Annotated in this window: 100 protein-coding genes, 5 tRNA genes and 2 pseudogenes (2 of these 107 running past the window's edge); 50 read left to right on the top strand and 57 right to left on the bottom strand. The window is 73.1% G+C overall.

Going from position 1 to position 113,668, the window contains the following annotated elements; genetic code table 11:
• Positions 1-233, top strand: partial view of a DUF4442 domain-containing protein gene (locus tag ACGFZP_RS29825; protein ID WP_392938978.1) — the 3' portion only. It extends 214 nt beyond the left edge of the window; the window shows 233 of its 447 coding nt (coding positions 215-447); the start codon falls outside the window, past its left edge; its stop codon occupies positions 231-233.
• Between the two features lie 171 nt (positions 234-404).
• Positions 405-1,385 carry a hypothetical protein gene (locus ACGFZP_RS29820; RefSeq protein WP_392938976.1) on the top strand — a complete coding sequence of 327 codons (981 nt, stop codon included), beginning with the start codon at positions 405-407 and terminating at the stop codon, positions 1,383-1,385.
• Positions 1,386-1,442: 57 nt separating this feature from the next.
• On the opposite strand, the gene ACGFZP_RS29815 is transcribed toward ACGFZP_RS29820, so the two are convergent.
• Together ACGFZP_RS29815 and ACGFZP_RS29810 are read right to left on the bottom strand one after the other, a co-directional pair.
• Entirely contained in the window at positions 1,443-2,372 is a 930-nt protein-coding gene (locus tag ACGFZP_RS29815; RefSeq protein ID WP_392938974.1) for a spermidine synthase, read from the bottom strand.
• A 73-nt stretch (positions 2,373-2,445) separates the two neighbouring features.
• Positions 2,446-2,949, bottom strand: coding sequence for a hypothetical protein (locus ACGFZP_RS29810; protein ID WP_392938972.1), 504 nt, complete (start codon positions 2,947-2,949; stop codon positions 2,446-2,448).
• A gap of 464 nt (positions 2,950-3,413) precedes the next feature.
• On the opposite strand from ACGFZP_RS29810, the gene ACGFZP_RS29805 reads away from it, so the two are divergent.
• On the top strand, positions 3,414-5,027 hold the full coding sequence (locus tag ACGFZP_RS29805) for a tetratricopeptide repeat protein (protein ID WP_392938971.1): 1,614 nt from the start codon (positions 3,414-3,416) through the stop codon (positions 5,025-5,027).
• A 47-nt stretch (positions 5,028-5,074) separates the two neighbouring features.
• Here the strand turns inward: ACGFZP_RS29805 and ACGFZP_RS29800 are convergent, their stop codons facing one another.
• A complete protein-coding gene (locus ACGFZP_RS29800; protein WP_392938970.1) occupies positions 5,075-5,725 on the bottom strand; it encodes a histidine phosphatase family protein in 651 nt (216 codons plus the stop codon).
• Positions 5,726-5,977: 252 nt separating this feature from the next.
• Here ACGFZP_RS29800 and ACGFZP_RS29795 point away from each other — a divergent pair, with 252 nt between their 5' ends.
• The 6 genes from ACGFZP_RS29795 (at position 5,978) to ACGFZP_RS29770 (ending at position 11,713) form a co-directional block, all read left to right on the top strand.
• Positions 5,978-7,234 (top strand): hypothetical protein, encoded by a 1,257-nt coding sequence (locus tag ACGFZP_RS29795; protein ID WP_392938969.1) that lies wholly within the window; start codon positions 5,978-5,980, stop codon positions 7,232-7,234.
• On the top strand, positions 7,231-8,826 hold the full coding sequence (locus ACGFZP_RS29790; RefSeq protein WP_392938967.1) for a hypothetical protein: 1,596 nt from the start codon (positions 7,231-7,233) through the stop codon (positions 8,824-8,826). The genes ACGFZP_RS29795 and ACGFZP_RS29790 overlap by 4 nt, the downstream gene beginning before the upstream one ends.
• 8 nt (positions 8,827-8,834) lie before the next feature.
• Positions 8,835-10,184 carry an AAA domain-containing protein gene (locus tag ACGFZP_RS29785; RefSeq protein WP_392938966.1) on the top strand — a complete coding sequence of 450 codons (1,350 nt, stop codon included), beginning with the start codon at positions 8,835-8,837 and terminating at the stop codon, positions 10,182-10,184.
• A gap of 213 nt (positions 10,185-10,397) precedes the next feature.
• Positions 10,398-10,808 (top strand): hypothetical protein, encoded by a 411-nt coding sequence (locus tag ACGFZP_RS29780; protein ID WP_392938964.1) that lies wholly within the window; start codon positions 10,398-10,400, stop codon positions 10,806-10,808.
• Between the two features lie 193 nt (positions 10,809-11,001).
• The gene (locus ACGFZP_RS29775) at positions 11,002-11,553 is read left to right on the top strand and encodes a bifunctional DNA primase/polymerase (protein WP_392938963.1); all 552 of its coding nucleotides are present in this window, start codon (positions 11,002-11,004) and stop codon (positions 11,551-11,553) included.
• An 86-nt stretch (positions 11,554-11,639) separates the two neighbouring features.
• Positions 11,640-11,713: transfer RNA gene (locus tag ACGFZP_RS29770), tRNA-Lys, on the top strand.
• Positions 11,714-11,864: 151 nt separating this feature from the next.
• Here the strand turns inward: ACGFZP_RS29770 and pgi are convergent.
• Both pgi and ACGFZP_RS29760 read right to left on the bottom strand, forming a co-directional pair.
• The gene (gene pgi / locus ACGFZP_RS29765; RefSeq protein WP_392938961.1) at positions 11,865-13,526 is read right to left on the bottom strand and encodes a glucose-6-phosphate isomerase; all 1,662 of its coding nucleotides are present in this window, start codon (positions 13,524-13,526) and stop codon (positions 11,865-11,867) included.
• 201 nt (positions 13,527-13,727) lie between these two features.
• Positions 13,728-15,311, bottom strand: a complete 1,584-nt coding sequence (locus ACGFZP_RS29760) for a Na+/H+ antiporter (RefSeq protein WP_392938959.1) — start codon at positions 15,309-15,311, stop codon at positions 13,728-13,730.
• Positions 15,312-15,496: 185 nt separating this feature from the next.
• Between ACGFZP_RS29760 and ACGFZP_RS29755 the strand changes: the two genes are divergently transcribed.
• Together ACGFZP_RS29755 and ACGFZP_RS29750 are read left to right on the top strand one after the other, a co-directional pair.
• Positions 15,497-16,405, top strand: coding sequence for an NADP-dependent oxidoreductase (locus ACGFZP_RS29755; protein ID WP_392938957.1), 909 nt, complete (start codon positions 15,497-15,499; stop codon positions 16,403-16,405).
• A gap of 69 nt (positions 16,406-16,474) precedes the next feature.
• Positions 16,475-16,548, top strand: a tRNA-Lys gene (locus ACGFZP_RS29750).
• Between the two features lie 84 nt (positions 16,549-16,632).
• On the opposite strand, the gene hemC is transcribed toward ACGFZP_RS29750, so the two are convergent.
• Positions 16,633-17,568, bottom strand: a complete 936-nt coding sequence (hemC, locus tag ACGFZP_RS29745; protein ID WP_392938956.1) for a hydroxymethylbilane synthase — start codon at positions 17,566-17,568, stop codon at positions 16,633-16,635.
• 108 nt (positions 17,569-17,676) lie between these two features.
• Complete coding sequence (locus ACGFZP_RS29740) at positions 17,677-18,873, bottom strand: MFS transporter (protein WP_392938954.1); 1,197 nt, start codon at positions 18,871-18,873, stop codon at positions 17,677-17,679.
• A gap of 65 nt (positions 18,874-18,938) precedes the next feature.
• Between ACGFZP_RS29740 and ACGFZP_RS29735 the strand changes: the two genes are divergently transcribed.
• The gene (locus tag ACGFZP_RS29735) at positions 18,939-19,301 is read left to right on the top strand and encodes a MerR family transcriptional regulator (RefSeq protein ID WP_392938952.1); all 363 of its coding nucleotides are present in this window, start codon (positions 18,939-18,941) and stop codon (positions 19,299-19,301) included.
• A 63-nt stretch (positions 19,302-19,364) separates the two neighbouring features.
• Here ACGFZP_RS29735 and ACGFZP_RS29730 read toward each other — a convergent pair whose 3' ends face one another.
• Positions 19,365-20,966, bottom strand: a complete 1,602-nt coding sequence (locus ACGFZP_RS29730) for a chitinase (protein ID WP_392939029.1) — start codon at positions 20,964-20,966, stop codon at positions 19,365-19,367.
• Between the two features lie 332 nt (positions 20,967-21,298).
• Here ACGFZP_RS29730 and ACGFZP_RS29725 point away from each other — a divergent pair, with 332 nt between their 5' ends.
• A complete protein-coding gene (locus ACGFZP_RS29725) occupies positions 21,299-24,517 on the top strand; it encodes a S41 family peptidase (RefSeq protein WP_392938950.1) in 3,219 nt (1,072 codons plus the stop codon).
• Positions 24,518-24,594: 77 nt separating this feature from the next.
• Here the strand turns inward: ACGFZP_RS29725 and ACGFZP_RS29720 are convergent, their stop codons facing one another.
• The 4 genes from ACGFZP_RS29720 to snpA form a co-directional block, all read right to left on the bottom strand.
• Complete coding sequence (locus ACGFZP_RS29720) at positions 24,595-24,861, bottom strand: hypothetical protein (RefSeq protein ID WP_392938949.1); 267 nt, start codon at positions 24,859-24,861, stop codon at positions 24,595-24,597.
• A gap of 221 nt (positions 24,862-25,082) precedes the next feature.
• Positions 25,083-27,161 (bottom strand): phosphocholine-specific phospholipase C, encoded by a 2,079-nt coding sequence (locus ACGFZP_RS29715; protein WP_392938948.1) that lies wholly within the window; start codon positions 27,159-27,161, stop codon positions 25,083-25,085.
• A 190-nt stretch (positions 27,162-27,351) separates the two neighbouring features.
• The gene (locus ACGFZP_RS29710) at positions 27,352-28,011 is read right to left on the bottom strand and encodes a pentapeptide repeat-containing protein (protein WP_392938946.1); all 660 of its coding nucleotides are present in this window, start codon (positions 28,009-28,011) and stop codon (positions 27,352-27,354) included.
• Positions 28,012-28,127: 116 nt separating this feature from the next.
• The gene (snpA, locus tag ACGFZP_RS29705) at positions 28,128-28,745 is read right to left on the bottom strand and encodes a snapalysin (RefSeq protein WP_392938945.1); all 618 of its coding nucleotides are present in this window, start codon (positions 28,743-28,745) and stop codon (positions 28,128-28,130) included.
• A gap of 196 nt (positions 28,746-28,941) precedes the next feature.
• Between snpA and ACGFZP_RS29700 the strand changes: the two are divergent.
• A pseudogene (locus ACGFZP_RS29700) lies at positions 28,942-29,793 on the top strand (LysR family transcriptional regulator); the annotation flags it as partial.
• 266 nt (positions 29,794-30,059) lie between these two features.
• Here the strand turns inward: ACGFZP_RS29700 and ACGFZP_RS29695 are convergent.
• Positions 30,060-31,253, bottom strand: coding sequence for a low temperature requirement protein A (locus ACGFZP_RS29695; protein WP_392938943.1), 1,194 nt, complete (start codon positions 31,251-31,253; stop codon positions 30,060-30,062).
• 523 nt (positions 31,254-31,776) lie between these two features.
• On the bottom strand, positions 31,777-33,486 hold the full coding sequence (locus ACGFZP_RS29690; RefSeq protein WP_392938941.1) for an ABC transporter family substrate-binding protein: 1,710 nt from the start codon (positions 33,484-33,486) through the stop codon (positions 31,777-31,779).
• Between the two features lie 339 nt (positions 33,487-33,825).
• On the opposite strand from ACGFZP_RS29690, the gene ACGFZP_RS29685 reads away from it, so the two are divergent.
• The 5 genes from ACGFZP_RS29685 (at position 33,826) to ACGFZP_RS29665 (ending at position 38,911) form a co-directional block, all read left to right on the top strand.
• Positions 33,826-34,809, top strand: a complete 984-nt coding sequence (locus tag ACGFZP_RS29685) for an ABC transporter permease (protein WP_392938940.1) — start codon at positions 33,826-33,828, stop codon at positions 34,807-34,809.
• Between the two features lie 67 nt (positions 34,810-34,876).
• Positions 34,877-35,812, top strand: a complete 936-nt coding sequence (locus ACGFZP_RS29680; protein ID WP_392938938.1) for an ABC transporter permease — start codon at positions 34,877-34,879, stop codon at positions 35,810-35,812.
• Complete coding sequence (locus tag ACGFZP_RS29675; protein ID WP_392938937.1) at positions 35,809-37,920, top strand: dipeptide ABC transporter ATP-binding protein; 2,112 nt, start codon at positions 35,809-35,811, stop codon at positions 37,918-37,920. Before ACGFZP_RS29680 ends, ACGFZP_RS29675 begins: the two co-directional genes overlap by 4 nt.
• Positions 37,921-38,056: 136 nt before the next feature.
• Positions 38,057-38,130, top strand: a tRNA-Lys gene (locus ACGFZP_RS29670).
• Positions 38,131-38,269: 139 nt separating this feature from the next.
• Positions 38,270-38,911, top strand: a complete 642-nt coding sequence (locus ACGFZP_RS29665) for a GPP34 family phosphoprotein (RefSeq protein WP_392938936.1) — start codon at positions 38,270-38,272, stop codon at positions 38,909-38,911.
• Between the two features lie 100 nt (positions 38,912-39,011).
• Here the strand turns inward: ACGFZP_RS29665 and ACGFZP_RS29660 are convergent, their stop codons facing one another.
• Complete coding sequence (locus ACGFZP_RS29660) at positions 39,012-39,866, bottom strand: alpha/beta fold hydrolase (protein WP_392938935.1); 855 nt, start codon at positions 39,864-39,866, stop codon at positions 39,012-39,014.
• Positions 39,863-40,252: a DUF998 domain-containing protein gene (locus ACGFZP_RS29655; protein WP_392938933.1), complete on the bottom strand. Its 390-nt coding sequence runs from the start codon at positions 40,250-40,252 to the stop codon at positions 39,863-39,865. Before ACGFZP_RS29655 ends, ACGFZP_RS29660 begins: the two co-directional genes overlap by 4 nt.
• A 123-nt stretch (positions 40,253-40,375) precedes the next feature.
• On the opposite strand from ACGFZP_RS29655, the gene ACGFZP_RS29650 reads away from it, so the two are divergent.
• From ACGFZP_RS29650 to ACGFZP_RS29640, 3 genes are all read left to right on the top strand, one after another.
• Positions 40,376-40,449: transfer RNA gene (locus ACGFZP_RS29650), tRNA-Lys, on the top strand.
• Between the two features lie 249 nt (positions 40,450-40,698).
• The gene (locus ACGFZP_RS29645) at positions 40,699-43,188 is read left to right on the top strand and encodes a transglycosylase domain-containing protein (RefSeq protein ID WP_392938932.1); all 2,490 of its coding nucleotides are present in this window, start codon (positions 40,699-40,701) and stop codon (positions 43,186-43,188) included.
• Between the two features lie 222 nt (positions 43,189-43,410).
• The gene (locus tag ACGFZP_RS29640) at positions 43,411-44,586 is read left to right on the top strand and encodes a DMT family transporter (RefSeq protein ID WP_392938931.1); all 1,176 of its coding nucleotides are present in this window, start codon (positions 43,411-43,413) and stop codon (positions 44,584-44,586) included.
• On the opposite strand, the gene lepB is transcribed toward ACGFZP_RS29640, so the two are convergent.
• Positions 44,549-45,157: a signal peptidase I gene (gene lepB, locus ACGFZP_RS29635; RefSeq protein WP_392938930.1), complete on the bottom strand. Its 609-nt coding sequence runs from the start codon at positions 45,155-45,157 to the stop codon at positions 44,549-44,551. The genes ACGFZP_RS29640 and lepB overlap by 38 nt on opposite strands.
• Positions 45,158-45,624: 467 nt before the next feature.
• Positions 45,625-45,960, bottom strand: a complete 336-nt coding sequence (locus tag ACGFZP_RS29630; protein WP_387946456.1) for a chorismate mutase — start codon at positions 45,958-45,960, stop codon at positions 45,625-45,627.
• A gap of 316 nt (positions 45,961-46,276) precedes the next feature.
• Here ACGFZP_RS29630 and ACGFZP_RS29625 point away from each other — a divergent pair, with 316 nt between their 5' ends.
• Positions 46,277-46,702 carry an OsmC family protein gene (locus tag ACGFZP_RS29625; protein WP_392938928.1) on the top strand — a complete coding sequence of 142 codons (426 nt, stop codon included), beginning with the start codon at positions 46,277-46,279 and terminating at the stop codon, positions 46,700-46,702.
• A gap of 374 nt (positions 46,703-47,076) precedes the next feature.
• Complete coding sequence (locus ACGFZP_RS29620) at positions 47,077-49,293, top strand: putative bifunctional diguanylate cyclase/phosphodiesterase (protein WP_392938927.1); 2,217 nt, start codon at positions 47,077-47,079, stop codon at positions 49,291-49,293.
• A gap of 99 nt (positions 49,294-49,392) precedes the next feature.
• Here ACGFZP_RS29620 and ACGFZP_RS29615 read toward each other — a convergent pair whose 3' ends face one another.
• Positions 49,393-50,493: an LLM class flavin-dependent oxidoreductase gene (locus tag ACGFZP_RS29615; protein WP_392938926.1), complete on the bottom strand. Its 1,101-nt coding sequence runs from the start codon at positions 50,491-50,493 to the stop codon at positions 49,393-49,395.
• 525 nt (positions 50,494-51,018) lie between these two features.
• Here ACGFZP_RS29615 and ACGFZP_RS29610 point away from each other — a divergent pair.
• Together ACGFZP_RS29610 and ACGFZP_RS29605 are read left to right on the top strand one after the other, a co-directional pair.
• On the top strand, positions 51,019-51,618 hold the full coding sequence (locus tag ACGFZP_RS29610; protein ID WP_392938925.1) for a DedA family protein: 600 nt from the start codon (positions 51,019-51,021) through the stop codon (positions 51,616-51,618).
• Between the two features lie 361 nt (positions 51,619-51,979).
• Entirely contained in the window at positions 51,980-53,263 is a 1,284-nt protein-coding gene (locus ACGFZP_RS29605) for a hypothetical protein (protein WP_392938924.1), read from the top strand.
• 57 nt (positions 53,264-53,320) lie between these two features.
• Here the strand turns inward: ACGFZP_RS29605 and ACGFZP_RS29600 are convergent, their stop codons facing one another.
• From ACGFZP_RS29600 to ACGFZP_RS29575, 6 genes are all read right to left on the bottom strand, one after another.
• Positions 53,321-54,229, bottom strand: coding sequence for an alpha/beta fold hydrolase (locus ACGFZP_RS29600; RefSeq protein WP_392938923.1), 909 nt, complete (start codon positions 54,227-54,229; stop codon positions 53,321-53,323).
• Positions 54,226-55,359 carry a branched-chain amino acid ABC transporter permease gene (locus ACGFZP_RS29595; RefSeq protein ID WP_392939027.1) on the bottom strand — a complete coding sequence of 378 codons (1,134 nt, stop codon included), beginning with the start codon at positions 55,357-55,359 and terminating at the stop codon, positions 54,226-54,228. The genes ACGFZP_RS29600 and ACGFZP_RS29595 overlap by 4 nt, the downstream gene beginning before the upstream one ends.
• A 125-nt stretch (positions 55,360-55,484) precedes the next feature.
• Positions 55,485-56,351, bottom strand: coding sequence for a branched-chain amino acid ABC transporter permease (locus ACGFZP_RS29590; protein WP_392938921.1), 867 nt, complete (start codon positions 56,349-56,351; stop codon positions 55,485-55,487).
• Positions 56,351-57,094, bottom strand: a complete 744-nt coding sequence (locus ACGFZP_RS29585; protein ID WP_392938920.1) for an ABC transporter ATP-binding protein — start codon at positions 57,092-57,094, stop codon at positions 56,351-56,353. Before ACGFZP_RS29585 ends, ACGFZP_RS29590 begins: the two co-directional genes overlap by 1 nt.
• A 101-nt stretch (positions 57,095-57,195) precedes the next feature.
• Positions 57,196-57,888, bottom strand: a complete 693-nt coding sequence (locus ACGFZP_RS29580; RefSeq protein ID WP_392938918.1) for an ABC transporter ATP-binding protein — start codon at positions 57,886-57,888, stop codon at positions 57,196-57,198.
• A gap of 194 nt (positions 57,889-58,082) precedes the next feature.
• Positions 58,083-59,423 carry a substrate-binding domain-containing protein gene (locus ACGFZP_RS29575; RefSeq protein ID WP_392938916.1) on the bottom strand — a complete coding sequence of 447 codons (1,341 nt, stop codon included), beginning with the start codon at positions 59,421-59,423 and terminating at the stop codon, positions 58,083-58,085.
• Between the two features lie 384 nt (positions 59,424-59,807).
• On the opposite strand from ACGFZP_RS29575, the gene ACGFZP_RS29570 reads away from it, so the two are divergent.
• The 4 genes from ACGFZP_RS29570 (at position 59,808) to ACGFZP_RS29555 (ending at position 65,944) form a co-directional block, all read left to right on the top strand.
• Positions 59,808-60,569 (top strand): CoA transferase subunit A, encoded by a 762-nt coding sequence (locus ACGFZP_RS29570; RefSeq protein ID WP_392938914.1) that lies wholly within the window; start codon positions 59,808-59,810, stop codon positions 60,567-60,569.
• Between the two features lie 4 nt (positions 60,570-60,573).
• Entirely contained in the window at positions 60,574-61,287 is a 714-nt protein-coding gene (locus tag ACGFZP_RS29565) for a 3-oxoacid CoA-transferase subunit B (RefSeq protein ID WP_392938913.1), read from the top strand.
• Between the two features lie 783 nt (positions 61,288-62,070).
• Entirely contained in the window at positions 62,071-63,984 is a 1,914-nt protein-coding gene (locus ACGFZP_RS29560; protein ID WP_392939025.1) for a glycosyltransferase family 2 protein, read from the top strand.
• A gap of 28 nt (positions 63,985-64,012) precedes the next feature.
• Complete coding sequence (locus ACGFZP_RS29555; protein WP_392938912.1) at positions 64,013-65,944, top strand: galactose oxidase-like domain-containing protein; 1,932 nt, start codon at positions 64,013-64,015, stop codon at positions 65,942-65,944.
• 58 nt (positions 65,945-66,002) lie between these two features.
• On the opposite strand, the gene ACGFZP_RS29550 is transcribed toward ACGFZP_RS29555, so the two are convergent.
• From ACGFZP_RS29550 to ACGFZP_RS29535, 4 genes are all read right to left on the bottom strand, one after another.
• Complete coding sequence (locus ACGFZP_RS29550; RefSeq protein WP_392938911.1) at positions 66,003-67,073, bottom strand: glycoside hydrolase family 6 protein; 1,071 nt, start codon at positions 67,071-67,073, stop codon at positions 66,003-66,005.
• A gap of 333 nt (positions 67,074-67,406) precedes the next feature.
• Positions 67,407-68,084, bottom strand: coding sequence for a uracil-DNA glycosylase (locus ACGFZP_RS29545; protein ID WP_392939023.1), 678 nt, complete (start codon positions 68,082-68,084; stop codon positions 67,407-67,409).
• A gap of 170 nt (positions 68,085-68,254) precedes the next feature.
• Complete coding sequence (locus ACGFZP_RS29540) at positions 68,255-69,388, bottom strand: low temperature requirement protein A (RefSeq protein WP_392938910.1); 1,134 nt, start codon at positions 69,386-69,388, stop codon at positions 68,255-68,257.
• A gap of 252 nt (positions 69,389-69,640) precedes the next feature.
• Complete coding sequence (locus ACGFZP_RS29535) at positions 69,641-70,420, bottom strand: HAD-IIA family hydrolase (RefSeq protein ID WP_387946425.1); 780 nt, start codon at positions 70,418-70,420, stop codon at positions 69,641-69,643.
• A gap of 305 nt (positions 70,421-70,725) precedes the next feature.
• Here ACGFZP_RS29535 and ACGFZP_RS29530 point away from each other — a divergent pair, with 305 nt between their 5' ends.
• Positions 70,726-71,862: a Gfo/Idh/MocA family oxidoreductase gene (locus ACGFZP_RS29530; protein WP_392938908.1), complete on the top strand. Its 1,137-nt coding sequence runs from the start codon at positions 70,726-70,728 to the stop codon at positions 71,860-71,862.
• A 184-nt stretch (positions 71,863-72,046) separates the two neighbouring features.
• Here the strand turns inward: ACGFZP_RS29530 and ACGFZP_RS29525 are convergent, their stop codons facing one another.
• Positions 72,047-72,487: a nuclear transport factor 2 family protein gene (locus ACGFZP_RS29525; RefSeq protein WP_392938907.1), complete on the bottom strand. Its 441-nt coding sequence runs from the start codon at positions 72,485-72,487 to the stop codon at positions 72,047-72,049.
• 121 nt (positions 72,488-72,608) lie between these two features.
• Between ACGFZP_RS29525 and ACGFZP_RS29520 the strand changes: the two genes are divergently transcribed.
• Positions 72,609-73,181 carry a TetR/AcrR family transcriptional regulator gene (locus ACGFZP_RS29520; protein ID WP_392938906.1) on the top strand — a complete coding sequence of 191 codons (573 nt, stop codon included), beginning with the start codon at positions 72,609-72,611 and terminating at the stop codon, positions 73,179-73,181.
• Between the two features lie 69 nt (positions 73,182-73,250).
• Here the strand turns inward: ACGFZP_RS29520 and ACGFZP_RS29515 are convergent, their stop codons facing one another.
• Both ACGFZP_RS29515 and ACGFZP_RS29510 read right to left on the bottom strand, forming a co-directional pair.
• Positions 73,251-73,673 carry a type II toxin-antitoxin system VapC family toxin gene (locus tag ACGFZP_RS29515; protein ID WP_392938904.1) on the bottom strand — a complete coding sequence of 141 codons (423 nt, stop codon included), beginning with the start codon at positions 73,671-73,673 and terminating at the stop codon, positions 73,251-73,253.
• The gene (locus ACGFZP_RS29510) at positions 73,666-73,950 is read right to left on the bottom strand and encodes a type II toxin-antitoxin system Phd/YefM family antitoxin (protein ID WP_392938902.1); all 285 of its coding nucleotides are present in this window, start codon (positions 73,948-73,950) and stop codon (positions 73,666-73,668) included. Before ACGFZP_RS29510 ends, ACGFZP_RS29515 begins: the two co-directional genes overlap by 8 nt.
• Positions 73,951-74,071: 121 nt before the next feature.
• Here ACGFZP_RS29510 and ACGFZP_RS29505 point away from each other — a divergent pair, with 121 nt between their 5' ends.
• From ACGFZP_RS29505 to ACGFZP_RS29485, 5 genes are all read left to right on the top strand, one after another.
• Positions 74,072-74,491 (top strand): WXG100 family type VII secretion target, encoded by a 420-nt coding sequence (locus ACGFZP_RS29505; protein ID WP_392938901.1) that lies wholly within the window; start codon positions 74,072-74,074, stop codon positions 74,489-74,491.
• Positions 74,492-74,495: 4 nt separating this feature from the next.
• Positions 74,496-75,959 carry a hypothetical protein gene (locus ACGFZP_RS29500; RefSeq protein ID WP_392938899.1) on the top strand — a complete coding sequence of 488 codons (1,464 nt, stop codon included), beginning with the start codon at positions 74,496-74,498 and terminating at the stop codon, positions 75,957-75,959.
• Positions 75,956-76,486, top strand: a complete 531-nt coding sequence (locus ACGFZP_RS29495) for a hypothetical protein (protein WP_392938898.1) — start codon at positions 75,956-75,958, stop codon at positions 76,484-76,486. The genes ACGFZP_RS29500 and ACGFZP_RS29495 overlap by 4 nt, the downstream gene beginning before the upstream one ends.
• Before the next feature lie 106 nt (positions 76,487-76,592).
• Positions 76,593-76,886, top strand: a complete 294-nt coding sequence (locus tag ACGFZP_RS29490) for a DUF6412 domain-containing protein (RefSeq protein ID WP_392938897.1) — start codon at positions 76,593-76,595, stop codon at positions 76,884-76,886.
• Between the two features lie 77 nt (positions 76,887-76,963).
• Complete coding sequence (locus ACGFZP_RS29485) at positions 76,964-77,689, top strand: YidC/Oxa1 family membrane protein insertase (RefSeq protein ID WP_392938895.1); 726 nt, start codon at positions 76,964-76,966, stop codon at positions 77,687-77,689.
• 113 nt (positions 77,690-77,802) lie between these two features.
• On the opposite strand, the gene ACGFZP_RS29480 is transcribed toward ACGFZP_RS29485, so the two are convergent.
• From ACGFZP_RS29480 to ACGFZP_RS29465, 4 genes are read right to left on the bottom strand one after another with little or no spacing between them, the layout of a single operon-like run.
• A complete protein-coding gene (locus tag ACGFZP_RS29480; RefSeq protein WP_392938893.1) occupies positions 77,803-77,928 on the bottom strand; it encodes a hypothetical protein in 126 nt (41 codons plus the stop codon).
• The gene (locus tag ACGFZP_RS29475; RefSeq protein ID WP_392938892.1) at positions 77,913-78,182 is read right to left on the bottom strand and encodes a hypothetical protein; all 270 of its coding nucleotides are present in this window, start codon (positions 78,180-78,182) and stop codon (positions 77,913-77,915) included. The genes ACGFZP_RS29480 and ACGFZP_RS29475 overlap by 16 nt, the downstream gene beginning before the upstream one ends.
• A complete protein-coding gene (locus tag ACGFZP_RS29470) occupies positions 78,179-78,427 on the bottom strand; it encodes a hypothetical protein (RefSeq protein WP_392938890.1) in 249 nt (82 codons plus the stop codon). Before ACGFZP_RS29470 ends, ACGFZP_RS29475 begins: the two co-directional genes overlap by 4 nt.
• Positions 78,424-78,786 carry an ATP-binding protein gene (locus ACGFZP_RS29465; RefSeq protein WP_392938888.1) on the bottom strand — a complete coding sequence of 121 codons (363 nt, stop codon included), beginning with the start codon at positions 78,784-78,786 and terminating at the stop codon, positions 78,424-78,426. Before ACGFZP_RS29465 ends, ACGFZP_RS29470 begins: the two co-directional genes overlap by 4 nt.
• Before the next feature lie 263 nt (positions 78,787-79,049).
• Here ACGFZP_RS29465 and ACGFZP_RS29460 point away from each other — a divergent pair, with 263 nt between their 5' ends.
• Positions 79,050-79,907: a DUF5753 domain-containing protein gene (locus ACGFZP_RS29460; RefSeq protein ID WP_392938887.1), complete on the top strand. Its 858-nt coding sequence runs from the start codon at positions 79,050-79,052 to the stop codon at positions 79,905-79,907.
• Positions 79,908-79,911: 4 nt separating this feature from the next.
• Positions 79,912-80,097 carry a DUF397 domain-containing protein gene (locus ACGFZP_RS29455; RefSeq protein ID WP_392938885.1) on the top strand — a complete coding sequence of 62 codons (186 nt, stop codon included), beginning with the start codon at positions 79,912-79,914 and terminating at the stop codon, positions 80,095-80,097.
• 63 nt (positions 80,098-80,160) lie between these two features.
• Here ACGFZP_RS29455 and ACGFZP_RS29450 read toward each other — a convergent pair whose 3' ends face one another.
• The 8 genes from ACGFZP_RS29450 to ACGFZP_RS29415 all read right to left on the bottom strand — a co-directional run bounded on the left by ACGFZP_RS29450 (position 80,161) and on the right by ACGFZP_RS29415 (position 88,787).
• On the bottom strand, positions 80,161-80,937 hold the full coding sequence (locus tag ACGFZP_RS29450) for an ABC transporter permease (protein WP_392938883.1): 777 nt from the start codon (positions 80,935-80,937) through the stop codon (positions 80,161-80,163).
• Complete coding sequence (locus tag ACGFZP_RS29445) at positions 80,934-81,884, bottom strand: ATP-binding cassette domain-containing protein (protein WP_392938881.1); 951 nt, start codon at positions 81,882-81,884, stop codon at positions 80,934-80,936. The genes ACGFZP_RS29450 and ACGFZP_RS29445 overlap by 4 nt, the downstream gene beginning before the upstream one ends.
• A gap of 38 nt (positions 81,885-81,922) precedes the next feature.
• The gene (locus ACGFZP_RS29440) at positions 81,923-82,759 is read right to left on the bottom strand and encodes a DUF4097 domain-containing protein (RefSeq protein ID WP_392938879.1); all 837 of its coding nucleotides are present in this window, start codon (positions 82,757-82,759) and stop codon (positions 81,923-81,925) included.
• 101 nt (positions 82,760-82,860) lie between these two features.
• On the bottom strand, positions 82,861-83,394 hold the full coding sequence (locus ACGFZP_RS29435; protein WP_392938877.1) for a hypothetical protein: 534 nt from the start codon (positions 83,392-83,394) through the stop codon (positions 82,861-82,863).
• Between the two features lie 239 nt (positions 83,395-83,633).
• Entirely contained in the window at positions 83,634-84,680 is a 1,047-nt protein-coding gene (locus ACGFZP_RS29430) for an adenosine deaminase (protein WP_392939022.1), read from the bottom strand.
• 89 nt (positions 84,681-84,769) lie between these two features.
• Positions 84,770-86,065 carry a DUF445 domain-containing protein gene (locus tag ACGFZP_RS29425; protein WP_392938875.1) on the bottom strand — a complete coding sequence of 432 codons (1,296 nt, stop codon included), beginning with the start codon at positions 86,063-86,065 and terminating at the stop codon, positions 84,770-84,772.
• A gap of 191 nt (positions 86,066-86,256) precedes the next feature.
• Entirely contained in the window at positions 86,257-87,552 is a 1,296-nt protein-coding gene (locus ACGFZP_RS29420; RefSeq protein ID WP_392939020.1) for a nucleotide sugar dehydrogenase, read from the bottom strand.
• Positions 87,553-87,566: 14 nt separating this feature from the next.
• On the bottom strand, positions 87,567-88,787 hold the full coding sequence (locus tag ACGFZP_RS29415; RefSeq protein ID WP_392938874.1) for a glycosyltransferase family 2 protein: 1,221 nt from the start codon (positions 88,785-88,787) through the stop codon (positions 87,567-87,569).
• A 253-nt stretch (positions 88,788-89,040) separates the two neighbouring features.
• Here ACGFZP_RS29415 and ACGFZP_RS29410 point away from each other — a divergent pair, with 253 nt between their 5' ends.
• Complete coding sequence (locus tag ACGFZP_RS29410; protein ID WP_392938872.1) at positions 89,041-90,498, top strand: FAD-dependent monooxygenase; 1,458 nt, start codon at positions 89,041-89,043, stop codon at positions 90,496-90,498.
• A gap of 96 nt (positions 90,499-90,594) precedes the next feature.
• Here the strand turns inward: ACGFZP_RS29410 and ACGFZP_RS29405 are convergent, their stop codons facing one another.
• From ACGFZP_RS29405 to ACGFZP_RS29395, 3 genes are read right to left on the bottom strand one after another with little or no spacing between them, the layout of a single operon-like run.
• Positions 90,595-91,554, bottom strand: a complete 960-nt coding sequence (locus ACGFZP_RS29405; RefSeq protein WP_392938870.1) for an ATP-binding cassette domain-containing protein — start codon at positions 91,552-91,554, stop codon at positions 90,595-90,597.
• Positions 91,555-91,563: 9 nt separating this feature from the next.
• Positions 91,564-92,391, bottom strand: a complete 828-nt coding sequence (locus ACGFZP_RS29400) for an ABC transporter permease (protein WP_392938869.1) — start codon at positions 92,389-92,391, stop codon at positions 91,564-91,566.
• Positions 92,384-93,244: an ABC transporter permease gene (locus tag ACGFZP_RS29395; protein ID WP_392938868.1), complete on the bottom strand. Its 861-nt coding sequence runs from the start codon at positions 93,242-93,244 to the stop codon at positions 92,384-92,386. Before ACGFZP_RS29395 ends, ACGFZP_RS29400 begins: the two co-directional genes overlap by 8 nt.
• 279 nt (positions 93,245-93,523) lie before the next feature.
• On the opposite strand from ACGFZP_RS29395, the gene ACGFZP_RS29390 reads away from it, so the two are divergent.
• Positions 93,524-95,890 carry a transglycosylase domain-containing protein gene (locus ACGFZP_RS29390; protein ID WP_392938867.1) on the top strand — a complete coding sequence of 789 codons (2,367 nt, stop codon included), beginning with the start codon at positions 93,524-93,526 and terminating at the stop codon, positions 95,888-95,890.
• 40 nt (positions 95,891-95,930) lie between these two features.
• On the opposite strand, the gene ACGFZP_RS29385 is transcribed toward ACGFZP_RS29390, so the two are convergent.
• The 3 genes from ACGFZP_RS29385 to ACGFZP_RS29375 all read right to left on the bottom strand — a co-directional run bounded on the left by ACGFZP_RS29385 (position 95,931) and on the right by ACGFZP_RS29375 (position 98,130).
• Positions 95,931-97,106 (bottom strand): winged helix DNA-binding domain-containing protein, encoded by a 1,176-nt coding sequence (locus ACGFZP_RS29385; RefSeq protein ID WP_392938865.1) that lies wholly within the window; start codon positions 97,104-97,106, stop codon positions 95,931-95,933.
• A gap of 125 nt (positions 97,107-97,231) precedes the next feature.
• Positions 97,232-97,534, bottom strand: a complete 303-nt coding sequence (locus ACGFZP_RS29380) for a GroES family chaperonin (RefSeq protein ID WP_380264418.1) — start codon at positions 97,532-97,534, stop codon at positions 97,232-97,234.
• A gap of 254 nt (positions 97,535-97,788) precedes the next feature.
• Complete coding sequence (locus tag ACGFZP_RS29375) at positions 97,789-98,130, bottom strand: DUF3618 domain-containing protein (protein WP_392938864.1); 342 nt, start codon at positions 98,128-98,130, stop codon at positions 97,789-97,791.
• A 144-nt stretch (positions 98,131-98,274) separates the two neighbouring features.
• Between ACGFZP_RS29375 and bcp the strand changes: the two genes are divergently transcribed.
• Positions 98,275-98,751 carry a thioredoxin-dependent thiol peroxidase gene (gene bcp / locus ACGFZP_RS29370; protein WP_392938863.1) on the top strand — a complete coding sequence of 159 codons (477 nt, stop codon included), beginning with the start codon at positions 98,275-98,277 and terminating at the stop codon, positions 98,749-98,751.
• 109 nt (positions 98,752-98,860) lie between these two features.
• Here the strand turns inward: bcp and ACGFZP_RS29365 are convergent, their stop codons facing one another.
• Positions 98,861-101,260 (bottom strand): chitinase C-terminal domain-containing protein, encoded by a 2,400-nt coding sequence (locus tag ACGFZP_RS29365; RefSeq protein ID WP_392939018.1) that lies wholly within the window; start codon positions 101,258-101,260, stop codon positions 98,861-98,863.
• A gap of 268 nt (positions 101,261-101,528) precedes the next feature.
• Positions 101,529-102,125 carry a CGNR zinc finger domain-containing protein gene (locus tag ACGFZP_RS29360; RefSeq protein WP_392938861.1) on the bottom strand — a complete coding sequence of 199 codons (597 nt, stop codon included), beginning with the start codon at positions 102,123-102,125 and terminating at the stop codon, positions 101,529-101,531.
• A gap of 96 nt (positions 102,126-102,221) precedes the next feature.
• Here ACGFZP_RS29360 and ACGFZP_RS29355 point away from each other — a divergent pair, with 96 nt between their 5' ends.
• The 3 genes and pseudogenes from ACGFZP_RS29355 (at position 102,222) to ACGFZP_RS29345 (ending at position 103,269) form a co-directional block, all read left to right on the top strand.
• Entirely contained in the window at positions 102,222-102,701 is a 480-nt protein-coding gene (locus ACGFZP_RS29355; protein ID WP_392938859.1) for an HPP family protein, read from the top strand.
• A gap of 171 nt (positions 102,702-102,872) precedes the next feature.
• Positions 102,873-103,175: pseudogene (locus tag ACGFZP_RS29350) on the top strand (HNH endonuclease signature motif containing protein); the annotation flags it as partial.
• Between the two features lie 7 nt (positions 103,176-103,182).
• Positions 103,183-103,269: transfer RNA gene (locus tag ACGFZP_RS29345), tRNA-Leu, on the top strand.
• A 66-nt stretch (positions 103,270-103,335) separates the two neighbouring features.
• Here the strand turns inward: ACGFZP_RS29345 and rdgB are convergent.
• From rdgB to ACGFZP_RS29325, 4 genes are all read right to left on the bottom strand, one after another.
• Positions 103,336-103,941 (bottom strand): RdgB/HAM1 family non-canonical purine NTP pyrophosphatase, encoded by a 606-nt coding sequence (gene rdgB / locus ACGFZP_RS29340; RefSeq protein WP_392938858.1) that lies wholly within the window; start codon positions 103,939-103,941, stop codon positions 103,336-103,338.
• 20 nt (positions 103,942-103,961) lie between these two features.
• A complete protein-coding gene (locus ACGFZP_RS29335) occupies positions 103,962-104,351 on the bottom strand; it encodes a hypothetical protein (protein WP_392938856.1) in 390 nt (129 codons plus the stop codon).
• 170 nt (positions 104,352-104,521) lie between these two features.
• Positions 104,522-105,247, bottom strand: coding sequence for a ribonuclease PH (gene rph, locus ACGFZP_RS29330; protein ID WP_387946347.1), 726 nt, complete (start codon positions 105,245-105,247; stop codon positions 104,522-104,524).
• Between the two features lie 119 nt (positions 105,248-105,366).
• Positions 105,367-105,756 (bottom strand): glucose PTS transporter subunit EIIB, encoded by a 390-nt coding sequence (locus tag ACGFZP_RS29325; RefSeq protein WP_392938854.1) that lies wholly within the window; start codon positions 105,754-105,756, stop codon positions 105,367-105,369.
• Between the two features lie 245 nt (positions 105,757-106,001).
• On the opposite strand from ACGFZP_RS29325, the gene ACGFZP_RS29320 reads away from it, so the two are divergent.
• From ACGFZP_RS29320 to ACGFZP_RS29305, 4 genes are all read left to right on the top strand, one after another.
• Positions 106,002-107,291, top strand: a complete 1,290-nt coding sequence (locus ACGFZP_RS29320; RefSeq protein ID WP_392938853.1) for a PTS transporter subunit EIIC — start codon at positions 106,002-106,004, stop codon at positions 107,289-107,291.
• A 956-nt stretch (positions 107,292-108,247) separates the two neighbouring features.
• Positions 108,248-109,525: a PTS transporter subunit EIIC gene (locus ACGFZP_RS29315; RefSeq protein ID WP_392938851.1), complete on the top strand. Its 1,278-nt coding sequence runs from the start codon at positions 108,248-108,250 to the stop codon at positions 109,523-109,525.
• A 452-nt stretch (positions 109,526-109,977) separates the two neighbouring features.
• A complete protein-coding gene (locus ACGFZP_RS29310) occupies positions 109,978-111,003 on the top strand; it encodes an LLM class flavin-dependent oxidoreductase (RefSeq protein WP_392938850.1) in 1,026 nt (341 codons plus the stop codon).
• Entirely contained in the window at positions 111,000-112,286 is a 1,287-nt protein-coding gene (locus ACGFZP_RS29305; protein WP_392938848.1) for an LLM class flavin-dependent oxidoreductase, read from the top strand. Before ACGFZP_RS29310 ends, ACGFZP_RS29305 begins: the two co-directional genes overlap by 4 nt.
• A 27-nt stretch (positions 112,287-112,313) precedes the next feature.
• Here the strand turns inward: ACGFZP_RS29305 and ACGFZP_RS29300 are convergent, their stop codons facing one another.
• On the bottom strand, positions 112,314-113,297 hold the full coding sequence (locus tag ACGFZP_RS29300) for a LuxR C-terminal-related transcriptional regulator (RefSeq protein ID WP_392938847.1): 984 nt from the start codon (positions 113,295-113,297) through the stop codon (positions 112,314-112,316).
• A 164-nt stretch (positions 113,298-113,461) separates the two neighbouring features.
• Between ACGFZP_RS29300 and ACGFZP_RS29295 the strand changes: the two genes are divergently transcribed.
• Positions 113,462-113,668, top strand: the 5' portion of a protein-coding gene (locus ACGFZP_RS29295) for a branched-chain amino acid transaminase (RefSeq protein ID WP_392938845.1). 708 nt of this gene lie beyond the right edge of the window; the window shows 207 of its 915 coding nt (coding positions 1-207); it begins with the start codon at positions 113,462-113,464; its stop codon lies off the right edge, out of view.

Below are 113,668 nucleotides of genomic sequence, written 5' to 3'. Positions count from 1 at the left end.
ACCAGCTCTCGCGCGCCGTGCCGCTCGCGGTGAGCGCCGAGATCTCGTACAAGAAGCTGGCGATGGGCGTGGTCACCGCGACCGCCGTGCTGGGCCGCCCGGCCGCCGACATCGTCGCGGAGCTGGACAAGGGCGAGCGCCCGGAGTTCCCCGTCACGGTCGAGATCACCCGCGCCGACGGCGCTGTGACCGGCGTCATGACCGTCATCTGGACGCTGCGCCCCAACTCCTGATCACCCGGGGGCCCGCAGCACCGGGGCCGGACCGGGCGGCGGCGGATCGACGCCGCTCCCGGCCCGACTCCCCCCGGCTCTGCGATGCGCCGCGCCCCGGCCCGGCCTTCGGTGCGGCAGTCCGCGAGGGCGGCCGTGACCTCGAGTACCGTCCGCTCGTTCTCAACTCACGTGCGAGCCAATCACGCGACCAAGGCCCTGGAAGCCGTCCGACGCGGTGTCGGCGGTACGAGCGGCGCGAGCGGGACCAGGCGTGCGGCCGGGCGGTGGCTGCCCCACCCACACACCGTCGCGGTCTGCGGGGCGCTGCTCGCACAGCTCTGGGGTCTGGGCGCGGCCGGGGCGTACGCGGCGGCCGCCGACCCGCTCCCGGAGCCGGTGAGCCGTGCCGTCGGCCGCACCCTGGGCAACGGGCGGGCCCTCGACGGCGAACCGGCCGAACGCGCCGGCGCAGCGGGCGGCCACGGTTCCCCGGCCTCCGCGCGCCCCGTCGGACAGCCGCCCTCACCCTCCCCCGGCCAGGCCGACGCCCCCGGACTTCTCGGGCAGCTGGCCGACCCCGCGGCCGGCGCCTCCCCCGCCACCGCCGTCCCCGTGCCCGGCCTGGAGGACGCGACCGCGCCGGTGGACGATCTGCTGCAGGACCGGATCAGGGCGGGCGGCCTCCCCCTGCCCGGCCAACGGGCCGCCGTCCCGGACGCGTTCGCGATCGCCTCCGGACTGCTGGGCACCACTCCGGACCAGGCCCGCAGCACGGAGTCCCGCGCCTCCCGGGACAACGACCCGAGCGGAGCGCCCGAGTCTCCCGGGCGAACCGGCCCCGGCCCGACTCACCCTGCCCCCTCCCCCGGTGAACAGCGCGGTCCGGCCGCTCCGCCGCCCGTCCAGGAGGCCGCCGACCGAACGGGTCGCACCGCCGACGGGCGCCCCGCCCCGGGCGGCTCCGGTGGCGCAGGCCCGGGGGCGGCACCGAACCGTCCGGCGGCCTCGGAGGACCTCGCACTCACCGGCGCAGCGGCCGTCGGAGCCACCGCGACGGCCGCACACGGCACTTCGGGCACCGGCACGGCCGTCCTCGCCCCCATCGCGGCCGGGCTGCTGCTCACCGGCGCCGCGATGTGCAAGCACCGGGGTCTGCCCCGCGGACACTGAGCAGGCCGGACACCGAGCACGCCCGGCCTGGGCCCCCTAGGGATTGTCAGACAAGCCCTAGCGGAAGGTACCCGGGGGCGGAGTCGGGGAGGGGGCTGCGCCGGCGTCCGTGGCAGGGGTGGCGCCGGCGGCGAAGTCGGCCAGGGCGCGGCCGTGTTCGACCCGGCCGAGGGCCGCGTCGGTGGCCACCTTGCGACCCAGGTCGGCCAGCGGGAACGGGGTGTGGGCGCCGGCCAGGATGAGGTTGCCGAAGCGCTTGCCGCGCAGCACGGCCGGGTCCGCGACCAGGCACAGCTCGGGGAAGACCGCACCGAGGGTGGCGATCTGCGAACGGGCGAACGGCAGGGCCGCACCGTCGGCGATGTTCACCGCGTACCAGCCGCCGGGGGCCAGGGCCCGGTCGGCCAGCGCCGTGAACTCGACGGTCGTGCAGTGGGCCGGCACCCGGGCGCCGGAGAAGACGTCGGTGATCACCAGGTCGACGCTGCCCTCGGGGGTCCGCTCCAGGACGCTGCGGGCGTCGGAGCCGCGGACCTTGATCTGCCAGCCGCGCTCCAACGGGAGTTCGGTGCGGACGAGTTCGGTGAGCGCGGTGTCGGTCTCGGCGACCTGCTGGCGGGAGCGGGGCCGCGTCGCCGCGACGTAGCGGGCCAGCGTGAGGGCGCCGCCGCCGAGGTGCAGCACGGTCAGGGGCCGGCCGGCCGGGGCGACCAGGTCGATCAGGTGGCCGAGGCGGCGCTGGTACTCGAAGCCCAGGTGGGTCGGGTCGGCGAGGTCGACCATCGACTGCGGGGCGCCGTCGACCAGCAGCGACCAGGCGCCGGGCCGGTCGCGGTCGGGGCGCAGCTCCGCCAGTCCGGACTCGACGGGGCGGGTGAGCGGGCCCTGCGCGTGCGTGCGGCCGCCCGGACCGGTGAGCGCGGGTGGTGGCTCCGCGGCCGTACGTGCTCGGTCCGCGCCGCGATCGGCTCTGCTCTTCCGTCCCATACCGACCATTATCGCCGCAGGCCGCGAAGGCCCTCTCGGCTCGGCCGGGGTGGCGCGGAGGCCGGGGCGGGACTCAGAACGGGCCGAGGCCGCCTGCGGTCAGGGTGCAGGCGGCCTCGCAGAGGGCCGAGCGGAGGACCCAGGAGTCGGTGGGGCGGACCGCGAGCCCGGCGCCGGTGGGGGGCATCACCCAGCGCGGGTCGGTGGCGGGCGGCATCAGGGCGCCCGCGGTACAGGAGCTGCCGGGCAGGTGCCAGGTCTCGAAGGTGCCGGCCGGGACGAGGAAGGAGACGGTGCTGCCGTTCCTGCTCTGCAGCACCGCCCCGCAGGCCCGGCGCAGCCGCAGGATGTCGACCGCCTCCAGGCCGTGCCGCAGCGCGACCGTGACCGTGTCGTAGGCGGCCACGACCCCACCGGCGTCACCGGGCGCCGGCAGCCCGGCCCCGCCGGGGCGGCGGACCGCGCCGCCGCCGCACGGGGAGCGGTCGTCGGCGGACTCGGGCAGGAGGGCCGGAACGGCGGCGGCGAGCACCCCTCCGGCGACCAGGCGGTGGTACTGCGGCACTCCGGTGGCCATCACAGGCACTCCTGTCACCTCGTCGGATCGGAAGCGGGGCCGCCCGGGCGGTGGGGGGCGCCGCGGCGGGCGGCAGGCCTGGGCGACGACGGGGGCTTCCACGTATCAGGACAACGCGGCGACCACTCCACAGGCCACGGGGCGCCTTACAGCAAGGCATGGCATTTCATGGCAGATCCCGGCAACAGCGCCCGGTTTGCACCGAATTGACAGCACATCCACCAAGAACACGCTGTGGCCGGACGGTGACTGCGGGTACTGTCGGTGGCGCATCCGGAGCCCCATCCGGCCTCACCGGGCGCACCCGTGGCCCGGCACGCACCCCACTCCCCCGGACCGCGTCAGCCCCACCCGCACCACGCAGCACCCACCCCGCACCAGCACCACCCGGCACCACCCGGCACCCGCACCGCACCGCACCGCACCGCACCCCGCAGCACCCCCGCACGACCACGGAGCGCACCATGGCAGCCACCCCACCGGCCGAGCCGAACCGCCCGTCACCCAACACCGTGATGCGCGCCCTGCGCGGCGACCGCTCGCCGGGCGAGTTCGCCCTGGCCGTCCGCCGGGCCGCCCGCGAGATCGGCGAGCACGTGTCCTGCGACGCCCGCTACGTCGGCCGGGTCGAGGCCGGCGAGATCCGCTGCCCCAACTACGCCTACGAGCGCGTCTTCCGGCACATGTGGCCGGATCGCTCGCTCGCCGACCTGGGCTTCGCCCCCCGCACCGCCGTCCGCCGCCGCCCGGCGGAGAGCGGCCCGGACACCCCGACACCCCTGCTCCACCCGCAGTTCCCGTCCCTGCCCGCCCCGCGCTCACCGTTCTCCACACAACTCCCGTACGCTGCCTCGCCGTACGCGGAACCGCCCCCACCCGGCGGGCCACTCCCGCCGAGGCCCGTGGCGCCCCGGGGGCCCGACGGATCGCACCATTTCGACGAGGAGAACGACGACGTGCGTCGCCGTACGTTCCTGGCCGGCGGCTCGGCCGCGCTGGCCACCGTGATCGGCATCGACCGGTCGGCCGCGGCCGCCGCCGAGCGGCCCGCCCCGAGCGGGCTCATCCCGGCCCAACCCGGCGCCGTGGCACACCGGTTCGGACCGGGCGCCACCCTGTTCGACCCGGGGACGGCCTTCGTGCCCGGCCGGCCCGGGCCGGTGCCGCCACCCCGCCGCATCGGCACCGCCGAGGTGCTCGGCGTCGAGCAGGCCGTCCGGGACATCCGGCTGGCCGACGACGCGCGCGGCGCCGACGCGCTGTTCGAGCGGGCCGGACAGTCGCTGCGCACCGCCTACGTGCTGCTCGACGAGGGCGAGTACAGCGCCGAGACCGAGCGCAGACTCCAGGCCGGCGCCGGCGAACTGGCCATCTCGGTGGGCTGGTTGGCGCACGACTCGAACCGGCTGGCGGAGGCCCGCTCGCTCTACGCCGAGGCGCTCGCCACCGCCCGGATGGCGGGCGACGCCGCCCTGGAGGCGCACGTCTTCTGCAACAGCGCCTTCCTCGCCAGGGACGCCGGCCGCCCCCGCGAGGCCCTGCGGGCCGCCCAGGCGGGGCAGGCCGCCGCCCGGGGGCTCGACTCCGAGCGGCTGCTCTCGCTGCTCGCCATGCGCGAGGCCGGCGGCTGGGCGCTGCTCCAGGACCGCACCGCCTGCGAGCGGGCGCTCGCCCGTGCGTACCGGCTGTTCGACCAGGGGCCGTCCGAAGCGGACCCGGAGTGGATGTCCTTCTTCGGCCAGGCGGAGATCGCCGGGCTGGAGTCGCAGTGCTGGTCCGCCCTCGGCGACTGGGACCGCGCCAGCGAACGGGCCGGGCTGGCCATAGCGCTCCAGGAGCCGCACTTCGTCCGCAACCGGGTGCTCTACACCGCCGAGTTGGCCCACGACCGGCTCGGCCGGGGGGACCTGGCCGGCGCGGCGGGCCACGGCACGGCCGCCGTCGCCCTGTTCGGCGAGGTCCGCTCGGCCCGGATCCGGAGCATGCTCGCGGACACCGCCGAGCGGCTGCGCGGCCACGCCGCCGTGCCGGAGGTCGGCCGGTTCCTGGCCGAGTACGACCTGGCGGCGGCCGCCTGAGCGGTCGGCCCCGACACCCGGGTGCCGGGGCCGGGGCCGACCGGCCGTCAGTGCTTCAGGCCCTCCAGGTGGCCGAGGTCGTTCCAGACCTCGACCGCCGGGGCGCCGTATTCCCAGGAGAGCACGCAGAGCGCCGCAGTCCCGAGCTTGAAGCGCTGGGCGTACTCGGGGGGCAGTCCCAGCCAGCGCGCGGTGAGGATGCGCAGCAGGTGGCCGTGGGCGAAGAGCAGCACGTCGCGGTCGGCGCCGTGCATGACGGTGGTGTCCGCTTCGGGTACCCCGTGCTCGTCGTTGAGGCCGGCCAGGAAGGCGTCGACCCTGGCCGCCACCTCGCCGAGCTTCTCGCCGCCGGGCACGCCGTCCCGCCAGATCAGCCAGCCGGGCTGGTCGGTGGCGCGGATGTCGGAGCCGGTGCGGCCCTCGTAGCTGCCGTAGTCCCACTCCAGCAGCTCGGGGCGGTCCACCGCGCGGTCGCCGAAGCCGGCCAGTGCGCAGGTCTCCTTGGCGCGGTCGAGCGGGCTGGTGTAGACCAGCGCGTCCGGCAGGCCGTTCCAGGGGGCCTCGGCCAGCCGGGCACCGAGGGCCCGGGCCATCGCCCGGCCCTCCTCGGTGAGCGGGATGTCGGTGCGGCCGGTGTGGCGGCCGGTGGCCGACCATTCGGTCTCGCCGTGGCGGACCAGCACGATTCGGGCGGGCATGGGAAGGCTCCTCGCAACGGGGCGGTGGCAACGGTCGGTCTCACCCTTGAGCACCGGGCTCCATGATCCCTCACCCTGGGGCGCGCCACGATCCCGCACCGGGCCGGGCCCGGATCCGGGCGCCCCACCCGTCCCACAGCACCCGCCCCACCCGTCGCGGTCACCGCACCACCCCGTCCCCGGGCCGGAGATCGCCCGATCCGGCCGGTCCGGACCGGATTGTCGGACCCGGGTGCGACACTGGGCCGCACCATGAACGCCTCGACGAATGTCCCGCCCGGCGGACACCTTGAGCCGATCGCCCAGCGGCTCGCCGAGCTGCGCGGTCCGGCGCCGCAGCGCAGCCTGAACGCCCGTTCCCTCGCCGCGCTCGCCGCCAACCCGGGCTGTCACCGCCGCGCCGTGCTCGACGCCGCGGGGGTCGACAAGTCGGCGCTGGCCGCCCGGCTCGGCCGCCCCGCCCCGTTCGGGCAGTCGCCGTTCGCCATCGCGCGCGGCGTGATCTTCGAGTCCCGGCTGAAGGCGGACGGCTACGCGGCCCTGCTGGAGCCGCTCCGCCGCCACCTCGGCCTCCCGGCGGACGGCGGCGCCCCGCTCGTCGTACCCGATCTGCTGCGCCGCTCGGGGCCTGCGGTCCGGGCCGAGCGCACGGCCGCCGCGCTGGCCGAGGCCGCCGCCGATCCGGACGCCTGGACGCTGCTGGACCACCCGCTGCTGCGCCTGGAGGTGGCCGGCAGCTCCGCCTACCTGGAGCCGGACGCCGTGGTGGTGCACGGCGGGCGGTGCACCGTGGTCGAGATCAAGTCCTTCCCGGTCCTGGACGGCAGCGCGGACCCGGCCAAGGTCGGCGCCGCCGCCCGGCAGGCCGCCGTGTACGTGCTGGCGCTCCAGGAGACCGCCGCCGCACTGGCCGGCCGCCCGGTCGACCCGGACCCGTACCGCGAGCAGCGGCTGCCGGGCAGCCCCCGGTTGAGCGTGCTGCTGGTCTGCCCGAAGGACTTCGGCAACAGGCCGACCGCCGTCGCCGTCGACGTCCGCCGCGAGCTGGCCACCACCCGCCGCCAGCTGAGCCGGATGACCGGCATCGACCGGCTGCTGGACGCCCTGCCCCCGGGCGCCACCTTCGACCTCGCACCCGGCCGGGACGGCGCGCCGACCCGCCCCGCCGAGGCACTGGCCGAGGCGGTCGAGGCGGTGCCCGCCGCCTACAGCCCGGACTGCCTCTCCACCTGCGAGCTGGGCTTCCACTGCCGCTCCCGGGCCCGCTGCGACGACCGGGTCGAGCAGCTGGGCCGGGGCGTGCGCGGCGAGCTCGGCAGCATCCGGACGGTCACCGCGGCGCTGGCCGCCAGCACCGGCGACGGCACCGAGGAGGCCGCCGCACGGCTGGCGTACGCGGCCGCGCTGCGCGCCGAGGCACTGGGACGCGCCGTGCGGACGGACACCATACGGGCAGACACCGTACGGACGGACACCGTGGGGGCGAGCACCGCCGGGGCCGTCCGATGAGCCTGCTCGGCACCCTCGCCCGGCTGGAGGCCGTCCGCAGCGGCCGGGCCGAGCCGCTGGCCACCGTCCGCCACCGCCACCTCTCCGACCGCCCGATGGTCCTCGTCCCGCTGACGGCGGCCGGCGAGGCGGGTGCACCGCTGGCCGTGCTGCTCGGCACCGACCGGTCCGCACCCCGGCTGCACCTCGTCCCGCAGCCGCTGAACCGCACGCTGCGCTTCGACTTCCTGGCCGAGCTGGCCGCCGACCTGCTGCCGTACCTGGAGTCCTTCGCCGCCGAGGTCGAGCAGATCGAGGGCTCCGAGAAGGACCCGGAGACGGGCGAGAAGACCCAGGTCCTGCGCGAGCTGTGCGCCGACGCGCCGCAGCTGGTCGTCCCGAACAGCGCCGGCGTGCACCACCTGGCCCTGCTCGGCCGCTCCACCCGGTTCCGCCGCACCATCGAGGACGACGATCCGGGCCCGTACCCGGCACCGGCCCGGGTGCCGCTGCTCGGCCGCTGGCTGACCCACCTCACCGACCGGGCCCAGGTGCCGGGCACCAGCCTGCTGCTGCCGATGACCGGCCTGCTCGCCCGGCACTGGGCGACCGGCCAGAGCCACCTGGAGGACCAGCACCTGGCCGCCCAGCTCGCCTGGCACACCCCGCCGGCCGGGCTGACCGGCGCCGAGGCGGCGGAGCTGGCCGAGGCCGCCCGCGACGCCCACGGCCAGCTGCTCCACCCGCCGGCCGGGCCGGCCACCGACCCGCGCTTCGACGAGCTGGTCCTCGGACCGGCGATCGCCCGCTACGACGCCGCCGCCTCCGCCCTGGCGCACGCCGCCGGGGCCGGCGGGCCGCAGGAGGCCGAGCGGGCCCGCGGAGCGGTGCGGGGCGCCGTCGAGCAGCTGCGCGCCGCGCTGGAGCAGGTGCTGCTGCCCACCTGGCACGACGTCTGGCAGGGCCTGGACCTGCTGCGCGCCCTGCCGCCGGCCGGTCACCTGGAGGAGCGCTGGACGGGCGACCGCTGGTCGTACACCGGCCACCGGGACCGGCTGGCGGCCGGCGAGCCGCCGCAGCCCCGGCAGGACGACGCCGTGACGGCCGCCCGGAAGCTGGCGCAGCGCGAGCGCGAGCAGGTCCGCCTGGACGTCCAGGAGGCGCTGGACGATCCGCTGGCGATGGCCGAGCACCGGCTGGCCGGCGAGGCGTTCGCGGGGGTGGTGACCGAGGTGGTGCCGGACTACGACACCTCGGGCCGCTCCCCCAAGCCGCGCCCGCTGGTGACGGTCCGCACCGAGGACCACCCGCACGCCGACCTCGGACGCGAGGCGCACCGGGTGCACGGCCCGTCGGCGCAGAAGGCGCGGATCGCGGCGGTCGACCCGGCCGAGGGCACCATCACCCTGCGGGTGCTGTCCGGCATGGGCCGCAAGAAGGAGCCCGAGCCGGGGAGCCTGCCCGAGCCGGGTGAGCGGGTCGTCTTCACCCTGTTCGAGTTGACGGTCCGGCAGTCCGCTCCGCTGCCCGATCCCGACGACACCCCGTGGACGCACGGCGGCCCGCCCGGCGCCGCCGAACCCGTGGCCCCGGCCACCGAGGAGTGGGAGTGACCCGGCAGATGAGCACCGAGCACTCCCCCGGCGCGGCCGCCGACGCCGCCGTGGCCCGGATCCTGGCGGCCACCGTCAGTCCGGCCCCGGGCGCCCCGCGCGGCGTGGTGGTGGACTCGCCACCCGGCGCCGGCAAGTCCACCCTGGTGGTGCGCGCCGCCCGGGAGCTGGTCGGGGCCGGCGAGCGGCTGATGATCGTCGCCCAGACCAACGGCCAGGTGGACGACCTGGTCGGCCGACTGGCGGAGAAGGCACCGGATCTGACCATCGGCCGGCTGCACGCGGCGGACTCCCGCCCCGGGCCCGAGGTGCTGCGGCACGCCAACGTCACCCCCTCCGACAAGGTGGCGGAGCTCGCCGAACTCGACGTGGTCGTCTCGACCTCCGCCAAGTGGCAGTGGGTGAAGACCGAGGCGCCCTGGCGGCACGCGATCGTCGACGAGGCGTACCAGATGCGGTCGGACGCGCTGCTGGCCGTGGCCCGGCTGTTCGAGCGGGCGCTGTTCGTGGGGGACCCGGGCCAGCTGGACCCGTTCACCGTGGTCGGCACCGAGCAGTGGGCGGGCCTGTCCTACGACCCGTCGAGCAGCGCCGTGGTCACCCTGCTCGCGCACAACCCGCAGATCGAGCCGCACCGGCTGCCGGTCTCCTGGCGGCTGCCGGCCAGCGCGGCGCCGCTGATCTCCGACGCGTTCTACCCGTACACGCCGTTCCGCTCCGGCACCGGCCCTGAGGACCGCCGCCTCACCGCCGCGGTGCGCCCGGACGGCTCCGCCCTGGACGCGGCGATCGACCGGGCCGCCGAGCACGGCTGGTCGCTGCTGGAGCTGCCCGCCCGGCACACCGTCCGGACCGACCCGCAGGCCGTCGCCGCCGTCGCGGCCACCGTCCGACGGCTGCTGGAGCGCGGCATCACCGCGCATTCCGAGCAGGGCTCGACCCCGCTGGCCCCGGGCCGGATCGCGGTCGGCACCGCCCACCGGGACCAGGCGGCGGCCGTCCGGGCGGCGCTGGTCACCGCGGGTGTCCCGGTCGATCCGACGGCCGGCCCAGCGGTCACCGTCGACACCGCGAACCGGCTGCAGGGCCGCGAGTACGACGTGACGGTGGTGCTGCACCCGCTCTCCGGGCGGCCGGACGCCACCGCCTTCCACCTGGAGACCGGCCGGCTCTGCGTGCTCGCCTCCCGCCACCGGCACGCCTGCATCGTGGTGGCCCGGGCCGGCATCGCCGAGCTGCTGGACGAGCATCCGTCCACCGAGCCGGTGCAGTTGGGCGTCACGGTCAAGTTCCCCGACGGCTGGGAGGCCAACCACCAGGTGCTGCACCACCTGGCCGGGCACCGCGTACGGCTGTGACACCGTGGGCTCCGGGGGCGCCTGCGGGGTCACCGCGCGGGGGCGCGCCCCCGGCGCACCGAACGGGGCGGGCGCCGGGCGGGAATAGCGTCCTCGATCGCACCGTTCCGTTACCGGCTACCGCCGCGAGACAATGGACGACGGTCACGACCGGGCGGCGCCGTCCCCAGGAGCCGTCGTCCGCCCTCATCGATCACCCGGAGGTGTCCGTCCATGCCCGACTCCCACGCGAAGGCGTCCGACCAGAGCGGCTCGACCGCGCAGGCCGGCCCGGGCCGGGGCGCCGAGGAGGCGCCCGCCCGGCGCCTGCGCCCGGCGCAGCTGCTGTTCGAGCCGCAGGCCGCCGAGCCGGAGCCGGAGCGCTTCTTCGACCTGGAGTCGATCGACGACCCCTCCGAGCTGCTGCGCCGCTCCACCGAGCTGGCGCTGGCGTTCCGGGCGGCCGCCGAGCGGGCCACCGACTTCCAGGCGGTGGCCGCCGCGCAGCTCGCGGACACCCGCCGGTTCGACGCGCTCTCCGACGCCGAGATCGCCGACCGGGTGGACTGGACCCCGGACTACGCGGCCAGGATGATCGAGTACGGGCGCAGCCTGCTCCAGCCCCGCCGCCACGACGACGGCTGACGGCTGACACCCCCGGCCGGGGCGGGGATCCAGGGGGCAGGGGGCAAAGCGGGGAGGCAGGACGGGGGTAGGGCGGGGCACAGACCTCGCCGCTGGCATATGCGCCGGGGAGGGTACTCCGCCACCGGGCGCGCTGTCCGGCAAACCGCGCTTTCCCTCCCGGCCACCCCGGGTACACCGCACTCTGCTGTGCGTGGACATCTGGACGTATCAATCCGTGGAGTACGTCACCGTGGCCGGGGAGGCCTGGCTCGCCTCCGCCAGTGAGTACCCGCGCAGTATGCGCGCCCTGTGGGAGTCACGCCCGTGGGCCCCCTCGGTGCTGCCCTGCGGGCGCGCCTTCGACGTGATCAGCATGCCGTCGCTGTTCGGCCGCCGGGTGCTGGACGAGTTGTGGACCTCCGGCCCCGGCTGCGGACCGGTCGCCACCTACCGCGGCCGCACGCTGCTGTTCGTCCAGCCCGGTGCGGCCGCCCGGCTGCGCCGGCTGCTGGCCTGGGAGGAGTGGGCCCGGGACGTGCCGCCGCTGCTCTGCCACGGCCGGGGCGACGCGGTGACCGTCCCTCCGGTGCAGCGGATGGTGAACAGCCCGGACTCCCCCGGGCTCGGCTCCGGGCGCTGGATCGTCGCCCCGGACAGTCGGGAGCCGTGGCTGCCGGGCGCCTCGGTGGTGCTCTGGGCCTGCGTCCGGGCGACCCGCGAGCCGCTGCCGCAGGCCGTACCGGCATCGCTGCCGGCGGGCTGAGCGGGCCGGGACGCGACGGATCCTGGCGTCCGGTATTCGATTTTGGCGGGGCCGCGGGCCACTGCTAAAGTCTTCTCTGTCAGCAGGCGCCGCTAGCTCAGTTGGTTAGAGCAGCTGACTCTTAATCAGCGGGTCCGGGGTTCGAGTCCCTGGCGGCGCACAGACAGCCGGAAGGCCCCTTGCGAAAGCGAGGGGCCTTCCGGCGTTTCCCCACACGTCGACGTGCCCCGACGAGGAGCGAGGGCCGAGGGCCCCAGGGCATGCGAAGGGCCGTCGGCCGGGGCGCTCCCCGGCCGACGGCCCCGCCGGGCTCAGCGGCCGCGCAGCGAGCGGTAGCGGGCGACCAGCTCGGCGGTGGAGCTGTCCAGCGCGTCGGCGCCCTCACCGGTCAGCAGCACCGGCTCGATCCGCTTGGCGAGCACCTTGCCGAGCTCCACGCCCCACTGGTCGAAGGAGTCGATGTTCCAGATCGCGCCCTGGACGAACACCTTGTGCTCGTAGAGCGCGACCAGCTGGCCGAGCACCGACGGGGTCAGCCGGGCGGCCAGCAGCGTGGTGGTCGGGTGGTTGCCCTTGAAGGTCTTGTGCGGCACCAGCTCGGCCGGCACGCCCTCGGCCTCGACCTCCTGCGGCGTCTTGCCGAAGGCCAGCGCCTGGGTCTGGGCGAAGAAGTTCGCCAGCAGCAGGTCGTGCTGGGCGACCAGGCCGGCCGGCAGGTCGGCGACCGGCTCGGCGAAGCCGATGAAGTCCGCCGGGATGACCTTGGTGCCCTGGTGCAGCAGCTGGTAGTAGGCGTGCTGGCCGTTGGTGCCGGGGGTGCCCCAGACCACCGGGCCGGTCTGCCAGGTCACCGGGTTGCCCTCGCGGTCCACCGACTTGCCGTTGGACTCCATGTCCAGCTGCTGCAGGTAGGCGGTGAACTTCGACAGGTAGTGCGAGTACGGCAGCACGGCGTGCGCCTGGGCGTCGAAGAACGCGCCGTACCAGACCCCGAGCAGGCCGAGCAGCAGCGGGACGTTCTCCTCGGCGGGCGCGGTGCGGAAGTGCTCGTCGACCAGGTGGAAGCCGTCGAGCATCTCGCGGAAGGCCGCCGGGCCGATGGCGATCATCAGCGAGAGGCCGATCGCCGAGTCGTAGGAGTAGCGGCCACCCACCCAGTCCCAGAACTCGAACATGTTGGCGGTGTCGATGCCGAAGTCCGAGACGCCCTCGGCGTTGGTGGACAGGGCGACGAAGTGCTTCGCCACCGCCTCGGTGCCGGCGCCGAGGCCGGTGAGCAGCCAGTCGCGGGCCGAGACCGCGTTGGTGATGGTCTCGATCGTGGTGAAGGTCTTGGAGGCGACGATGAACAGCGTCTCGGCCGGGTCCAGGTCGCGGACGGCCTCGTGCAGGTCGGCGCCGTCCACGTTGGAGACGAAGCGGACGTCGAGGTCGCGCGCGGTGTAGGAGCGCAGCACCTCGTAGGCCATCGCGGGGCCGAGGTCCGAGCCGCCGATGCCGATGTTGACGACCGCCGTGATCCGCTTGCCGGTGTGGCCGCGCCACTCGCCGCCGCGGACCTGCTCGGCGAAGGCCGCCATCCGGTCGAGGACGGCGTGCACCGCGGGCACCACGTTCTCGCCGTCGACCTCGACCACGGCGCCCCGGGGGGCGCGCAGCGCGGTGTGCAGCACGGCGCGCTGCTCGGTGGTGTTGATCTTCTCGCCGCGGAACATCGCGTCCCGCAGCCGGGCCACGCCGGTGGCCTCGGCGAGCTCGCGCAGCAGCGCGAGGGTCTCGTCCGTCACCAGGTGCTTGGCGTAGTCCACGTGCAGGTCGCCGACCTGGAGGGTGTAGCGGCGGCCGCGTTCCGGGTCGGCGGCGAACAGCTCGCGCAGGTGCGTCTCGCCGAGCTCCGCCCGGTGCTTGCCGAGGGCGGCCCACTGCGGGGTGCGGTCCAGCGGGGTACGGGAGTCGGCACGGGTCTCCGACATCGGTGGCTCCTCGATTCATCTGGGTGCAGATACCGGCAGGGCCAGGCGGGAGGGTTTTCGCGAGGTCGTGCGGGTACTGGCTGGTGCGCCGACTCCGTTGACGGCCTGCCCGGGGTCAGCCTATGCAACGTCGGGACCGGCTGCGCACATTCCGTTCGGTCACGTCCGGTCGCGGCCCGCCGGCCGGGTCCGGACGGCCCGTCACTTCCGTTCCGAGCGCAGGTCGAGCCCGCGAAGCACCTGGTCGACGAGCTCCGGGTCGGCCCCGAGCTCGCTGCGGGCGGCCAGCATCTCGCGCCGGGAGGCGGCGATCATCTCCTGCTCGACGGTGTACGCGGCGCGCCACTGGCCGAGCCGCAGCTTCGCCTCATAGGCCTCCTCCTCGGCGTACTTCTCCGGGCAGAGCCGGGCCAGCCGGTCGTGCTGACGGTCCCGCAGGCGGTCGGCCACCTCGGCGGGCAGCTTGTCCTGCTCCTCCAGTTCGCCGAGCCGGGTCAGTCCGGCCTTGGCGGCCCGCCACCAGAGCTGGCGCACCGCCTGTTCGTGCTTGTCCTGGTCGATGTCCAGGTGCAGCCGCTTGGCCAGCCAGGGCAGCGTGAGGCCTTGGACCAGCAGGGTGAACAGGACGACGCTGAAGGCGATGAAGACCAGTCGGCCGCGCTCGGGGAAGCCCTCGCCGGAGTGGTCGGTCAGCGGGATGGCCAGGGCGAGGGCGACGGTGGCCACCCCGCGCATCCCGGACCACCAGAGCACCACGCTCTCCTGCCAGCTGATCGGGGTGTCCTCCTCGGAGCCGGCCCGCAGCCGCTTGGAGAGCCAGCCGGCCGGCAGCAGCCACAGCAGCCGGACCACGACCACGACGGCGATGACGGTGGCCGCGTCGCCGAGCATGCCGGTCCAGCCGGTGCCGGCCTCCTTGAGGACGGTGGCCAGCTCCAGGCCGATCAGGCCGAAGGCGACGCCGGTGATCAGGATCTCGACGATCTCCCAGAAGGCGTTGCCGACCAGCCGGTAGGAGACCGCGTCGGCCTCGGCGGCCCGTTCGGCGAGGTAGAGCGCGCAGACCACGACGGCGAGCACGCCGGAGCCGTGGATCTCCTCGGCCAGGGTGTAGGCGGCGAAGGGCACCAGCAGGTTGAGCGCGACCTGCTGGGTCGGGTCCTCCAGGAAGGAGGCGAGCTTGGCGTTGAGCCAGCCGAGGGCGACGCCGACGGCGACGGCGACCACCGCCGAGAGCACGAAGCGCAGGACGGCGTGGTCGATGGAGAAGTCGTCGGAGACCACCGCGTCGATGGCCAGCGAGTAGATCACGATCGCGGTGACGTCGTTGAACAGGCCCTCGCTCTCCAGGATCGACACCAGTCGGCGGGGCAGCCCGACGCTGCCGGCCACCGCGACGGCGGCGACCGGGTCGGGCGGCGAGACCAGCGCGCCGACGGCGATGGCGGCCGCGACGGGCAGCGCCGGCAGCAGCCAGTGGACGGTTCCGGCCACCGCGACCGTGGTGACCACGACGAGGGCGACGGCGAGCAGCAGGATGGAGCGGACGTTCGCCCGGAAGTAGCGGACCGAGGAGCGCCGGGCGACGGCGAAGATCAGCGGCGGCAGGACCAGCGGCAGGATCAGGTCGGGGTCGATGGCGATGTCGGGGATCTGCGGGATCACCGCCATCACGATGCCGAGCAGGGTCATCAGCACGGGTTGCGGTACACCGGTCCGGCGGGCCAGCGGCATGGTCACCACGGAGGCGAGCAGCACCAGGAAGAGCAGGGGCAGCTGGCCCACGGGGAGGCTCCTCTCGCTGGCGATCAGACGTGCACGGCCGGACGAGGTCCGGGCCGCCGCCAAGGATAAATCTGACAATGCACCCGACTGTCGCAACACGCCGAGTAGGGGTTGACCTCAAGCCCACTTCAAATCCGATCATCACAGGAGCGGATCACGTACCGGCAGAGAGGCAGGAACTTCCCATGAAGGCAGTCACCGTTCCCGAGTTCGGCGGCCCGGAGGTACTGCGGGTCGCCGAGGTGCCCACGCCGTCGGCCGGGCCCGGCGAGGTGCGGGTGCGGGTCTACGCGGCCGGGGTGCAGCCCGCCGACCTGGCCGTCCGGGAGGGCTGGGCCCCGCCGGGCGTCGCGGTCGAGCCGCCGGTCGTCCCGGGCAACGAGTTCGCCGGGGTGGTCGACCAGGTCGGCCCCGGCGGCTCCGGCTGGAAGGTCGGCGACGAGGTGCTGGGCTTCCGGCTGCTCCGCAGCCACGCCGAGTTCGTCACGGTGGACGGCACCCAGCTGGCCGCCAAGCCGTCCGGCATGCCCTGGGAGCAGGCCGGGTCGCTCTCCGCCTCCGGCCAGACCGCCCACACCGGGCTCACCGCACTGAAGGTCGGCAAGGGCGACACCGTGCTGGTCCACGGCGCCGCCGGCGGCGTCGGCACGGTCGCCGTCCAGCTCGCCCGGGCGTGGGGCGCCACGGTGATCGGCACGGCGAGCGAGCGCAACCACGACTACCTGCGCGAGCTGGGCGCGATACCGGTGGTCTACGGCGAGGGCCTGGTCGAGCGGGTGCGCGCGGTGGCGCCGCAGGGCGTGGACGCGGCCTTCGACGCCGCCGGGCGCGGCGCGCTGGAGGCCTCCGTCGAGCTGGTCGCCGACCGCGACCGGATCGCCACCATCGCCGACTTCGCCACCGCCGACCGGCTCGGGCTGCGCGCCCTGCGCACCGAGCGGAACGCCGCCCGGCTGGCCGAGCTGGTCGGGCTCTGGGAGAACGGCGGGCTGCGGCTGGAGATCGCCGACACCTTCCCGCTGGGGCGGGCCGCGGACGCGCACCGCATGGTCGGCACCGGGCACGTCCGGGGCAAGGTCGTGCTGGTGCCCTGAGGGCCGGCCCCGACCCGGCCCGATTTCGAGTTTCAGCCGCTGACCAGGTAATGTCTTCCTCGTCAGCAGGCGCCGCTAGCTCAGTTGGTTAGAGCAGCTGACTCTTAATCAGCGGGTCCGGGGTTCGAGTCCCTGGCGGCGCACAGACAGCCGGAAGGCCCCTTGCGAAAGCGAGGGGCCTTCCGGCGTTTCTCCGCGCCCCGCGGGGGCGCGGAGCGGCGCACCGGTCAGTGCGGGATGGCGGCGATCAGCTCGGACGCCCCCTGCCGCTTCAGCGCGAGGGCCGTCGCGGTGCCGAGGTCCTCGGGGGTGAGCGAGCCGGCCCACTCGTGGGCGTCCAGGATCCGCTTGCCGTCCGGGGAGAACACCCGGCCCCGCAGCGAGAGCCGGCCGTCCGGTTCGGCCTTGGCGTAGCCGGCGATCGGCGAGTTGCAGTGGCCCTGCAGGACGTGCAGGAACATCCGCTCGGCGCTCGCCTCGCGCCAGGTCTCGTGGTGGCCGAGGCCGGTCACGGCCTCGATGGTGGCGGTGTCCTCCTCCCGGCACTGGAGGGCGAGGACACCCGCGCCGATCGGCGGGCACATCGTCTCCACCGGGAGGATCTCGGTGATCCGCGCCTGCTCCCCGATCCGCTCCAGCCCGGAGGCGGCCAGCAGCAGCGCGTCGGCGTCCCCGGCCGCCAGCTTGGCCAGCCGGCTGTTGGCGTTGCCGCGGATCGGCACGCAGGTCAGGTGCGGGTGCGAGGCGGCGAGCTGGGCCCGGCGGCGCACCGAGGAGGTGCCGATCCGGGAGCCGCCCGGGAGCTCGTCGAGGGTGAGCCCGCCCGGGTGGACGACCGCGTCGCGGATGTCGTCGCGCCGCAGGTAGGCCGCGAAGACCGTCCCGGCGGGCAGCGGGCGGTCGGCGGGCACGTCCTTGAGGCAGTGCACCGCGAGGTCCGCCTCCCCGGCGAGCAGCGCCTCGTCCACCTCCTTGGTGAAGGCGCCCTTCCCGCCGAGTCGCGCCAGATCGCCCATCCAGCGGTCCCCGGAGGTGGTCACCGGGACGACCTCCGTCCGCAGCCCCGGGTGCAGGGCGGCGAGCTCGGCCCGGACGCGCTCGACCTGCGCGAGCGCCATCGGCGAGGAACGGGAGACGATGCGGATCAACTGAGCTGAGGCCATGGATGGATGATAGGTCGTCATTTCGCGGCGGATTGCTTCGGGCTTGCTGGACACGCCGGTCCCCCGGGGGCGGGGCGGGCACCCGGGGGAACGGCGGCCTGGCGGTGCTCACCGGGTGGCGCGCTCGGCCGGGAAGCCGTGCCGGCGGGCGGCGACGACCACCGCGAGGACCGGGGCCATCAGCGCCAGGACCGTCCAGGGGAAGGTGTCCGAGCCGAAGCGGTCGAGGAGCAGGCCGCCGACCACCCCGCCGCTCGCCATCGCCGCGTTCCAGAGCGTGACCAGCATCGCCTGGGCGGCGTCGGCGTGCTCGGCGCCCGCGTCGCCGACGGCGGTCTGCAGCAGGGTGGGGATCCCGCCCCAGCCGAGGCCCCAGAGCACCGCCGCGAGGTGGACCAGCAGCGGGCTGCCGGCCGTGACCGCCAGCACCGCGGCCGCCGCCGCGACGAGCAGGGTGCTCGCGACGGTGAGCGTGCGCAGCCGGCGGTGGATGTGGGCGCCGGTGAACCAGATGCCCACCAGCGAGGCGACGCCGAAGGCCAGCAGGACGGCGTCGGTGGAGCCGCCCATCCCGAGCCGGTCCAGGAACGGGGCGATGTAGGTGTAGAGCACGGTGTGGGCCAGCACGAAGACGAAGGTGGTGAACAGCACCGGCAGCACTCCCGGAACGGCGAGGGCCCGAAGGACCGGGGTCCGTTCGGCCCGCTCCTGGCCGGGGTGGTCGGGTACCGCCGCCGCGATCCAGGCGATCACGCCGACGGCCAGTACGGTCATGATCAGGAACGCCACCCACCAGCCGAGCAGCTTGCCGAGGAAGGTCCCGGCCGGGACGCCCAGGGACAGCGCGAGCGGTGCGCCGGTCATCGCGATGGCGATCGCCTTGCCCTGGAGCGCCACCGGCGCCAGTCGGCGGGCGTACCCGGCGAGCAGCGCCCAGGCGAGGCCGGCCGCGACCCCGGCCACGAACCGGGCGGCCATGGTCAGCGGGTAGCTGGCGGAGAGGGCGGTGACGGTGTTGGCCGCGGCGAACCCGGCCATCGCACTGAGCAGCAGCCGCCTGCGGGGCCACCCCGCGGTGGCCGCGGTGAGCGGGATGGCGGTGGCCGCCGTGCCGATCGCGTAGATGGTGACCGACTGGCCGGCGGCGGACTCGCTCACCCCGAGGTCGGCGCTCATCGCGGGCAGGACGCCGGCGGGCAGGGTCTCGGTGAGGGCCGTGATGAAGACGGCGGTGGCCAGCGCCAGCAGGGCCGGCACGGGAAGTCCCCGCTGGTCTACGGTGGTTGGTAGCTCTGTGGTCCGCATGGCGACTATGCTCGAACCCTCACATTGATGTGAGGGTCAACGTGCTCGGCTGTGGGGTGGGTCACATGCGGATCGGGGAGCTGTCCGAGCGGACCGGGACGTCCCGGCGGCTGCTGCGCTACTACGAGGAGCAGGGCCTGATCCTGGCCGACCGCTCCCCCAACGGCTACCGCGAGTACGACGATCCCTCGGTCGACCGGGTGCTGCAGATCCGCGGGCTCCTCGACTCCGGCCTGCCGACCCGCATCATCAAACAGATCCTGCCCTGTCTGGACAAGCCCCGGATCATCCACTTCCCGGACGCCACCCCGGAGATGATCGCCACCCTGGAGCACGAGCTGGCCGGGATGAGCGAGCGGATCCGGTTCCTCACCCGCAACCGGGACGCGATCGCCGAGTACCTGGAGGCGGTCCGGGCGGACCGCTGACCGGTGCCGGGACGACACCGGGCGCCGGAGGGGGCGGGCCCCGTCCGGCGCCCGGCGCGGCGGTCAGCGGTGGAAGTAGCCGTCGAAGTTCTTCGAGAACTCCCGGCCGCCGAACTGGTCCCAGTTGATCGACCAGGTCATCAGGCCGCGCAGGCCGGGCTGGGCACCCGACTTGGGCACGTAGGTACCGCAGTTGGCGAGCCTGGTGAGGCAGTCCAGGGTCTTGTTGACCTCGGCGGGGGCCACGTAGCCGTTGCCGGCGTTGGTGGTGGCGGGCATGCCGATGGCGAGCTTGGAGGCGGGGATCGCGGGGAACACGTTGCCGGTGTTGCCCGCGACCGGGAAGCCCTTGAGCAGCATGTCGGTCATGGCGACGTGGAAGTCGGCGCCGCCCATCGAGTGGTACTGGTTGTCCAGGCCCATGATGGAGCCGGAGTTGTAGTCCTGGACGTGCAGCAGGGTGAGGTCGTCCCGCAGGGCGTAGATGACCGGCAGGTAGGCGCCGGCCCGCGGGTCCTGGCCGCCCCAGGGGCCGGATCCGTAGTACTGGTAGCCGAGTTGGACGAAGAAGGTCTCCGGGGCCATGGTGAGGACGAAGCCCGCGCCGTACTTGGCCTTCAGGGTCTTCAGCGCGGAGATCAGGTTGACGACGACCGGGCTGGTCGGGTTCTTGAAGTCGTTGTCGCCGGTGTTGAGGGAGAGCGAGTGGCCCTCGAAGTCGATGTCGAGGCCGTCCAGGCCCCACTTGTCGATGATCGCCGAGACCGAGCTGACGAAGGTGTCGCGGGCGGCCGCGGTGGTGAGCTGGACCTGGCCGTTCTGGCCGCCGATCGAGATCAGGACCTTCTTGCCCTGGGCCCGCTTGGCCGCGATGGCGGCCCTGAAGTCGGCGTCGGACTCGACGGTCGGGCACTCGGTGGCCGGGCAGCGGTTGAACCGGATGTCCCCGGAGGTGACGGAGGTCGGCTCGCCGAAGGAGAGGTTGATGAAGTCCCACGAGGCCGGGACGTCGGCCATCCGGGTGTAGCCGGCGCCGTTGGCGAAGCTGGCGTGCAGGTAGCCGACCAGCGAGTGGCCGCCGGGGGGCGGCGCGGTCGGGGAGACGGTGGCCGTCGGGGAGGAGGTCGCGGTGGCGGTCGCCGTCGGGGAGGCCGTCGCGGTGGGCGTCACCGTCGGGGAGGCCGTCGCGGTGGGCGACTGGGTCACCGTGGGCGTGGCGGTGGGCGCGCCCGGGCCGTCCAGCGAGACGTCGTCCGCGTAGTACGTGCCCTGCCCGTACCAGCCGTGCGTGTACACGGTGGCGCTGGTCTGGTTGGCTCCGGTGGTGAAGGCGACGCTGAGCTTCTGGTACGCGCCGCCGGTGCCGGGCGTCCAGGTGCTGGTGCCGCCGTCCACGCCGAGGTAGACGTACGAGCCCTTGAGGTACGCGCTGAGCGTGTAGGTGGTGTTGGGGGCGACCGCGACGGTCTGGGCGCACCGGGCGCTGTCGCTCGCCGAGGCGGCCGCCGCCAGCGCGTAGCCGCCGCCGTGCGACTGGCCGGTGACGACGCTGCCGGTGCCTCCGGTGCAGCTCCAGGGGTTCAGGGCGCCGCTCTCGAAGCCGCCGTTGACCAGGAACTCCCCGGCCGATGCGGCGGGCGCGAGGCCCAGGGTGAGGCCGACCATGGTGGCGGCGGCGACGGCCGAGGCGGTTCCGGCCGCGAGCAGCGTACGGGGGCGGCGGGCCGGGGCGGCGGCGGGTACGGGTGCTGTTCTGCGCATGCGGGGGACTCCTGCGGGGGCGCGAATCGTGGGGGACGTCCGAGGGCGCGCCGAAGGTACGTGCCAGTGGGGGTTCGGCCCGACCGCGCACCCTATTTGGACTAGACCACTGAAGTGGATTCGGCCGGGCGGTGTCAATGGTCCAGACCGGTGGGCGTGTTCGGGACACACCGGCGGCGGGCCTGCCAGCACCGCGTCCGGTTGCCGGACGTGACACCCCGTCGAACCATGGAGGGGTGACGTCACCCGGCTACCTCCGCTACCCCCACCTGTACGGGGACCTGCTGGCGTTCACCGCCGAGGACGACGTCTGGATCGCGCCGCTCGCCCCCGACGGCTCCGCCGGGCGGGCCTGGCGGGTCGGCTGCGACCGCACCCGGGTCAGCCACCCCCGGTTCTCCCCCGACGGGCGGACCCTCGCCTGGACCAGCTGGCAGAGCCTGACCCCCGAGGTGTGGACGGCCCCCGTCGAGGGCGGCGCGGCCGCCCGGCTCAGCCACTGGGGCAGCCAGGACACCCGGGTCCGCGGCTGGCTGCCGGACGGCGAGGTGCTCGCCGTCACCTCGCGCCACGAGCCCTTCGGCCACTACACCTGGGCACACGCGCTGCCGCCGGACGGCTCACCCGGGCACCGGATGCCCTGGGGGCCGGTCGGCGACGCCCAGATGAGCCGGGCGCACACCGTGCTGCTCACCGGCTCGGCACCGCACGAACCCGCCGCCTGGAAGCGCTACCGGGGCGGCGCCACCGGGCGGCTCTGGGTGGACGGCGAGCGGATCCTCCCCGACCACCGCGGCCACCTCGCCTCCCCGATGCCGGTCGGCGGGCCCGGCGGGCCCAGGATCGCCTTCCTCTCGGACCACGAGGGCATCGGCAACCTCTACTCCTGCCGCCCCGACGGCACCGACCTGCGCCGGCACACCGACCACGCCTCCTACTACGCCCGCGAGGCCGCCACCGACGGCACCCGGATCGTCTACCAGCACGCCGGCGACCTCTGGCTGCTGGACGGCCTGGACGCCCCCGCGCCCCGCCGGCTGCGGGTGCCGCTCGGCGGCGCCCGGGCCGGGCGCCGGCCCTACCAGGTGAGCGCCGCCTCCCACGTCAAGGACCTCGCCTGCGACCAGACCGGCCGCGCCGGGGTGATCACCGTCCGCGGCAGCCAGTACTGGCTGACCCACCGGGACGGCCCGGCCCGGGCGCTCGCCGACACCCCGGGCGTGCGCACCCGGCTGCCGGTCGTGCTCGGCCACACCGGCGAGGCCGCCTGGATCACCGACGCGCAGGGCGCGGACGCGGTCGAGATCGTCCCGCTGCCCGGCCACGAGGGCGCCCCCGCCCAGCACGGGCACCGGCTGCTCGCCGGCGGGCGGCTCGGCCGGGTCCTGGAGCTCACCGCCTCCCCCGACGGCGCGCGGCTGGCCGTCGCCGCCTCCGACGGACGGCTGCTGCTGGTCGGCGCCGCCGACGGCGAGGTCCGCGAACTGGCCGCCTCCGGCCACGGCCCGGTCTCCGCCGCCCGCTTCTCCCCCGACTCTCGGTGGATCGCCTGGTCGCAGCCGGTGGCCGGGCGCTCGCTGCGCCGGATCCGGCTCACCCGCACCGACGGGCCCGCGGCGATCACCGAGGTCACCGACGGCCGGTTCGAGGACGAGCAGCCGGTGTTCACCCGGGACGGCCGCTACCTGGCCTTCCTCTCCTGGCGGGGCTTCGACCCCGTCCACGACGTGCACACCGGCGACCTCTCCTTCCCGCTCGGCTGCCGCCCCTACCTCGTCCCGCTGACCGCCGACACCCCCTCGCCGTTCGCCGCCCCCGCCGAGGACGGCGCCCCGCGCGGCGACGGCGGCGGCGACGGCACCGTCGAGGTGGAGCCGCAGGGCATCGCCGAGCGGCTGGTGCAGTTCCCGGTGATCGCCTCCAAGTACTCGGCCACCGACGCGGTGCGCGGCGGCCTGGTCTGGCTGCGCTGGCCGATCTCCGGCACCCTCGGGCAGACCTTCGCCAGTCCGGACGACACCTCGGGGCGCCCCTCGCTGGAGTACTTCGACCTGGCCCGGGGCACCCGCACCACCCTGGTCGACAAGCTGGACGGCTACGCGGTCTCCGGCGACGGCGGCTCCGTCGCGGTCTACTCGAGCGGCACGCTGCGGATCGTCCCGGTCTCCGCCCCCTCCGCCGCGACCACCGTCGACCTGCGCCGGATCACCCACACCGTGCACCCGGCCGCCGAATGGCGCCAGGCGTACGGGGAGGCGGCCCGGATCGTCCGCGACCAGTTCTGGGACGCCGGCATGTCCGGGCTGGACTGGCCCGCGCTGGTCGAGCAGTACGAGCCGCTGCTGGAGCGCGTCGCCGGACCGGACGACTTCGCCGACCTGCTGCGCGAGCTGCTCGGCGAACTCGGCACCTCGCACGCCTACGTCACGCCGTCCCGGCGCGGCGAGGGGCCCGCGCTCACCCAGCAGCCGCTGGGGCTGCTCGGCGCCAACGCCCACCGGTCCCCCGACGGGCGCTGGCTGGTCGACCGGGTACTGGCCGGCGAGTCCTCCGACCCGCGCGCCCGCGCCCCGCTGGCCACCCACGGCGTGCAGGACGGCGACGAGCTGCTGGCGGTGGCCGGGCGCCCGGTGGACCCGCTGCGCGGCCCGGAGCCGCTGCTGGTCGGCACCGGCGGCACCACCGTCGAGCTCACCCTGCGCAGCGGGCCCGAGGGCCGGATCCGGCGGATCGCCGTCACCCCGCTGACCGACGAGCGGGCCATCCGCTACCAGGACTGGGTGGCCAAACGGCGCTCCCTGGTCCGGGAGTTCAGCGACGGGCGGTGCGGCTACCTGCACATCCCCGACCTCGGCGGCTCCGGCTGGGCGCAGTTCAACCGGGACCTGCGGCGGGAGCTGGACAAGCCCGCACTGGTCCTGGACGTCCGCGGCAACGCCGGGGGCAACGTCTCGGAGCTGGTCCTGGAGAAGCTCACCCGGCGGGTGCTCGCCTGGGACTTCAGCAGGGGGCGCCAACCGGTGCGGTGGCCGCGGGACGCCCCGCGCGGGCCGGTGGTGGCGCTCGCCGACGAGGCCACCAGCTCGGACGGCGACGTGGTCATCGCGGCGATCAGACTGCTGGGGCTGGGCCCGGTGGTGGGCAACCGCACCTGGGGCGGGGTGGTCGGGATGACCGGGCGGCACACGCTCGGCGACGGGACGCAGATCTCGGTGCCGAAGAACGCCTCCTGGTTCACCGGCGGACTCGGCTGGTCGGTGGAGAACCACGGGGTGGAGCCGGACGTGCACGTGCTGCGGACCCCGCAGGACTGGGCCCGGGGGCGGCACATCGAACTGGTCACGGCGGTGCGGCTGGCGCTGGAGCTGCTGGAGGACGCCCCGGCCGCCGTCCCGCCCCCGGACGACACCCCGCGTCCGGACCTGCGGCGCCCGCCGCTGCCGCCGCGGGCGTGACGCCCGGCACGGGCACGCGGGCGTGACGAGGGGGCGCGCCCGGCCTGCGGGCGCGCCCTACGGCGTCACGGGTGCGGTCAGTCCCAGGGGTCGCCCTCGGCGGTCATCTCCTCGCGGGCCCGCTCCTCCGCGTCGTGTTCGGCCAGGTCGGCGGCCTGGGCCGCCTCGCGGGCCTTCTCCGTGTCGACGCTGAACGCGTCGGCGGCCTCGTCGTGGGCGAGGGCGGCGCGCTGTGCGGCGTCCGTCATCGCGGTGGTGTCCTGCTCGGCTCCCCCGCCGAGCGAGGACCTGGCCTCCTCGGCGCCGCCGTGCGCCTTGTGGCGGAACCTGTCGAAGATGCCCATGACTCCTCCTCCGGACGACTTCCGGGCTGCCCCCACTCTCACACCGGGGGCGGCGGACCGCATCCGCTGCGCGGGGCGGCGCCGTGCCGTGGCCCGGGGCGCGCGGTCGGGGTTCGCCGTCGGGGCGCGCCGTCGGGCACGGTCGGGGCCGACGACGGCGGGGCCCCGGGAGGTCCACGATCCGTGGTCCCCGGGGCCCCGCCGGCCGTCCGCCCCCGGTGTCAGCCGCTGATGCTGGCCGTACCGGTCTCCAGGTGGCCGGTGAACCGCTGCGACCAGGTCGCGTCCGCGTCCACCGTGACGGTGAAGTCGTACCAGCCGTTGGTGTAGGCGACCGCGTTGAAGAAGTCGCTGACGCTGCCGCCGGCCGGGACCTGGTACGTCCAGGGGCCGTCCGTCCGGTAGTTGTTGGAGGCGATGGTGAAGGTCAGCGGCGTACCGCCGGTGTTGGCGAGCCGGAGGTAGAGCGCCTGCTTCCCGGTGCCCGGCTCGACCGCGTACGAGGCGGTGACGGCCGCGTTCTTGCCCGCCTTGGTGGCATCGCCCTTGAAGCGGCGCAGGAAGCGGTTGGGGCCGACCACCGAGAGGTCGTACTGGCCGCTGCCGTAGCTGGTACCGCAGTTGAAGAAGTCGCTCTGGTTGCCGCCGGGGTCGACGGTGTACTGCCAGGGGCCGCCGCTGCGGTAGGCGTTGGCGTAGGCCGCGAAGTGCGCCGACTTCCGGGCCTCGGCGCCCTCGTTGGCCATCTTCAGCCAGACCTTGATGACGCCGCCGGAGCCGAACTCCAGGTGGTCCAGGTTGGCGTTCGACTGGTACGGCAGGGCGCGGGCCTGGCGGGTGCCGGACTCCTGCACAGGCAGCCGGTTGTCGACCGGCGCCGGGTTGGGCAGCGGGCCGCAGCTGGACATGCCGATCACCGCGTCGGTGTTGGGCAGGGCGGGCAGGCCGTAGACCGGGTGGGCGAAGTCGAATGCGCTGGTGAGGTCTCCGCACACCCGGCGGCGCCAGTCGCTGATGTTGGGGCAGGTGGCGGGCTTGCCGATGGCGGCGGTCCACCGCTCCAGGAAGCGCAGCACCGAGGTGTGGTCGAAGACCTCGGAGTTCACCCAGCCGCCGCGGGTCCAGGGCGAGATGGCGATCATCGGGACGCGGAAGCCGAGGCCGATGTTGGTGCCGTTGTAGAACTCGCCGGGGGTGCCGGCCGGGGCGGTGGGCGGCGGGACGTGGTCGAAGAAGCCGTCGTTCTCGTCGTAGTTGAGGAAGAGGACGGTGGAGTTGAAGACGTCCGGGTTGGCGTTCAGCGCGTCGATCACGTTGTGGACGAAGTGCGCGCCGTCGGCGGGCGTGGAGTACGGGTGCTCGGAGGAGCCCTGGTCGGGGACGATCCAGGAGACCTGCGGGAGCGTGCCGTTCACGACGTCGGCCCGGATCGCGGCGACGATGTCGTCCGGCGTCCGGCCGGTCGTCCTGGGGACGGAGCCCATGCCCTTGACGGCGAGCGGGCTGCCCGCGGGCGCGCCGGAGAACTGGGTGAAGTACGCCAGCGCGTTGTCGCCGTAGTTGTCGGCCGCGTTCTGGTAGAGCTTCCAGCTCACCCCGGCGTTCTCCAGCGCCTCGGCGTAGGTCTGCCAGCGCAGGCCCTTCTCGTCGCCGCCGTCGTAGGCGGGGCCGCCCGCGCTGCCGGCCGGGTCGATCTGGCCGCTCCAGTGGTAGGTGCGGTTGGGGCCGGTGGCGCTGAGGACGGAGCAGAAGTACGCGTCGCAGATGGTCCAGTTCTCGGCGAGCGCGTAGTGGAACGGGATGTCCTGGCGGGTGAGGTAGCCGAGCGTGCGGACGTTGCCCTTGGCGGCGACCCAGGAGTCCATCTTCCCGCTGTTCCAGGCCTTGTGCTGGTCGGACCAGCCGTGCGCGAGGTCGCCGTTGCACTGGGCCAGGCGCTCGGGGTCGGCGCCGCCGGCCGGCTTGGTGGCGCTGAACTGCCACGGGTACTGCCGGCCGAGCAGTCCGTTGGGCTGGTTGAAGACGCTGTTGCCGCCCGCGATCTGGATCGCGCTGCGGTCGGCGAAGCCGCGCACGCCCCGCAGCATCCCGAAGTAGTGGTCGAAGCTGCGGTTCTCCTGCATCAGGATGACGATGTGCTGCGCGTCCGCGATGGTACCGGTCTGCGACAGCGCCGCCGACGGCGCCGCCGCGGTGGGCGCGCTCTGCGCCTGGCCGGCGCCGAGGGTGCCGGCTACCGCCACCCCCGCCGCGGCGGCGCCCGACAACGTCACGAACTTCCTACGACTCAGCTCGGCCATCAGTGCGGCCCGTCCCTTCGCTGGCGATGTTGTGCACACAAGTTGGGGCTCATCGATCGCGCAGCATCCTCCACCCCGCCGGAGCGGGCCCACCAGGGGGCCGGGTCAGGGTTGGCGGACTGTTCGCCCCGCCGTCACCAGGCGACCGGGGGCTGAACGGGGAGTCGGTGCGGACACCCGCACCGACCGTTCACCGGTCCTGCACGGTGATGCCCAGGGCATGGGCGAACTGCGGCGCCAGCTCCAGGAGTTGGGGGGAGCTGATCAGCGCGCCGCGCAGCCCCTCCGGACCGTCGGTGAGACCGAGGGCGACCGCCCCGCGCAGGTCCGTCCTGGCCAGCTTCGCCCCGCGCAGCCGGACCTCCTCCAGGGTGGAGCCGGGGAAGGAGACGTCGGTGAGCTTGGCGTCGCCGAAGTCCACGTCGCGCAGCAGGCAGTCCTCGAAGACCACGTCCCGCAGGACGGCCGCGCGCAGGTTGACCGCCTCCAGCTTGCAGCCGCGGAACACCACCCGGCGCAGCGCCGAGCCGTGCGCCGCCACCCCGGCCAGCACCCCGCCGACGAACGCGCTGTCCTGCCACTCGCTCTCCACCAGTTCGCAGGCCACCCAGCGGCCGGCCTGCGCCCAGACCTCGTTGAAGCGGGCCCGGCGGAGCTTGGCCCCGCTCAGCGAGACGCCGGTGAAGGCGCACTCCAGGAAGGTCGCGCCGCCCGCCGCCTGGTCGAGGTACTCCCCGCCCTCGAAGTGGACGGTGTCGTAGCGCTCGTCGGTGCGCAGCGGGCCGGTGTGGGTCCGCAGCAGGTGGGCGTACGGCAGGTCGGCCAGGCGGTCGGGGACGGACAGCGGCATGGCGGTGGCACCTCGTGGTCGGCGGGTCGGTCTTCGCCCGCATGCTCGCACGCGGCACCGACAGGTCCGGCCCGGCCGCTCCGGGGAGCGGCCGGGCCGGACCGGCTTTCAGCGGATCAGCCGCGGGCCCAGAGGGAGTTCACCCGGCTGCGCTCGGTGGAGTTCGGGTAGGGGTTGGTGCAGGAGGTGCCGGGGCCGCCGCCGGACATCAGCTCGCTGCAGGGGCCGGAGTAGTGGTCCGGCAGGCCGAGCACGTGACCGGTCTCGTGCGCGGTGACCCGGGTGGAGTTGTACTGACGGTTCTGGGCGTAGTCGAGGAAGATGTAGCCCCCGCCGTGCCCGTTGGTGCTCGCGTAGGAGCCGCGCGAGTCGTTGCCCTCGTAGTAGCGGAAGTCGGCGGCGGAGCCGGAACGCAGCTGGACGTTGGAGACCGAGCCGTTCCAGATCTGCGCGCTCTGGGCTATCTGGGTGCGGAAGGTCGGGGCGCTGCTGGCGTCGTAGGTCACGGTGACGACCTTCAGGTACGGGGTCGCCGCCTGCTTGGCCCGCGCCGACTTCATCACGGCCTCGTAGAACGCCTGGTTGTCGGCGTCCTCGGCGGCCGAGCCGGCGTAGGTGTTGGTGGCGGTGTAGCCCTGGACGGGCGCGGCGGCGGCCGTCGTGGGCAGGGCGGCCACACCGGCGGCGAGGGCCAGGCCGAGGGCAGCGGACAGCGTACGCGTGATGCGGTTCATGTGGGGGCTCCGTGTATGCGAATGCCGCGGCCGGTGGGGGCCGGTCGCGGGGCACCGGATGATTCCTGCTGCCCCAGAGCTTCGGTCAGTGCGCGGGCCCGGCGGATGATGTCAACCGGTGATAGCACCAGCCAATAGGGCCCCGTCCGTCCGGCCGGGCCATTCCCACACGTGTCATGTCCTTGGCGAGACCGGGATGCGCCGTTATGCTCCCAAGGTGGAGCTCGACGTGAGACACCTCCGGGTGCTGTGCGCGATCGCCGACACCGGCAGCCTCCGCAAGGCCGCGCTGCACCTCGGCATGACCCAGCCCTCGCTCACCACCCAGCTGCACCGGATCGAACGGGCCATCGGCGGAACGCTGTTCACCCGTGAGCAGACCGGCAGCCGGCCCACCGCGCTCGGCCACTCGGTGCTGTCCCGGGCCCGGCCGGTGATCGCCGAGATGGCCGCGCTGGTCGCCGCCGCCCGCCAGGAGGCCCGGGAGGCCGGAAGCACCGAGCGCAAGCGCCGGCTGCGGATCGGCAGCGTCGGCAGCCGCGCGGTGGCGGCCTGGCTGCGCCGGGTGCACGAGCGGCTGCCGGAGACGGACACCACCATCCACGTGGACATCTCCGCCAACGCCCTGCTGCGGATGGTCGCCGCCGACCAGTTGGACGTCGCCTTCGTGCACGAGAGCGAGGGCTTCCCGCTGAAGGTCCCGCCGGACGCCGAGCACCGCGTCCTGATGGCCCGTGAGCCGCAGTTCGTCGCGCTCGCCCACGACCACCCGGCCGCCGGCTCGCCCGTCGTCCATCTGGCCGACCTGGCCGAGGACACCTGGATGGTGGACCCGACCGCCGACCACGAGTACGCGGCGATGCGCCGGGTCTTCACCGAGGCCGGGCTCAACCCGCGGGTGGTCCAGGTCCGCGACAACGCGACCGCCGCCGAGCTGGTCGCCTCCGGCGAGGCCGTCCGCCCCTGCCAGCCGACCTCCGTCCCCGGGCCCGGCACGGTCGTCCGGCCGGTGCACGGCGACCCGCTGGCCGTGCGGCTGCTGCTCGCCTGGCGGCCGCGCGCGCTCAGCCCGCCCGCGCTCGACGCGCTGTACGGCGAGCTGCGCGCCGCCTACCTGGACCTGGCCCGGGTCAACCCGACGTATCTGGCCTGGCTGGGGCAGCACGAGGGCGTGCTGCACCACCTGCTGGGCCCGCACCCGCGCGAGACCCCGCCGGTCCGCGGGGTCCAACCGGTGCGCGCGGTCGCCCCGATGCGCGAGGCCCAGGTACGCGAGGCCCAGCCGGTGCGCGAGGCCCCGCCCGCCCGCGAGGGTCAGCCGCCCTCGCGGGCGTGCAGCGCCACGCCGGTCGCCACCGTCGCCGCGCACACCAGGCCCGCCACCAGCACCCCGGACCCGCCGGCCGCGGTGCAGGCCAGCACCGCCACCGAGGCGATCGGCAGCAGCGCCTGCGAGGCGCCGCTCTTGACGTGCCGGGCGTGCAGCAGCCACACCGTGAACAGGTAGACCGCGGTCGGGACGGTCACCGTCGCGGTGGCCGCCGTCGGCGAGATGTGCGCCTTGTGCACCGCCGACTCCACCGCCACCTCCAGGCCCGAGCCGATCGCGGCCGCCGAGCCGAACACCACGTAGTGGCCGTAACCCCACAGGAACGCCTGCCGGTTGGAGCGCAGGTGCTCGTGGACGGACCGGGCGAAGTAGATCCACCAGGCCGAGAAGCAGATCAGCAGGCCGCCGGCCGCCACCGGGAGCAGCCGGGTCAGCCCCTCGTGCTCGTCCACCGCCGACTGCACGGCCACAGTGGCCGCCGCCACCGTCTCGCCGAGCACGATCAGTGTGAACAGGCCGTACCGCTCGGCGATGTGGTGCGGGTGCCAGCTGGTCTGGGTGCGCAGCTCGGCGATCACCGGCACGGACAGCTCGGCCAGGATGCCGAGCGGGATGACGTACGGCCGGACGCTGTGCGGCAGCGCCAGCACCACCACCCAGGCGATCTGGCAGCAGGTGATGCCGACCGCGTACCGCAGCGCGACCGTGCGCGCCGGGCCCTCCTCGCTGGCCGCCGCGCGCAGCCACTGGGTGACCATGGCCAGGCGCATCACCACGTAGCCGACCACCGAGAGCACCAGGTCCTGGTCGGCGAACATCCGGGGCACCCCGGCGGCGAGGATCAGCACGCCGGCGATCTGGACCAGGGTGGTGACCCGGTACGGGACGTCGTCGCAGTCGTATGCGGAGGCGAACCAGGTGAAGTTCATCCAGGCCCACCAGATGGCGAAGAAGGCGAAGACGTAGCCGGTCAGGCCGTCCCCGTAGTGCCCGGCGGCGAGGTCGTGCGCGAGCGCCCGGCCCGCCTGGCCGACCGCGACCACGAAGCAGAGGTCGAAGAAGAGTTCCAGCGGGGTGGCGACCCGGTGCGGCTCGTCCCGACTGCGCGGGGTCATCCGCTGCACCGGGCGCGAATCGACGTGGTGCGGGCGGGGTGCCGCGGCGGAATCGCTGGTCATGGGCGGGGCTCCGGGACTTGGGAGGGGGACGGCTGCACTGTCCCCGCGAATCCTGGCAGCGGCCCGGCCCCGGTGCACGCACCCCCGGCGGTCTGGCGCGGCACGCCGAACACGCCGGTTTCGCCCGTTCTGCCGTGCCGTCAGCGACAGTTGACGCCGTGGTGCGCGAACCGGGTGACAGCTCGGCGGGTTTCCGGGCGCGCCCCGCGCCGCGGGCCGCGCCCGGGTGGATCGCACCGCTAGATTCGTCCCCGGTTGGAAGCGGTCGGAGCGAGCGGATCCGGCCCGGCCCGGGCCGGATCCGGAGGGCCCCGGCGACAAGGGCGGCCTGCGGGCAACGCGGAAGGTCAAGGCCGGTGGCGGGACACAGGGGGCGGCGCAGCCGTCCCGACCGTGTCCGCACCACCGGCCCCGTGATCACCGCGCTGCTCGCCAGAGCCCGCCGTGCCGCCGCGCCCCCGCATTCCGCCGCACCCCGCGCACCCGCCCCCGGGCGCCGCCGCAGGGCGTGCCGCCGGACGGGCTACTTCTCCCAGCCCACCTTGGCGTAGTCCACGCCCGCCAGGCCGAACGCGCCGTAGTTGGCCAGGCCCTTGCGGGCCGCCACCACCGTCGGCCGCTGGTAGAGCTCGACGGTGTGGCCCAGCTCCCAGATCCTGGCGTCGGCCTGGTTGTACAGCTTCGCGGCCTCCACCGGGTCGACCGTCCCCGCGGCCTGCTTCAGCAGGGCGTCGATCTCGGGGGTGCCGAGCTTGGAGTAGTTGCCGAAGACGTTGTCGCCCTGCGGCAGCCGGAAGTTCGCGAGGCTGCTGGAGAGCGGGAACGAGTCGGTGTTGCGCCAGCTGGCGATCTCGAACTTGCCCGGGTTCACGTACTTGGTGAAGAAGTCGCTGCTCGGGACCTTGTCGATCTCGACCTTGACCCCGGCCGCCAGCCACATCGACTGGGCGGCGGTCGCGAGGTCCAGCTGGGCCTGCGGGGTGGCGTCGTTGACCACCCAGTGCAGGGTCAGCGACTGGCCGTCCCTGGTACGCGGCTGGCCGGCGCCCGCCTCCTTCCAGCCCACCTCGTCCAGCGTCTTCTTCGCGGCGGCCAGGTCGAACCTGGCCCACTCGCCGGAGTTGTCCTGGTAGCCGGTCTGGTTGGGCATGAAGATGTGGTTGCCGAGCGGCTTGAACTCCACCGGCACACCGTTGTTGGCGATCTTGATCAGCGAGGAGCGGTCCAGCGCCTTGCCGAGCGCCTGGCGCACCTTCTGGTCGGCCAGCGGGCCGCCGCCGCCGAAGGAGATGTGCACCTCGTCCCACGGGCTGGCGGTCCGGATCACCGTGTCCTTGGCGTCCTTGAGCTGCCCGTACGCGGTCGCCGTCCCGGCCGTGGCGTAGTCGATCTCGTTGTTGAGGAAGGCCTGGGTGGTCGCCGACTGGGACATCACCCGGAAGGTGACCTTGTCCGCCTTGGGCTTCTCGCCCCACCAGTTGGGGTCGGGCACCAGCGTGATGGTCTGCGCCGTCTTGTCCGCGGTGCCGATCTTCAGCGCGCCGGCGGTGATCGGGATCTTCTCCACCCAGCCCTTGTTGAAGTCGTCCGCGGAGCCGATCCCGGCCGCCGGGATCAGCGGGCGGAACAGGTTCTGCCAGTCCGCGTACGGCTCCGAGAAGGTCACCTTGACCTCGCTCGGGTCCGCGCCCTGCTCGACGCCGGAGATCAGCTCGTAGCCGGAGGAGTCGGCGATGTTGTAGCCGTCCTTCCTGCCGTTGGTCGCCTCCCAGTCCGCCTTGAAGTCCAGGTAGCCGAGCGCCTTGCCGTCCGACCACCTGGCCTTCGGGTTGAGCTTGTAGGTGACCACCTGCGGGGAGGTCGAGGTGACCTTCGCCTCCAGCAGGTAGTCGGCGACCGGCTTGAAGGTGCCGCTCTCGTCGGTGGTGAAGAGCTCGGGCTCCAGGGCCCGCATGATCTCCACCGCGTCGCCGTACCGGCCGTCCACCTGGAGCGGGTTCCACTGGGTGATCCACTGGTAGAGCGGGAACCGCACCTCGCCGCCGTCGCGCAGTTGGTCCACCGGCTTGGCGTTGATGTCGATCGCCCCCTGCCGCGGCGGCTCGCTCTTGGCCACCTTGTCGGCCGAGCCACCACCGCCCGAGCTGCAGGCGGTCGCCGCCAGCGCGACGGCGAGGGTGAGCACGACGGCCCGGCCGAGGCGGCGGCGGGGCGTGCTGGTGGAAGCGTCCATGAGGGTTCTCCCCGTGAAATCCGACAGATGGTGAGGCGGGTGTGGGACGAGAGGTGACGCTTGGGCATCGCGAGGTGTGGCGAGGCTTGAGCGTGGGCAGCCAAGTCGGTGCCGAGCGAGCAGAACGTAACAGCCGATCAGTTCTAGTACCAGGGGTTGGAGTTCACACCTGATCCAAACGAAACAGGCCGCAACACTGCGGCAACACCCCGGCCGCGCGCCGGTGCAACACTCTGACCTGCAGCTTCCTCACACCGCCCGACCAGGGCCCCCGACCGAAGGCCACCACCCGATGCCCACCAGACGCGTCGGCCCCGCCCCCACCCCGGGCGGCCGCTGATGCTCCGTTACCTGGCGAAGCGGCTCGGCTACTACGCGATCCTGCTGGCAGCCGCCGTGTTCCTGGCGTACGCGCTCTCCGCCGCCGCCCTCCAGCCGCGCACCTACTTCGAGTCCAAGGTGCCCCGTCCGGCCGCCGCATCGGTCGAACGGCAGCTCACCGAGCTCAACATCAACGACCACACCCCGGTCGTCGAACGCTTCGGCCACTGGGCCGGCGGCCTGCTGCTCCACGGCGACCTCGGCCGCACCATCCACGACACCCCGGTGCTCGACGACTTCCGCCGCCGGGTCTGGGTCTCGCTGCGCCTGCTGCTGATCGGCAGCCTGCTCGGCATGGCCCTCGGCGTCGCCGCCGGGGCGTGGAGCGCGGTCCGCCAGTACCGGATATCCGACCGGCTGCTCACCGTCTTCTCCTTCGCCATGCTCTCCACCCCCGTCTTCCTGGTGGCGCTGCTCCTGAAGAACGGCGCCATCGCCGCCAAGGACGTGGCCGGCCACGAGGTCGTCCCCTTCACCGGGTACGAGACCCCCGGCCTGAACGGCGGGTTCGGGGCCCACCTCGGCGACTGGGCGCTGCACCTGCTGCTGCCCACCCTGTCGCTGGCACTCGGCGGCCTCGCCACGTACAGCCGCTACCAGCGCGGCACCATGCTCGACGTGCTCGGCTCCGACTACCTGCGCACCGCCGAGGCCAAGGGCCTCACCCGCGGTCGCGCGCTGGTCAGGCACGGTCTGCGCACCGCGGTGATCCCGATGTCGACGATGTTCGCCTACAGCTTCCTGGGCATCTTCACCGGCGCCGCCTTCACCGAGACCATCTTCGGCTGGCACGGCATGGGCGAGTGGTTCATCCAGTCCATCAACGAACAGGACGTCAACTCGGTGGTCGCCGTGAACCTGTTCGCCGCCGTGGTGGTGCTCGCCTCCGGCTTCCTCGCCGACACCCTGCACGCCGCCCTCGACCCGCGCGTGCGGTCCTGACCGGAGGAGGAGTCGTGATGACCTTCGTACCCCCGCGGGGAACCGCCGTGATCGGAGGCGAGGCACCGTGACCGCCGTCGTCGCACAGCCCGCCGAGGCCTCCGCCTCCGGCCGGCCCCCCGAGGCGGCCGGCCGGGGCCGGCTCGTCCTCGCCCGACTGCTGGCCGCCCGCTGGGCGGTGGCCGGCACCGTCGTCGTCCTGCTGCTGTTCGCCCTCGCCTTCGGCGGCCAGTACCTCACCCCCTGGGACTACGCCACCCCCGACTACACCGCCCTGCGCCAACCCCCCTCCGGGACCCACTGGTTCGGCACCAACGGGATCGGCCAGGACGTCTTCGCCCAGACCGTCCGCGGACTGCAGAAGTCCCTGGTGATCGGCCTGTTGGTGGCACTGTTCTCGACCGTGCTGGCCTCCCTGTTCGGGGCCTGCGCCGGCTACTTCGGCGGCTGGACGGACCGGCTGCTGATGTTCGTGGTGGACCTGATGCTGGTGTTCCCCAGCTTCCTGATCATCACCATCATCTCGCCGCGGCTGAAGGGCACCGGCTGGCTGGCCTTCGTCCTGCTGCTCGCCCTCTTCAACTGGATGATCACCGCCCGGGTGGTCCGCTCGATGACCCTCTCGCTGCGCGACCGGGAGTTCGTCCGCGCCGCCCGGTTCATGGGCGTCCACCCGCTGCGGATCATCACCCGGCACATCCTGCCGAACGTCGCCTCCTTCCTGATCATCGACGCCACCATCGCCGTCGGCGGCGCCGTGATGAGCGAGACCGCGCTCTCCTACTTCGGCTTCGGCGTCAAGGCGCCCGACGTCTCGCTCGGCACCCTGCTCGCCGCCGGCACCTCCGACGCGCCCGTCTTCCCCTGGCTGTTCTACTTCGCCGCCGGGCTGCTGGTGCTGTTCGTCCTGGCCGTCAACCTGATCGGCGACGGGCTGCGCGACGCGCTCGACCCCACCGCCGAGGCGGCCCGCCCCCCTCGTAGGAAGCGCGAAGGAAAGTGACCACCACCGTCGAAACCCCGCTACTGGCCGTCCGCGACCTGCGGGTCGACTTCGCCGGACCGCGCGGCACCGGAGTCCCCGCCGTCCGGGGCGTGGACCTCACCCTGCGGCGCGGCGAGACCCTCGGCATCGTCGGCGAGTCCGGCTCCGGCAAGTCCGTCACGGCGCTGGCCGTCCTCGGACTGCTGCCCGCAACGGCCGACGTCCGCGGCTCGGTCGCCCTGGACGGGCGGGAGCTGGTCGGCCTGCCCGGCCGCGAACTCGCCGCCATCCGCGGCAGCCGGATCGCCATGGTCTTCCAGGACCCGCTCTCCGCGTTCACCCCGGTCTACCGGATCGGCGAGCAGATCGTCGAGGCGCTGCGCATCCACCAGCGGCTGGACAAGCCCGCCGCGCGCAGACGGGCCGCCGAACTGCTCGACCTGGTCGGCATCCCGGCCCCCGGGCGCGCCCTGGACGCCTTCCCGCACGAGTTCTCCGGCGGCATGCGCCAGCGCGCCATGATCGCGATGGCCATCGCCAACGACCCCGACATCCTGCTCGCCGACGAACCGACCACCGCCCTGGACGTCACCATCCAGGCCCAGGTGCTCGACGTCCTGCGCACCGCGCAGCGGGAGACCGGCGCCGCGCTCGTCCTGGTCAGCCACGACCTCGGCGTCATCGCCGGGATGGCCGACCGGGTCGCCGTGATGTACGCGGGCCGGGTGGTCGAGACGGCCGACGTGGACGAGCTGTTCGCCGCTCCGCGCCACCCGTACACGCTCGGCCTGATCGGAGCGGTACCGAGGCTGGACGCCCGGGGCGGGCCGCTGGTGCCGATCCCCGGCGCGCCCGCGCCGATGGCGGACCTGCCGGCCGGCTGCCCGTTCGCCGCCCGCTGCCCGCTGGTGGAGGAGCGGTGCCGGACGGCCGAGCCCGGGCTGGAGGGCCCGGGCTCGCACACCGCGGCCTGTGTCCGCAGCGGGGAGCTGGCCGAACGGCGGCCGGCGCCGGCCGAGGTCTACCCGGTGCCGGCGGTGCCTGCGGAACCGGCCGGGGCGGCCGGGGCCGTCCCCGGGTCTCTTGGGTCACCCCGGGAGGAGCGCCCGGTCGTGCTCTCCGTGAGCGGGCTCGGAAAAACCTTTCCGCTGCTCAAGGGCGCCGTCTTCAAGCGCCGGGTCGGCGAGGTGTACGCGGTGGACGGCGTCGAACTGGACATCCGCCAGGGCGAGACGCTCGGCCTGGTCGGCGAGTCCGGTTCCGGCAAGTCCACGACGCTGTTCGAACTGCTGCGGCTCGCCGCACCCGAAGCCGGCCGGATCGAACTGCTCGGACAGGACACCTCCCGGCTCTCCCGGGCGCAGGCCCACCGGCTCCGGGCCGAACTGCAGATCGTCTTCCAGGATCCGATGGCCAGCCTCGACCCCCGGATGCCGATCGGCGACATCGTCGCCGAGCCGCTGCGCGCCCAGCACGCCGCCCGCGCCGAGATCGCCCGGCGGGTACCCGAACTGCTGCGCCAGGTCGGCCTCGACCCGGCCCACGCCGTCCGCTATCCGCACCAGTTCTCCGGCGGGCAGCGCCAGCGGATCTCGATCGCCCGCGCGCTGGCCGTCCGACCGAAGCTGCTGGTGCTGGACGAGCCGGTCTCCGCGCTGGACGTCTCCATCCAGGCGGGCGTGCTCAACCTGCTCCAGTCGCTCAAGGCGGAGCTGGGCCTCTCCTATCTCTTCGTCTCGCACGACCTGTCGGTGATCCGGCACCTCGCCGACCGGGTCAGCGTGATGTACCTCGGGCGGACGGTCGAGCAGGGCGAGGTCTCCGCGGTCTTCGACCGCCCCCGCCACCCCTACACCCGCGCGCTGCTCTCGGCCGTCCCGCTGCCCGACCCGGCCGCCGAGCGCGCCCGCACCCGGATCCTGCTCGCCGGGGATCCGCCCTCCCCGACCGCCCGCCGCACCGGCTGCCCGTTCCGTACCCGCTGCCCCGTCTACGCCGGGCTGGCCGCCGACGCGCGGACGCGCTGCGAGCAGCAGGCCCCGCCACTGACCGGTCCCGCGCCGGGTGTGGACCACGAGGCGGCCTGCCACTTCCCCGAGCTCGCGGGGGCGCAGGGGGCGCAGTAGGGCGCCGGCCGGTTCGCCGCTTGCTCCGCCGCCACCGTGCCGGCCGCTCCGCTCCGCCGGTCGTGACGCAACGTGGCGGGGCGGTGGCGATTCGGCGGATCGGCCCCGCCCCGTGTAATGTTCTCCAGGTCAGCAGGCGCCGCTAGCTCAGTTGGTTAGAGCAGCTGACTCTTAATCAGCGGGTCCGGGGTTCGAGTCCCTGGCGGCGCACATGCAGGTCTCAGGCCGTCCACCTCAGGTGGGCGGCCTGAGGCGTTTCCGGGGCGGGTAGGTTGCAGGGGCGCGACCGTCCACCGCCATGGCCGGCACCTGCCACCACTCGCCGACCGACCGCCGGAGGTGCCCGCCCGTGGCCCCGCTCGACACCCGTTCGATCCCCGAGGAACTCCTGCTGCTCTGCGTCGACCCGGAGCACGGCCGCCTGCGGATCCCGGCCGCCACCTTCCACCGGGTGATCGCGGGCGGCGTCCTGGCCGAACTGCTGGTGACCGGCGCGATCAGCGTCGACGGGCGGCGGATCACCGGATACCGGCCGCTGGGCCCCGCCGACGAGGTCGCGGCCGGCGTGCTCGCCCGGCTGGAGGGCGCCGGGAAGCGCCAGAGCCCGCGCGGACTGGACATCGCCCTGCGCCGGATCCCTCGCAAGCCCGGGCACCGGCCGTACCTCGACCGGCTGGTGGCCGCCGGGCTGGTCACCGCCGAGACCCGACGGGTCCTCGGAATCCCCTACCGGCGCTACGTGGCGGTCCGGCCGGACATCGGGGCGGTGACCGCCGCGCGGGTGGCCGCCACACTCGAACGCCCGGCCGACGGCTCGTCGGCCGACGAGCGCGACCGGCAGCTGGCCGGCCTGGTGGCCGCGGCGCGGCTGGACCGCCGGCTCTACCCGGGCTCGGCGGGCGCCGCGACCCGGCGGGCCGCCCGGCAGCTCGGCAAGGAACTGCCGGTCGCCCAGGCCGTGCGGCGGGCGCTCAACGCGGACGCCGGGTAGCGGCGCCGGCGGGGGCCTGAGTTGGGGGCGGGCGGCGGCGGGGTCGAGGCCTGGGCCTGGGCCTGGGCCTGGGCCTGGGCCTGAAGCGGGGTCGGACCGGTCAGCCGGTGTCCAGGATCGCCGAGGCCACCGCGTCCGGGCGGTCGAACATCAGCAGGTGCCCGGCCGGTGCGGTGGTCCGGAAGTCGGCGCCGAGCAGCCCGGCGAGCTCGCGCTGGCTGTCCAGCCAGTCGCGGGTCCGGGGGGTGTCGCAGCCGTCGTCCGCGGCCAGCACGGTGACCGCCAGCCCGTCGGCGAGCGGTGCGGTGCGGCGCAGCCCGTCCAGCTCGGCGGCCATGTCGAGGTAGCGGGAGTTCTCCCGGAGCAGCGCGCGCAGCGCCCGCCCGGTGCGGTAGCAGTGCCGGACCAGCGGTGCCGGGGCGAGCTCCTCGCCCCGGACGGTCGTCGCCCTGACCGTCAGCCGCCGCACGGCGGGCCCGAACAGGTACGGCACCGCGACGGCGGTGGCCGCACCCGCGGCGGCCCGGGCCGCGAGGTCGCGCAGTCCGGGGGCGGGGCGCGCCCTGGCCCCCGGCTCGGTGCTGCCGTCCACCAGGACCAGCCCGGCCGCCCGTCCCGGATGGAGCCGGGCGAAGGCCTCGACGTGGAACCCCGCCAGTGAGTGGCCCGCCACCGTGCACGGTTCGCGCAGCCCGAGGGCGTCCAACACCCCTCGGATGCGCTCCGCCTCCCCGGCCGCCGTCGACACCGGCCGGGCCGCGGGTTCGGGCGCGCTCAGCCCGTACCCGGGCCGGTCGAAGCGGACCACCGTGCGGTAGGGGGTGAGGAAGGGGACGACGAGGTCCCAGTCGAACCAGCTGCTGCCGAGCCCCCCGCTGAGCAGGCAGACCGGGCCGCGGCCCTCGGCGCGGACGTGCAGCGGCGTGCCGTCGATGCGCAGGAACACCGTGGTCATACCGTCTCCCGCCGCCCGCCCTCGGCCCGCTCGCCGGCCGGGGCGTCGGCCGCACCGCCCGGCCGCGCGACGGAGAGCGCCAACAGGGCCAGCCAGAGCGCGACCAGGAGGACCTGCAGGCGCTGGCCCGCGCCCAGCGACCAGGTGCCGTGGCCCGCCTCGAACGCGGCGATCGCGGCGAGGCCGGCCACCAGGTCGGTGGCGCGGAACAGGCCGCCCAGCGGCTGGTCCTCGGCGGCGAGCTCGCTGACGTACGCCTGGACCGGGTCGAGGCCCGTACTCAGCACCACCTCCAGCACCCATGCGGTGTACGCCACCGCGCTGAGCAGCAGCAGGGCGGCAACGGCGGACCGGGCGCTCCGGCGGCCGGGGCGGGGGCTGGGCACGGTTCCACCCTAACCGTCGGCAAACTCCGCCCCAACCGGGCGGAAACGGGCAGCTCCGACCGCCCTCCGGCTTTTGCGGTGGGAGGCGCTCCCGGGACCGTGTATTGTTCTCCAGGTCAGCAGGCGCCGCTAGCTCAGTTGGTTAGAGCAGCTGACTCTTAATCAGCGGGTCCGGGGTTCGAGTCCCTGGCGGCGCACAGACATTGGGGAGCCTCTCGCAACAGCGAGGGGCTCTCCGATTTTTTTGCCCATCAGCGCCCGTTTTGCGTGTGATGTCGGTCTCGATCGCCGCTTCGGTGGAGCCAACCGGCACGTTCCACGCGTATTGCGCTGTACACCGGAAAGCGGACATAAGTCCCCTCCCCGATCCCTTCGCCAGCCCCCTCACCGTCGACGATCCCGGCTGTGCAGGCCGGCACGGTCCACCCGCAGGAAAGGCCGCCGTTTTGTCCAGAAACATGTCCTCGGGCGGCCGGTCCTCGGACGGTGGCCGGAAGTCGCGCCGTCCGAAGCGCACCGGCTGGCGCCGGCTGATCCCCACCTGGCGGATGTCCCTGCTCGGCCTCGCGGTCGCAGTGCTGCTCGGCGTGGGCCTGTTCGCGCTCGGGATCACCCTGGTGAAGGTGCCGGACGCGCACGCCGCCGCGACCGCGCAGAGCAACACCTGGCTCTACCAGGACGGCTCGGTGATCGCCCGGACCGGCCAGACCAACCGGCAGAACGTGGGCCTGGACAAGGTCTCCCCCGCCGCCCAGCACGCCGCGCTGGCCGCCGAGGACCGCAACTTCTACCACGAGGGCGCCGTCAACGTGTCCGGCCTGGTCCGCGCCGCCGTCAACACCGCCAAGGGCGAGGGCACCCAGGGCGGCTCCACGATCACCCAGCAGTACGTGAAGAACACCTACCTGAGCCAGAAGCAGTCCGTCACCCGCAAGGTGAAGGAGCTCTTCATAGCGATCAAGGTGGACGCCACCGAGACCAAGGACGACATCCTCTCCGGCTACCTCAACACCTCCTACTACGGGCGCGGCGCCTACGGCATCCAGGCCGCCGCCCAGCAGTACTTCGGCGTCGACGCGGCGGCGCTCAACCCCGCCCAGGGCGCCTACCTGGCCACCCTGCTGAACGCGCCGAGCGCCTACGACGTGGCCACCGCGACCGCGGCGGGCAAGCAGAACGCCGTCAACCGCTGGAACTACGTCCTGGACGGCATGGTGAAGGAGGGCTGGCTCTCCGCCGAGGAGCGCGCCGCCACCGCCTTCCCCGAGGTCAGGGACCCGCAGACCCAGCTCGGCCTCTCCGGCCAGGCCGGCTACCTGGTCAACGCGGCGACCGACTACCTCACCGCGAACCGGATCATCACCGAGACCGAGCTGGCCAAGGGCGGCTACACCGTCAAGCTGACCGTGGACCCCGCCCGCCAGCAGGCGCTCCAGGACTCGGTCCAGGTGCAGCTGCACGACACCCTGAACCCGGACAAGCGGAAGGCCGACGCCGCCGCCCAGGCCGGCGCCGTCTCCGTCGACCCGAAGACCGGTGCCGTGGTCGCCCTGTACGGCGGGGTCGACTACACCAAGCACTACATCGACAACGCCACCCGGCGCGACTACCAGGCCGGCTCCACCTTCAAGGCGATCGCGCTGGCCGCGGCCCTGGAGAACGACGCCAAGACCCAGTCCGGCCAGACCATCACGCCGCGCACGGTGTACGACGGGACCAGCGGCCGCAAGGTCCGCGGCGGCAAGGGCACCCCGTACGCGCCGCCGAACGAGGGCGAGAAGAGCTACGGCCAGGTCACCCTCCAGCAGGCCACCGACTGGTCGGTGAACTCGGTGTTCGCCCAGCTCGCCCAGGACACCGGGCTGCAGCGGGTCCGGGACACCTCCATCGCGCTGGGCCTGCCCAGCAACACCCCCGGCCTGGACCCGGTGTCCTCCATCCCGCTGGGCACCGCCAACCCGAGCGTGCTCGACATGGCCGGCGTGTACGCCACCCTGGACAACGGCGGCAGGCAGATCACCCCGTGGCTGGTGCAGTCGGTGGACCGCGAGGGCGAGCAGCTGCCGCTGCCGGCCCACAGGACCACGCAGGCGATCAGCGAGGAGACCGCCCAGCAGGTGACCTCGATGCTGCAGGGTGTGGTGTCCGACCCGGGCGGTACCGGCTGGCGCGCGAAGGCGCTGGGCCGCCCGGTGGCCGGCAAGACCGGGACCACCGACGACCAGAAGTCTGTCTGGTTCGTCGGGTACACCCCGGAGCTGGTGACCTCCGTGGCGCTGTTCGGCCAGGACCCGGCCAGCGGTGCCCAGGTCAGCCTCAGCGGCACCGGCGGGATCGACGGCGCGGCGGGCGGCCAGTACCCCGCGCAGATCTGGACCGGCTACATGAAGGCGGCGCTGAAGGGGCAGCCGGTCACGGACTTCCCCTCGCCCTCGGACACCGACGACTCCTGGTCGGGCGGCAGCGGCGCCTCAAGCGGCTCCGCGACCCCGTCCGCGCCGGCCTCGACCCCGGCGGCCCCGGGCGGCGGCTCGACCGGCGGCTCGGGCGGTGCGGGCTCCGGCGCCTCGCCGGGGGCGGGCGGCTCCTCGGGGTCGTCCGGGTCCTCGGGCTCGTCGGGTTCGGGCGGCTCGTCCGGGTCCTCAGGGGGTTCGGGGTCGTCCGGCGGGCAGGACGGTTCGGGCTCCGGTGGTGGAGCGACCACCGCACCCACCCAGGAACCGACCCGGCAGCCGACCACACCGCCGACCAGCCGACCCACCCGGACTCCCGCGCCCACCACGGGGCCCACCACCGCTCCGACCACGGGCCCGACCACCGCACCCCAGCCCACGGGGGGCACGGGCGGCGGTACGGGGTCGGGCACGGATGCCGCGTCGGGCTCCGGTTCGGGCTCCGGTTCGGCCGCGCTGGCAGGGGCGGGCGCGGGTCAGTAGCCGCACCGTCGACTGATCGGCCGCGCCGCCTCGTCGGACCGCCGCCTCGGTCCGTTCCGCCTCTGCTCGCTCCGCCTCGGGCGTGTTCGTCGGGCACTGGCGAGGCGGGGCGGGCGCCGGTCCCGGTCCTCCGTGAACCTGCCATCGCGCACAGTTGCAGGCAGGACCAAATGCCGAAATGGCGCCTTACAGAATCGTCGGTATGACTGTCACAATTCGTCAGTGCACAGCTCAAACCCCTCGCTCGGCAGCTCATCGGGCAGAACCCTCGGCCTCTCCCTCGCGCTGGTCTCCGCCGTCGCCTTCGGCGGCTCCGGCACCGCGGCCAAACCGCTGATCGAGGCCGGCCTCTCGCCGCTCCACGTGGTCTGGCTCCGGGTCACCGGCGCCGCCGTGGTCCTCATCCCCCTCGCCTACCGCCACCGTGCGGCCGTGCTGCGGCGGCCCGGGCTGCTCCTCGGCTTCGGTCTGCTCGCCGTGGCCGGCGTCCAGGCCTGCTACTTCGCCTCGATCTCACGGATCCCGGTCGGCGTCGCCCTGCTCATCGAGTACCTCGGTCCGCCGCTGCTGATCGGGTACGTCAAGTTCGTCCAGCGCAAACCGATCAGCCGGGGTGCGGCCATCGGCGCCGGCGTCGCGGTGGCCGGGCTGGCCTGTGTGGTGGAGGTCTGGAACGGCCTGAGCTTCGACGCGCTGGGCGTCCTGTTCGCCCTCGGCGCGGCCTGCTGCCAGGTGGGCTACTTCGTCATGGCCGACGCCGCCGGCCAGGGCGACCGCCCGGTCGACCCACTCGCCGTCAGCGCCTACGGCCTGCTGATCGGCTCGGTCGTCCTCACCGTCGCCACCCGCCCCTGGCAGGCCGACTGGAGCCTGCTCGGCGGGGACGTCGTGATGAACGGGCACGCGCTGCCCGCCCTGATCCCGGCCGCCTGGATGATCCTGGTCGCGACCGTGCTGGCCTACCTGACCGGTGTGATCGCCGTCCGGCACCTCTCTCCCCCGGTCGCGGGGGTGGTGGCCAACCTGGAGGCGGTCGTCGCCACCGTGACCGCCTGGGTGCTGCTCGGCGAGCACCTGGGCCTGCCGCAGACGGCCGGCGGCCTGCTCGTCCTGGCCGGCGCCTTCGCGGCCCAGTCCAGCAAGCCGGCCGCGGTGGGCGAACCGGCCCCCGTGGGCGAACCGGCCCTCGTCGGCGAACCGGCCCCCGTGGGCGAACCGGCCCTCGTCGGCGAACCGGCCCTCGTCGGCGGGTCCGGCGCGGTGGGCGGGGCTACCGGTTCAGGCAGGTCGGGCGGGTCGGGCGGGTCGGGGGATCAGCGGCCGACCGCGGGACCGGACGGGGCACCCGCCGAGCACGCGGTCAGTGGCCGACCCAGCCGAACCAGTCGAAGTGATTGAGCGGCCACACCACGGCCGACACCGGTCCCACCACGTTCTCCACCGGCACCGCACCGCCACCCGGGCCGCGCTGGTGGTAGCGCGAGTCCGCGGAGTCGCTGCGATGGTCTCCCTCCACCCAGACGTGGCCCGCGGGGACCGTCACCGGGCCGAAGTCCAGCCCGGCGCAGGAGTCGTCGCCGGGGTGAAGGTAGGGCTCGACCACCTTCGCCCCGTCGACGGTCAGCGTGCTGCCTGAGCACTGCACGGTCTGGCCGCCCGCCGCGATGACCCGCTTGACCAGGTAGTTGTCGTCCTTCGGCGGCACCAGGCCGACGAAGCCGAGCACCGAGCCCACGGCGTTGGCGACCGGGTTCCCGCCGGTCGGCTGCGGCGGCAGCCAGTCCCCCGGGTCCTTGAAGACCACCGGCTCGCCGGGCTTCGGCTCCCAGCCGGTGAGCGGCGCGAGCTTGTTGACCCCGACGCGGTCGCCGATCCGCAGCGTGTTCTCCATCGACCCGGACGGGATGGTGAACACCTGGAACAGACAGGTCTTGATCAGCAGGGCGACCAGCAGGCCGACCGCCGCCATCGCGGGGATCTCGATCCACCACGGCCGGTGTCGGCGCCCCGCCCGCCTGGACTTCGACGACCGGCGGCCGCGCGCCCGACGGGCCTCGGCGCGGCCGCCGGGGGCGCGATGACCGCTGCCGGCGCTCCGACTGCCGCTCCGACCGCCGCTCTGACCTCCGCCGGCAGCGGGGTCCGGACCGGCCCCGGCGTCGGGGTGCGTTTCGGGCAGGTTCACCACCATCGTCGCTGCTCCACCTCTCCGGCTGGGGGAACTGCACGCTACGCCAACCGTGAAGCCACGCGAAATCGGGCATTTAGCTCAGTCCGACGCGGGCGGCCGGGTACAGAGGGGCGACCCGCCCGGACGCGGGCCCCGACGCAAGCCCTTGCGCGGGCCCCCGCTCCGGCCCGTCCGCCGCCTTCAGGCCCGGCCCCGGTCGGCCCCGGTCGGGCTCGGTCCGTCTTCGGCCCGCCGCCGGTCCGTCCTCAGGCGCGGGCGATGGCCTCGTGGTGCCTGATGACCTCGGCGATGATGAAGTTGAGGAACTTCTCCGCGAACACCGGATCCAGGTGCGCCCCGGCGGCCAGCTCCCGCAGACGCCGGATCTGGTCGCGTTCCCGAGCCGGATCGGCCGGCGGCAGCTTGTGCTCGGCCTTGAGCCGGCCGACCCGCTGGGTCGCCTTGAAGCGCTCGGCCAGCATGTGGACCACCGCGGCGTCGATGTTGTCGATGCTCTCGCGCAGGCTGGTCAGCTCGGCCCGGACGGAATCGGCGATCCCCTCGGGCAGTCCGGCATCGGGGGTCGTGGGGTGATCCGTCATCGGGGCGGCTCCGCGGCTGTCTGGTGGTGGGCGCCCGACCGTCCTGGCGGCCGGGCTCGGGCCCGGGCAAATCTAACAGGGCACCCGGCACGGTTCCGCACCATTTGGCGCATCTGTCCACGATCCGGACGGCATACGGACCGCTGGGCGACCGAGGCCGCCACCGGGTCCACGGCTTCGACGCCTCCCCGGCGGCCGACGGGCGGCGGGGGGCCCGCAGCGCCACTTGTGACCGGCCCCCGGCCTGCCCGTAGTCTGGTGCGCGGCATGACCGGAAGTGACGACTCAGCAGTCCTCAGTACTGGAGGTACCGATCGTGGCAACCACCCGCACCGCACACACCGCGTGGGAAGGCAACCTGCTCGAAGGAAAGGGCCAGGTGACCTTCGACTCCTCCGGCATCGGTGAGTTCCCGGTGTCCTGGCCGGCCCGGGCCGAGCAGCCCAATGGCAAGACCAGCCCGGAGGAGCTCATCGCAGCCGCTCACTCCGCGTGCTTCTCGATGGCCCTCTCGCACGGTCTGGCCGGCGCCGGCAACCCGCCGACCAAGCTGGACACCCAGGCCGACGTCACCTTCCAGCCCGGCACCGGCATCACCGGCATCCACCTGACCGTCACCGGCCAGGTGCCCGGCCTCGACGAGGCCGGCTTTGTGAAGGCCGCCGAGGACGCGAAGGCGAACTGCCCGGTCAGCCAGGCCCTGACCGGCACCACCATCACCCTGACGGCCAAGCTGGCCTGACGCTCCGCCGGGCCCGCGCGGCCCGGCCCCGGCGCGGCACGCGCGGCGCTCGACAGGCGCCCGAGAGCGCGCGCTGGGCGCACACGCCCCTGGCGCACATCATGTGATGTGCACCAGGGGCGTCCGCATGTACCACCACAGTTGACCCGAAAGCGGGCGAATCACCCTGGCGGCGGTCACCGCGCGTTGCCGTCGCGTCCTATGATCGGCCGCAGCGCCCTGTTCTTCACGCGAGTCCCCCGCCACCGCTCCGCGATGAGCGTTGCGCACCGGACTCCGCGGACCTCGACAGAGCGCGGGAGCCGGCCGCAGCAGTCCCGGGCAGCCGGCCGATCCAGCGTCAAGCATCAGGCGTCAGCGGACGGGAGCATGCCGTGCCGGGCCAGAACGAGGGGGCCGACGCACACCGCCCAGGGGTGCGGCACGAGGAACCACGACACCGTCACCGCCTGCTGTCACCGGCCCTCCATCCGGCCAACGGCGCCCTGGTCACCGCCCTGGACGACGCCCGCGACCCCTCCGCCGACACGGCGCCCGGCACCGCCCTCGCCCTCTGCCCCACCTGCTCGGCCCCGCTGGCGGACGAACCGCACCGGGCGGACGACGGCGCCACCGCCCGGCCTCCCGGCGGAACGGACGGGTTGCTGGCCGCGCTGCAGGCCAGCGAGTCCCGGTTCCGGGCCGCCTTCTGCGACGCCGGGATCGGCATGGCGCTGATCGACCCCGAGGACCGGATCATCGAGGTCAACCCGGCCTTCGCCGCCCTGCTCGGCCGAGGCGTCGGCGAGCTGGTCAGCACCCATCTCCACGAGATCATCGACCCGGAGGGTATGCCGCAGCGCCTCTTCCCCGAACTCGTCCGCAGCGAGCGCGACCGGCTCCGGGTGGAGAAGCAGCTCAGGCACCGCGAGGGCCGCACGGTGTGGAGCAAGGTGACCATCTCCCTGATCCGGGACGGTGCGGGCAGCCCGCTCTACACGCTGGCCCTGGTCGAGGACATCACCGAGCAGCGCCGGCTGGGCGACCGCCTGGAGTACCAGGCCCTGCACGACCCGCTGACCCGGCTGCCCAACCGGACCTTCTTCTTCGAGCGGCTCGACGCCGCCTGTCTGACCGGCGGCGACCCGGAGGCGGGCGACGCCCTGGGCGGTACCGCGCCCGGGACCGGGGACGACGGGGACGGGCGCGGAGCCGGGGCCGGGGCGGGGGCCGGGCGCGGGGAGTTCGGCGGGGACGGGGAGTTCGGCGGGGAGGTGAAACCCGGTGCGGGCGCGGTCCGGGTGCCGGCTGTACCGCTCGCAGCGTCCGACCCGCGGCGGGTGGGCCTGTGTTACCTGGACCTCGACGGCTTCGCCGCCATCAACGAGACCCTCGGCCACCACATCGGCGACCAGCTGCTCGTCGCCGTCGCCACCCGGCTGCGGCGCGGCTTCTCCGAGCACGGCGCCCGGCTGGTGGCCCGGATGGGCGGGGACGAGTTCGCCGTCCTGGTGACCGACAGCACCGGCAGCGACCAGCTGACCGCACTGGCCGCCCGGATTCTCGAATCGCTGGAGCGCCCCTTCGACGTGGCCGGACACCGCCTGGTGGTGACCGCCAGCGTGGGCGTGGTCGAGCGCCCCGTCCACGAGACCACGGCCACCGACCTGGTCAAGGACGCCGACGCCACCCTCTACTGGTCCAAGGCGGACGGCCGGGCCCGCTGGACCCTCCACGACCCGGACCGGGGTGCCCACCAGCTGACCCGTCAGCTGCTTTCCACCGCACTGCGGCCCGCGCTGGAACGCGGCGAGTTCACCATCGAGTACCAGCCCCTGGTCGGTCTCGCCGACGGCGCGGTGCACGGCGCCGAGGCGCTCGTCCGCTGGCGCCACCCCCGCTACGGGACGCTCTCGCCGGACCGCTTCATCCCGCTGGCCGAGGAGTCCGGCGCGATCGTGCCGCTCGGCAAGTGGGTCCTGGAGGAGTCCTGCCGCCAGGCCCGGCGCTGGCTCACCGAGTTCCCCGACACCGAGACCTTTGTGAGCGTCAACCTGGCCGCCCGCCAGATCTGGGACTCCGACGTGGTCGCGGATGTGGCGGAGGTCCTCGACCGCACCGGCCTGCCCGCCCGGCTGCTGCAGCTGGAGATCACCGAGAGCGCCCTCCTCGGCCCCGGCGGGCGGCCCCTGCAGGCCCTGCAGGCGCTCGCCGACATGGGCATCCGGATCGCGATCGACGACTTCGGTACCGGCTACTCCAACCTGGCCTATCTCTCCCGGCTGCCGGTGCACGTGCTCAAGCTGGACGGCACGTTCATCGAGGGCTTCCGCGACCCGGCCCCCGCCGGACGCGCGGACCGGCCCGATCTCCCGGCGCTCCACTCCCGGCGGAGCGACGCCGACGAGCAGATCGTCGGGGCGATGGTGCAGCTGGCCCACACCCTGGGCCTGACCGTCACCGCCGAGGGCATCGAGAGCGCGGCCCAGGCGGAGCGGCTGCGGCTGACCGGTTGCGACACCGCACAGGGCTGGTACTTCGCCCGGCCCGGCGAGGCCGAGCTCGTCGCGGCCATACTCCGTCAGGGCCGGCCCGGGACGGGCCCCCGGTAGACGTCCCCATGAGGCACTCCCGGGCGGCCTCGGCCGTCCGGGACGTTCCGGGGTCACGGCGGGGGCCGCCCGGGTCGGGCGGGCGTCAGGCAGGAGGAGTCAGGCGGGGCCGCCCTCCCCGGTCAGTCCGTACGCCTGGGCGATGAGCCGGTACGAGCGGTACCGGGCCTCGTGGCCGTGGATGTGCGAGGTGACCATCAGCTCGTCCACACCGGTCCGCTTGCGCAGGGACTCCAGCCCGTCCGCGACCTCGCCCGGCGAGCCCAGGACCACGTTGCCCAGCCAGTCGTCGATGAAGTCCGCCTCGACCGGGCTGTACGGGTAGGACTCGGCCTCCTCCGGGGTGGGGATCGGGCCGGGGCTGCCCCTGCGCAGCCGGAGCATCCCGAGCGCCGCCGAGCGTGCCAGCCGGCGGGCGGTGGCCTCGTCCTGCGCGGCGACCGCGCTCACCCCGATCAGCGCATACGGCTCGCTGAGCACGGCCGAGGGGCGGAAGGCCGAGCGGTATAGGTCCAGGGCCGGGATGGTGTTGACGCTGCTGAAGTGGTGCGCGAACGCGAACGGCAGACCCAGCCGACCGGCCAGCTGGGCGCTGAAGCCCGACGAGCCCAGCAGCCAGACGGGCGGTCGGCCCTCGCCCTTGGGGACGGCCGTCAACCGGGCGTAGGGATGGCCGTCGGGGAAGTCGCCGTCCAGGAAGTGGGTCAGCTCGGCGAGCTGCTGGGGGAAGTCGTCGGCCCCCTCGGCGAGGCCGCGCCGCAGGGCCCGGGCGGTGGCGGGATCGGTACCGGGGGCGCGACCGAGCCCGAGGTCGATGCGGCCGGGGTGCAGGGCCTCCAGCAGTCCGAACTGCTCGGCGATCGCCAGCGGGGCGTGGTTGGGCAGCATCACGCCGCCCGAACCGAGCCGCAGCGTCTTCGTGTGGGCGCCGAGGTGGGCCAGCAGCACGGCGGGGGTGGAGCTGGCGACACCCGGCATGCCGTGGTGCTCGGCCACCCAGAAGCGGTGGTAGCCCCACTCCTCCGCGCTGCGCGCCAGGGTCGTGGTGGCGGTCAGCGCCTCGGCCGGGGTGTAGCCCACGCCGACGGTGGCCAGATCGAGGATCGAGAGCGGTGCGGGGGCCGAACCTCGGACGACGCCCCGGATCGCCGCGTGGGCCTGCGGGCTCGGCCCGTCCTGCTGCTGGTCCTCGGTGCTCATGCCGTCCGTCCTCCTGGCCGTCTCCGAACGACCGCGCCCATGGCCGGCGGTCGCTTCTGCCGACGTGCACCAACCACCGCCCCGGCTCTGCTGTTCCCGGGCTGCTCCCCGGCTGCTCCGGGTAGCGGTGCCGGACCCGGGCCGGGATGCCCAACACCTGCCGAACAGCCGCCGACCGCTCGGCTGACGCTCAGCCAGCAGGCTTACACGCGTGGCGACTTCACGCCAGCGCGGGAAGTCGCCAGCCGCAGGGCTCGCGGTGGGCGGCCGACCTCCGGCAGGCTGGTGATCAGGAGCGGATCGCCTGACCGGGTCCGCACTCACCAGCAAGGTCGTCGGGCTGGACCAGCGCCGATCGATCCCCGCGAGCCCCTGGAGCGGCACCCCGCCCCGGGGGCTCGCGTCTTGTGACGGATCGCACACCCGTGGATACCCGGGGTCCTTCATGGCATGAAAAGTCGAGGCGCTAGCGTTGTCCCCTGCAGCCACCTGCTCCCCCTGGGCAGCCTGGAGGGAGTTTGGACCTTGGACATCGCGACGGTGATCGGATCCTCATGGATCTGCGCCCTGGCGCTCTGCGCCGTTCTGGGTGACGCCTTCCTCCCCTTCATCCCCAGCGGGACGCTGGTGATCCTGGCCGTGCTCAAGACGGCACAGATAGACGGCGCCCCGGTACTGCTGGGGCTCGGCGTGGCGGTGGCCTCCTTCCTCGGCGACCTCCTGCTGCTCCAGCTGGCCCAGCGGGGCGCCCCCTCCCTGCAGCGACGGCTTGACCACCGCCCGAAGCTGGCGGCCAGCGTGGCCCGGGTCCAGCAGGCCCTGGACGGGCGGACCAGCGGGGCGGCCGCCGCGATGGTGGTGATCGCGCGGTTCGTGCCGGCCGGGCGGACCGTTCTCGACCTGGCCATCGGCCACTCCCCCGCCCACCACCCGCGCCGCTTCCTGCGCTGGTCGGCACTGGCCGGCCTGGTCTGGGCGGCCTACATCGTGACGCTGGGCTGGCTCAACAGCCACTGGTTCGACACCGCCTGGCTGAGCATGGCGGTGTCCTGCACCGCCGCCACCGTGGTCAGCACGGCCATCGCCCGGATCGTCCGCCGCAACCGCCGGCTCGTCGTCTCCTAGGCATCCGACCCTCACACGTCGCCGCACACCCCGCACCGCCTCGGGCCCCACCGGCTCGGGGCGTTCGTCTTGCCGGGCCCGGCACGGCCCACGGGCGGCCGAGGCCACCCGGGCGGGGCCCGAAGTGCCGGCGGCGCAATGCCAGGGAGTAGCCCAGATCGTCACAGGACGGCAACAGATGACCGCCCGTCGCAGCCCGGCCGGGCGCAGTGGCGTGATGACTATCAGTGGACCTTCGGCACCTTGGCGCCCCTGTGTCCGCATGGAAGGCTAGCGCCGGAGTATTCATCAATTTGACCGATTTGACCGGTACGGCCCAATGGCCCCAAGGAGTACCCGGCCAGCGGCACCAGGGGAGACCATGACCAGCATCTCGCGCAGGACCATGCTCAGCGCCACCGCCGCCACTGCGGCTCTCGGTGCGGTCGCGGCCTGTTCCAGCGGCGGATCGAGTTCAGGGTCGAGTTCGTCCCCGGCACCCGGGGGCAGCACCAGCGCCGGCGGCGCCGGGCAGACGGGGACGCCAGAACCGACGAAGAGCGGGGTCAAGGGGACGCCCATCGGAGACGGCTCCACCTCCGACACCGGACCGCAGCCGAACCAGCCGAAGGCGGAGAAGCTCAAGCCCGGCGAGCGGCCGCCGCAGTTCGTGGTGTTCTCCTGGGACGGCGCCGGCGGCACGGACGACGGCCAGTTCCCCCGGTTCCTGAAGCTGGCCCAGGAGCACAAGGCCTCGATGACCTTCTTCCTCTCGGGGATATACACCCTCCCCAAGGGCAAGTCCGACCTGTACCACCCGCCGAAGCACTCGGTCGGCGCCTCCGACATCCCATACCTCTCGGACGGCGCGGTCAAGAGCACGCTCAAGCTCATCAGCCAGGCCTGGCTGTCCGGCCACGAGATAGGCACCCACTTCAACGGCCACTTCTGCTCGACCCGCTCGGACGGCAACGGCGTCAACAAGTGGTCCCCCGAGGACTGGCAGAGCGAGATAGAGCAGGCCGTCTCCTTCGTGACCCAGTGGCGGACCAACACCGGGTTCACCGACGTCGACCCGCTGCCCTTCGACTACAAGAAGGAGCTGATCGGCGGCCGCACCCCGTGCCTCGAAGGCCAGAAGGCCCTCCTGCCGACGGCGGCCAAGCTGGGGTGGCGGTACGACGCGAGCTCCGCCGGCGGTCTGCAGATATGGCCGCAGAAGGTGCAGGACGGCAAGATCTGGGACTTCCCGCTGCAGAGCATCCCGTTCCCCGGGCACACCTTCCAGGTGCTCTCGATGGACTACAACATCCTGGCCAACCAGTCGGCCGGCAGCACCAAGGGCGACCCGGCCAAGTACAACGACTGGCGCACCCAGGCCCGGGACGCCTACCTGGCCGGGTTCAACCGCGCCTACGAGACCAACCGCGCGCCGTTCTTCATCGGCAACCACTTCGAGCAGTGGAACGGCGGGATATACATGGACGCCGTCGAGGAGACGCTCAAGGCCGTCGCGGACAAGCCGGACGTCCGCCTGGTGTCCTTCCGCCAGCTGGTGGACTGGCTGGAGGCGCAGGACCAGTCCGCACTGCGCAAGCTGCGCTCGCTGAACGTCGGCCAGGCGCCGGCCGGCGGGTGGGAGGGGTTCCTGGGGGCGGCCGGCTGACCGGCCGGCCCCCGCCCGGCCGGGGCGGGCCCTGTCGGCTGTCCGGGACGGGCCATGTCAGCCGGTGGCGGGTCCTTCGCCGAGCAGGCCCCGCACCACCGCCTCGGCCCCGGCCCGGCTCCAGAGGATCGAGTAGTGGTTGGTGTCCGGCACCAGTGATGCCGTCACCACGCGGGCCGGGTCCAGGCCTGCGGCGGCGATCCGCTTGCCGTCGTAGAGGCCCTGCGGTTCGTCGAGCAGACCGCGTTCCGCCCACAGCAGCTCACCGGGGCACCGCAACCGGTGCACGGCGGCGCCCGCCTCCTGGTCCAGCAGGACCTGGGCCCCGTCGGTCCGGACGGCCTCCAGCACACAGGACGAGCGCAGGTCGGGCTCGGTGCCGACGAGGTCGCGCTGGGTGTAGGCGTCGATCTCGTCCGACCAGTCGGCGCCGAAGGCCGGGTGCTGCTGCCAGAAGGCGCGATAGGCCTCCCGGTCCGGGAAGGTCATCGAGAGCCGCGCGAGCGCCGGTCCGAGCACGGCGGCCAGGGCGTCCTCCTCCCGGACGCCCTCCGGCAGGGGGAAGCCGACCCCGCCGTCGACCAGCACCACCCGGCTGACGAGCTCCGGGTGGCGAACCGCCGCGAGCGCCGTGATCCAGGCCCCCATGGAGTGGCCGGCGACGACGGTCGGGCCCAGGTCGAGTGCGGTGATCAGCTCGGCGACATCGTCCGCGTGCCGCGCCAGTCCGTACGGTCCCTCCACGTCGCGGCTGGCTGCGCGTCCGCGCAGATCGGGGGCGAGCAGGGTGGCGCGGCCGGCCAGCCTGCGGGCGACCTCGAACCAGGCGAGGCCGTTGGCGGTGATGCCGTGCACCGCCACGACGGTCGGGGCCCCCGGCACGGTGGCGGGCCAGCGGAGAACGGCCTGGTCCCCACCAGGGACGGGGACGGTCAGCAGCTCGGGGTGCAGCGACGGATTGCTCACGCGGGGCTACCTCCTGTGGGACGGGCGGGGTGGGAGCCGGCCCGACCGCCGAGCCGGGCCGAACGGTTGGAACGGGCGGCGCGAATCCGGGCGGGCAGCCTGGCCAGACCTCCGGGCAGGAGGTAGACCACGGCGACGAAGAGGCCGCCCAGCAGGAAGAGCGGCTGCGAGAGCGGGACCCGCAGCACGGCGGGCAGGTCGGCGATGGCCGCGGAGTTGGCGAGGTCGCCGAGCCTGTGGCCGGCCCAGGTGTAGAGGACGCCGCCGAGCAACGGCCCCCATCGGGTGCCCGAGCCGCCGAGCACGACCATGACCAGCAGCGAGAGCGTGGCATCGGAGGTGGCGGCCTGCGGTGTGGCGCCGCCGGTCAGCAGCAGGTAGACCACCCCGCCCACGGCCGCGAGCGCCCCGGCGAGGACGAAGGCGACCAGCTTGTAGCCGTAGGGCCGCAGTCCGAGCACCTCGACCCGGCGCTCGTTCTCCTTGATCCCCTCCCAGACCCGCCCGGTCGGCGAGCCGACGGCCCAGTGGACGGCGGCCACGGTGAGCACCAGGTACGCGACGGCGATCCAGTAGAGGTTGGCGGTGTTCTCGATGCCGAGGAAGGCGGCGGGCAGCCGGTCGGCGGGCGCGGACCGGCCCTCCTCGCCACCGGTGATGCCGCCGGGGTTCCGCTGGACGAGGATCGAACCCGCCTGTGCGAAGGCCAGCGTGACCATGGAGAACCCGATACCGGTGACCCGGAGGCTGACCGAGCCCAGCAGCAGGGCCAGCACGACGGCACAGGCGACGCCGAAGAGGGCCGCCGCGGCGAAGGGGAGCCGGAGCTCCAGCATGGCGAGGTTGGTGGCGTAGAGACCGGTCGCGAAGTAGAGCGCGTGGCCGAAGGAGAGCAGTCCGGTCCGGCCGAGCAGGAGGTCGTAGCCGGTGGCGAGGGCCCCGTAGAGCAGGCACAGGGCGATGAGTTGGAGACTTCCGGGGCTGCCGAGCGGGCCGTCGAGCAGTCCCGGGACGGGAAGCGCACTATATGGGGCGACAAGGAGCACGATCAGCAGTGCGATCGGCCACCAGCGTAGCGCTCGGTGGAACGGTGTCGAGCGCTCAGTAAATGATTCACCTGTTCGAGGGATGGTGCGGGCCTTGTCCGCTCGTCCAGAATGGTCCTCGGCAGGGCTGGTGACAGTCCCCCCTGCCGAAGTGGCAGCGGTGTGGTCGGCCGCGGTGCCACCGGTACCCGCGGTCGAGGTGTTGGTGCTCACGCGAGCCTCCCGGTGAGTCCGCGGGGTCGTACGAGAAGCAGTACGGCCAGGAGCACGACGACCGAGAGGTCGCCGAGCCCCGCAGCGGTGTAGTAGTTGGCGAACTGCTGGACGAGGCCCACACCCACCGAGGCCACCGCGGCCCCGGTGACGGAGCCCATGCCGCCCATCACGACGACGACGAACGCGAAGATGAGCAGCCCGGTCCCCTGGCCGGGGTTGACCGAACCGAAGTAGAGGCCGCCGAGGGCTCCGCCGAGCGCGGCGGCCGCCCCACCGATGGCGAAGACGAGCGTGAACGCCTTGCGCACATCGATGCCGAGCGCGGTGACCATGGCCCGGTCCTCGACGCCGGCCCGGACGATCAGCCCGTAGCGGGTACGGGCGAGGAACAACCGAAGAGCGAGCAGGAGCAGCGCAGCCGCCCCCACGAGGACGAAGCGGTTGACCGGGACGGTCGCACCGAGCACGTGCCAGGTACCGGAGAGCAGCGCCGGCTGGGGGAAGGGCCGGGCGTCCGCGCCCCAGATGCCCATCAGGAGGGCGGGCACGGCCAGCCCGACGCCGACGGTGGCAAGGATCTGGTCGCGTGGGCGGCTGTAGAGCGGCCGGATCAGGAAGAGCTCCAGCAGGACGGCGGCGGCCGTCCCGACGAGCGTGCCGAACGGCAGGGCGAGCCAGAAGGCGAGGCCGGCCTCCGTACCGGCCCACCAGGTGGCATAGGCGCCGATGGAGAGCAGGGCGCCGTGCGCGAAGTTGAGCACGTCCATCAGACCGAAGATCAGCGAGAGACCGGAGGCGACGAGGAAGTACAGGGCACCCAGCCCAAGTCCGGTACAGGCAAGGAGGACAACGGTGTCCATCAGGGGTTCACCTCCGCGGTGACAGCAGGAGCGGCCGGGGGCCGGCCGACCGTCGAGGGGCCTGCGGCCGGTCGGTGGCTGCCGACACCCAGCAGGCGGCGGGCGGCCTCCTCATCGGCCAGCAGTTCGGCGGTGCCGCCCTGGTGGGCGGTGCGGCCGTCGGCCAGAACGGCACAGCTGCCGGCCAGGCGGCGGACGAGGGCGAGGTTCTGCTCGACCAGGAGAACGGGCACAGCCTCGGCCGCTCGCGCCAGCACGTCGGCCACCTCCGCGACGATCTTCGGAGCCAGGCCCTTGGTGGGTTCGTCGGCGATGATCAGCCGGTTTCGGTTCAGCAGGGTCCGGCCGATCGCCACCATCTGCTGCTGGCCTCCGGAGAGCGTTCCGGCCAACTGGCCCGCGCGCTGCTTGAGTTCGGGGAACAGCTCGTGGACGAGGTGGTAGGCGGGTTCGCCGGCGCGATCCCGCTCGGCGAGGCGGAGGTTCTCGGCCACGGTCAGGCCGGCGAAGATCCCCCGGTCCTCCGGGGCGTACCCGATGCCCTGGCGGGCCACCAGATGCGTGGGCAGGGAGGCGAGTTCCACACCGGAGAAGAGGATGCTGCCGGTACGCGGGACCAGGCCCATGACGGCCTTGACGGTGGTGGTTTTGCCAGCGCCGTTGCGGCCGAGCAGGGCGGTGACCCCGGTCGGCGCCACGTCGAGGTCGACCCCGTGAAGGATGTGCAGCCCGTCGACGACCACCCGGAGATCACGGACGGAGAGGAGGGGCCCGCCAGGTGGGGCGGGAGGCGCGGAGGACGGGACCAGTACTGCGGCAGGGGGAGGGAGAAGAGGGGAGTCGCTCACAACGCCTCCCCCAGGTAGGCCTGCTGGACGGTGGCATCGGCCATGACGGCCTCCGGCGTGTCCAGCGCGAGCAGGGTGCCGTGGTGCATCACGGCAAGGCGGTCGGCCAGGCCGAGCAGGACGTCCATGTGGTGCTCCACCATCAGTACGGTGCGGCCGAGGTCGCGGTGCACGGAGCGGATCAGCGCGGTGAGGGCCGGCACCTCCTCCGCACTGACACCGGCCATCGGCTCGTCCAGCAGGATGAGCCGCGGGTCGGATACCAGGAGGACGGCGAGTTCGAGCTTGCGCTTCTCGCCATGGGAGAGCGCGCTCGCCAAGGCGTCTGCCCGGTGGCCGAGTTCGGTGCGTTCCAGGGTGGCGGCCACCTGGCCCGCGTATCGGTCGGCGCGGCGCCAGAACCGGTACGAGGCACGCGGCCCGGCGGCGGCCTGGGCCGCCAGGCGCACATGGTCGGCCACGGTCATGCCCGGCCAGAGGGAGGAGGTCTGAAAGGTGCGGCCAAGCCCGCGGCGCGCTCTGGCGTGCACCGCTTCGGCGGTGATGTCGGTGCCGTCGAGCTCCAGACTGCCGCGGCTCGCCGGGTAGATCCCGGAGATCAGGTTGAAGAGGGAGGTCTTGCCTGCACCGTTGGGGCCGATGAAGGCGATGAACTCGCCCTCGTCCACCGAGAACGAGACGTCCTCCACGATCGGCACCCCGCGGACGGACCATCCGAGGCCGCGCAGTCGCAGTACCGGAGCGCCCGCAGTGGGCGCTGCGGGCGCTGCGGGCGCTGCGGCGGAGGCGGCAAAGGATGCACCGGTGGACACCGCGGCGGGCGGGGCGGCGGGCGGGGCGGCGCCTGCCGCGGCGGACGAGGGGACGGGACCGGCCATCCGGATCAGCCCGCCATCGGGGTGACCGGGGGCGCCACGTCGTCCGCGGCCAGCGTCCGCTCGACCGAGGGCTTGGCCGCCGCGCCGGTGCCCGCCAGCCGGACCTGGAACATCGGCTGGAGCAGGGCGTGGTCCTCGGCGCGGACGGTGGTCTTCCCCTTCACCCCGTCGAAGCTCCAGCCCTCCAGCGCCTTGACCAGCACCGAAGTGTCGTCGGCGGAGCCGTGGTTGGCCTCGATGGCGTGCACGATCATCTGGGCGGCGGTGAACCCGTCCGGGGTGAAGATGTCCGCCTTGCCGCCGCCGGCGGTGACGGCCTCCTCCATGGCCTTCTCCACCGGGGTGCCGGCGGCTCCGCCGAAGTAGTGGTTCAGGAAGGAGATCTTCTCGCCGGCCGCGCCGAACAGCGGATAGGACGCGGCGAGGTCGAGCCCGGTGACGACCTTGGTCTCGGCGAAGACGTCCTGCTGGTTCAGGGCCGTCCACAGGGCCGAGGAGCTGTCGCCGGCCCAGGCGACGAACAACAGGTCGGGCTTGGCCGACTTGGCCTGGGTCGCGAACGGGGTCAGGTCGGTGGCGCTCGGCGGGGCGAGCACCGCGTCGACCGTGGCGCCCTGGGTGCCGAGCACGGCCTTGACCGCGGCGACGTTGGCCTGCCCGAAGGCGTTGTCCTGAGCCAGCACGGTGACCTTCCGCCCCTTGGCGTCGCCGACGAACGAGGCCGCGGCCCTGATGTCCTGGTAGGACTGGCGGCCGGAGCGGAAGGTGTACTTGTTGAGCCCGGTGACCTTGTCGGCGGCGGCCGGACCGCTGATGAAGAGCACCTTGTTCTGGGCGGCGATCGGGCCGACCTGAAGGGCCACACCCGAGGCGGTGGAGCCGGCCAGGATCTTGTGGCCCTTGCCGATCAGGTCCTTGGCGGCCGACACCGCCTTGGCCGGGTCACCGGCGTCGTCCTGCTCCTCGAACTCGATCGCGTGCCCGTCGACCGCGCCGGTGCCCTTGGTCGCATAGCTGAGACCGGCCTTGAACCCCTCCAGGTACTGCTTGCCGTACGCGGCGAGCGGCCCGGTCCTGGAGTACACCAGGCCGACCTTGACCGGGCTCTTGGAGCCGCCGCCACCATCCGCCGAGGAGGTGCCGGCGGTGCCGGCCTTGGCGCAGCCGGCCGCGAGCAGGACGCAGGCCGCGAGGGCGGCGATCCGGCGTCCCGGGCCGCGGCGCGCCCCGGACGGACCTGCGGCCACCGGGCTCCCGGGCGCCGGACCCCCGGGCGCCGCGAGCAGTGCCGAGGCTGGTACCGAGGTCTCGGAGTCGGTCGTGGGACGGGCTGTCGAGCTGCGCATGGTGACCGACTCCTGGGGGTGTTGTGGGGGTGGATGCCGGAACCGTAGGTGGGCGGCGAGGGCTGCGACATGTGCCCGGACGATGCATCAGCCCGGACCGCTGTGGGCCCGGCCGCCATATCCACGGGTCGGCGCCGCGGCCTCGGCCGCTGGGTGTGGGCGGTCGCCATGCGTCCGCACCCGTGCGTGTCGGTGTGCGCCATGGCAGGAGCTCCCCTCCTCGGTGACGGTGGTGGGGTGCGTGAGGCGGCCACTCCCGCTCCACGCACCCGCCCCTCCCCTCACTCCCGCCGGGCCACGCCCGCCGGGCCACTCCCGCCGACCCATCCCCCCGGCTCACTCCCGCCTGCCCACTCCCACCACTCCCCCTCATGAGGTGACCCTTTGGACAAGGTCCTGGACTCCCCTGCCGACGCGGTCGGGGACATCCCCGACGGTGCGGTGCTGGCCGTCGGGGGCTTCGGTCTCTGCGGCATCCCCAGCACCCTGATCGGCGCGCTGGCGGCGACGGGCGCCGCCGGCCTGCGCGTGGTCTCCAACAACTGCGGGGTGGACGACTGGGGGCTGGGCCTACTGCTGCGGGCCGGCCGGATCGCGCGGATGACCTCCTCCTACGTCGGCGAGAACAAGGAGTTCGCCCGGCAGTACCTCTCCGGTGAGCTGGAGGTGGAGCTGACCCCGCAGGGCACGCTGGCCGAGCGGCTGCGGGCCGGCGGGGCCGGCATCCCCGCGTTCTTCACTCCGGCCGGCGTCGGAACGCAGGTCGAGGAGGGCGGTCTGCCCTGGCGGTACGCGCCGGACGGTTCGGTGGCCCTGGCCTCGCCGCCCAAGGAGGTCCGGGAGTTCGGCGGCCGCCGGTACCTGCTGGAGGAGGCCATCACCGCCGACTTCGCGCTGGTCCGCGCGGAGGTGGCGGACCGGCACGGCAACTGCGTGTTCCACGCAGCGGCGCGCAACTTCAACCCGCTCTGCGCGACGGCCGGCCGGATCACCGTCGTGGAGGCGGACCGGATCGTCGAGCCGGGCGAGCTCGGCCCCGACGCCGTCCACCTCCCCGGCCTGTACGTCGACCGCGTGGTCGCCGCCGATCCCGAGGACCGTCGCATCGAGCGCCGGACCGTCCGCCCCGCGAGCCAGGAGATCTGAGCCGATGCCCCCCGCAACCACCCCGGCCGCCTCGCCCACCCTGGCCACCCCAGCCACCCCGATCACCTCAGCCACCTCGACGCTGCTCGACCCGCGGAACGCGCTCGCCGCCCGGGCCGCCCGCGAACTGCGCGACGGCCAGTACGTCAACCTGGGCATCGGGCTGCCCACGCTGATCCCCAGCCACCTCCCCCCGGGGGTGCAGGTGGTGCTGCACTCGGAGAACGGCATCCTCGGCGTCGGGCCGTACCCGGCGGAGGGCACCGAGCACCCTGATCTGATCAACGCCGGGAAGGAGACCGTGACGGTTGCCGCCGGGGCCTCCTACTTCGACTCGGCGTTCTCCTTCGGCATGGTCCGGTCGGGCCGGATCGACGTCTCGGTGCTCGGCGCGATGCAGGTCTCGACTGCCGGGGACCTCGCCAACTGGATGATCCCGGGGAAGATGGTCAAGGGCATGGGCGGCGCCATGGACCTCGTCCACGGCGCCCGGCGGCTGATCGTCGTCATGGAGCACACCGCGAAGGACGGATCCCCGAAGATCGTCGAAGAGCTCTCACTTCCTGCGACCGGCCGCGGGGTGGTCAACCGGATCGTCACCGACCTGGCGGTCATAGACGTCACACCGGACGGGCTCCGCCTGGTGGAAACCGCCCCGGGCGTGGGGCTGGAGGACGTTCGGGCGGCAACCGGGCCGGCCCTGCTGCCCGCGGGCTGAGCCGGCCGGCCGGAGCGGGCGGCGCAGCAGACGGACGGAGGTCGGATCGCCCATGCGGCAGTCCGACCTTCGCCCATTTATTCGAACAGGCGTGGACGGCGGTCGCGCACACCGTCCCCCCGGCATCAACGGGGCTCGATTGGCCGGGATCCGTCATTTCCTCACGCCGGGGCAATGATCATTCTTCAGATCGGTTGCGCTCACACAGGGGCTCCGGGAGAGTTGAGGGGATCGGGAATCCCGAACGCCTGGAGGGGAGTTCGGGCAGTGGCCGGGGTCTCGAACCCAACCTGTCGATACGATCCCCGCGAAACAATCGATCGTACACGTTTTAATGCTTGACGACTTTGGACCGCCTGGGAGCCGCCCGGAAATCACGGGGCCCACCGGGCGGTGTTCTGCTTCACACGCATGACTCCGGGGGGAACGGCCAGGCCCAGCACCGCAGCAGTGGACTGCCACGAACAGTGGACTGCCACACCCCCCGATCGGAACACGCACGGACGGGTCGGCCCGCGCGGTCGACCACGGGGGGAGCCACACGTGAGCAAGCTGTTCTCTCGACCGAGGGCCTCCGCAGCCTCGGTCCGGCACACATCCTTCGATGCCGAACCCCTCGACGACGAACCCGACTCCGGCCGGCCGGCCGACACAGCGGCCAGCTCCCCGTCCGCCCCGGAACCCCCGTACGACTACGACCACTTCAGCCGCCTCGCCGGACCGCCGACCACCCCGGAGCCCGCACCCGGGTCCACACCCGAGCCCACCCGCACCGGCACCCGCATCGGCACCCGCACCCGCACCCGCACCCGCACCGGCTACGAGCCCCGGACCGAAGCCGCCCCGCAGCCCTACCGCGTCCAGTACCGCAGCCTGCTGCGCCGCGAACCGCACCGGATCAGGGCGGCGCTGCTCCTGCTGGCCGCTCCGGCGGTCGAGACGGTCCTGCTCGTCTGGCTGCTGCTCCCCGAACACTGGCCGGTCCGACCGGGCGAGACCCATGAGTGGCTGCTGGTCTCCGACAGGGCGATGATCGGGATCATCGCCGTGGTCGAGGCGTTCCGGCTGGTCAACGTCGTCTCCAACGCCCACGCCACGCTGGTCGCCCGGGATCCGGTCCCGGTCGTGCCCGAGGCGGGCACCAGGGTCGCGTTCCTCACCAGCTGCGTGCCGGGCAAGGAGCCGCCCGAGATGGTGCGCGCCACCCTCGCCGCCGCGCTCGCCGTCCGGCACGACGGCCCGTACGACGTCTGGCTGCTCGACGAGGGGAACGATCCCGCGATGCGCGCGCTCTGCGCGGAGTTGGGCGCGCGGCACTTCAGCCGGCTCGGGGTGCGGCCGTGGAACCAGCCCAAGGGTCGGTTTCGCGCCAAGACCAAGCACGGCAACTACAACAGCTGGCTGCAGGCGTACGGCACGGTCTACGACTTCTGGGTCTCGGTCGACACCGACCACGTCCCGCTGCCCGAGTTCTGTGAGCGGATGCTCGGCTACTTCCGCGACCCGGACGTGGCGTTCGTGGTCGGCCCGCAGGTGTACGGCAACTACCGCAGCTCGGGTTCGGCGGTCACCAAGTTCTCGGAGAGCCAGCAGTTCCTCTTCCACGCGCTGATCCAGCGGGCGGGCAACCGCTACGGCGCACCGATGTTCGTCGGCACCAACAACGCCGTGCGGCTCAGCGCGCTGCGGTCGATCGGCGGACTGTACGACTCGATCACCGAGGACATGGCGACCGGGCTGGAGTTCCACCGCCGCCGCAATCCGGACACCGGCGAGCACTGGAAGTCCGTCTACACCCCGGACGTGCTGGCGGTCGGCGAGGGCCCGTCGTCCTGGACGGACTTCTTCTCGCAGCAGCTGCGCTGGAGCCGGGGCACGTACGAGACCATCCTCACCCAGTACTGGCGGGCGGCCTGGCGGCTGACGCCCGGCCGGCTGCTCAACTACACCCTGATGATCTGCTTCTACCCGATGGCGGCGCTGACCTGGCTGCTCGGTGGGGTGTCCAGCGTGCTCTACCTGGGCTTCGGCGCCTCGGGCGTCCATGTCTCGTCCGAGATCTGGATGATGCTGTACAGCGACGCGGCGGCCCTCCAGGTGCTGCTCTACACCTGGAACCGCAAGCACAACGTGAGCCCGCACGAGCCGGCCGGCTCGTCAGGGGTGGCGGGCATGGTGATGTCGGCGCTCTGCGGACCGATCTATGCAGCATCGTTTCTGCAAGCGGTCCTTAGGCTGCGCAGCCGCTTCGTGGTGACCCCCAAGGGGGAGTCGGCCAGCCGCGACCGGTTGGGCACCTTCCGTATCCACCTGTTCTGGGTGATGGTCTTCGGCGGCGCGCTGGCCGCCTCCTTCTTCACCGGCCACGACCACGTCGCCATGCGCACCTGGGCCGGCCTGGCACTGCTGTTCAGCCTGCTGCCGATGCTCGTGCTGGCCGCCGACGCGGTCCGCCACCGAGGCCGCCGCCCGGCCCCCTCCCCCGCCACGACGCCCGTGCGTGCCCAAGCCGCACCTGCGCAGCCGGCGCCCGCCCGAGTCCCGTCCGCCCGGGTCCCGCCTCCACGCGTCCCACCCGCCCGGGCCGTGCCGACGCGGGCCGGACCCGCCCAACCCGGACCGGCCCAGCCCGTGCCCGCCCAACCCGGACCGGCCCAGCCCGCACCCGCCCCGGCCGCACCGACCACCGCACGCTGAACCCGCACCGCGAGGGGGACGGACCATCGTGAAGATCCGCAACGCCGGCCGCGCCAGGCGCTTCGCACTCGGCAGCACCGTCGCACTGACCGTGGCCGGGATGAACGCACCGGCCGTCCTCGGCTTCGCCGGCGAGCAGTACCACCAGTACGCGATCAACCGACCCGACTACAAGGCGGAGTACGGGCACTGGCAGACCGTCACCCTCCCCGCCGAGTTCCGGATCAACGCCGTCCACGCCACCCTGCTGCGCACCGGGAAGATCCTGATCATCGCCGGCTCCGGCAACGACCAGAAGAGCTTCGACGCGGGCACCTTCAGGAGCCTGCTCTGGGATCCGGCCAAGAACACCTACAAGCCGGTCCCGACCCCGGCCGACATGTTCTGCGGCGGCCACGGCTCCCTGCCCGACGGCCGGGTCCTGGTGGCCGGCGGCACGCTGCGCTACGAGGCGCTCGACGGCGCCGTGAAGAAGGCGGCCGGCACCATGCGGGTGCGCAACGAGAACCCGGAGGCCGCCAGGACCTTCCCCAAGGGCACGGTGTTCACCGCCCCGAACGGCCGGGGGTACGCGTCCACCGCCGAGGTGACCGTCCCCGCGGCGGTGAAGACCGGCGGCGGCGACCGGACCGTCGTCACCGCCGGTGAGCAGCACGTCTTCGTGGAGGCCGTGGCCCCCGGCGCCGACTCCGTGTACGGCTCGCCCGCCCAGTACACGATCAAGGGCCTGACCGGCGCCGACGCCCGCGACCTCTACGGCATGAGCGAGCACCTGACCCTGGAGAAGCAGGACTTCCAGGGCGTCCGTTCCGCCTTCGAGTTCAACCCGGACACCGAGATGTACGAGCAGGTCACCGACATGGCGTACGCCCGCTGGTACCCGACGCTCACCGGGCTCGGCGACGGCCGGGTGGTCACCGTCTCGGGCCTGGACGACACCGGGCGGATCCTCAGCGGCAACGACAACGAGATCTACGACCCCGCGAGCAGGACCTGGTCCAAGGCGCCCGACCGCTACTTCCCGACCTACCCGTCGATCTTCCTGACCGCCTCCGGCCGGCTCTTCTACTCCGGCTCCAACGCGGGCTACGGCCCGGCGGACAAGGGCCGCGAACCGGGGCTCTGGGATCTGAGGGACAACACCTTCCAGCCGGTCCCCGGCCTGCGCGACCCCTCGCTCACCGAGACCTCGTCCTCGGTGCTGCTGCCGCCCGCGCAGGCACAGAAGGTGATGGTCCTCGGCGGCGGGGGCGTCGGGGAGTCCCCGCTGTCCACCGCCCGCACGGACATCGCCGACCTCTCCGCCGCGAAACCCGCCTTCACCCCGGGCCCGGACCTGCCGGCCGGCGGCACCCGCTACCTCAACAGCGTGATCATGCCGGACGACAGCGTGTTCACCACCGGCGGTTCCGGCGACTACCGGGGCAAGCACCGCAGCGACCTGCTGAAGGCGCAGTTCTACCACCCGGACACCAACCGGTTCAGCACCGCAGCCGAGCCCGCCGTCGGGCGGGACTACCACTCCGAGGCCCTGCTGCTACCGGACGGCCGGGTGGTCGTCCTCGGCTCCAACCCGCTCTTCGCGGACAAGGCCGACTCCGAGCCGGCCGCGTTCGAGCAGCGCGTCGAGATCTACACCCCGCCGTACCTCTTCCACGGCGAGCGCCCGCAGGTGACCGGGGCCCCGGACGTAGCGAAGCTCGGCGGCACGGTCGCGGTGAGCACGCCGAAGCCCGACGGCATCGCCACCGCCAAGCTGATCCGGCCGAGCTCGGTCACCCATGCGACCGACGTCGAGCAGCGCTCGGTGGCCCTGGACGTCACCGGGCGCTCGGGCGGCGGCGTCTCGCTCGCCCTGCCCGCCAACCCCGACCTGCTGCCGCCCGGCTGGTACATGCTGTTCGTGACGGACGGCGCCGGCACGCCGTCGGTGGCCCGATGGATCAAGGTGACGGCGTGAGGCCGAGAGGACGGCGTGAGGCCGGCAGCGGCGGCGCGAGGACCGGCGCCGAGCGTGGTCAGGCCCGCACCAGCCCCAGCGCGTACGGCAGCCAGAACTCTCCCGCCCGCGGCTCACCACGGCCGCACTCGCCGTCCGACTCGCCCGGGTTCTTGATCCAGAGGTAGGCGTCGACGCCGGGGCGGCCGGTGTTGGCGGTGGGCGGCGCCCCGAGCTTGCGCCCTGGCGGGTTGCACCAGGCGTCACCGCTCAGCGGGCCGTTGCCGTTGCGGCTGGTGTCGATGACGAAGGGCTTGCCGCCCAGGGCCGCGGACAGTTCGGCGCCGTACGCCGCGTTGCGCTCGGTGCTGTAGAAGTTGGCGACGTTGACGGCGAACCCGTCCGCCACGGCGATCCCGGACTTGCGCAGCGCGTCGGCCATCTCCGAAGGGTCCTGCGCCCAACCGGGGTTGCCCGCGTCCAGGTACACCCGCACGTGGGGGCTCTTCTTGAACTCCTGGGCGGCGAAGGCCAGCAGCCCGTACCGCTCGGCGGCGGCCGTGCCCTTGACCCCGCAGGTGTCCAGCGTGTGCGCGATCGCGTCCGGCTCCAGCACCACCCAGGCCTTGCGGTCGCCCAGTGCCTGCACCAGGCCGGTGATCCAGGCCCGGTAGGCGGCGGCGTCGGCCGCGCCGCCCGCCGAGTACAGGCCGCAGTCGCGGTGCGGGATGCTGTAGGCGACGAAGACCGGCGTCCGGCCCACGGCGGCGGCCCGGCGGCTCACCTGCTCGACGATGCCCTTGGCCGCCTGGTCCCCGAGCCACTGCGACGAGGGCTGGGCGGCTATCCCGAGCAGGGCGTCGGCCTCCGCGGACCGGCCCTGGCCGCGCAGGGTGACCAACTGCTGGGCGGCGGAGGTCTGGTCGGAGACGTAGAAGGTCTGGCCGGGGAGCTGGGCCAGGCCCGGGCCTGCCGTAGCGCCACCACCCGTGGCACCTCCGGCCGGCACACCCGGTGCCGTGGACGCGGGCACCACCGCCGAGTCGCCGCCCCGGTCCGGCCCACTGCCGTCGGCCGGTCCGCCGCCGCACCCCGCGATGCCTGCCGTCAGCCCCAGCAGAGCCGCTCCCGCAGCCAGCCGGAAACCCATTCCTCGCCTCACCCGGCGCACGTGCCGCCCCTCCCAGACCCGGTCCGGTGACCTGATCGGGCACCAGCTTCGCACACCGGGTACAGGCCACCCGTGACGGGCACCGGCCGCCGGACAACGCACCCGAGCTGCACACGAGCAGCACGGGGGCGTCGACCACGGGCGCCGGGCAGCCGCGCCGGACACCGACGCCGGTGCCCGGGGACACCGACGCCGGTGCCCGGCAGCAGTGGCGGCGACCGGCGGGCGCGAAGGCGATGCGCCGCCCCGCCCCGGCTGGCCGCCACCGCCCCGCCGCCCGCCCGCCCGCCCGCGCCGGAGCGCCGCGTGCCGTCAGCCCTGCTTGAGGTCCGGCACCCGCCAGTCCATCGGCTCGCCGCCGAAGCCGTCCAGGGCCTCGTTGATCTGCGAGAACGGACGGCTGCCGAAGAACAGCTTGGCCGACAGCGGCGACGGGTGCGCCCCCTGCACCACCACGTGCCGGGAGGTGTCGATCAGCGGCAGCTTCTTCTTGGCGTAGTTGCCCCACAGCACGAAGACCACCGGCTCCTCGCGCTCGCTCACCGCCTTGATCACGGCGTCGGTGAACTTCTCCCAGCCCTTGGCCTTGTGCGAGTTGGCCTCGTGCGCGCGCACCGTGAGCACCGCGTTGAGCAGCAGCACGCCCTGCTCGGCCCAGTGCATCAGGTAGCCGTTGTCAGGGGCGGGGATGCCGAGGTCGGCGTCCAGCTCCTTGAAGATGTTGCGCAGCGACGGCGGGGTCTTGGTGCCCGGCAGCACGGAGAAGCTCATGCCGTGGGCCTGGCCGTCGTCGTGGTACGGGTCCTGGCCGAGGACGAGCACCCGGACCTTCTCGTACGGGGTGGCCGCCAGCGCGGAGAACTCCTGCCCGCTCGGCGGGAAGACCTGGTGCTGGGCACGCTCGCCCGCCACGAAGGCCGCCAGCTCGGCGAAGTAGGGCTTCTCCGTCTCGGCGCCCAGCACCGCACGCCAGGACTCGGGCAGCTCCAGCCCGGCGTCCGCCCCCGCTCCGGCCTCGCCCACGCCTGCCTCGCCCACGCCCGCCTCGACCGTGTCCGTCACGACATCAACCTCCCACCGGGCGGCGGCTCACCACGCACCGCCCCGACCTCCGGCGCACCGCGGCCCATGCCCCGTACGCCCTCTTTTCACCCCGAACGCTACACAGCCCCACTGACAGCAGCCGCCTCGGCGACACCGGCCGTCCGGGACGCCCGCTCCACCCGGACGTGCTCGACCACGTTCAGCACCACCAGCAGGACCGCCAGCGCCACCAGCGCGACGATCGCCGGCAGGTGCACCATCACCGGCACCAGCGCCAGCACCACCGCAGCGGCGACGACCCGGGTGGTCGACACCGCGCGGAACATCATCCACCGGGTGTAGCCGAAGGTCAGCAGGTACAGCCCGCAGCCCCCGTACAACAGCCCGACCGGGCCCGCGCCGAGCGCCTCCCGGGGGTCGTCCACCGTCTCCCCGAAGCCCACCGCGACCGCGATCACCCCGGCCACCAGCGCCAGGTGCCCGTACTGGAACACCCGGCGGATCACGTCCCGGCGGGAGTCCGCGACGGTGACGGCATGGCGCATGGCGTCCGCCGCGTAGACGAAGTACTGCCACCAGAGCCCGCCGGAGATGGTGAACGCCGCCGCCACGGCGACGAGTTCGACCGCGTCCAGACGGGCCGAGGCGGCGGTGGCGCCGATCCCGACGATCGACTCGCCGAGCGCCACCAGCAGGAACAGCGCGAACCGCTCCGGCATGTGCGCCGGGTGGTAGGCGACCTTGGCCAGCCGGTTGCGGAACAGCACCGGCGCCGACAGGTCGCAGAGCGCGGCAATCGCCCAGAGCACCGTCCTCGGCCCCTCCGGCAGCAGCCCGCCCGCGAACAGCAGCGGCCCGCTGACCAGCACGCCCATCCCGTACGGGCCGCGCCAGACCCCCGGGATGCGGATCAGCAGCACCAGCAGCACGATCCGGGCCGCCCAGTACGCGGCGCCGAGCAGCACCCCCCGGCCGCCGTACGCGCCGGGTACGGCCAGCGCCATGAACAGGCCTGCCAGGCCGACGGCGAGGATGCCGATGCGGTCCCGCGCGGTGTCCACGTCCCGGATGTTGGCCTGCACCGTGGTGCCGACCCAGCACCAGTACACCGGCACGAACACCACCAGTGCCTGGGCCACGCCCGCCCAGTCGTAGTGGTGGTGCAGCAGGCCGGAGACCTGCGTGATCGCGAAGACGAAGACCAGGTCGAAGTAGAGCTCGGCCCAGGTGACCCGCTTCTCCTCCTGCACGGCCTGCCCCGCGCCCGCTGCCGCCGGGCCGCCATCGCCCGGGCCATCGCCCGGAACCTTCCCCGGGCCGTCCCCCGGGTTCCTCCCCCGGCGCTCCCCCGGGCCCTCCACCGTCGGAGTACTCATCTCATCCGCCCCCTCTGCGATGAGTGCGGCCCGCCCCGATGGGCGCGGCCGACCGTCGTGCGCGCAGCACACGGGCCCCGCCCCGGCCGTCGGCCAGGGGCGGAGCCCGGAACAGCTGTGCGAAGGCTAGACCAGGTCGACCAGGTCCGCGATCGAGTTGACCACCCGGGTCGGCCGGTACGGGAACCGCTCCACGTCGGCGGCCGCGGTGAGGCCGGTGAGGACCAGGATGGTCTCCATACCGGCCTCCATGCCCGCCACGATGTCGGTGTCCATCCGGTCGCCGATCATCACGGCGGTCTCCGAGTGGGCGCCGGCGGTGTTCAGCGCCTCACGCATCATCAGCGGGTTGGGCTTGCCGACGAAGTACGGCTCGACGCCCGTCGCCTTGGTGATCAGCGCCGCGACCGAACCGGTGGCCGGCAGCACGCCCTCGGTGGAGGGGCCGGTCTCGTCGGGGTTGGTGCAGATGAACCTGGCGCCCTGGTTGATCAGGCGGATCGCCTTGGTGAGCGCCTCGAAGCTGTAGGTGCGGGTCTCACCGAGGACCACGTAGTCCGGGTTGTTGTCCGTCAGCACGTACCCGGCCTGGTACAGCGCGGTCGTCAGGCCGGCCTCGCCGATCACGTAGGCGGTGCCGCCGGGGCGCTGGCCCTTGAGGAACTTCGCGGTGGCGAGGGCGGAGGTCCAGATGCACTCCTCCGGCACCTCCAGGCCCATGCCGGCCAGCCGGGCGCTGAGGTCGCGGGGGGTGTAGATCGAGTTGTTGGTCAGCACCAGGAACGGCTTGCCGGACTCCCGCAGCCGGCGCAGGAACTCCTCCGCGCCGGGGATCGGCGTGCCCTCGTGGATGAGGACGCCGTCCATGTCGGTCAGCCAGGACTCGATGGGCTTGCGGTCTGCCACGTGCGTGTCTCCCGAAGTATTGCGATGTCTTGCGATGGTCGTACGAAACTGCGGCGCACCGCCGTCACCGCTGCGCCTCCCACCGGCCGGCCCCTCCTCGGGACACCGGACCGCCGGGGGTACCACTGGCTGCCCCAACGGGCACAGCCTAATCCGCACACCTGGCCGACGGCAGTACGTCCCGCCCACCGGAAACCACCGCGCCCGGGCACCGGGAACGCGGACCTGGCGGACCACCGCAGCGGTCCCGTCCCGGAACACATCGAAACCAGGGCCAATCGGGCACCGCATGATTGAGTAGGCGCATGAGCCCCTCGACGCGCCCCCCGCTCCGCCCGTCCAGCGCCTCCAGCCCCTCCGATCCCGCCAGCCCGTCAGACCCGTCCGGCCCCTTCCGCGTCGGGCTGATCGGCTACGGGCTGGCCGGCTCCGCCTTCCACGCCCCGCTGATCGCCACCACCCCGGGGCTCCGGCTGGACGCGGTGGTCACCGCCAACCCCGACCGCCGCGCCCAGCTCCGGCGGGAGCACCCCGGCGCCCGCGCCGTCGACACCCCCGAGCAGCTGCTCGCCGAGGCGGACACCCTCGACCTGGTCGTCATCGCCTCCCCCAACCGCACCCACGTCCCGCTCGCCCGGGCCGCGCTGGCCGCCGGGCTGGCCACCGTCGTCGACAAGCCGCTGGCCGCCACCGCCGCCGCGGCGCTCGACCTGTGCCGGTTCGCCGAGTCGCAGGGCACGCTGCTCTCCGTCTTCCAGAACCGCCGCTGGGACGGCGACTTCCTGACCGTCCAGCGGCTGGTCCGCGAGGGAGCGCTCGGCCGGGTGCACCGCTTCGAGTCCCGCTTCGAGCGGTTCCGGCCCAAGCCCAAGGCGGGCTGGCGCGAGCTGGCCGACCCGGCCGAGGTCGGCGGGACCCTCTACGACCTGGGCAGCCACCTGGTGGACCAGGCGCTGACCCTGTTCGGACCGGTCGACACGGTGTACGCCGAGATCGACGTCCGCCGGGACGGCGCGGTGGTCGACGACGACGCCTTCCTCGCCCTCACCCACGCCTCCGGCGTCCGCTCCCACCTGTGGACCAGCGCCATCACCCCGCTCGTCGGCCCCCGGCTGCGGGTGCTCGGCGACGCCGCCGGGTACGTCAAGTCCGGTATGGACCCGCAGGAGGGCGACCTCCGGGCCGGCCACCGCCCCGGCGGCGCCCACCCGTGGGGCGCCGACCAGCCCGCGCACTACGGCACGCTCGGCACCGACGAGTCCGCCGTCCCCGTCCCCACCGACCCGGGCGACTACCCCGCCTACTACGCGGGCATCGCCGCCGCCCTGGCCGCTCCGGGCACCCCGCCCCCGGTCGACCCGCGGGAGGCCGCCGCCACCCTCGCCGTCCTGGAGGCCGCCCGCGCCTCGGCGGCCACGGGGACGGCCGTCCGGCTCGACTGACGCCTGTTTGCAAAGTTCCGTCAACTCTGACGGAACTTTGCAAACACCGCCCAGCGGCTCCGGCGGGACTTTGCAAAGCCCGTTCCGCCGGACCCGCGGAACTTTGCAAACACCGCTGCAAGCCCGCCCGCCCCTCCCGCCGGCCGGCCGGCCACGCCTCCGGTGAACGGGCCGCGGGCCGGTGCTACCTGCCGTCCAGCGCCGCCACCAGCTGTGGCAGGCCGCCGCCGGCCACGGCGAGGGCCAGGTGGTCGTGGTAGTCCCGACTGCTGACGATCAGGCCGTCGCGGACCCGCAGCACCTGGATGTTGGCGGCCTCGAAGTCCTGCCCGGTCACCCGGTGGTGCACCTGGTAGGTCCACTCGGCGACGATCACCTCCGGGTCGCCGGTCTCCCGGATCACCACGTCCGTCGCGGTCAGCTCCATGGGCATATGAGCGGCGACCTCCGCGAACCGCGCCGCGAGCACGGCCCGCCCCTCGAACCGGCGCGGCCCGACCGGCTCGAACACGGTCTCCACCACGGCGTCCTCGGCGTAGAGCTCGGCCAACTCGGAGAAGCGCCCCGCAGTGATGCCGTCGAGCAGTTTTCGGAAGACCTCGCGCGGTGACAGCGTCTCGGACATGATCAACCCCCAGCCGGACCGGCCGCTAGAATCGGACTAGCGACTCAGGTTTTCAACGATACGGACTGGCGACTCCGATTGTCCAGTGCGGCTCTGCCATCGGCAGGGAAGGGTGGGAGGGATGAGCGGCGCCCAGGAACGCCCCCTGCGGGCGGACGCGGCCCGTAACCGGGCCAGGCTGCTGGACGTCGCCACGGAGGTGTTCACCACCCGCGGCGTCGGCGTGCCGACCGAGGAGATCGCCCGGGCCGCCGGGGTCGGGGTCGGCACGCTCTTCCGGCACTTCCCGACCAAGGAGGCGCTGCTGGAGGCGGTGATGGTGCGCAGGCTGGAGGCGATCGCCGCCCGGACCGCGCGGCTGGCCGCCGAGTCCGAGCCCGCCGAGGCCTTCTTCGACTGCTTCCGGCTGGTGATCGACCAGTCCGCGGGAAAGAACGAGTTCGCCCAGGCGCTCGCCGCGGCGGGAGTGGACGCGCACGCGGCCCTGCAGGAGTCCAGCGCGGTGATCCGGGCACAACTGGCCGAGCTACTGGCGGGGGCCCAACAGGCCGGGGCGGTCCGCTCGGAGCTGGGCCTGCCGGAGCTGATCGCCCTGCTGGTCGGCACCACCACGGCGATGGAGCAGCTCGGAGCCGACCCGGCCGCCCGGCAGCGGATCTTCGAGGTGGTCTTCGACGGGCTGCGCCCGCGCTGAACCGGCGCTGCGCCGGCGTTGTACCAGCGCTGTGCCAGCGAAGGCGCCCGCCGCCCACGGGCCCGGCCGTCAGATCCCGATGACCTCGACGGCCGCGCCCAGCCCGCGGAAGTCCGCCACGTTGCGCGTGTACAGCGGCAGCCCGTGGGCGGAGGCGACGGCCGCGATCATCAGGTCGATCCGGCGCGGGCGCGGCTGGCGCCCGGCGGCGATGGTCAGGGTGACCAGCGTGCCGTACCGGGAGGCGGCGGCCGCGTCGAACGGCAGCGGGTCGAAGTCCGCCATCGCCGCCCCGAGCACCTCCAGCCGCGCCGCCCGGCTGACCGGGTCCCGCGCCATCGAGACGCCCTGCTGCAGCTCGGCGAAGGTGATCGCGGTCAGCTCGGGCACGGCCGGCAGGTCGGCCGGGCTGAGCAGCGCCAGGTCGATGTAGACGCAGGTGTCCAGCACCCCGGCCGGCCGCCGCCGGGGCGCCCGCCGGCGCTCAGCCACGCCGCCGCTCGAACGGGTCGTCGCCCTCGTCCCCCACCAGCTCCTCGGGCCCGAAGTACTCCTCGGCCTCCTTGCGCATCTGCTGGTAGTCGACCCGCGGCAGCTTCACGTGCCGGGCCACCAGCTCCTCCGCACTCAACCGCCGCCGACCTGCGACCGGCCGCAGCTCCGCGACCTCGACCCCGTTCCTGGTGATGTGGAAGGTCTCCCCCGCCTCCACGGCGTCCATCACCGCGGCGGAGTTGTTCCGGAACTCCCGCTGGGTAATCGTCTTCATCCCTCCAAGGTAGCCCCGCGTAGCCCCCGTGGCTACGGCACGCGCATCGGCAATCGCCCAACGCCGGGAAGGACCGTGCGTTAACGTCCGACCATCGACTCGGTACAGGAGGGGGCTCTGGATGGCCGACACCGGCGAGGCACGGCAAAACCCCTGGCTCTACGGGCAGAACAGCCCGCCGCGGGCCTCACCGTTAGCCCGACCCGACACGTCGGGCCCGTGGTCCGGCGGCGGAACCGGCGCGGGGCACGTCCACATCGAACCCGCCGTACTGACCTACGCCGCGGGAGTCGCCCGCCGTCTACAGGGCGAGCTCCACACCACCGTGAGCCACGCCGAGCCGGACACGGCGGCGGCGGCCCGCACCCTCGGCGACGGCTGGAGTTCCGGGTCGGCGCTCACCCAGCTGCTCACGGCCTGGAAGGCCCGGTGGACGAGCATCGAGCACCGGCTCGGCATGACGGCCGACCGCCTTGAGGCCACGGCGTCGAACTACCGGGCCACCGACCACTCCGCCGCCGCCCAGTTCAGGGCGCCGTGAGCCGATGGTGACCTTCGCCCAACTCCGGCATGTCGTACTTGAGCCTCTCGATCGGGCCGGCGACACCTGGAACGGGGTCTCCGGCCACACCGAGCAGATCGCGGCAGAAGTCCGCTCCGCCATCCTGCGTCCGCTGACCGGAAGCGACCCTTCCTCCCTCGCCGCGCCAGGGCCTCGCTCCTGGACAGGACCGGCCGCAGACGAGGCGGGGCGCGAGATCGGTCTCCTCGCCGACGAACTCAGCGTCTTCCACTACGAGGCCCTCGCGATCACCGCCGCTCTACGACGGGCCAGATCCGCCTTCGCCGAAGCCCAGCGGAACCTCCTCCGGGCGATCGGAGATATCGAAGCCCTCGGAGCGACAGTGGCCGAGGACGGCGGTGTCACCCTTCTTCCCCTCCCACCGGAGGAGCGCAACGACACGGACGCGATCGCGCACCAACAACGGAAATGGGACGAGGTCCAGCACCACGTCGAGGACATCCGCAAGGCTGTGGCGGCAGCCACCGAAGCGGACATGACGGCGGCGTCCGCCTTGCGTGCGATCAACCCGGACGAGGTCGACCCGGCGACCCGTGGCGACGCCGTACAGAACGCCAAGGCCGATCTGACCAGCGCAGCGGGCATTCCCAAGAACCGCGAGGACGTACCGGGCTGGTGGGCGTCGCTGGATCCGGTGGTGCGCGCCGGGCTGCTCACCACCAATCCCGGAGAACTCGCCGACGCGGGGATCATGGGGCCGACCCAGTACCAGTGGACCGCACCCGATACCGGCACAGGCCCTTTCGGGGTGCGCGAGCCCGGGGCGGACGACCGGATGAGCCAGCTGACCGCCTACGGGCTGGTCAGCGCCGGCTCCTTCGTGGGCTACCCGGATGCCGGACGGCACATGCTGCACTACCTGGACGGTAGCGGCGAACCCATCAACGTCGATGTGGACCGGATGCTCCGCGACGACAACAACTTTCGCGACCAGGTGGAGCTGCAGCTTGCCGCCAACGACGCCCAGTGGCGCCAGGCCGCTCTGGCCGCCTACGAGAAGTCCGGCGGGGCGGCGGTCGCCATCCCGGTGGAAGCGCCGAACGCGCATCGCACATTCGACAGTGAGGCACAACGGAACTGGTACCTGGCCGTGGGAAGCCACGCCTACGTCTCCTCCGGCGTGGTGACCGCGAAACCGGGGCCCGACGGCAAGGTCCAGATCTCCATGCAGTACCAGGTCAACGTCTGGGATCGTTACAACTGGGATCCGACGAAGGGGACCCCGATTGCCGGGACCACCGTCAAGGACAGCGACCTGGCGAAGTTGCACCAGACCGGACTGGCTCAGGAGTTCGACATCAGGGGCGCGAGCACCACGATGACTCGCAACCTGGGCGACGGTGCCCCTTTTCGTCCAGCCGGTACAGGTGAGCGGAACAGCGACCGCGAGGGCGGGAGTACCGACCCGAACAGGGAGACCAGATGAAGTCGGCGCGCACCCGTAGGCGCCTGGTGGTCTGGTCGGCCGTGCTCGCGCTGGTGGGCGCTCTGGCGCTGGTAGGTGGCGTCTACTGGCTGGACAGGCAGGACCGGCACCCCGCGCCGGACAGCGGGCGGCCGGGGTCGTGGGTGACCGACGCCACCTCGGCTCGGGTCGCCGACTTCGCGCACCTACGGATCCCGGCGTCGGCGGTCGATGTCCGCTGGGGCTACCAGATCGGTTTTCAGGGTGACTACGCCGTCCTCTCCTTTCGCCTGCCGGAGGGCGATACGGCCGGTTTCGTCCAAGACACCGGGGTCGCCAGATGGGATACGGCGTGGCCACCCGACGGAACCGCCTTGAAGGCGTTCCAACACATCGGAGCCGCCGATCCGACGACACTGCCGATGATCCGGCGAGGCAGTCTCGTCCCCGAGTCACCCGGCCATGACGCGACCGGGGTGGTCTTCTGGATCGCATCCGGACCTGGTGGCACCGACCAGGTCTGGGTCGAGGCCGTCGACTCGTACTAGCGTCCGCAAACCCCCGTAGGACGTACCATCGTCCTCAGTGTTCGACGCGTGAAGTGTCGAAGTGCCCGGATGCCCGGTGACCGGAGAAGTGAGGAGGGCGGGACGCGTGAGTGTGATCGCGATGCTGCTCGGACTGCTCCGGGTGCTGAGTGGGGAGCTGCTGACCGAGGGTGGGACGCTCACCTCGGTCGCGGCCACGGCGGCCGTGGTGCTGCTGGCCGGGGCGGTGGCGGGGACCCTGGCCGGTGCGCGGCTGTTGGGCGCACGGGCGCCGGCCTCGGTACGGGCCGGGGTGCTGCGGCGCCGGGCCCTGCACACGGCCTTCCTTCCGCAGCGCGATCCGGACGCCCGGGGCAAACGACGCCCCAGGGCACCCGGTGCGGCCCCGGCGGCCGCGTAACCCCCCGAGCTCCACCGTTCGCGGCCGTCCTCCGTCTCGTACTCGAATTCCTGAGACCCCGGAGGGCTCGCTTCACCATGTCCGTCTTCTCGCTGCTCGACCCGGCCGTCGGCCTGGCCCACGATGTCGTCTCCGCCCTCGCGCAGGTCCTGCCGACCGCGCTCGCGATCGTCCTGTTCACCGTCTGCGTCCGACTCGCCCTGCACCCGCTGGCCCGGGCGGCGGCGCGCGGTGAGAAGGCCCGCGCCCGGCTGGCGCCGCACATCGCGGAGCTGAACCGCAAGCACAAGGGCAAGCCGGAGAAGCTCCAGGCGGCGCTCGCCGAGCTGTACAAGAAGGAGAAGGCCTCGCCGTTCGCGGGCTGCCTCCCGATGCTGGTGCAGATCCCGTTCTTCTCGGTGATGTACCGCCTGTTCACCACCCCGAACGACCTGCTCGGCCACACCGTGTTCGGGGTCCCGCTCGGTCTGCACGTCGGCGGCGCGCACGGCGCCGGACAGCTGGTGGTGTTCGGCCTCCTGTACGCGGCCCTGGCCGCCGTCGGCTACGTCGGATTCCGCCGGGCCCGCAAGGCGGCCGCGGCCCAGGCCGCCACCCAGGCCGCGCTGCCGGCCGGTAGGCAGGCCACCCCGCAGCCGGGTATGGGCCTGCTGCCGTACCTGTCCTTCGGCACGGTGCTGTTCGCCGCGCTGGTGCCGCTGGCCGCCGGGATCTACCTGGTGACCACCACCACCTGGTCGGCGGCCGAGCGTGCCTGGCTCCACCGCGGCACCGCGCCGGTGCCGCAGGTGGCGCTGATCTGACCCCCGGCACCGCGCGGTCGGCGCGGCCGCACGGCGACCACCCCAAGACTGCACAGGAAGTCGGCCTGCCCGACTTCCTGTGCAGCGCCCCCGAGGCACCGGGCCTGGTTCGGTCAGTCGCGTATGCCGACGGAGTCGGCGCCGGGGGTGGCGGTGCGGTGGCGGAGGGCCTCCGTCCGGTCCTGGCAGAGGGCGCCGAGGAGGGCGGCCAGGATGTTGAGGATCAGCAGTCCGAGCACGGCGGCCTCGGCGCGGTGAGGAGCGGCCGACCACAGCGCCAGCCGAGCTGCCAGGCCAGCCCGTGCATGAGGTCCTCGCCCTGCTCGCGGGTGAGGCGGAAGACGAGCTGCTCGTCCGGATCCGCGCCGACGGGCTCGTCCACGGCCAGGCGGACCTGCACGGCGCAGTCCGGAGAGGGCTCGACACCCAGGTAGGGGACAGTGGTGGTGCCCGCGTGGACGGCCGCCGCCACCAGGTGGATCACGTTGCTCACGAGGAACCCTTCGCCTGCTTGTAGTGCCGCAGGAGGGCGAGGAGGTTGATGACGGTGCTGGTCGGACCGTTGCCGAAGGAGACCAGCACCCGGCCGTCGACGATGCTGTGGGTGGTGACGGAGGGCAGCAGGATGCCGAACTCCTTGCCGAGGGATCGCAGTTCGGTGATCATCTCGGCCACCTGGCGCTCGGTGAGCAGGCGGATCCCGGGGTCGGCCGGCTCGACCGGCTGGAGGGCGCTCACGCGGCGCAGTCCAGCTCGAACCAGACATTCTTGCCCCGCTTCTGCGGCTCGGCGCCCCAGCGGTGGGTGAGGCCCTCGATCAGCTGGAGGCCCCGCCCGGACTCGGCGAGTTCGGCGGCCCGGCGCTGCTCGGGGAGGTCGGAACTCTCGTCGGAGACGGAGACCCGGAGCGTGCCCCCGAGGATGACGACCAGGACCACCGGGGAGGCCGTCCGGCCGTGCCGCCAGGCGTTGACGATCAGCTCGGCGAGGGCGAGTTCGGCGCCGAAGATGGCGTCGGAGTCCCACCCGGTGCGGGCCATGGCGTCATGCAGAGCCTGCCGGGCGAGGGTGAGGGAAGGGGCGTTGAGGTTACACACGGGGAATCTCCCTGCGGTGTAGAGGGGGCACACCTGGAGGTCTGTCGCCGTGAGCAAGCCCGCAGCGGGGTTGGAGGCGCCGCATACGAGTGCTCTTCGGTGCCCGGGCAGCTGGTACCAACTGCCCTGATTCTGGACGTTATTGACGGCCAGTCCGGTGAGCGGTGCATCACAGACTGTAGGGCATCGAGCAGTACATGTACTAGATTCTTGAGTACATGTACTGCTTAAGAGTGGCTGGACTCGCAACACCGTCGCAGTAGATGCTTGGGCGCATGCCACCTACTCCAAGCGCACGACGGCAGCGGGTCGGCATCGAGCTCCGAAAGATGCGCGATGCCGCCGGCACCACCACTGCGGAGGCCGCCACCGTCCTCGGCGTGGACCGCAACAAGATCACGCTCATCGAGCAGGCTCTCTACTCTGTGACTCCCGAGCGAGTGATCGCCCTTGCGCGCAAATATGGAGAGAACGACACCGATTACGTCAGCGCTCTCGCGTCGACGGCGGGTGACAAGGCCAAGGGGTGGTGGGAGGAGTACCGAGGTGTAGTACCACTCGGATTCCTGGACATCTGCGAGGTTGAGTTTCATGCCCGGGGCATGCACTCGTATCAGATCTGCCATCCTCCCGGCCCCATGCAGACCGAGGAATACAGCCGGGCTATCTTCCAGGATGCCCAGGTGCCGCTCACGCCACGTGTGGTGGAGACACGGGTCGAGCATCGTATGCGGCGTGCCGCGACCTTGATGACGGAGGGCGCTCAGCCGTACACGGCAATCGTGCACGAAGCCGCCCTCCACATGCGCTTCGGCGGCCGCCACCCCGCACGGCGACAGTTGGAGCAACTGCTTGAGCTCTCCCAGCTTCCGCATGTGACGCTGCGCGTAGTGAGCTTCGAAGCTAACGGCTTCAAGGGATCAGGGCAGGCGGTCAGCTACATGAACGGCCTCGTGCCACGCCTTGATACGGTCCTGTACGACTCGGTAGAAGGCCCGGTCTTCCTTCACGCGGCAGAACACCTGGACAAGTATCGCGCGATCATGGAGCAGATGACTGAGCGGTCACTCTCGGTCGAGAGCTCACGCGATCTGATCGCGAAGATCAAGAAGGAGATGTAGGGAGATGGAGAGCCTGCCCTGGATACGCCCTGCTGCATGCGCGAACGCAAGCAACTGCCCCGAGGTGGCCATCACCCCCGACACCGTCTACCTCCGCAGCAGCCTCCAGCCTGACGCCATCGCCCAACTGACCACCGACGAATGGCGCGACCTCCTCTCCGGCATCCGCAACGGTGAGTTCGACGTCTGACCGGCAACACGCGAAGGGCCCTCCGCCTCATCGGCGGAGGGCCCTTCGATCTTCTCCAGTCGCTCACTTCGCCGGGCGGTGGAAGACCCTCTTCGCCCAGACGTAGCCGACCAGCGTCAGCGCCACGCACCAGCCCAGTGCGCTCACGGCGCTACTGCCGATCGGCGTCCCCATCAGCAGACCCCGCAGCGTCTCGATGATCGGCGTGAAGGGCTGGTACTCGGCGAACCACCGCAGTGCCGTCGGCATCGAGTCCGGCGGGACGATCGCGCTCCCGATGAACGGCATGAACTGCAGCGGCATCGGGATGTTGCTCGCGCTCTCCACCGTCTTCGCCACCAGTCCGATGCCCGCCGACAGCCACGTCAGCGCCAGCGTCACGAACACCAGCAGCCCCGCGGCCGCGAGCCACTCCACCGGGCTCGCATTCGGACGGAAGCCCATCGCGAACGCCGCCGCGACCACCAGCACCAGCCCGATCATCGTCTGTATCAGGCTGCCGACCACATGCCCCGTCAGGAACGCCGACCTCGATATGGCCATCGTCCGGAAGCGGTTGACGATCCCCTCCGTCACATCCATGCACACCCCGATCGCCGTCACCAGCGCCCCCGATGTGGCCGCCATCAGCACGATCCCCGGCGTGACGTAGTCGATGTACTCCCCGCCCCCGATCCCCACCCCCAACGCGTCGCCGTACGCGTAGTTGAACAGCAGCAGCATCATGACCGGCATCATCACGACCGCGAAGGTCAACGACGGATACCGCAGCGCGTGTTTGAGGTTCCTGCGCAGCATCGTCAGCGAGTCGCCGACGGCATGGCTCGTCGCGATGCTCATTGCCTGCCGCCCTCCTGGGTCAGGGTGAGGAACACGTCGTCCAGGTCGGCCGTCTCCACCGTGAGCGACTCCGCCCGGACGCCCGCGTTGTCGAAGACGTCCAGGACGGCCTTCACCGTCACGACCGAGTTGTCCCCCGGGATGTCCAGGGTCAGCGCCTCCCGGTCGGGCGCCGCGTAGTCGAACAGCGCGGCCGCCTCGTCGAGCCTCCCCTGATCGGCGAAGCGGACCCGGATCCGGCCGCCCGGGACGAGCCGCTTCAGCTCCTCCGCCGTGCCCTCGGCGACGATCCGGCCGCCGTCCAGGACGGCTATCCGGTCCGCGAGTTCGTCCGCCTCGTCCAGGTACTGCGTGGTCAGGAAGACCGTCACGCCCTGGTCCGCCACCAGCCCGCGGATGATCTCCCACATCGTCCGCCGGCTGCGCGGGTCCAGCCCGGTGGTCGGCTCGTCCAGGAAGATGACCCGCGGCTCCCCCATCAGCGTCATCGCCAGGTCGAGCTTGCGCCGCATCCCTCCCGAGAAGGTCACGACCGGCTTCCTGGCCGCCTCCGTCAGGTCGAACCGCCGCAGCAACCCCTCCGCCCGCCTCCGCCCCTCCCGACGGCGGAGGTGGTTGAGGTCCGACATCAGGAGCAGGTTCTCCTCGGCGGTGAGCAGGTTGTCCACCGCCGAGAACTGGCCGGTGACGCCGATCGCGGCGCGTACGCCGTCGACCTCCCGGACCAGGTCGTGTCCGGCCACCCGCATCACCCCGGCGTCCGCCGGGATCAGGGTGGACAGGATCTGCACGGCGGTCGTCTTTCCCGCGCCGTTCGGGCCGAGCAGGGCGAAGACCGTGCCCTCCGGGATGTCCAGGTCGACGCCGTCGAGCACCGTCTTGTCCCCGTAGGACTTCCGCAGCCCGGAGACGGAGATCGCCGAGGCGGCGGTGAGTGTGGTGGTCATGAGTGGTCCCCCTTCACGCGGTGCAGGGTGGCGGCGGCTCAGGCACGCCGGATGGTGATGTCGCCGACGGAGGTGCGGGCCCGCACCGACACGGACTCCTCCTCGGCGCCGGGCGCCTCGCTCGGGCCGATCGAGTTGCGCACACTGCCGACCTTGGTGTGCACGTCGAGCCAGGCGGCGGTGGACTCCCGGATGCCGACCTCGATGTCGCCGGCGGAGGTCAGGAGGGTGACCCTGCCCCGCGCCACCTCACGGATCCGGATGGCGCCGTTGGCCGTCTGCGCCTCGATCCCGGCGTGGGCGACACCGATGGTGATCCGGCCGTTGGAGGCGGTGGCCGTCAGCGCCCCGTGGATCTCGCCGATCGACGTCTCGCCGTTGGTGTTCTTGACGGTCGCCTCGCCGCCGACCCGGGCGACCTCGACGTGGCCCGACCCGGTCACCTCGGCGTCGCCCGTCACCGAATCCAGCTGGATGTCCCCGTGGTCGGTCTTGAGGCGGGCGGACGCCGCCTCGGCGACCCTGATGTCCCCGAGGGAGGTCTTCAGCCGGACCTCGCCGAGCGGCCCCTTGCAGGTGAAGCCCGCCAGCTGCGAGGTGCCCAGGAGTTCCGAGCCGGCCGGGAGCTCGACGGTGACGTCGATGGACCCCGGGCGGCCGAACAGCGTGCGCCGCTTGGGGCCCTTGACCAGCAGTCGGCCGCCCTCGTACGTCACGGTGGTCTGCTGGGCGACCCGGACGTCGGCCTCCTCGGTAGCGACGGTCGGGATCACCTCCACCACGGTGTCGAGGCGCTTGCCCGCGGTGATCCGGGCCGTCCCCATCTCGAACTCAAGGGTCGCGGTGATCGGCTCGGGGGTGTCGAAAGTAGGCATGGCTGTCCCGTCCTCCTGGCTCGGTGTGCGTTTGCTCTGCGTTCCCGCCGGTCAGCGGGGTGAAGATGACGTGCTCGGGTGATGCCTCAGCCGGAGCGGCCCTAACGGACCCAGCCCGTGTAGCCCTGGCCCGTCCCGCGCCGGGCCCGGCCGCCGGGCCGCGTAGGCTCGCCCGGCTCCAGGGCGGTGGCGACGGCCCGGACCAGCCAGGCGTTGACCGAGAGGCCCTCCTGCCCGGCGGCGTCCTCGACCCTGGTCTTCAGATGGGCGGGGAGCCGGAAGTTGATCCGCGCGGTGCCGCTGTCGTCGGCCTCGCCCGACAGCGGTGGCGCCACCGATGGCGCCATGGATGACGCCATCGGCTCCCTCTCCTCCTCGAACGGCTCCGAGAGGGGCGGCGGCGTCACCACGAACTCGGGATCCAGCCCGCGCAGCCGCACATCGACCGAGCCGGGCGCCAACTCCCGGGTGACCTCGCCCATGGCGGCGGACAGGGCGTTGAGCAGGGTGAGCCGGACGGCCGACTCCAGCGGGCTGGTGAGCCGCTCGGCCAGGGCGCGGGCTTCGTCTCCGCCCGCGCCCGCGGCCACCGCGAGCTCGTGCCGGAGGTTGTCGACGTACGGCGTGAGGTCCATGCCGCAAGGATGGCACACCCATGGCGCCATGTGAAGCCATTATGGCGCCATCACTCGAAAGAGTGGCGCCACGGCTCACCGCGGCACGCCAAGGCGCACCCCTGCGCACCACCCCGGCACCCCGGCACCCCGGCCTCCCGGAGACGCACGACCGCCCCGCCGGAGAGCCCGGCGGGGCGGTCGATACTGCAGCAGACGGGGCCATCAGCCCAGCGGTGGACCGGGCCCCCGCAGGCGCGTCAGCCCCGGTCCCACCCGGCCAGGTAGGCGTCGATCTCGCCGACGATCCGGGCCTTGCCGCCCGCGTCCAGGAAGGACGCCTCGACGGCGTTGCGGGCGAGTGCGGCGACGCCCGCCTCGTCCAGGTCCAGCAGCCGGGCCGCCACCGCGTACTCGGTGTTCAGGTCGGTGCCGAACATCGGCGGGTCGTCGCTGTTGACGGTGACCAGCAGGCCGGCGTCCACCATCTGCCGGATCGGGTGGTCCTCGATCCGCTCCACCGCCCGGGTGGCGATGTTGGAGGTCGGGCAGACCTCCAGCGGGATGCGGTGCTCGCCGAGGTAGTCCATCAGCGCCGGGTCCTTGACCGCCTGGGTGCCGTGGCCGATGCGCTCGGCGCCGAGCAGCCGCAGCGCGTCCCAGACCGTCTCCGGGCCGGTGGTCTCGCCCGCGTGCGGGACGCTGTGCAGGCCGGCGGCCCGGGCGCGGTCGAAGTACGGCTTGAACTGCGGGCGCGGCACGCCGATCTCCGGCCCGCCGAGGCCGAAGCTGACCAGGCCCTCGGGGGCGAGGTCGACGGCCAGCCGCGCGGTCTCCTCGGCGGAGGCCAGGCCGGCCTCGCCGGGGATGTCGAAGCACCAGCGCAGGACGACGCCGAGCTCCTTCTCCGCGCGGATCCGGGCGTCCTCGATCGCCTCCATGAAGGCGACGTCCGGGATGCCCCGGCGGACCGAGGAGTACGGGGTGATGGTCAGCTCGGCGTAGCGGATGTTCTGCCGCGCCATGTCCTCGGCGACGCCGTAGGTCAGCGAGCGGACGTCCTCGGCGTCGCGGATCAGGTCGACGACGCTGAGGTAGACCTCGATGAAGTGGGCGAAGTCGGTGAAGGTGAAGTACTCGGCGAGGGCCGCCGGGTCGACCGGCACCTTGGACTGGCCGCGGTGGCGGGCGGCCAGTTCGGCGACCACCCGGGGCGAGGCCGATCCGACGTGGTGGACGTGCAGCTCTGCTTTGGGCATGCCGGCGATGAACGCCTCGATGCCACGGTTCCCTGCGGGGTTTCCGATCCGACTTCCGTCCGGCTGGACCACGGTGGTGCCCTTCTTCCTCTACGCGCGTATCGGTGGTGCTCGCAAGAATAGGCACACCCGGGGGCTCACCCCCCGAGCGCGACCGCCACGGTGTGGATCAGCAGTCCGGCCAGGGCGCCGACCACGGTGCCGTTGATCCGGATGAACTGCAGGTCGCGGCCCACGTTGGCCTCGATCTTGCGGGAGGCGTCGTCGGCGTCCCAGCCCGCCACGGTGTCGGAGATCAGCGAGGTGATCTCCGCCCGGTAGGTGTCCACCAGGTACTGGGCGGCGTCCTGGAGCCAGCCGTCCACCTTGGCCTGGAGCTTCGGGTCCGTCGCCAGGCGCTCGCCGAAGCTGCGCACGCCCTCGCGGATGCGCCGGCGCAGTTCGCTGTCCTCGTCCTCGGCCGCGTTCAGCACCAGGGTGCGGACGGCGGCCCAGGTGGAGGCGATCAGGTCCTGGACCTCGGAGCGGGCCAGCAGCTCGGCCTTGGCCCGCTCGACCCGGGCGATGGTCTCCGGATCGGTCTGCAGCTCGGTGGCGAAGTCGGCGAGGAAGTTGTCGACCGCACCGCGCGCGGCGTGGTCCGGATCGTCCCGGATGTCGGTGACGAACCGCATCAGCTCCTTGTAGACCCGCTCGCCGACCTGGTGGTCGAGGAACTTCGGCGTCCAGCCCGGGGTCTTCTGGGTGACCCGCTGGACGACCTCCTCGTGGTTCTCGGCCAGCCAGTCGTGCGCCCGGACGGCGATCAGGTCGACCACGCCGTGGTGCCCGCCGTCGGCGACCACCTTGCCGAGCATCCGGCCCATCGGCTCGGCCACCGAGGTGGCGGCGGCCCGCCGGGTGACCGCCTCGCCGACGACCGCCTGCACGTCCTCGTCGCGCAGCACGGCCAGCACACCGCGCAGCGCCGCCGAGGCCTCCTTGGTGACCCGCTCGGCGCTGCCGGGGGCGGCGAGCCACTCCCCCAGCCGCCGGGCGATGCCCAGGGCGGCGAGTCGGCCGCGCACCACGTGCCCGGCGAGGAAGTTGTCGCCGACGAAGTCGCCGAGCGACTTGCCGAAGGCGTCCTTCTTGGTGGGGATGATCGCGGTGTGCGGGATCGGCAGGCCGAACGGGCGGCGGAACAGCGCGGTCACGGCGAACCAGTCGGCGAGCGCGCCGACCATGCCGGCCTCGGCGGCGGCCGCCAGGTAGCCCGCCCAGGACCCGGCGCCGGCCGCCTTCGCCCAGGTGGCCAGGACGAAGACCAGGGTCGCGAAGGCCAGCAGGCCGGTCGCGATGGTCTTCATCCGGCGGACGCCGTGTCGCTTCTCCTCGTCGGCCGCGGTGAACCGGACCCCGGGGCCGGTCCCGCTGAAGGATTCGTCACTCACCCCGCCAGTCTGCCCGCTGCCCGGCGCGAGCGGACGGCCTCACCCCGTTTGACGCCCCCGCGCGCCGTGACGGCGGCTCACACGCCCCCTCCCGCTCCGCCCGCCGGGCCTGCCCGACCGAAACAGAACCGAACCGGCGGGCCCGACCGAACAGAACCGAACGGCCGGCCCCACCGACCCGGACCAGCCCGTCAGGTACCGCCCAGGACGATCCGGCGCACCCCCGGCTCCGCCCAGCGGGCCGGATCGGTGCAGCGGCGCCCGTCCAGCAGCACCCGCACACCCGGCAGGTCGGCGGGCGCCAGATCGCGGTACTCCGGGTGGTCGGCCTGGAGCACCGCCGCCACCAGCGGCTCGCCGCCGTACGCGGGCAGCCCGAGGGCCGCCAGCTCGTCCGCGCGGTAGAGCGGATCGGCGACATGGGGGCGCGCACCGGCCGCCCGCAACGCCTCGACCAGCGGGAACACCCCGGAGTAGGCCGTCTCCTTCACCCCGCCCCGGTACGAGGCGCCGAGCACCAGGACGCCCTGCCCCGCCAGGCCGCCGTCCAGCGCCCCCTCCAGCACCCCGACCGCGTAGGCCGGCATCTCCAGGTTCGCCTCGCGCGCCGCCCGCACCACCGTCGCCGAGGGGTCGTTCCACAGGTACAGCCGCGGGTAGACCGGGATGCAGTGGCCGCCGACGGCGATCCCCGGCCGGTGCAGATGGCTGAACGGCTGCGAGTTGCAGGCGTCCGCGACGGCCGCGAAGTCCACCCCGACCCGGTCCGCGTAGCGGGCGAACTGGTTGGCGAGGGCGATGTTGACGTCCCGGTAGGTGGTCTCGGCGAGCTTGGCGAACTCGGCGGCCTCCGCCGACTCCAGCTCCCAGACGCCGTTGGGCCGCTCCAGGTCGGGGCGCGGGTCGAAGTCCAGCACCTCGCGGTAGAACTCGGCGCCGCGCCGGGTGGCCGCCTGGTCGATGCCGCCGACCAGCTTGGGGTAGCGCCGCAGGTCGGCGAAGACCCGGCCGGTGCGGACCCGCTCCGGGCTGAAGACCAGGGCGAAGTCCCGGCCGGGGACGAGCCCGGAGCCGGCCGCCAGCCGCGGCGCCCAGCGGCCCCTGGTCACCCCGACCGGCAGGGTGGTCTCGTAGCTGACCAGGGCGCCCCGGCGCAGCCCGGCGGCCACCGCGTCGGTGGCGGCGTCCAGCAGCGCGAAGTCGGGGGCGCCCTCGGCGGTGGTGATCAGCGGGACGACCAGGACGACGGCCTGCGCGCCCGCCACCGCGGCGGTGGTGTCGGTGGTGGCGCACAGCCGCCGCTCGGCCACCACCCGCTTCAGCGCCTCGTCCAGGCCCGCCTCCCGGGGGAACGGCGGCCGGCCCAGGTTGACGCAGGCCACCACCTCGGGCGAGATGTCCGCGCCGGTCACCCGGTGCCCCTTGGCGGCGAACTGGACGGCCAGCGGCAGCCCGAGCTTGCCGAGGCCGACCACGCAGATGTCCAACGGGCTCACCGGGCTCACCGCCGGCCTCCGTTCACGCTCGCGGCCAGCCGCCGCCAGGCCGGGTAGCGCCGCAGCCTGCGGCGCAGGACGGCGGGCACCGCGCCGCGCCAGACCTGCTGGACCAGGGTGGGGGGCGGCGGGTCCGGCGGCGCCTCGGCGAGCAGGAACAGCTCGTCGGGCAGGGCGAGTGCGGCGTCCCGGAAGGCCGGGTAGCCCGCGTAGTGGCGGCGCCCGTCGACCACGACCGGCGGGTCGCCGTGCCCGGCCTCGTACCGGATCAGCTCCCGAAGGGCCTCGATCCTTCCGGTGGCGGCGAGTTCGAGCCGCAGCCGGTCGGCCACCGGGAGCCGGTCGTACACCTCGCGGGCGCCGAACTGCCGTACCAGGTCGGCGACCCCGTCGCAGATCCGGCGCTGGAGCTCCTCGGGTTGGCGCAGCAGGTCGGCCTGGAGCAGCTGCGGCACCTCCCAGCCGAAGTGCCTGGCCCTGATGGCGTCCAACTGCGGCCCCGGGGCTGCGTGTTCGGCGGCGACCCACTGGACGGCGGCGACCCCGCGCAGCCGGTCCAGGGAGCCGGCCCGCTGGGTGACGTTGCCGCGGTCCTCGCGCAGCACCAGGAAGTAGTAGTCGTAGTCGGCGAGGACGGAGATCCGGCCGGCCCGCAGACAGGCCGCCAGGGTGAACGGCTGGTCCGAGTAGACCTTCAAGTCCTCGTTGCGGGCGAGGTTGTGGCGCCTGAGCGGCTCCAGCCGGAACAGTTTGGTGTCGGCGAGCGCCCAGGCCAGCGCGGAGTCCTCGAAGCCGACCGAGGCGGCCGTGGCGGCGAAGATGCCCTGCGGGACCAACCGCCCGTTCACGCCGACCTGTTTGGGGATGAGCACGTCCGACCCCCAGGTGTCGGCGGCCGTCACCATCCGCTCCAGCGCCTCGGCGCCGAGCCAGTCGTCGGCGCCGAGGAAGAGCACGTACCGGCCGCGGGCGAGGGCCAGGCCCCGGTTGGTCGGCGCGGCCGGGCCGCCGGAGTTCGGCTGGTGCAGCACCGTGAACAGGCCCGGGTGGCGGGCCGCGTAGTCGTCCAGGAGGGCCCCGCCGCCGTCCGTCGAGCCGTCGTCGACCGCGACCACCTCCATGCGCGCCGGCCCGATGGTCTGCCCGACGAGCGAGTCCAGGCAGGCGGTCAGATACGGCATGGTGTTGTAGACCGCGATCACCACGGTCACGTCGGGTACGGTCATCGGGCGCTGCCCCTTCAACTACATTCCGTCGAGCGATGCAACGTCAACTCGGCCATGTGCCAAGGGGTCACGTCCGCCACCCGCACGGGTGAGGAAGGTGAACTGCCGTACGGCCGCACGGGCGGGCGGTCGAATCCACACCGGGGCCACCACCACAGGGGACGGCGGGTGTCGCACCACGGGGAGCCGACGAGGGCACCCGGGGCCGGCGGGTGTCGCGGGGCGCGCTCTCGCATCGACGAAGGGAAAGACAATGGAGCAGGTCATCGTGGTGGGTGCCGGGCCGGTGGGCCTCTGGCTCGCGGCCGAGCTACGGCTGGGCGGCGTCCCGGTCACGGTACTGGAGGCCCGCACCGAACGGGACCCGCACTCCAAGGCGCTCACCGTCCACCCGCGCACCCTTGAGGTGCTGGCCTTCCGCGGCATCGTGGACCGCTTCGTCGCCTCCGGCCGGCCGCTGCCCGACGGCCACTTCGCCCTGCTGGACGACCGGGTGGACTTCCGGACGCTCGACACGCCGTTCCCGTTCACCCTGGCGCTGGCCCAGGCCCGCACCGAGGAGCTGCTGGAGGAGCACGCCGTGGCCGCGGGTGCCCGGGTGCTGCGCGGCCACCGCGTCACCGGGCTCACCCAGGACGCCGACGGGGTGACCGTGCAGGTGGCGGGCCCGGACGGCGAGGAGCGGCTGCGGGCCGCCTACGTGGTCGGCTGCGACGGCACCAGAAGCACCGTCCGCACCGCCGCCGGGATCGACTTCCCCGGTACCGGCACCACCACCTGGGGCTGGCTGTGCGACGTCGTCCTGGACGAGCCGCCCGCCCGGCCGCTCAACGTCTCCGGCCAGAACGGCGGGGTGATGGTCCTCCCGCTCCCCGGCGGCGTCCACCGCCTGCTCGGCGGCGACCCCGACTACGTCCGCGTCGAGCGGCCCGAGGACCTCACCATCGAGGCCCTGCGCACCAAGGTCAGCCGGATCGCCGGCACCGACTTCGGGATGCGCGACCCGCGCTGGATCTCGGTGTTCGGCAACGCCACCCACCAGGCCGCCCAGTACCGTTCAGGCCGCGTCCTGCTGGCCGGCGACGCCGCGCACATGCACTTCCCGGCCGGGGGCGCCGGGCTGAACGTCGGCATCCAGGACGCCACCAACCTCGGCTGGAAGCTCGCGGCCGAGGTGGCCGGCACCGCGCCCGAGGGCCTGCTCGACAGCTACCACGCCGAGCGCCACCCCGTCGGCGCCGACCTCCTGCTGATCACCCGCGCGCAGACGGCGCTGGTCACCGCGTACACCCCGGAGGGGCAGGCGCTGCGCACCCTGCTCAGCGAACTCATCGCCGAGGTACCGGAGTTCTCGGACAACCTGGCCGGCCGGCTCTCCGCCCTCGCGGTCGCCTACCCGTCGACCGACCCGCAGGCCCATCCGCTGACCGGCGGCCGCGCCCCGGACCTGGCGTTCACCGGGGGCGGCAGCACCCTCTTCGAGCTGCTCCGCGACGGCCGGCACGTCCTGCTCGACCTGCGCGAGGAGCCGGGCGAGCCGCTCGGGATCCCCTGCCACGCCGCCGCCCTGGCCGATCCGCGGCCCGAGTGGTCGGCCGTCCGGGCGGTTCTCGTCCGCCCGGACGGCCACCTCGCCTGGGTGGGTGAGGAGAAGGCGGACGACGAGCTCGCGGCCGCCGCGCGGCAGGCCGTGGCCGCCACCGTCCGCTGAGGCGCGGCCGTGCGGCCGCCCCGGGCCGGCTCAGGCCGAGCCGTCCCGGGGCGGCCCCCGCCAACCCCTCGACTCCAGGGCTCCCAACGCCTCACCTCAGCCGATCGCCACCTCGGCGTACATCCGCGCGATGACGTCCTCGATGGCGGGCTCGCGGACCGACAGGTCGACCAACGGGTACCGGTCGGCGACCGCCGCGACGATGGGCGCGGCGCTCGCCTGCGCGGGGAAGGCCAGCCACTGGCGGGGCCCCTCGACCTTCACCACCCTGGCCCCGGCGACCTCGATCGCCGGGCGCGCCTCGGCGAGGTCCACCACCAGCGTCCGCTCGCTCTCGCCGGCCGCGTGCAGCCCCTCCAGACCGCCGTCGTAGACCACCCGGCCGTGGTCGATGACCATCACCCGGTCGCTCAGCTGCTCGATGTCCGTCAGGTCGTGCGTGGTGAGCAGCACCGTGGTGCCCTGCTCGCGGTTCACCTCGCGCAGGAACTCCCGGACCCGCCCCTTGCTGACCACGTCCAGGCCGATCGTCGGCTCGTCCAGGTACAGCACCTGCGGGTCGTGCAGCAGCGCCGCCGCGAGGTCCCCGCGCATCCGCTGGCCGAGCGAGAGCTGGCGGACCGGGGTGTCCAGCAGGGCGCCCAGGTCGAGCAGTTCGACGCAGCGGTCGAGGTTGGCCCGGTAGCGCGGGTCGGGGATCCGGTAGATCCGGCGGGCCAGTTCGAAGGAGTCGCGCAGCGGGAGGTCCCACCAGAGCGTGGTCCGCTGCCCGAACACGACGCCGATCCGCCGGGCGAGGTCCACCCGTTCGCGGGCCGGGTCGACGCCCGCCACCTGCAGCCGCCCGCTGGTCGGGACGAGGATGCCGGTGAGCATCTTGATGGTGGTCGACTTCCCCGCGCCGTTGGGGCCGATGTAGCCGACGCACTCCCCCGCCTCGACGGTGAAGCTCAGCCCGTCCACGGCCCGCACCTCGCGCTTCTCGCGCCGCAGCCGGCCGGTCCTGGCCCGGACGGTGAAGGTCCGGCGGACGTCCTCTAGTTCGATCAGTGCCATGGGGACTCCTTAGTTTCCGGTGCCGCGGTAGGCGCGCAGGCCCGCGCGCCAGGCCAGGCCGGCCGCGGCGCAGCTGACCACGGCGGCCACCGGCGAGGCGTACTGGAAGGCGACGGGCAGCCCGAGCGGGTCGGGGCGGTCGAGGATGTGCAGGGCGGGCAGCCAGTTGACGAAGGCCAGCGGCACCCCGAACACCGCCCCCGCCACCAGCTCCTTGGCGAAGACGGTCGGCGGGTAGTGCAGCAGGGTCGCGCCGCCGTAGGTGAAGGCGTTCTGGATCTCCCTGGCCTCGCCCCACCAGAACTGGAGGGTCGCGAAGCCCACGAAGACCGCCCCGAAGATGGCCGTCCCGCAGACCAGCAGCACCGGCACGAGGAGTACCCGGTCCCAGGTCCAGGCCACGTCCAGGGCGGGCAGCGACCAGGCCAGCACCGCCAGCGACTGCAGCGGCCGGCCGAGCCGGCGCAGCGAGAAGCGCTCGGCGCAGACCTGGGCGAGCGCCGGGGCCGGGCGGATCAGCATGGTGTCCAGCGTCCCGGCGTTGATCCGCTGGCCGAGGCCCTCGACGCTGCCGACCAGCAGGTTGGCCATGCCGAGCGCGAAGCCGGAGGTGCCGTAGAGGAAGCCGAGTTCGGGCAGGGTCCAGCCGCCGAGCGTGTCGGTGTGCTGGAACATCAGCAGCACGACGACGAAGTCCAGGAAGGTCACGCAGAGGCTCGCGGCCAGCATCAGTACGAAGGACGCCCGGTAGGACATCATCGAGCGGGTCCACATCCCGGCCGTGAGCCACCAGGCGCGCAGCGCCCACCGGGTGCGGCCGAGGGTCGTCTCAGCCACCCTGGACCACCACCCTGCGGGTGGCGAGCTGCTGCACCGCGCGGCCCGCGGCCAGCAGCACCAGTGCCCAGGCCAGCTGGAAGCCGAGCTCGCCGAGCAGCTCCGCGCCGGAGCTCCGCTCCAGGAAGACGTCCGTCGGCACCTGCACCAGCGCGGCCCACGGCAGCGCGGGGGCGATCCAGCCGAGCCAGCCGGGGAACAGGGCGAGCGGCAGCAGCATCCCGGAGAAGAACATCGACACCACCAGCATCACCGAGCGCACCCCCTCGGAGTCGTGCAGCCAGAAGCCGGTGAGCGACACCAGGAACCGCAGCCCGAAGCTGACGACCACCGCCAGCAGTACGGAGAGCAGGAACACCGCCCAGGTCAGCGGCTGTTCGGGCAGCCGGGTCGAGAAGACCAGCGCGCCCGCGAGCATCGGCAGTACGCCGCGCCCGAGCAGGTGGAAGGCGGCCCGGCCGAGGTCGGTGGCCAGCCACCAGCCCTGGAAGTCGACCGGACGGTAGAGGTCGACGGCGATGTCGCCGCTGCGGAAGCGGTCCTGGACGTCGTCCTGGAAGCCGCCGCCCCAGACCGCGACGGTGACCAGCAGAGCCTGGCTGACCCAGATGTAGGTGACGGCCTCGCTCTGGTCGTAGCCGCCGAGGCCGGGGCGGGCCTGCCAGAGGGCCAGGAAGGTGTAGGCGAGGATGAAGCCGAAGACGGTGTTGGTGAACGCGCCGGCGAGGGTGGCGGCGCGGTAGGTGGAGTAGCGACGGAAGGCCCCGCTCGCGACGGCGAGGTAGAGGCGGGCGGTGCCGCCGGTATCCGGAGGGGGCCTGAGCTGCGTCGCAGCCGGCACAGCATTCGGCATATTGTCTCCTTGTCGACAAATACGGGCAGGCGGAAGCGCCCCGAGCAGGCACCGACGCCCAGGCACCGGCGCCGACCCGCCGGGCATCGGCGCACGCCGGAACGGCCCCGACCGGCCGGACCCGGGGGTACCGGGCCACGCGGGCGGAGCTGGACACGACGGACGCACGAAACCGGGTGCGCTATATGGTTTGCACCTTTCACCGTACCGTCGCCGATCACGCCACGCACCCGTATTTTCCAGCGCCTGATCGCGGATCAAATAGCACATAATCGCGGCATGACCATGAGGGCAGACCACAGCACCCGCCGCCAGGCCAAGCGGGCCGCCCGCCGCCAGGCCCGCCGCGCCCTGCCGCTGTGGCGCCGGCTGCTGCCGACCTGGCGGGTTACCCTCGGCGCCCTCACCGCCGTCCTGCTCCTCGCCGTCGGCTCCTTCGCCGTGCTCTACCTGATCGTCCCGGTGCCCGACGCCAACGCCCACGCCGTCGCCCAGAACAACATCTACCTCTACTCCGACGGCACCACCGAGATCGCCCGCACCGGCGCCGTCAACCGCACCGACGTCACCATCGCCCAGATCCCCCTCGACACCCAGCACGCCGTCGTCGCCGCCGAGGACCGCACCTTCTACCGCAACGGCGGCGTCGACCTGAAGGGCATGGTCCGGGCCGGCTGGAACACCCTGACCGGCAAGGGCATGCAGGGCGGCTCCACCATCACCCAGCAGTACGTCAAGAACTACTACCTCACCCAGAGCAAGACCATCGAACGCAAGGGCCGCGAACTCCTCATCGCCCTCAAGGTCGACCAGCAGCTCGACAAGAACCAGATCCTCGCCGGGTACCTCAACAGCAGCTACTTCGGCCGCAACGCCTACGGCATCCAGAGCGCCGCCCACGCCTACTACGGCGTCGACACCTCCCAGCTCAGCCTCGCCCAGGGCGCCTACCTCGCCGCCCTGCTCCAGGCCCCCAGCGCCTACGACGTCAAGACCGCGACCCCCGCCAACCGCGAGAAGGCCGTCGCCCGCTGGAACTACGCCCTCGACGGCATGGTCCAGCTCGGCTTCCTGCAGCCGGCCGACCGCGCCGCCCAGACCTTCCCCGACCCGATCGACCCGCAGCCCGCCACCGGCCTCGGCGGCCAGGCCGGCTACCTCGTCGGCGTCGCCGACGACTACCTCGTCTCCTCCGGCACCATCGACACCGCCACCCTCAAGGCCGGCGGCTGGCGGATCACCACCACCTTCGACAAGGACCGCCAGGAGGCCTTCGCCCACGCCGTCCAGCAGGAACTCACCGACGAACTCGACCCCCGGGCCCGGCCCACCACCGACACCGACGTCCGCGTCGCCGGCGCCTCCGTCGAACCCGCCACCGGCCGCGTGGTCGCCGTCTACGGCGGCCCCGACTACGCCAGGCAGCCCTACAACGACGCGCTGCGCCAGGACAACCAGATCGGCTCCACCTTCAAGCCCATCGACCTCGCCGCCGGCCTCAACTCCGGGCGCAGCAGCGGCGACGGCCGCCCCATCACCACCGAGACCCGCTACGACGGCACCAGCGAGCGGCCCGTCACCGACGGCCCCACCCCGTACGCGCCGCCCAACGAGGACGACATCGACTACGGCGAAATCACCCTGCGCTACGCCATGGTGAAGTCCGTCAACTCCGTCTACGCGCAGGAGGGCGTCGACGCCGGGCTCGCCCACGTCCGCGAGACCGCCATCCGGCTCGGCATCCCCGACAACGTCCCCGGCATGGACCCGGCCAACAGCTCGATGACCCTCGGCACCGCCACCCCCAGCGCCCTCAACCTGGCCGGCGCCTACGCCGCCTTCGCCAACCACGGTGAGGCGTACACCCCCTGGTCCGTCCTGGCGCTCGAACGCGCCACCTCCGGCGGCTCCATCGACGTCCCCAAGATGCCCGCCCACGTCGCCGCCACCGCCCTCGACCGGGGCACCGCCGACGCCGTCACCGACGTCCTGCGCGATGTCGTCAGCCCGCGCGGCACCGGCGCCGCCGCCCTCGGCCTCGACCGCCCGGCCGCCGGAAAGACCGGCACCACCGACTCCAACCTGTCCGCCTGGTTCGCCGGCTTCACGCCCGAACTCGCCACCACCGTCGGCATGTTCCGCGAGCACCCGAAGACCCACGCCAAGGAGCCGCTGACCGGCACCGCCGGACTCACCCGCATCAACGGCGGCGCGTTCCCCACCGAGATCTGGACGGCCTACATGGCCGACGCCCTCGACGGCACCGAAGTCCGGCAGTTCGACCTCCAGCCGAGCCGGGGCAGCACCCAGAGCGCCACCCCGACCGCCAGCGCGAGTGCCAGCCCGAGCCCCTCCCCCACACCGACGCCCAGCGCCACCGCCGCCACCGCCGCGCCCAGCGCCCCCGTCAGCAGGCCCGTCAGCACGCCGCCCCCCAGCACCGAACCGCCGGCCGCCCCCACCGAGCACACCCCGGACCCCGAGCCGGCGACCGCCCCCGGCTTCACCCCGGAACCCGCCGAGCCCCCGAAGCCGACCCCCACCCGGGAGACCACCCCCGCGCCCCGGCCGACCCCGACCAGGCCCACCGACCGGCCGAGCCCGACCGCCCCCGCGACCAGCCCGGCGGCCCCGCCCACGCCCTGACCCGCCGCGCGAAACCCGGGTCGCAGGGCGCAGGCGCCCGTCAGGCCACCAGCCCGCGCTCCAACGGCGTCCGGAACCGCGGCGTCACCCGCACCCCGTCCAGCCACCCCGACAGCCGCGCCGCCTCCACCCCGATCGCCGCCCGCGCCTCGGCCCCGACGTCCGACAGCAGCCGCCACACCACCTCGCCATCGGGGCGCTGCGCCCAACCGCCCACCACCCGGCCGCACCACCAGAGCGTCGGCCCCGCATTGCCCGCCCGGTCGAACAGCGCCGGGACGTCCTCCGGCCGCAGGTACCAGTCCCGCCCACGCCAGCCCATCATGCTCGGATCCAGCCCAGGCAGCAGCGCCGCCCAGGGCTCCGGCTCCGGCACCGCCCCGGCGTCCCCCGGCAGCACCAGCCCGGCCGCACCGCCCGCCAGCGCCACCTCCTCGGCGCCGACGTCGGCCAGCGCCTTACGGGTGTCCCCGAGCGTCCAGCCCGTCCACCACTTCACGTCCTCCACGGTGGCCGGCCCGAACGCGGCCAGCCAGCGCCGCACCACCTCGGCCTTCGCCTCCCGCACCGGCACCTCCGGCCACTGCGGCACCGGCGCCCACGGATAGCTGCTGCTGAGCCACGAACCGCGCGGACGGCACCGGCGCACGTGCCCGTCCGAGGCCAGCAGCCGCAGCAGCCGGCTGCCGACGCTCTGCTTCGCCTCGTACGGCTTGCCCGCCGCCATCAGCATCGTCTCGCGCAACGCCGGTACGTCCGCGCCGAGTTCACTCGTCGTCGCCTCACCGCGCCGATCCAGCGCGGCCAGTACGGCCTGCTCCGTCTCGGCGAGCCGCTGCTCGCTCCAGCCCTCGGCGAACTCCGCCAGGTGCTTCAGCAGCGTCGCCCGCTCCTTCGCCGCGATCGCCCGCGCCGTCGAGGAGCTCACATACGGCGCGAAGCCCTCCGTCACCGCGAACATCGTCCGCCGCATCGACAGCAGCTTCACCAGCGTGACGTCCTCGTACAGCGCCCGCTCCACCTCCGCCGCCGAGGGCTCGGCCAGCCGGGCACAGGCCGACAGGTAGACCGTGGCGGCATCGGTGGCGTGCAGCCCGACCACCGCGTCCGCCACCTCCTCCACGGTGGCCGCCCGCCGGGCGGGCGCCAGGAGATGGCGCCGCCCCAGCCTGGCACGGCGCTGCTCATCGCTGATCGAGGGCACTCGGCTGCTCATGGCGGGACCCTAGCGCCCGCCACCGACAGCGGCGGGCCGCCACGCACCCGGCGTGACGGCCCGCCGTCCGGACCACTCGAATCGTTCGGCCCTGTCTCCCGGCAGCGAACCACCCGGACCGCTGCTCAGAGGTAGAGACCCGTCGAGCCCTCCGCATCGCCGAAGCGCATCGCGGCCACCGCGTGCAGGTCGCGCTCGCGCAGCAGCACATAGGTGGCGCCGCGCACCTCGACCTCCAGCTTGTCCTCCGGGTCGTAGAGCACCCGGTCGCCCGGCTCGACGGACCGCACGCTCTGGCCGACCGCCACGGCCTCCGCCCAGGTGCACCGCTTGCTGAGCTCGGCGGTCGCGGGGATGAGGATGCCACCGGTCGAGCGGCGCTCACCCTCGGCGCCCTCGGTCTTCACCAGGACCCGGTCGTGCAGCATCTTGATCGGGAGCTTCTCGCCCAGCCGGTCGTGCCGCGGCGTTTCGGCCTGCTCGGGCTGCTGGGACCGCTCGGACTGCCTGGTCGGTTCGTGGTTCGTACTCACGCCCCGACGGTACCGCTCCCGGGCGCCCGGCGTGACGCTGGCCCGACATCCGAAAGACCCCGCGTCCGGCGCCGGACCCAGCGCCCGGACCGGGCCGGACATGCCGGAGGCCGGGCACACCGGCGCCCGGCCCCGTGCGACCCGGCGGATCAGTCCTTGCGGCGCTTGCGGGACGCGGCGACCAGCAGCACCAGGCCCACGCCCACCAGCGCGGCCGGCACGATCCGCTCCTTGCGCGGCCGGCCCTTCTCGTCCACGAACTGCGCCTTGGCCTTCTCCACGGCCCCGCTGGCCGCCACGTACGCCCGGCCGGCCTTCTCCTCCACCGCGGCCACGGCCTTCGCCTTGACCTGGGCGGTGATGGTGCTCGGGTGGACCCGCACGGCCAGCTCGTCCAGGGTCGCCGCCAGCTGGGTACGGGTACGCGCGATGTCCGCCTCGATCTGGGCGGTCGTCCGCGCCGCCTGGTCCTTCGTACTCGCCTCGCCCACTCGGGCCACCCCAATTCACTGATGTTGTCCTGTGCGACCAACCCAGTTTGTCAGCTGGCACGCGGGCACGCGCGGCCCCACCCACCATCGGGGGTAAGTTTGCCGTGGTACGACCAGCCGTCCACCCACCAGGAGAGTCCCACCGTGAGCGAGCGCCTCCAGACCGGTGACACCGCGCCTGCCTTCAGCCTGTCCGACGCCGACGGCAACCAGGTGTCCCTGGCCGAGCACCTCGGCCGCAAGGTGATCGTCTACTTCTACCCGGCCGCGCTCACCCCCGGGTGCACCAAGCAGGCCTGCGACTTCACCGACAACCTGGAGGCCTTCTCCGGCGCCGGGTACGACGTCATCGGCATCTCCCCGGACAAGCCGGAGAAGCTCGGCAGGTTCCGGGAGACCGAGGACCTCAAGGTCACCCTGCTCTCCGACCCGGACCACGCCGTCCTGGAGGCGTACGCCGCGTACGGCGAGAAGCAGAACTACGGCCGCACCTACGTCGGCGTGATCCGCTCCACCGTGATCGTCGACGAGCAGGGCAAGGTCGAGCGCGCGCTGTACAACGTCAAGGCCACCGGGCACGTCGCCAAGCTGCTGCGCGACCTCAAGGTCGACGCGGCCTGAGCCCGGGCGGCGGCGCCCCACCGGGCGGCCGCACAACGGAGCGGTGGCGGTGCACCCCCCGACCGGGTACACCGCCACCGCCGTTTCTCACCTCAGCGAGCCGCTGTCATCAGCAGGCCCCGAGGTCGCTCCAGACCCCCCAGGCGCCGCTGGCGCTGGGGTCGTCACCCTTGGTCCACCACTTGTTCTGGTAGTAGTGGCCCTTCCACGACACCTTGGTGGTGGCCGCGTAGGTGGTGCCCGCGTCCCAGCTCGGCGCGCCCGTGCAGGCACCCGAGGTCGGCGAGGAGGTCGCCGTCGGGGACGAGGTGGCCGTGGCCGTGGCGGTCGGCGAGGCGGTCGCCGTGGCGGTGGGCGAAGCCGTGGCGGTCGCGGTCGGCGAGGCGGTCGCGGTGGGCGAGGCCGTGGCGGTGGGCGACTGCGTCGGGCTCGGAGACGAGGTGCCGCCGGTCGCGCCGCGGGTCAGGTCGCCCTTCAGGCCGTACAGCGTGCCGGCGACGTTGACCGTCCAGTTCGACGGGGTCGAGACCGGCAGGTAGTAGGTGAAGTCCATGTCGATCGACGCACCCGGCGCCAGCGACTGCCAGCCCGGCAGCTTCACCGAGACGCGGTTGTAGGTGCCCTTGAGGCCGCCCGCGTTGCTGCCGGTGTGGTCCTGGCGGATCACCTGGAGGCCGAAGCCGGACTGGTCCTTGGCGTTGCCCGGGGCCGAGTTGCTGTAGTCGAACTGGAACTCGGTGCCGCCCGGCAGGGTCAGCGTCGAGTTGTTGACGATGTGGATCTTCGGGTTGATCGGGTAGTTCGAGTCACCCAGCGCGAAGTTGGTGAACGACACGTCGATCGGCAGGGTCTGCTGCGGCAGCGCGATCGTCGAACGGGTCGCACCGTACGCCGGGGCGGCCTTGAACTTGTCGTACATCAGCGAGGTCAGCGTCGAGCCGGGAACGTACTGGCCCTTGCCGCCGTTGGCGGCCGCGTCCCACTTGTAGTCGCCAGCGAGCTCCCAGATCATCGCGCCGCCGGCGCCCTGGTTGACGATGTAGTCGGCCTTCGCGCCGACCGACTGCTCGTCCTCGGTCGAGAGGAAGACCTTCTTGGTGTCGTTCCACAGCCACGGGGCCACCAGGCTGGAGCTGTAGTTGCGGGCGTAGGTGCCCTGCAGCGCGGTGTCGCTCAGGCCGTACTTGGAGAGGTAGTCGGGCACGACGCCCTTCTCCAGGTTCTTGGCGTGCCACATCGGGTTCGACCCGGCCGGGGACTCCTTGCCCGCGGTGTCCTTGTCGTTCCAGATGTTGTCGATGCCGACGGCGCCGTCACCGCACGCGGTCAGGCCGGAGCCGGCCGGGCAGCTGGTCGCGGCGGCGGTGCCCCAGAGGCCGTTGGTGCCACCGGTGACGTTCTTGAAGCCGCGGGTGTAGTACGGCAGGCCGACGTTGATCCGGCCGGCCGGCATCGCACCGCGGAAGTAGTGGTACGACCAGTCGGTGTTCAGGTAGCCGATGCCGCCGTACTGGCTGGTGCCGTAGACGTTGGCCGACGCCAGCTCGCCGTCCTTGCCGTCGTCGAACAGCGAGGCGTTCGGGCCGACGTACTTGTTCCAGGCGCCGTGCAGGTCGTACGACATGATGTTGACGTAGTCGAGGTACTGCGCCGGCTGGTAGGTCTCCATGCCGCGCAGCAGGTACCCGGAGGAGGGGGCCGCGACCGAGAGCAGGTAGTGCTTGCCGTCGGCGGCGCCGGCCCGGTCCAGCTTCTCGCGCAGCGTCTTCATCAGCGCCGCGTAGCCCTTGGCCAGCGAGCCGCGCCGGGCGTTGGCGAGGGTCCAGTCCTGCGGGTTGCCCGCGTCCTTCATCGAGGTCGCGTACTCGTAGTCGATGTCGACGCCGTTGAAGCCGTACTTCTTGATGAAGTCGACCGCCGAGGCGGAGAAGGTGTCGATGCCCGCCTGGTTGACGCTTCCGTCGGGGTTGGTGGTCACCGAGTAGAAGCCGCCGGAGTTGACCCGGTCGCCGGCGGAGTCGAAGTAGCCGCCGGTCTCGGTCCAACCGCCCACCGAGATCATGGTCTTGACGTTCGGGTACTGCTTCTTATACTTCGTCAGCAGGTTGAAGTGGCCCTTGTAGGGCAGCGTCGGGTCGAGCTCGGCGCCGGGCACGCCCGGGAAGGAGATCCCGGTGGCCTCGTTCTTGTCGTTGTCGTCGCCGACCGACAGCTTGTTGTCGCTGCCGATGTGCCCGAAGGCGTAGTTGAGGTGGGTGACCTTGTCCCAGGGGATGTCGCTCACCAGGTAGGGCTGCGTGCCGTCCTTGCCGGTGCGCCAGCCGGTGAAGTAGCCGATGATGCGGCGCTGGTGGTCCGCGCCCATCTTCTCGCGGCCCTCGGTGTCGTAGACGCTGCAGTAGGGGACGTCGACGCCGGGCGTCTGGTACATGCCGTCGGGGCGACAGGCCGCGTTGTCGACGGTGGCGGAGGCGGAGGCCTGGGAGGGCGCCGCACCCAGCGTCGCCATCAACAGGCCCGCCAGGCCGGCCGCGGCCAGCGAGGCCACGCCCGCCCGGGCCGCCGGGCTCTTCGCCCGGTTCGTGTGGCGGGCAGCGGTGGGACGCTGCTCGGCCGTGCTTCGGATCAACACTCGGTCCTCCGGGAGAGAGTGTCGGCGCGTACCTGTGGGGAGCACGCACGTGGGGGATTGGAGGTTGGCGCTGAAGCTATGTGGTCTGAACCACATAGGTCAATAGGTCTGTACCAATTGGTAATCAAATCCCCAACTCCGCCGGTCAAACCTCCGACTGGCGGCGACTGTGCCGGGCCACCCGCACCCGCGTCCCACACGCTGTCGAACACCACGCCCGACGTGCGTGTTGCTGCAGGAAGAACAGGATGCAGCCGGGCGCCGGACACGCCCTCAGCTGCTCCCGCCCACCCCCCGTCAACAGCTCCACCGCCGCCCGCGCCACCCGCGCCAACAACACCGGCCCGCGCTCCCCCGACAGACTCCGCCGCACCGGATCCCCCGCGCCCCCCGCCGGCAGCTCCACCCACCCAGGCGCCGCCCGCACCGCCGCGTTCACCACCGCCACGTCGGCCGGCTCCGCCGCCCCGCCGGCCACCACCGCCGTCAGCACGGCGCGCAACGCCCGCCGCAGCTCCAGGAACGCCGCCAGCTCCGCCGCCCCCAGCCGCCCCGACGGCGCACTCGCGAGGTCCAGCCCGACGGCGTGCCGCTCCACCCACTCCCCCAGGTCGGACGGCTCCACCAGCACGTCCACCAGATGGCCGCGCAGGCCGCCCCGGATGAAGGTGCTGTTCACCAGGTCCAGGGCGAGGTGCTCGCCACCGACCGGCATCTCGTCCACTGCGCCGCGCTCCACCATGCCCTAACGGTAACGCGGCTTGCTTTCAGTTAGCCACAACGACAGAATCAGCGAGCTAACGTTTCACGCCGCAAGCAACCGTTAGGAGAGCCCTCCATGCCCAGCCGCGCCCCCGCCCGACCGGCCCCCACCGCCGTCCTCGCCTCCACCGCCACGGCCGTGGCCGCCCTGCTGCTCCTGGTGGCCCTCGGCACCCTCACCCGGCAACCCCTCCTCATCCCGCCCCTGGCCGCCTCCATGGCCCTCATCGCCGGCGCCCCCGCGCTCCCGCTCGCCCAGCCCCGCAGCGTCATCGGCGGCCAGCTCCTCTCCGCCCTCACCGGCTACGCCGTCCTCGCCCTCGCACCCCCCGGCCCGTGGTCCGCCGCCCTCGCCGGCGGCCTCGCCCTCGGCGCCATGACCCTCGCCCGCACCCCGCACTCCCCCGCGGCCGCCACCGCCGTCATCGTCGCCCTCACCGCCCCCGACCCGACCCGCTTCCTCCCCCTCCTCGCTCTGGCCGCCGCCACCCTCGTCCTCGCCGGCCTGCTCGGATCCCGCCTGACGGCCCGCCAGTACCCCACCTACTGGTGGTGAGCCCGTAACGATCCCCGCACCGATCGTTCGCACACACGGGGGACGGGCGCACACCAGGCCCGAAGGGGGACGACCATGCTGGTCAGGTACACCCACGAGCTGCCCACCGCCACCGCGGCAGCCGCCGCCTCGCTCGACGACGTCCAACGCCCCTCGGATGCCAAGCGGCTGCCCGGCGCGCGGGTCCGCCAGGCCCTGGCCGAGCTCGGGAGGCCGGAGCTGTGCGAGGACTGCGGCACCGGGCCACGGTGGCGGGGCCGCCCGCTCACGTTGGAGGTCGACCACATCAACGGGGACTGGTCGGACAACCGTCCGGGCAACCTCCGGCTGCTCTGCCCGAACTGCCACGCCGTCACCGACACGTACTGCAGGCCCAACAGGCGCAAGCGCGCGCAATCTTCGCCGACCCGCAACGAGGAGCGCACCACACCCCGAAATGACGGTGTCCCCTCGGCGAGGGAAGCTCTAGACTAGGGGCCATGCGGCCTTGGCGGAGCTGGAAGACGCGCTGGACTTAGGATCCAGTGGGGGCAACCCCGCGAGGGTTCGAATCCCTCAGGCCGCACCAGCCTTGGAAACGAAGGCCCGTCCGGAGATGATCTCCGGACGGGCCTTCGTCGTTCCCGACTCCCCGTCAGCCCAGCAGGTCCCTCACCACCGGGGCCAGGGCGCGGAAGGCCTGGCCCCGGTGGCTGATGGCGTTCTTCTCGTCGGCCGTGAGTTCGGCGCAGGTCCGGGTCTCGCCGAGGGGCTGGAGGATCGGGTCGTAGCCGAAGCCGCCGTCGCCGGCCGGGGCGGTGCGCAGGGTGCCGAGCAGGCGGCCCTCGACGACGCGCTCGGTGCCGTCGGGCAGGGCCAGGGCGGCGGCGCAGAAGAAGTGGGCGCCGCGGTGCTCGGGCGCGATGTCGCCGAGCTGGGCGAGCAGCAGCTCCAGGTTGGCGCGGTCGTCGCCGTGCTTGCCGGCCCAGCGGGCGGAGAAGATGCCGGGGGCGCCGTTCAGCACGTCCACGCACAGGCCCGAGTCGTCGGCGACGGCGGGCAGCCCGGTGGCCCGGGCGAGGGCGTGCGCCTTGAGGAGGGCGTTCTCGGCGAAGGTGACTCCGGTCTCGGGGACGTCCGGGATCTCCGGGTAGGCGTCGGCGCCGACCAGTTCGACGTCCAGGCCGGCGCTGCCGAGGATGGCGCGGAGTTCGGCGACCTTGTGCTGGTTACGGGTGGCGAGGATGAGTCCGGTGGTCATGAATCCACCCTAACCGGACGTCAGCCGGTGCAGACCTGGGTGAGGTTGCCGGCGGCGTCGCCGAGCGGCTTGAGGTCGGGGACCTGCTTGTTGTTGACGGCCTGCTGGACCTTGTCGACCTGGGTCTGGAGGTCGGTGATGGCCTTGGCGACGTCGGTGTTCTTGGAGTTCTTGCCGAGCTGGTCGAGATCGTTCTTCAGCTTCTGCAGGGACTGCCCGGCGGCCGTCGCGTCGTTGCTCGCGTTGTTGAAGGCGGAGGTGACGTCGCTGATGTCACTGGTGATCTTGATCGCGGTGTTGCCGCAGTCCAGCGCCTTCTGGGCGGCCGAGCAGCTGACCGCGCTGAGCGGGAGGATGGCGATCAGGCCGGCCACGGCGAGGGTGGCGGGGCGAGCGATGCTCTGGGGCATCCGGTCCTCCTGGAGTGCGCGGGTTCCGAGGGGGAAGGACGCGCGCCGAGGAGTGCACGGTTCCCGCAACGAGGTGCTGCGGGAACCGTAAGGGCTGCGGGCCCGGCCTGTACAGCGCCGGTGTCGACAACAGGCCGCGCCCCGGGACCCGTTCGGGAGCCCGTGGGGGCTCAGCCCTCCAGGGCCTTGCGCTGGATCTCGTCCAGCTCGGCGCAGCCGAGGGTGCCGAGGTCCAGGAGCTGGTCGAGCAGGGCGCGGTCGAAGGGTGCGCCCTCGGCGGTGCCCTGGACCTCGACGAAGCGGCCGTCGGAGGTACAGACGATGTTCATGTCGGTCTCGGCGCGGACGTCCTCCTCGTACTGGAGGTCGAGCATGGGGACGCCGCCGATGATGCCGACGCTGACGGCGCTGACGCCGCCGGTGATGGGCTGGCCCTTGGCGCGGAGGATCTTCTTGTCGCGGGCCCAGGAGACGGCGTCGACGAGGGCGACGTAGGCGCCGGTGATGGCGGCGGTGCGGGTGCCGCCGTCGGCCTGGAGGACGTCGCAGTCGAGGACGATGGTGTTCTCGGCGAGGGCGCGGTGGTCGATGACGGCGCGCAGCGAGCGGCCGATCAGGCGGCTGATCTCGTGGGTGCGTCCGCCGATGCGGCCCTTGACGGCCTCGCGGTCGCCGCGGGTGTTGGTGGCGCGGGGGAGCATGGAGTACTCGGCGGTGACCCAGCCCTCGCCGCTGCCCTTGCGCCAGCGGGGGACGCCTTCGGTGACGCTGGCGGTGCACAGCACCTTGGTGTCGCCGTAGGAGATGAGGACGGAGCCTTCGGCGTGCTTGCTCCAGCCCCGTTCGATGGTGACGGGGCGGAGCTGGTCGGGGGTGCGGCCGTCGATGCGTGACATAGGCACCGAGCGTAGTCGTTGTGCGGGGGTGGCCGGTCGAGCGCCTCGGTGCGGGGCGGTGAACGTTTCGGCCCGCCGACCGGGGGTCGGCGGGCCGCGGTGTGAGCCGGGGGCTCAGCTCACATCATGTCCTCGATGTCGGCGGCGATCGGGTCGGCGTCGGTGCCGATGACGACCTGGATCGCGGTGCCCATCTTGACGACGCCGTGGGCGCCGGCGGCCTTCAGGGCTGCCTCGTCGACGAGGGAGGCGTCCTTGACCTCGGTGCGCAGGCGGGTGATGCAGCCTTCGACCTCTTCGATGTTGTCGATGCCGCCGAGACCGGCGACGATCTTCTCAGCCTTGCTGGCCATCTGTTTCTCTCCCTCTGTCTCGGCACGTCGGCTGCTCTGCCGGGTGCCGTCCTGCGCTGTGCCGGGGGTGCCCCCGGGCGGGGGCGGGGGAAGGGTCGCCGCCGGTGCTGATGCGGGTTCAGCTGCCGTGCTGCTGCTCGGCAGCGCGACCAGCATCACCCGGGCGGGACCGATCTGCCACGTTAGTCCACTTTTGGCCCATTCCGGCGCGCATGCTCTGGATCTTCGTCCGAGGATGTCGATCAGCGGGGCCTGTGGTCCCGGCGCGCGGCCTGCATCCAAAGTGGTCTACACCAATATATGTGTACTCCGATGAACGCGGGAAGCGCCCCGGGTGTTCCTGAGCTCCGTCCGAGGGTCCCGCACGGACCAACGGCCGGCAACTGCTCTCGGAGGGCGATATGAGTTCGGCAGGCGCCACGGCACCGCAGTCCCAGTGGTGGCACACCTTCTACGGCGGACTCCAGAAGATGGGCCGCTCCCTCCAGCTGCCGGTGGCCGTGCTGCCGGCCGCCGGCATCCTCAACCGCCTCGGGCAGCCCGACGTGTTCGGCAAGGACGGCCTGGGCTGGGACGACGTCGCCAAGGTGTTCGCCGCGGCCGGCGGCGCGCTGCTGGACTCCTCGCTGGGCCTGCCGATGCTGTTCTGCATCGGGGTCGCGATCGGCATGGCCAAGAAGGCGGACGGCTCCACCGCGCTGGCGGCCGTGGTGGGCTTCCTCGTGTTCTACGCCGTCCTGCACGCCTTCCCCGAGGACTGCAAGCTGCCGACGGTGCTGGTCGGCTCCCAGTGCGTGGACTTCACCTCGGCCAAGTCGGCCGCCGCGACCTACCAGAACCCGGGCGTCCTGGGCGGCATCCTGATCGGCCTGCTGTCGGCCTGGCTCTGGGTGCGCTTCCACCGCACCCGGCTGGTCGACTGGCTGGGCTTCTTCAACGGCCGCCGCCTGGTGCCGATGATCACCGCCGTGGTGGGCATGGTCCTGGCGGTCCTGGCGGTCTGGGCCTGGCCGCCGATCGGCCGGGCCTTCAACGACATGAGCCAGAGCCTGGCCGACCTGGGCGCGGGCGGCGCCGGCATCTTCGGTGTCGCCAACCGCGCGCTGCTGCTGATCGGCATGCACCAGCTGCTGAACACCTTCGTCTGGTTCCAGTTCGGCGACTTCACCAAGCCGGACGGCATGATGGTCCACGGCGACATCCCGCGCTTCCTGGCCGGTGACCCGACGGCGGGCCAGTTCACCTCCGGATTCTTTCCGATCATGATGTTCGCGCTGCCGGCCGCCGCACTGGCGATGGCGCACTCGGCCAAGCTCCACCGCCGCAAGGAGATCTACGGCCTGATGCTCTCGGTCGGCCTGACGTCCTTCGTGACCGGCGTCACCGAGCCGATCGAGTACTCCTTCGCCTATGTCGCGCCCGCGCTGTACGCGGTGCACGCACTGCTGACCGGCGCGTCGATGGCGATCACCTGGGCGCTGGGGGTGCACGACGGCTTCAGCTTCTCGGCCGGCCTGATCGACTACGCCATCAACTGGAGCCTCGCCACCAAGCCTTGGATGATCATCCCGATCGGGCTCGCCTTCGCCGTCGTGTACTACGCCCTGTTCCGGTTCATCATTGTGAAATTCGACATGAAAACGCCGGGCCGCGAGGACGACGACGAGGTCGAGGACGTGACCAAGGCATAAACCCGGCGACACCGCACGCATTTCACCGAAGGCCCTCGGACTCTCCGTCCGGGGGCCTTCGGCATATCCGGAAAGGACCAAGGAACCAGGAGACAAAGGGCCGATGGCACTGGATCCCGCACAGGGTCCGAATATTCCGTCGGGGAAATTCCGCGACCCGCCGGGCGCCGGGGCGGTGGGCCGTCCCGCCCGCAGGGCCCGGCCCGTGGAGGGGGCGGGGGCGCCCCGGCCGGGACGGCGCCGGGTGGGGGGCGGGTCAACGACCCGGCGGCCAGCCGTTCGGCAATCCGGCACCGCCGTTCCCCGCCGGCGACGCCATCCGTTTCACCGGGAAGGCGGAGAAGGCCGGAGCGGCGGGCGCTTCGCGGGGGCCGGCCGCAATGCGCCGGGGAATACCCGAGTACTCGGACCAGCCCCGGCGAGCGCCTCCGACCTCCGGACCGGGCTCCGAACCGACCTTCGAACCGGTCACCACGACCCGTCGGCGGCGGGCCGAACCACCCGTCGGCGGCGGGCCGACCACCGCGCACCCAGGCCCGGACCCGCCGGACACCCCGTCGGCGGCCGCCCGCGACCGGTCCGCCGCCGCCCCGCCGCCGGTCGGGCCGGCCTCGCCGCAGCGGCCCGCGGGCACCCCGGGGGCGGTCCCGCCCGGCCGACCGTTCGTCCACTGCCCGGCCCCGCCGAACCCCTCCGGGCGGCACCCGCCGAGCGCCCGCGTCTTTTGTTGCGCAAATAGCCAAAATCCCAATCCCGGCCGGAAATCATGATCGTCGATCCGCAAGTAGGTTTCGATTTCATAGCGCTTCTCACCAGCACCGCTTTCGGGGGTTCCCCCCCTTCTCCACCCGTGCTACAAAACTGGTCTACACCACGTGTGGTGTAGACCAGTTCGCGGTTCGGCCCCCTGTGCACCTCCCCCGACCGACCGCCCCTGTCGTTAGGAACCCACCCCCATGAGTCAGTCTGCGCAGGCACCGGCGCCCGCCGCGGCTCCGGCCACGCCAAGTCCCACCAAGAAGTTCGGCCAGAACCTGCTCCAGGGTCTGCAGAAGATCGGCCGCAGCCTCCAGCTGCCCATCGCCGTTCTGCCGGCCGCCGGCCTGCTGCTGCGCCTCGGCCAGGACGACGTCTTCGGCAAGGACGGCCTGGGCTGGGACAAGGTCGCCGCGGTGTTCGCCACCGCCGGTGACGCCGTCTTCGCCAACCTTCCGCTGCTCTTCGCGGTGGGTATCGCGATCGGCTTCGCCAAGAAGGCCGACGGCTCCACCGCGCTCGCCGCGCTGGTGGGCTTCCTGGTCTACAAGAACGTGCTGACCGCCTTCCCGATCACCGACGCGGTGGTCGCGGACGGCAAGTACACCGCCGCCACCTACCAGAACCCCGGCGTGCTCGGCGGTATCGTGATCGGCCTGCTCAGCGCCGTGCTGTGGCAGAAGTACCACCGCACCAAGCTGGTCGACTGGCTCGGCTTCTTCAACGGCCGCCGCCTCGTCCCGATCATCATGGCCTTCGTCGGCACCGCCGTCGGTGTCGTCTTCGCCCTGGCCTGGGGCCCGATCGGCGACGCCATCAAGTCCCTGAACGACTCCCTGATCGGTGCCGGTGCGCTCGGCGCGGGTGCCTTCGGCCTGGTCAACCGCGGTCTGCTGCCGGTCGGCATGCACCAGTTCGTGAACTCCTACGCCTGGTTCCAGACCGGTGACTTCACCAAGCCCGACGGCACCGTCGTCCACGGCGACCTGACCCGCTTCTTCGCCGACGACCCGACCGCCGGCCAGTTCATGTCGGGCTTCTACCCGATCATGATGTTCGCGCTGCCCGCCGCCGCGCTGGCCATCGCCCACGCCGCCAAGCCGCACCGCCGCAAGGCCGTCCTCGGCATGATGCTGTCGCTGGCGCTCACCTCCTTCGTCACCGGTGTCACCGAGCCGATCGAGTTCGCCTTCGTCTTCATCGCCCCGGCCCTGTACGTCATCCACGCGGTGCTGACCGCCGTCTCGATGGCCGTCACCTGGGCGCTCGGCGTGCACGACGGCTTCACCTTCTCGGCCGGCCTGATCGACTACGCGCTGGCCTGGAACAAGGCCACCGACCCGTGGATGATCATCCCGATCGGCCTGGTCTTCGCCGCCCTGTACTACTTCCTCTTCCGCTTCGCGATCGCCAAGTTCGACCTCAAGACCCCCGGTCGCGAGGACGACGAAGAGGTCGAGGACGTGACCAAGGCCTGACGCCGGTCACCCCGCACGCCGCTCACGACCCCGCCCCGCCACTCGCTCCCCCGAGTGGCGGGGCGGGGTCGTTCCGTACCCGGGGCCCTCCGCGGCCGAGGCCATCCGTACCCAAGGCCGCCCCGGACCCCGGAACCGTCACGCCCGGGGCCGTCCCGCATCCCGGGCCGCACGGCGAGACGATGGTTGACGAACCGGCAGGACCGCTGGTCAACTGAAGCGGTGAACGCCCCGCGCATCCTCGTCACCCGCAGCCACATCGACTTCGGTCGTGTGTGGTCCGCGGCGTGTTGCGCCTGATCCGAGCCGTTCCCCCGCCGCCGCCCGGCTGACCTCCCGCCGCGCCGCCGCCCCGCTTCCAGGCACTCGTGTCCGCCCGCCCCGCGCGGGCCACCGCCATGCACCCGCGTGCACGCCGCACGCAGCCGCACGAGGAGAGTCAAGGCCCCGCCATGCCCCGCCAGCTGCACCTTTCCGCTGCCCTCGACAGCCCCGGCCGCTTCGACGCCGGGCACTTCACCGCCCTCGCCCGCCTCGCCGAACGGGCCACCCTGGACTTCGTCACCCTCGACGACTCGTACACCCCCGAGCCGCGCCGGCTCGACGCCCTCGCCACCTTCTCCCGGCTCGCGCCGCTGACCGACGGCCTCGGCCTCGTCCCGACCGTCACCACCACCCACACCGAGCCTTTCCACACCTCGATCTCGGTCAACACCCTGGACTGGGTGAGCGAGGGCCGGGCCGGCTGGCTGGTCGGCGTCTCGGACACCGAGGCGGAGGCCCGCGCCTTCGGACGGCGGCCCGTCGCCCCGGCCGACGCGCTCTGGGCCGAGGCCGCCGACGCCGCCGAGGTCGCCGCCCGGCTCTGGGACAGCTGGGAGGACGATGCGGAGATCCGCGACCTCGCGACCGGCCGGTTCGTCGACCGCGACAAGCTGCACTACATCGACTTCCAGGGCCCGCACTTCTCCGTGCGCGGCCCCTCCATCACCCCGCGCCCGCCGCAGGGCCGGCCGGTCGTCGCGGTACCGGTCGCCGCGGCGGACCTCGCCCCGGACGCCCCGGCCGGCGGCCGGGCCCGGGTCGAGACGGCCGTCCGGCACGCCGACGTCATCCTGCTCGACGCCCCCGACCGGGCCGCCCGGCTGACCGCCGCCACCGGGCTGCGGCTGCACGCGGGCGAACGCCTGCGGATCCTCGCCCGGCTCGACGCCGACCTCCCCGACGCGGCCGCGGTCTCCCGGCTGATCGAGGACCTCACCGAGGTCGGCGGCGGCGTCGACGGCTTCCACCTGGTGCCCGCCGACCCGGCCCGCGACCTGGCGGCCGTCGCCGACCAGGTCGTCCCCGCGCTGCGCGAACGCGGGCTGTTCCGCACCGCCTACCCCGGCCGCACGCTGCGCGACAGCCTCGGCCTGGCCCGCCCCGCCAGCCGCTACGCGCTCGCCGCCGCCGCTCCCACCGAGGTGACCCGATGACGGACCGACCGCTCAAGCAGATCCACCTCGCCGCGCACTTCCCCGGCGTGAACAACACCACGGTGTGGACGGACCCGCAGTCGCGGAGCCAGATCGACTTCTCGTCCTTCCGCCATCTCGCCGAGACCGCCGAGCGCGGCAGGTTCGACTTCCTCTTCCTCGCCGAGGGCCTGCGGCTGCGCGAGGTCAAGGGCCGCATCCACGACCTCGACGTGCTGGGCCGCCCCGAGTCGATCACCGTGCTGAACGCGCTGGCCGCCGTCACCACCCGCCTCGGGCTGGCCGCCACCGTCAACGCCACCTTCAACGAACCGTACGAACTGGCCCGGCGGTTCGCCTCGCTGGACCACCTCTCCGGCGGGCGCGCCGCCTGGAACGTCGTCACCTCCTCGGACGCCTTCACCGGGGAGAACTTCCGCCGGGGCGGCTTCCTCGACCGCGCCGACCGGTACACCCGGGCCGCCGAATTCGTCGAGCTGGCCCGGAAGTTCTGGGACGCCGGCGAGGAGGCCGTCCAGCACCGCGGGCCGCACTTCGAGGTCGAGGGGCGACTGTCGCTGCCCCGCCCGCCGCAGGGCCACCCGGTGGTCATCCAGGCCGGGGACTCCGACGAGGGCCGCGAGTTCGCCGCCGCCGCGGCCGACGTCGTCTTCAGCCGGCACTCCACCCTCGCCGACGGCCAGGCCTTCCACGCCGACGTGAAGCGGCGGTTGGCCGGGTACGGCCGCAAGCCGGACGAGCTGAAGATCATGCCCGGGGTGACCTACGTCCTGGGCGACACCGACGCCGAGGCCGCCGAGCGTGCCACCGGGATCCGCCGGGCCCAGGTCGGGCCGCGGACCACGATCGCCTTCCTGGAGCAGGTCTGGGGCGTCGATCTCTCCGACCACGACCCGGACGGGCCGCTGCCCGCCGTCGACCCCGACCCGGCCAGCACCCTCGTCCAGGGCCGGACCAGGATCGGCGACCCGCTGGAGATCGCCGCCAAGTGGCGGGCGGTGGCGGCCGAGAAGCGGCTCAGCAGTCGCGACCTGGTGATCGAGCTGACCGGCCGGCAGTCCTTCATCGGCTCGCCGGAGACGGTCGCCGCGGAGGTCGACCGGTACGTCCAACAGGACGCGGCGGACGGGTTCATCCTCGTCCCGCACCTCACCCCCGGCGGCCTGGACGACTTCGTCGACCGGGTGGTGCCGCTGCTCCAGGAGCGCGGGGTGTTCCGCACCGACTACACCGGGACGACGCTGCGCGACCACCTCGGACTGCCGGTCCCCGGGCGGCCCTAGGCCCTGCCCCCAGTCACCCGGCCCTGCTCAGATCCGGCCGAGGCGGGCCGCGTGGACGCCGGCCTGGAAGCGGCTCTCCGCGCCCAGGTCGGCGATCAGCTCGGCGACCAGTCGGCGGACCGTCCGCTCGGACACCTCCAGCTTGCGGGCGATCGCCGTGTCCGTGAGCCCGGCGGCCAGCAGCCGCAGCACCTCGACATGGCGGTCAGTCATTTCGATCGCACCGGAGAGCAGTTCGGGAGGGGTCCAGGCGCCCGCCCAGAAGTACTCGAACAGCTCCGCCACCAGCGCCACCAGGGCCGGCTCGCGGACCACCACCGCCGCGTCGGCCACCGGGGAGGCGCCGCCCGGGCCGGCCCCCGGCGCGGGCAGGATCGCCAGCCGGGCGTCCACCACGATCAGCCAGAGCGGCAGGCTGTGGGCGGCCCTGATCCGGGCGCCGGCGCCGGTCAGTTCGCGGACGTGCGCGAGCACGGCGGGCCGACGCAGCGCGGCGGCCGGGTAGATGGTGCGCAGGGTGGCGCCGTGGGCGAGGGCGAGTCGTTCGCGGGCGAGCTTGCCGGCCAGGGCCGGGCCGGAGAGGTCCTGGCCGGGGCGCAGGGAGAGCGCCTCGGTGCGGGCGCCGCGGGCGGCGTCCTCCAGGAGCGCGGCGATGCGGTCGGCGCCGCGGACGAGTTCGAGGGCGGTGCCGGTGTGGTGGCGGTGCTGGATCGGCAGGTAGCCGGTGTGCAGGCGTTCGACGGTGTCCCGGGCGTGGTGGAGGGCCTCGACGAGGGCGGTGACCTGGGTGTCGGTGTCGAGCAGGAGTTGGCGCAGGGCAGTGTCGACGGAGACGGCGGCGTGGCCGGGGGTGCCGGTGGCGGTGGGCTGGAGCAGGCCGAGGGTGCGGAGTTCGGCGGTGGCGGCGGCGGTGCGGTGCCGGTCCCAGCCGGGGTCGGGGGCCGGTGCGCCGGGGTCGGCGAGCAGGCGGGCGTAGAGCTGGGTGGCGTCGCTGCCGGTGGGGCTCTCCATTGGCGCAGCGTAGTGAGGCCGGGCGGGGGCGGTGCGGGGTTTCCGCAGTGCGAGACGGGACCTGTGGCGGGGCTCCGGGGCGGCTGGTTCCGTTCCCGGCCATGGCCGGTTCCGGCAGGGCCGGGGTGGCTGACCTGCGGTGCGGTGGTGGTCAGGATGGGCCCATGGCTCTTCCCGAGGCTTCGATGATCTGGTTGGACGGCGCGCTGACGCCGTGGCGGGATGCGCGGACGCATGTCCTGACGCACGGTCTGCACTATGGGACGGGGGTGTTGGAGGGTACCCGGGTGTTCGCGACGGCGGACGGTCCGGCGGTGTTCCGGCTGCCGGAGCACCTGCGGCGGCTGGAGCGCAGTGCGCGGATGCTGCGG

Origin of the sequence: Kitasatospora sp. NPDC048239 (assembly GCF_043202015.1) — a bacterium.
Lineage (GTDB): Bacteria > Actinomycetota > Actinomycetes > Streptomycetales > Streptomycetaceae > Kitasatospora.
This window is presented reverse-complemented; position numbering and strand designations above follow the sequence as displayed.

Coding starts and splice junctions, on each gene's coding strand:
- ACGFZP_RS29815 (WP_392938974.1), bottom strand. CDS start 2,372: ATGGGACGGAAGAGCAGAGCCGATCGCGGCGCGGACCGAGCACGTACG.
- ACGFZP_RS29810 (WP_392938972.1), bottom strand. CDS start 2,949: ATGGCCACCGGAGTGCCGCAGTACCACCGCCTGGTCGCCGGAGGGGTG.
- ACGFZP_RS29805 (WP_392938971.1), top strand. CDS start 3,414: ATGGCAGCCACCCCACCGGCCGAGCCGAACCGCCCGTCACCCAACACC.
- ACGFZP_RS29800 (WP_392938970.1), bottom strand. CDS start 5,725: ATGCCCGCCCGAATCGTGCTGGTCCGCCACGGCGAGACCGAATGGTCG.
- ACGFZP_RS29795 (WP_392938969.1), top strand. CDS start 5,978: ATGAACGCCTCGACGAATGTCCCGCCCGGCGGACACCTTGAGCCGATC.
- ACGFZP_RS29790 (WP_392938967.1), top strand. CDS start 7,231: ATGAGCCTGCTCGGCACCCTCGCCCGGCTGGAGGCCGTCCGCAGCGGC.
- ACGFZP_RS29785 (WP_392938966.1), top strand. CDS start 8,835: ATGAGCACCGAGCACTCCCCCGGCGCGGCCGCCGACGCCGCCGTGGCC.
- ACGFZP_RS29780 (WP_392938964.1), top strand. CDS start 10,398: ATGCCCGACTCCCACGCGAAGGCGTCCGACCAGAGCGGCTCGACCGCG.
- pgi (WP_392938961.1), bottom strand. CDS start 13,526: ATGTCGGAGACCCGTGCCGACTCCCGTACCCCGCTGGACCGCACCCCG.
- ACGFZP_RS29755 (WP_392938957.1), top strand. CDS start 15,497: ATGAAGGCAGTCACCGTTCCCGAGTTCGGCGGCCCGGAGGTACTGCGG.
- hemC (WP_392938956.1), bottom strand. CDS start 17,568: ATGGCCTCAGCTCAGTTGATCCGCATCGTCTCCCGTTCCTCGCCGATG.
- ACGFZP_RS29740 (WP_392938954.1), bottom strand. CDS start 18,873: ATGCGGACCACAGAGCTACCAACCACCGTAGACCAGCGGGGACTTCCC.
- ACGFZP_RS29735 (WP_392938952.1), top strand. CDS start 18,939: ATGCGGATCGGGGAGCTGTCCGAGCGGACCGGGACGTCCCGGCGGCTG.
- ACGFZP_RS29730 (WP_392939029.1), bottom strand. CDS start 20,966: ATGGTCGGCCTCACCCTGGGCCTCGCGCCCGCCGCATCGGCCGGGGAG.
- ACGFZP_RS29720 (WP_392938949.1), bottom strand. CDS start 24,861: ATGGGCATCTTCGACAGGTTCCGCCACAAGGCGCACGGCGGCGCCGAG.
- ACGFZP_RS29715 (WP_392938948.1), bottom strand. CDS start 27,161: ATGGCCGAGCTGAGTCGTAGGAAGTTCGTGACGTTGTCGGGCGCCGCC.
- ACGFZP_RS29710 (WP_392938946.1), bottom strand. CDS start 28,011: ATGCCGCTGTCCGTCCCCGACCGCCTGGCCGACCTGCCGTACGCCCAC.
- snpA (WP_392938945.1), bottom strand. CDS start 28,745: ATGAACCGCATCACGCGTACGCTGTCCGCTGCCCTCGGCCTGGCCCTC.
- ACGFZP_RS29695 (WP_392938943.1), bottom strand. CDS start 31,253: ATGACCAGCGATTCCGCCGCGGCACCCCGCCCGCACCACGTCGATTCG.
- ACGFZP_RS29690 (WP_392938941.1), bottom strand. CDS start 33,486: ATGGACGCTTCCACCAGCACGCCCCGCCGCCGCCTCGGCCGGGCCGTC.
- ACGFZP_RS29685 (WP_392938940.1), top strand. CDS start 33,826: ATGCTCCGTTACCTGGCGAAGCGGCTCGGCTACTACGCGATCCTGCTG.
- ACGFZP_RS29660 (WP_392938935.1), bottom strand. CDS start 39,866: ATGACCACGGTGTTCCTGCGCATCGACGGCACGCCGCTGCACGTCCGC.
- lepB (WP_392938930.1), bottom strand. CDS start 45,157: ATGGCGGCGGTCGGCCTGCTGGTCGCCCTGCTGATCAAGACCTGTCTG.
- ACGFZP_RS29630 (WP_387946456.1), bottom strand. CDS start 45,960: ATGACGGATCACCCCACGACCCCCGATGCCGGACTGCCCGAGGGGATC.
- ACGFZP_RS29615 (WP_392938926.1), bottom strand. CDS start 50,493: ATGAGCACCGAGGACCAGCAGCAGGACGGGCCGAGCCCGCAGGCCCAC.
- ACGFZP_RS29605 (WP_392938924.1), top strand. CDS start 51,980: ATGACCAGCATCTCGCGCAGGACCATGCTCAGCGCCACCGCCGCCACT.
- ACGFZP_RS29590 (WP_392938921.1), bottom strand. CDS start 56,351: ATGGACACCGTTGTCCTCCTTGCCTGTACCGGACTTGGGCTGGGTGCC.
- ACGFZP_RS29575 (WP_392938916.1), bottom strand. CDS start 59,423: ATGCGCAGCTCGACAGCCCGTCCCACGACCGACTCCGAGACCTCGGTA.
- ACGFZP_RS29565 (WP_392938913.1), top strand. CDS start 60,574: ATGCCCCCCGCAACCACCCCGGCCGCCTCGCCCACCCTGGCCACCCCA.
- ACGFZP_RS29550 (WP_392938911.1), bottom strand. CDS start 67,073: ATGGGTTTCCGGCTGGCTGCGGGAGCGGCTCTGCTGGGGCTGACGGCA.
- ACGFZP_RS29530 (WP_392938908.1), top strand. CDS start 70,726: ATGAGCCCCTCGACGCGCCCCCCGCTCCGCCCGTCCAGCGCCTCCAGC.
- ACGFZP_RS29525 (WP_392938907.1), bottom strand. CDS start 72,487: ATGTCCGAGACGCTGTCACCGCGCGAGGTCTTCCGAAAACTGCTCGAC.
- ACGFZP_RS29520 (WP_392938906.1), top strand. CDS start 72,609: ATGAGCGGCGCCCAGGAACGCCCCCTGCGGGCGGACGCGGCCCGTAAC.
- ACGFZP_RS29510 (WP_392938902.1), bottom strand. CDS start 73,950: ATGAAGACGATTACCCAGCGGGAGTTCCGGAACAACTCCGCCGCGGTG.
- ACGFZP_RS29505 (WP_392938901.1), top strand. CDS start 74,072: ATGGCCGACACCGGCGAGGCACGGCAAAACCCCTGGCTCTACGGGCAG.
- ACGFZP_RS29500 (WP_392938899.1), top strand. CDS start 74,496: ATGGTGACCTTCGCCCAACTCCGGCATGTCGTACTTGAGCCTCTCGAT.
- ACGFZP_RS29495 (WP_392938898.1), top strand. CDS start 75,956: ATGAAGTCGGCGCGCACCCGTAGGCGCCTGGTGGTCTGGTCGGCCGTG.
- ACGFZP_RS29485 (WP_392938895.1), top strand. CDS start 76,964: ATGTCCGTCTTCTCGCTGCTCGACCCGGCCGTCGGCCTGGCCCACGAT.
- ACGFZP_RS29460 (WP_392938887.1), top strand. CDS start 79,050: ATGCTTGGGCGCATGCCACCTACTCCAAGCGCACGACGGCAGCGGGTC.
- ACGFZP_RS29455 (WP_392938885.1), top strand. CDS start 79,912: ATGGAGAGCCTGCCCTGGATACGCCCTGCTGCATGCGCGAACGCAAGC.
- ACGFZP_RS29450 (WP_392938883.1), bottom strand. CDS start 80,937: ATGAGCATCGCGACGAGCCATGCCGTCGGCGACTCGCTGACGATGCTG.
- ACGFZP_RS29445 (WP_392938881.1), bottom strand. CDS start 81,884: ATGACCACCACACTCACCGCCGCCTCGGCGATCTCCGTCTCCGGGCTG.
- ACGFZP_RS29440 (WP_392938879.1), bottom strand. CDS start 82,759: ATGCCTACTTTCGACACCCCCGAGCCGATCACCGCGACCCTTGAGTTC.
- ACGFZP_RS29435 (WP_392938877.1), bottom strand. CDS start 83,394: ATGGACCTCACGCCGTACGTCGACAACCTCCGGCACGAGCTCGCGGTG.
- ACGFZP_RS29415 (WP_392938874.1), bottom strand. CDS start 88,787: ATGACCGTACCCGACGTGACCGTGGTGATCGCGGTCTACAACACCATG.
- ACGFZP_RS29410 (WP_392938872.1), top strand. CDS start 89,041: ATGGAGCAGGTCATCGTGGTGGGTGCCGGGCCGGTGGGCCTCTGGCTC.
- ACGFZP_RS29405 (WP_392938870.1), bottom strand. CDS start 91,554: ATGGCACTGATCGAACTAGAGGACGTCCGCCGGACCTTCACCGTCCGG.
- ACGFZP_RS29395 (WP_392938868.1), bottom strand. CDS start 93,244: ATGCCGAATGCTGTGCCGGCTGCGACGCAGCTCAGGCCCCCTCCGGAT.
- ACGFZP_RS29390 (WP_392938867.1), top strand. CDS start 93,524: ATGACCATGAGGGCAGACCACAGCACCCGCCGCCAGGCCAAGCGGGCC.
- ACGFZP_RS29385 (WP_392938865.1), bottom strand. CDS start 97,106: ATGAGCAGCCGAGTGCCCTCGATCAGCGATGAGCAGCGCCGTGCCAGG.
- ACGFZP_RS29380 (WP_380264418.1), bottom strand. CDS start 97,534: ATGCTGCACGACCGGGTCCTGGTGAAGACCGAGGGCGCCGAGGGTGAG.
- ACGFZP_RS29365 (WP_392939018.1), bottom strand. CDS start 101,260: ATGGCGACGCTGGGTGCGGCGCCCTCCCAGGCCTCCGCCTCCGCCACC.
- ACGFZP_RS29360 (WP_392938861.1), bottom strand. CDS start 102,125: ATGGTGGAGCGCGGCGCAGTGGACGAGATGCCGGTCGGTGGCGAGCAC.
- ACGFZP_RS29355 (WP_392938859.1), top strand. CDS start 102,222: ATGCCCAGCCGCGCCCCCGCCCGACCGGCCCCCACCGCCGTCCTCGCC.
- rdgB (WP_392938858.1), bottom strand. CDS start 103,941: ATGACCACCGGACTCATCCTCGCCACCCGTAACCAGCACAAGGTCGCC.
- ACGFZP_RS29335 (WP_392938856.1), bottom strand. CDS start 104,351: ATGCCCCAGAGCATCGCTCGCCCCGCCACCCTCGCCGTGGCCGGCCTG.
- rph (WP_387946347.1), bottom strand. CDS start 105,247: ATGTCACGCATCGACGGCCGCACCCCCGACCAGCTCCGCCCCGTCACC.
- ACGFZP_RS29325 (WP_392938854.1), bottom strand. CDS start 105,756: ATGCTGGTCGCGCTGCCGAGCAGCAGCACGGCAGCTGAACCCGCATCA.
- ACGFZP_RS29320 (WP_392938853.1), top strand. CDS start 106,002: ATGAGTTCGGCAGGCGCCACGGCACCGCAGTCCCAGTGGTGGCACACC.
- ACGFZP_RS29315 (WP_392938851.1), top strand. CDS start 108,248: ATGAGTCAGTCTGCGCAGGCACCGGCGCCCGCCGCGGCTCCGGCCACG.
- ACGFZP_RS29310 (WP_392938850.1), top strand. CDS start 109,978: ATGCCCCGCCAGCTGCACCTTTCCGCTGCCCTCGACAGCCCCGGCCGC.
- ACGFZP_RS29305 (WP_392938848.1), top strand. CDS start 111,000: ATGACGGACCGACCGCTCAAGCAGATCCACCTCGCCGCGCACTTCCCC.
- ACGFZP_RS29300 (WP_392938847.1), bottom strand. CDS start 113,297: ATGGAGAGCCCCACCGGCAGCGACGCCACCCAGCTCTACGCCCGCCTG.